The sequence below is a fragment of the Chryseolinea soli genome, assembly GCF_003589925.1.
GTDB classification, from domain to species: domain Bacteria; phylum Bacteroidota; class Bacteroidia; order Cytophagales; family Cyclobacteriaceae; genus Chryseolinea; species Chryseolinea soli.
The window spans coordinates 1,901,392-2,016,734 of sequence record NZ_CP032382.1; the positions used below are offsets into that span (position 1 = coordinate 1,901,392).

Below are 115,343 nucleotides of genomic sequence, written 5' to 3' on the forward strand. Positions count from 1 at the left end.
CGTCGTTCACCTTACCCGTGAGCACAAGTTGGTTGTGATAGTCCATGAGGTAATAGTTCACATTAAGCGCATAATTCTTTCCCGTGCGGCGATAGCCAACCTCCACGTTGTTCAAGGTTTCATGTTTAGGCACGGTGCCGTTGGGAGCATCCACAAAATCATCGCGCACAGGCTCGCGGTTAGCTACCGCATACGATCCGTAGAGTTGCTGATTGTCGGCCAACGCGTAAGTCAAACCGGCTTTCGGATTGAAGAAGGTGAAATTGGCATCGACATTTATCGGGTTCTGTTTATTCTCTATACCCGAGGTCGTGTAGAGAATTTTGCGAACCTGCAGATCCACATAACCCGAAAGCTTGTTGCTGAATTGATAACTGGTCTTCAGGTAAACATTGCCATCGCGCTTGTCGGCATTGTTAAAGTAATACCGGTATTCGGTAGGAACCGTGGCCACTTGTGCCCAGATGATCTCGCCGTAATGATCGCCTGTATAGCGGTTCCAGGCGCCGCCCAAAATGATATTCCAATTGTCCTTGTCGTAGTTGAGGGAATAGGTCAGCCCATAAAAATCATTGTTCAACCACCGCCTTCTCACCAGATCCGAAGAAGCAATGGTGGAGTCTCCAATCACGACAGGCGACAAACCGTAGGAAGCGAAATCATCGTTGTAGCGATACTCTTCATAGTAGCCTTTGCCCTTGGTGTAGTGCAGCGACACATTGGCCGTGAGCGCATCGTTCACACGCTGGGAGAAATGAAGCTGGTAGTGATTTTGTGTGTAGTCGTCTACTTGATTTTTGTACGTATACGGATTGAAGGTGCGACTATTGGAGTTCAGCAAGTTTTGTGTCTGGGCTTCATTCCAACCTTCGTTGGAGGCCGTGGTCATCATCGCTTCCACATCGTTGTGGAGACGCGATTCCGGCACACCGTACCAAGCCTGATACGTCCTTTCCTTACCACCGAAAACCACCGCTTTCAGCATGGTGCCTTTGTTGTAATAGCCTCCCGAAAAATAATACGATTGCAGATTGCTAGAGGCTCTGTCGATAAAGCCATCCGATTGGATCTTGGACACCCGGGCATCCACCACCCAATGATCGTCCAGCAAACCCGAACCCAATTGAAGCGTGTTGCGCAGCGTCCCAAAAGATCCGGCAGATGTGATGAGACTTGCATAGGGCGCATCGTTGCGCGTATTCGTCTGCAAATTAATGCTCGCCCCAAATGCACCCGCACCATTCGTTGAAGAGCCCACACCGCGCTGCACTTGAATGCTCTGCGACGAGGACGCGATATCGGGTATGTCCACCCAATACGATCCTTGCGACTCGCTGTCGTTGTAAGGAATGCCGTTCACGGTGACATTGATCCGGGTGGCATCACTCCCGCGAATCCGAATACCCGTATAGCCAACACCCGCGCCCGCGTCGGAAGTGGTCACCACCGACGGCGTCCAATTCAAAAGCATGGGCAGGTCCTGTCCGAAGTTTTGTTTCTGGATGGCTTGCTTGCTCACGTTGGTGAACGTGGTGGGCGTTTTGTCGTTGGCGCGCGTGGCGACAACCACCACTTCGTCGGTTACCTGGAGCGATTCTTCCAGGCTTACGGTAACGGGACCGCTAAGGGGCACCGTAACTTTTTCCTGTTTCACGATGTAGCCGAGAAATCTCACGGCCAGGGTAAATTCACCGGCCGGAACTTTCGAGAGGGTGAACCTCCCAAACTCATCGGCTACGGCAAACCGCTTGAGTTCCTGCATTTCCACGGTTGCACCGGGCAACGCGTGATGAGTCTTTGCATCTTCGACGGTTCCGTCGACAGCAAACTGTTGCGCATAGGCGCCTGCCGACCACAGCATGGCTGTGGCGACACATACTACTTTGAACATGTTGTTAAAAATGGTTTAAACCTGCAGCGCACAGGGGAATGCACCTGCTTACGTTTAACCTTGCCTTCCCTTCGGCCGCATTACCGGCATCAGGTTCTTTGGGTATGATCTCAGCCCGTTGTTTTATGGCACCCCTTGTCCTTTTCGGACGCACAAAGGTATATGCTGAAATTTTTAATTATCAACCTTCCGACCAAATACTTTTCGCAAAGGCAGTAAACAGCGCTGTTTCGGGATATTTATTTTCGCAGGAAATTGCAACTTTACGGACAAACCAACCCGCACCTCCATGTACAAAGCGTCGGTAAACCAGCAAGTGCTCAGCATCACATCAAATGATGGCGCGTTCCAGGTGGACGGCAAGCCCCTGAACTGGGACCTGGTAAAAATTTCGGATGGAAGATTTCACATCCAGTTGGACAACAAAGGCTACAACGCCGAGGTGGTGGCCGTGGAGAAAGAAACAAAATCGTTTCAGTTCAAGATCAACGGAAGACTCTATAAAGTTGCACTGAAAGACAAGTTCGACCTGCTGCTGGAGCAGATGGGCATGAACGGCGCGGCCGGCAGCAAGATAAATAATGTGAAAGCACCCATGCCCGGCCTGATCATCGACCTGCGGGTAAAAGAAGGTGACCCCGTAAAAACCGGCGATCCGCTGCTGATCCTGGAGGCGATGAAAATGGAGAACATCATCAAGGCCTCCGGCGACAGCGTGGTGAAATCCGTGAAGGTGAAAAAGGGTGAAAGCGTGGAGAAAAACCAGGTGTTGATCGAGTTCTGAAAAACCTTCTTCCGAAGCGTTTGGACGCACGTTTTTGCGGAATTTGCGGGGCGCCGTTTTTCAACCTTGCTGCTTCTGAATATATTGCGACACTTTTTTACGGCCTCATTAACCAATCCTGAATGAAATACAAGCGCATACTCCTCAAACTCAGCGGTGAAGCACTCCAGGGAGCATCCAAAAGCACCAACATCAATCCCGATGTGCTGGAGCAGTACTGTGCCGAGATCAAGGCGTTGCAGCAGGAAAAGGTAGAAATCGCCATCGTCATCGGCGGCGGCAACATTTTCCGGGGCGGCCAGGCCGAAGCCCTGGGAATCGACCGCGTGCAAGGCGACTATATGGGGATGCTGGCCACCGTGATCAATGCCATGGCCTTGCAAAGCGCCCTGGAGCGCCACGGCGTCTACACTCGTCTGATGTCGGGCATCAAAATGGAACAGGTGTGCGAGCCATTCATCCGCCGCAGGGCCATCCGCCACCTTGAAAAAGGAAGGATCGTCATTTTCGGCGCCGGCATTGGCAACCCCTACTTCACCACCGACTCCACCGCCAGCTTGCGCGCCGTGGAAGTACAGGCCGACGTCGTGCTGAAAGGCACCCGCGTGGACGGCGTCTACACCAAGGATCCCGAAAAATTCCCCGACGCCACGCGCTACACCAAGCTTTCGTTCCAGGAAGCCTACGAAAAGAATCTCAACATCATGGACATGACAGCCTTCACGCTCTGCATGGAGAACAATCTGCCCATCATTGTTTTTGATATGAACAAAAAAGGAAACCTGCTGAAGGTGGTGAAGGGCGAAGAGGCAGGAACCCTGATCAGTTAAAACGACACGACCACGCTTAGCTAATCACATAGTATCATGGAAGAAATTCAGTTATTCCTTGACGAGGCAAAGGACCTCATGACAAAAGGCCTCAACCACGTGAGCCACGAGCTCACCAAGATCCGCGCCGGCAAAGCCAACCCCGCCATGCTGGATGGCATCCTGGTGTCTTACTACGGTGCCATGACGCCCATCAACCAGGTGTCGTCCATGACTTCTCCCGATGCCCGGACCATCTTCATCAAACCCTGGGAGAAAGGAACGATCCCCGAAATTGAACGCGCCATCATAAACGCCAACCTGGGGCTCAATCCACAAAACGATGGACAGCAGGTGATCATCAACGTGCCCATGCTCACCGAAGAGCGACGCAAACAACTGGTGAAGCAAGTGGGCCAGGAGTGCGAGCATGGCAAAGTGAGCGTGCGCACCATCCGCAAGGAAACCAACGAGCAACTAAAAAAGATCAAGGGTGCATCGGAAGACGACGTGAAGAACGCCGAAGAAACCGTCCAAAAAATGACCGACGATTTTATCGCCCGCATCGACGCCCTCATGAAAAAGAAAGAAGCCGAGATCATGACCGTTTAAAGATCATTTTCCATCGACCTTATAAAAAGCCTGACAATTCGCGCCAGGCTTTTTTTATTTGTAGAGCCGACCTAAACCGCACCCTATGAAAGTTTCTGCCTCGCTCGTATCCATTGCTTTTTTCCTGATTGCCACCACTGCATTTCCGCAAAAGAAAAACGCACCGGTCCCCTACTATCCCGAACCCACACAATGGCAAACCAAAACACCCGCCGAGGCCGGTCTGAACGCCGACAAGCTGGCAGCTGCCATCGCGTTCGCGAAAGAAAAGGAAACAAAAAATCCCCGTAACCTCGAGGTATCACACTACCAAACCTATGGCAAAGAACCTTTCGGCGATGGCATCGGTCCCTTTGCCACGCGTGGTGAACCCACGGGCATCGTGGTGCGAAACGGCTACATCGTGGCCGAATGGGGCGAGCCGTTGCGGGTGGACATGACCTTTAGCGTGACCAAGAGCTTTCTCTCCTCCGTGGTGGGCGTGGCCTACGACAAAGGGATGATCCCCGATATTTATGACTCCGTCTACAAAGTGATGGCGCCCGTGAACGTATACAACCCTATGCCTGGAGCAAACAAAGCCGATCACTTTGGAGAACCCTCGCTCATCCGTCTTTTCGACACGCCACACAACCGGACCATCTCCTGGAACGACCTGCTTCGTCAAACCAGCGATTGGGAAGGCACACTTTGGGGAAAACCGGAATGGGCCGACCGCCCCGGAACCAATCCCGCGGAATGGCAAACCCGTCCGCGCTCCAAACCCGGAGCGGTTTATGAATACAACGATGTGCGGGTGAACGTGCTCGCGCTGGCAACGCTAAACCTCTGGCGCAGGCCCCTTCCACAAGTGTTGAAGGAATACATCATGGACCCCATCGGTGCATCGCCATCGTGGCGGTGGATGGGCTATGAAAATTCGTGGGTGGTTTTGGATGGACAATTGGTGCAGGCCGTGGGTGGCGGAGGCCACTGGGGCGGAGGCATGTTCATCAACGCCAGGGATATGGCACGGTTCGGCTACCTGACTTTGCGCAGGGGAAAATGGAAAAACACACAACTGTTGTCTGACAAATGGGTGACCTGGGCCCTCACACCCACACCGGCGCAACCCACTTATGGTTTCATGAATTGGTTTTTGAATACCGACAAAAAATATCTTCCAAGCGCTCCTGCTACGGCATTTGCTCACATTGGCAACGGCACCAACATGATCTATGTTGACCCCGAACACGACCTGGTGGTGGTGACCCGGTGGATCGACAACGCTGCGCTCGATGGCTTCGTGCAACGCATACTCGAAGCCGTAGAAAAATAAAACGCCCGAACTCGAAGTAGCAACCCGAGTGCTTCCTGAACAATGCCCGTGGACCGGTCGTTAATAACAAAAAAACACCCATGCCCGAGCTGCCGGAAGTAGAAAGTTTCAAACGCTATTTTGACAAAACATCCCTGGGTCAAAAAATAAAACACGTCCGGCTCGCCGCTCCGGGAATGCTTTTTCATTCCACAGAAAAAGACGTATTGGATAACCTGGAAGGTAACACGTTCACAGAAACCCGGCGACATGGAAAGTTTTTCTTTGCGCTCCTCAAGCGCAACGGCGCACTCATGCTACACTTCGGTATGACGGGAGACCTGGTGTATTATAAACCCGACAAAAACTCGCTTACACGTTTTGCCCTCCTCATCGAATTTGCGAACGGAAAAAATCTGGCCTTTCAGGACACCCGCAAGTTGGGGATGATCGGTTGGGTCGACGATGTCGACGCCTTCATCCAACGCCAGGGCTATGGAGAAGATGCTTTAAAAATATCGGAGAAGGAATTCGTGGCATCACTTCGGAAGCGAAAGACCGCGATCAAAACGGCGATCATGAACCAGCGTGTTGTTGCGGGAGTGGGGAATGAGTATTCGGATGAAATTCTTTTCCGGGCACGCATTCACCCGGAGAGTCCGGCGAACGCCTTGCGAGAAGCGCAATTGAAAGAGATCCATTCCCACATGAAATCCGTTCTGAAGGTAGCCGTAAAAAAACGAGCCGATCAGAAAGAAATGTCTGAATTCTTCTTTTTGGAAAACCGGAAGGCGGGATTGAAATGCCCTGAAGGATGCAAGGGCTTTACGGAGTTTAAGACGATTGGCGGACGTTCGGCTTATTTCTGTCCGGCGTGTCAAAAACTTTATACGCAGCGCCCGTCAAACCGACAGGCGCTACGCAAAAGCATCAGGAAGTGAGTTGAATTTCTTCGCCTTCCCGGTTAAGGAATTTGTATTCGGTAATGGCCATGGAAGTATCCTTCACCATTTTCACCCAGCGCTTGTATTTGAAATACCAACGCATGCGTTCGGAAATGAAACCGTTGGTGAAGTAGGCATACAAATACGGGTGAAGCGCCAACACGAGATCTTTCTCGTTCTGTTTCACCAGCAGGTGTTCAATATTTTTCTCGATGAGATCCGAAATGAGAATGGACGCGGTGATCTTGCCGGTGCCGTTGCAGGTAGGGCAAACTTCCTTCGTGGCGATGTTCATCTGCGGGCGAACACGCTCGCGGGTGATTTGCATAAGCCCGAATTTCGACAGGGGCAACACGGTGGATTTCGCCTTGTCGTCCATCATCTCATCTTTCATGATCTTAAAGATGAGCTTCTTGTTCTCGGGGTTCTTCATGTCGATGAAGTCCACCACGATGATCCCGCCCATATCGCGCAACCTAAGCTGACGGGCAATCTCTTTGGCGGCCTCCATATTCACGGAGAGCGCCGTCGTTTCCTGGTTTTCTTCCCGGTTCGACTTGTTGCCGCTGTTCACGTCGATGACGTGGAGGGCTTCCGTGTGCTCGATGATGAGATAACCTCCCGCACGCAAGCTCACGGTTTGTCCGAAAGCCGATTTGATCTGGCGTTCGATGCCGTAGTGTTCGAAGATCTTGGCCTTGCCGTTATACAGCTTGACGATCTTCTCCTTGTCAGGAGCGATGGTATGGATGTAGGTCTTCACATCCTCGTAGATCTTCTTATCGTCTACATGGATGTTGTCGAACGACTCGTTGAGCATGTCGCGCAACAGCGACGATGTTTTGTCCAGTTCGCCGATGATCTTTTCGCGGGGTTGGGCATTGACGAGGCGTGTCATGCCTTCTTCCCAGGTGGTCACCATCGAGCGCAGGTCGCGGTCGAGTTCGGCTACTTCCTTGTTTTCGGCTACGGTGCGGATGATCACCCCGAAATTGGGTGGCTTAATGGATTGGATGAGGCGAAGCAAGCGCTTGCGCTCTTCGCTGCTCGTAATTTTTTTCGAGACGCTTACGGCATTGGAAAATGGTACCAATACCAGGTATCGCCCGGCCAGGGATAGCTCACAGGATAGTCGGGGCCCTTTTGTGGAGATCGGCTCTTTAACAATCTGGACCGGTATCAATTGATTCTTGGACAACTGCTGGGTAATTTTCCCATGCTTGTCGATGTCCTGTTCCGGCGAGAATTTGTCAAGTTTTCCACCATTGATCTTTTTGGCGCGCACCAGCTTCGTAAACTTTTGAAGCGAGCTGAATTGAGGGCCGAGATCGAGGTAATGAAGAAAGGCGTCTTTATCGTAACCAACATCGATGAAAGCTGCATTAAGCCCCTGAACCACCTTTTTAACAGTGCCCAGGTAGATGTCGCCTACCGTGAACTTGGTTCCTTCTTCTTCATTGTGGAATTCAACCAGTGTCTTGTCTTTGAGAAGGGCTATACGACATCCGTCCTGAGTGGCACTAATGATTAGTTCGTTACTCAAAACCTTAGAAATTAAAAATAAAAAGATGTGTATAGGCCGGCTCGTGATGAGCCGGCAATTCAATCGGTGACCCGATTATTTCTTCTTGTGCCTGTTCTTTCTAAGACGCTTCTTCCGCTTGTGCGTTGCCATTTTATGCTTCTTTCTTTTCTTACCGCTTGGCATAGTAATGTTTTAATTTTTATCCCCCACGATGGCGGACGGTTTAACAATTATTTTAAATCCTTCAGATAAGAATCCACGGTAGCTTGCACCGCCGGATCATTATCCATTTGTTTCACTTTGTCGAACTGCTCCTTCGCCTTTGCTTTGTCGCCGAGGTTCATCCAGGCGATGCCCAATAAGAGTTGGGCTTGCGTGTGCTTGGGGTCGAGCTTCACCAGGGTCTCCAACCGCTCAACGGCCTTGTCGTATTGGCCGGATTGAAACGAGAGCATACCCATGTTAAAGAGTGCCAGTTCATTTTTCGGATCTGTAGCCAACACTTCGCGCAACATCGTGATGCCCTGCATCGGACTCGGCGACGTGACGTAGGTCATGGCCATCTTCGTTTTTATGTCGAGGTTCTTGGGGTTTGCGTCCAGGGCCTTTCCATAAAACTCACGGGTCTTTTCGGCGAGCTGTTCTTGCTTGCCTTTTTCGACTGCGAAGGTGTAGGCCTGGTAATAGAGATCACCTGCCTTGATCCAACTTTCAGTAGTATTTAAGAACGTCGATGCTTCTTCAGCAAACCAAGCCGCACTGTCAAATTTTCCAGCCGTTTGGTACAATTTTGCCAAAGAGTCGGCAAAGATAGCATTTTTTTCTTTCGCCGCACTTTCCCGCAACTGAACCCGCAAAATTCGGATCCGGTCCAGCACCTCGCGTGGCGCTTGCGCATGCATGTCGGCCGCCGGCGCCTGGGCAGAGTCGGTGGTGTTTTCGGTCAGCTTTTTGTCATTGTCCACCACTACCTTGGGCAATAGGAAGATCAGCCATATGACAATGACGCTGACAACGATCAATAGAATCCTGGTTTTGAGCATGGGGTTGAAGGCGAGCGGTTAGTTTAGGATGGGCGCTGGATGTAGCGCCCTGTTTTCCATCACCGTGTCGTTGAAGCCTCTGGAATTAAGGTTCTACTTCTCTTCCAGTTGCTTTACCTTGTCGCTGTTCTTGATCTTGTTCACGAAGATCTTGGCCGGTTTGAAGCTGGGCACAAAATGCTCGTCAATGACCAAAGCGGTATTGCGTGAAATGTTGCGGGCTATCTTTTTCTTGCGCTTTTTGTTGATAAAGCTGCCAAAACCACGGATGTAGATGTTGTTGCCATTGGACATGGAGGTTTTCACAACGCTGAAGAAGGCTTCCACCGATGCGGTAACGTCGGCTTTGTCTACTCCGGTCTTTTCAGCGATTTCATTGATGATGTCTGCTTTGGTCACAGTGTTATATTTTTAAGTCGAAAAATTTTCGGGAGGGCAAATTTAAAGGCTGCCCCCAGAATTAAAAATGAATATTGAAAAAATCTGATAATCAGCAAGATGGACAAGCGATATTTCTCTGATAAAGTCGTTAAATGGTATGAAGAAAACAAGCGCGACCTCCCCTGGCGCGACACAAAGGATCCCTATAAAGTATGGCTTTCGGAGATAATCCTTCAACAAACGCGTGTAATCCAGGGTTTGCCCTACTACCTGAAATTTGTTGAAAGATTTCCGACCGTCCAGGCTCTGGCCGCCGCCGCGGAGCAGGAAGTGCTCCGGCTTTGGCAAGGATTGGGCTATTACACACGGGCACGCAACCTCCACGCCTGCGCCAAAGAGGTCGTGAGCCGCTATCAAGGCGTTTTTCCAAAAACTTTCGAAGAACTGAAAAAACTCCGCGGCGTGGGTGACTATACCGCGGCGGCCATCGCGTCCTTCTCCTTCCAGGAGCCTGTGGCCGTGGTCGACGGCAATGTGTTTCGCGTGCTATCCCGCGTTTTTGGTATAGATAAGGAGATCAACAGCCCGGAAGGAAGAAAAATGTTCACCCTACTGGCCAACGAACTGATCTCGCGGAAGCATCCCGACCGTTATAACCAGGCCGTTATGGAGTTCGGGGCGCTCTTTTGCACACCCAAAAATCCGGATTGCCCATCCTGCATCTTCAAAGCCACCTGTTTTGCGGTCCAACACGACATGCAAGCCGTGCTGCCGGTCAAAGCCAAGGCAAAGGCCGCCCGGAAGCGTTACTTCTATTATTTTGTTTTTCAACAAGGAAAGTCGTTGCTCATGAAAAAGCGGGAAGCAAAAGACATCTGGCATGGCCTGTACGATTTTTACCTGGTCGAAAAATCAAAACCCGTGAAAACGGAAAAGCTGATCCAGGAATTCAACACTTCGGGTCCTTGGGTTGTTGAGGAAGATGGCGAAGCTTCCGAACAGTACAAACACGTGCTCAGTCATCAAATCATTCTTTCGAAGTTCATTTTGGTAAGGATCGACGCGAAGTCGGTAAATGGTCTTACCAAAGACATGAAATTCTATTCGTTGAAAAAAATTGCCGACCTGCCCAAGCCTGTGTTGATTAGCCGTTTTCTAGCCGATCGCGACCTTTTAAAGTAGTGCGAAGATTGATATTTTTGGTTTCGGCCCCTCAAGAGCCGTTATTTGTAACCAAGAACCCTTAATATAAACACCTATGTCTGGAGTAAATAAAGTGATCTTAGTAGGACGCCTGGGCAAAGACCCGGAAGTTAGAAACCTTGAAAACGGAGCCACCGTGGCCAACTTCACCATTGCCACGTCGGAAAGCTATAAAGACAAAACCACGGGCGAAAAGAAAGAGATCACCGAATGGCACAACATCGTGCTGTGGCGTGGACTGGCCGAGATCGCTCAAAAATATCTTCACAAAGGCGACATGGTTTTTGTTGAAGGCAAACTCCGCACCCGCTCCTGGGAAAAGGAAGGTGTGACGCGTTACACGACCGAAGTCGTGGGCGATAACATGACCATGCTCTCCACAAAGGGTGGCAGCGGCTCAGGCGGCGGCTACTCTTCGGGCTACTCGGGAGCAGAAAGCAACTCTTCCGACAGCTTCCGCGCCAGCGCACCGGCCGACAACAGTACCGACGACCTGCCGTTCTGATGTTTCACCAACGCTAACGCTTGTGGACGAACCTCCCAGTTACACCCCGATCCTGCTCGATATTTTTTCAGGACTGCACGCCGTGAGCCTGTCCTTTCTGGTGCTGCTCCTTATTTTGTCGGCGGTGATCTCGGCGTGTGAGGCCGCGTTCTTCACCTTGACGCCCAGCGACCTGGAAGCCTTCCGTCAAAGCGCCGACAAGCGAGACCGCGACGTGGCCACGCTGCTGAGCAAACCCCGCGTGCTGCTGGTGACCATCCTCATTCTCGACGGGCTGGTGAATGTGTGCCTGATCACGTTCCTGGCGCTGCAGTGGTGGATCCTGAACGATGCGTATAACCCTACCGTTTGGCACGTGACCCTGACCCTTGTTCCGGCGGCAGCCTTTCTGGCGTTCTTCGGCGAAATTTTCCCAAAAATGTTGGCCGCTCCCCGCAACAAAGCGATCGCACGCCGTGCCGCGCCTACGTGGAAATTTTTTGCCGCCCTTTGCAAGCCCGTTTCGAGACCTATGCGAAGAATGACGGTTTTTGTAGAACGTCTTTTTGAACCCCGCACCCAAACGCCCGCACAGGAACTGAACGAAGCCATAGAATTGGCCTCTGCCGATGACGCGACCTCGGAAGGTGAAAAAGAGATCTTACGGGGCATTGTCAACTTCGGTACGCTCACGGCAAAAGAGATCATGTGTGCACGCCGCGAGATCTCGGCCATCGACATCGCCAGCAACTTTCATGTGCTGATGGAGCATGTAGAAAAGTCTGGATTTTCGCGTATTCCCGTCTACCGCAATGCGCTCGACACCGTCGAGGGTATCCTGTATATAAAGGACCTGCTTCCTTTCCTGGAATTGGATGCGGATTTCAACTGGCAGTCCCTTCTCCGCCCGGTCTTTTCCGTTCCCGAAACCAAAAAGATCGACGCACTGCTAAAAGATTTCCAGGAGAAACGCGTGCACATTGCCATGGTCGTGGACGAGAACAAAGTGACTTCCGGATTGATCACGATGGAGGACATCATTGAAGAGATCATTGGCGACATCAACGACGAGTTCGACGAAGTGGCCATTCCTTTCCAACGTATTGGCAGGAGGTCATTTATTTTTGAAGGCAAAGTTTTGCTAACCGATTTTTGCAAGACGCTGGCGATTGCCCCGGGCATTTTCAGCGCGGTGGCCGGAGAAACGGGGACGCTGAGCGGACTGATCCTTTCTTTGCAAGGGGAGTTGCCGCCGGTAGGGGCACAAATTACCTTTGAACATCTTACCTTTGTTGTCGAATCCATCGACCATAACCGGATAAAACGCGTACGTGTACAAGTTCATGAGCAGGCCTAAAAAGTTTCGTATCACCCCTTTCACGGCCTGGCTTGTTGCGGGCTTTTTCCTTGGTCTTTTGGGATGCCAACAGGAATATCAACCAAAGCCGTTGGGTTATAACCGGCTCATTTTACCCGAACACGAGTACCGGAGCCTGCCGGATTCGTTGCCCTACATGTTCGAGTATTCAAAGCATGCCACCTTGTTGTCCGACACGTCGCGCATTCGCGAACGGTTTTGGGTGGAGATCTATTATCCTACCATCAAGGCCAACGTGCACATCACGTATAAGCCCATTCAAAATCAAAAAATGCTGAAGGAATATCTCGACGATTCCTATACACTCACCGCCAAGCACCAGATCAAAGCCTACGCCATCAACGAAGCGATCACGAAAACACCCAGTGGAAAAACGGCGGTCATTGCCGAGTTGGAGGGGGAGGTGCCCAGCCAATTTCAATTCACCGTGACCGACTCCACGAAGAATTTTATGCGCGGGGCGTTGTATTTCAACACAAAAGTGGCCAACGATTCGCTGGCGCCCGCCATCGAGTTTATGAAAAAAGACATCATGCACCTGATCAACACCTTGGCGTGGAAACAGGGCAAATAGCACCCTGGTTTGGGCTGGTTCATGATCGCCGTGTGTCCCCGTTCTAATTACATCGCAACGCTTGGAGGCTGCCAACCCAAATCATAATTTGCGGCCATAACTCATTTTCCTAACTCTATCATTTTATGGTGAAAGAATATATTGCGTCAAACAAAGACCGTTTCCTGTCAGAGCTTTTCGACTGGCTTCGCATTCCTTCTGTGAGTGCCGACAGCCGTCACAAAGGCGACGTGCGCAAGGCAGCGGAATTCCTGCGCGAAAAATTTTCGCAGGCCGGTGTCGACAAAGTAGAGATCTGTGAAACAAAAGGTCACCCCATTGTCTTTGCCGAAAAGATTGTCAACCCCGCACTGCCCACCGTGTTGGTGTACGGCCACTACGACGTGCAGCCACCCGATCCGTTGAATCTGTGGACCTCGCCTCCCTTCGAACCCGTGATCAAAGACGACAAGATCTACGCCCGCGGCGCATGCGACGACAAGGGCCAGGTCTACATGCACGTGAAAGCATTCGAGACCATGATGAAACTGAACCTGCTGCCCTGCAACGTCAAGTTCATGGTGGAAGGTGAAGAAGAAGTGGGATCCGACAATCTCGGAACGTTCGTAAAAGAAAATAAGGCCAAGCTCAAAGCCGACATCATTCTCATTTCCGACACGGCCCTCATCTCGCTGGAACATCCCTCCATCACCACGGGCTTGCGCGGACTAAGCTACATGGAAGTGGAAGTGACAGGCCCAAATCGCGACTTGCACTCGGGTGTATACGGCGGCGCCGTTGCCAACCCCGTGAATGTGCTGTGCAGCATGATCGACGCCTTGCACGACGAAAACGGCCGGATCACCATTCCCGGCTTTTATGACAAAGTTGCCGAGCTGACGGCCGCCCAACGCAAAGCACTCAACGATGCACCATTCGACCTGGAGGAATATAAACACGAGCTTGGCATTACCGAAATAAAAGGAGAGAAGGGCTATACCACACTGGAACGCACCGGCGTGCGACCCACGCTCGACGTGAACGGCATTTGGGGTGGCTACACCGGCGAAGGGGCCAAGACCGTATTGCCTTCGAAAGCCCACGCAAAAATTTCCATGCGCCTCGTGCCCAACCAGGTTAGCACAGAGATCACGGAGCTCTTCACAAAACATTTCCAATCGCTCGCGCCAAAATACGTTACGGTGAAAGTCATGGCCCATCACGGGGGCGAGCCTGCGGTGACGTCGACAGATTCGCCGGCCTATCAAGCCGCGAGCCGTGCCTTCGAAGATGTCTTTGGAAAAACGCCGATCCCAACACGCGACGGGGGAAGCATTCCCATCGTGGCGTTGTTCAAAAAAGAATTGGGATTAGACACGGTGTTGTTGGGCTTTGGGTTTGACACCGACGCCATTCACTCGCCCAACGAACATTATGGCGTGAAGAATTTTGTGATGGGTATCGAGACGATCGTGTCGTTCTACAAGCATTTCGTGAAGAAGTGATCAATACTGTTTGATCATGCTGAGGGGGAGAGAGAAATAGAACCGGGAGCCTTTCCCGTGTTCACTCTCCACCCAGATTTTACCGTGCATTTTTTCCACTACTTCCTTGCAGACCTGCAGGCCAAGTCCTGAACCTTTTTCGCCGTTTGTGCCGGCGGTGCTTTTTCGCTTCTCCCAATCAAACAGTCCTTCGAGTGTTGTCGTGGTCATGCCTGCGCCGGTGTCCTCCAGGCAAATCACGGCTTCCATTGTTTCGCTTTTCGCGGAGAGGGTGATCTTGCCGTTTTGGGTAAACTTGTTTGCGTTGTGCACCAGGTTTCGGATCACAAAGCGCACCATGTTGGGATCGGCCCACACCTGGATCTCGTCGTGGATGGTGTTGACAAAACGGTTTCCTTTTTCGGCAAAGTAGTCGTAGCTCACCATCTCATCGGTAAACAAAACTTTCAAATCGATCAGCTGCCACTGCGGGCCGCCGCCGTTGAATTGGGTGGAGGCCCATTGCATGAGGTTGTTGAAAAGAACATTGGCGGATCCCAGCGACTTGCCAATCGTGTTGATCATGGAAGTAAATTCAGCGGGGGTCAGGGCCTCTGCTTTTGCCAGGCCGACAACACTCTCGAGGCTTTGCATAGGGCTTCGCAGATCATGGCCAATGATGGAAAGCATCTTGCTGTTTGCCGCGTTGAGGCGTTTCAATTCTTTTACCGTAGCGCGCAGTTCGAGTTGTTTCATCACTTGTTTGGCCAGGATCTTCAAACCAAAGATCTGTTTCTGGGTAAGTTCTTTTGGTTTCCGGTCGATGACACAAAGTGTTCCCAGTTTAAAGCCTTCGGCGGTGATGAGTGGCATGCCGGCATAGAAGCGAATGTCGGGGCTTCCGGTCACCAGGGGGTTATCGCGGAAACGCGCATCGGCGGTGGCATCGTGAACGGCCATGATATCGTCCTGGTGGATGGCATAGGCGCAAAAGGCTATGTCGCGAGGTGTTTCGTGTTTGTCGATGCCGTGGCGGGCTTTGAACCATTGCCGATCGGAGTCGATGAGGCTTACCAGCGAAATCGGCGTTTCGCAAAGTTGGGAGGCGAGCTCGACGATGTCGTCGAAATCTTTTTCTGCGGCGGTGTCTAAGATGTCGTAGTAGTGCAAAGCCTGCAGGCGCAAGCTTTCATTTTCGGGTTTGTGTGGAACAGTCATGAAAGAGGGTAATCGGGTCCGATACAAAGTTAAACCCTGGATTTTCCGGCAGACAGCAAAAATCAGATCAACGGCAGAAATGTAATTTTTCAGAACAAACTCAAGTTTCCTCCTTTGCGGAATTTGGTGAGATCGAGCGCGGGCATAGACCGGTCTTTGAAATATTTTCTTTTTGCTGTGCGATGCAATTGGTGGATGGCTTCGGCAAAATTGCCTTCACCGCTCATGCGTCGTCCAAACTGTGAATCGTTCACATTTCCACCGTGCATGGAACAGATCTGGTGCCACACTTTCTCAAAACGGTCTGGAAAATTTTTACGCAGCCAATCCTCAAAGATATTGCCGATTGCGCCATTGAGCCGCACGATCGTCATCCCTGCCGACAATGCGCCATGATCGGCCGCTGCCTTCAAAACTTGTGGAATTTCATGATGGTTAAGACCCGGAATGATGGGTGCATTCATAACGCTTACGGGTACATTCGCTTTGGCAAGTTCCTCGATGGTCTTCAATCGCTTTATGGCACTGGCCGTTCGGGGCTCCATGATGCGACGCAGCGATTCATCGAGTGTTGTGATGGAAATGTAAACATGGACGAGGTGGTCCTTTGCCAAATCGGTCAACAAGTCCAAGTCTCGCAACACGAGACTGTTTTTGGTAATCATTCCCAAAGGATGGCGATACTGCGCAAAGATCTTCAACAAACTCCGTGTGATCTCCAGTTTCTTTTCGATGGGTTGATAGCAGTCGGTATTGCCACTCACGCTGATCGGCACCGGGTCCCAGTTCGGATTGAGAATAAATTTCTCAAGCAGCGACGCCGCGTTCTTTTTCACAACGATCTTCGATTCGAAATCCAGACCTGCGCTGAATCCCCAATACTCATGCGTGTTCCTGGCATAGCAATAAATGCACCCATGCTCGCAGCCCTGGTAGGGGTTGAGCGAATAGGCCAGCCCCAGGTCAGGGCTGTTCACTTTGTTCACGATGGTTTTGGCCGTTTCGAAGAACACCTGTGTTTGGGGTGCGCTGAGCAAAGGCTCGTCGAGGCCTTCAATATGTTCTTCTACATACTGGGCCTTCAGAAATTTATTTTCTGTTTTTATTTGGGCGCCACGCCCTTTAAAATAATCCTCCTCCTCCATAGCGCCTAACTAATTTATTTAGTTGTAGTCTCTAACAATATTAGTATTGTGTTTCGGACCCTGCAACCTTTTGGGGAGGATTTTTTTCTGATATTTGATGTGGAATCCTCTACTGCGTGCTGGCCTACCAATCCACTCCCCTTGTTGAAATTCACGATCCCGCTTTTGCCGAAGCCGGCATCCGCGTTATGTTGAAACGAGAGGATTTGAATCATCCCTACGTATCCGGCAACAAGTGGTGGAAGTTGAAATACAACCTTGAAAAAGTTTTTCAGCATCCTTCAAAAACGCTGCTCACCTTCGGCGGGGCGTATTCAAATCATTTGTATGCCGCAGCGGCGGCTTGTCACGAGCTTGGCTTTCGATCCATCGGCGTTGTCCGGGGCGAAGAGCATCCTCTTTTGAACGACACTTTGCAATTTGCAAAAGACCGGGGCATGCAACTGCACTATGTCTCGCGCGAATCCTACCGTCATAAAACAGAAGCCGATTTCATTGAAACCCTCGAGAAAGAATTTAGTTCATTTGTTTTGGTGCCGGAAGGAGGCAGCAACGAAGAAGCGGTGCAGGGTGCTTCCGAATTTGCTGCGTCGCTCGATCCATCATTCGATTATCTCTGCTGCCCGGTAGGGACAGGTGGTACGCTGGCCGGTCTCATCCGTGGCTATCCTCCAACAAAAACAGTACTGGGATTTTCTGCGTTGAAAGGCGCCTATGGAATGGCCGAAGAAATACAGCGATGGTGCCCCAGCAAAACAAATTGGCAACTCATCACGGATTATCACTTTGGAGGCTACGCCAAATTCACACCCGACCTGCTGCAATTCATAGTTCAGTTCAAAGAGGATCATGGCGTACCCCTTGAACCTATCTACACCGGCAAAATGATGTCGGGCATTTTCGATCTCATAAAACAAGGATTTTTCAAGAGAGGCTCCACGCTATTGGCCATTCATACGGGCGGTCTCCAGGGTAAATATTAAAGGCCGGTTGGATTTGGATGGACGCCGATCACGCCACTGCCTCCTGGAGTTTAAACTCCTCATACACCTTCCACACCCGTCCATCATGTTTGAGCAACGCCATCTTATCCGCCACAAATTCAGCTTCAAAATTCTTCTGCTGAAACTCTTCCCAAGCACGCTGGTAGTTGGGCTTCTTTAGATCCCGAAAAGCCAGGGTCACATGCGGATGGAACGGTAGCTCCTTGTAGTTGGCATTGAAAAGATTCAACACCCTTTTGCAAAACCGGTGAAGGCTCTTTTGCAGGTTGTCGAGCTCCTGGCTCAGCACCACATTTATAAAAATGACCCGGGGCGGAAACGAAGAGAAGTTCTCCAGCTTGACCGGCACGGCCGGGGTGTTGCGCGAAAAATGAAGGAGCTGATCTCTCAGTTCATCCTCTTCCCTTTCTTTCCATTTGAAGGGCATGTGCAATGTGATGTGGGGTGGCGAATTGAGCGAGGCCTTGCTGTTGTAGTGCGTTTTGAAATACTCCTTCTGTTCCAACGCAACTTCATAAATAGGGGCGGGAGGAATAATGGCTATGAAATAGAGCTTTTCTTCTTTGGAGTCATCAACTATGGGCCGCCGCATAGAGGCTAAAGATACGAATTCGCTGGAGCCATCCCAAATGTGAAAGGCGGCCGGCCCTTTTGAAAGGGCAATTTCTTATGCGTGTCCGAGCCTTGAATCGAAATAAATGGTCCTTTGCTTTAAATTGACCGGAATAGATTTTCTTTTTAACCTTTTCCTATTTTTGCCCTCAAATTTAAAAACGCTATGAATTATCGCATCGAGAAAGATACCATGGGCGAGGTGAAGGTGCCTTCCGACAAATACTGGGGCGCACAAACGGAACGTTCCCGCAACAATTTCAAGATCGGCCCCGAGGCCAGCATGCCCAAGGAGATCATTTATGCTTTTGCCTATCTCAAAAAGGCTGCCGCCCAGGCCAACCACGAACTGGGTCTGCTCGCGGCCGACAAGAAAGATCTCATCGGCAAAGTCTGCGACGAGATCCTGGCCGGCAAACTCGATGCGGAATTTCCCCTGGTGATCTGGCAAACCGGCTCGGGCACACAAAGCAACATGAACGTAAACGAGGTCATTGCCTACCGTGCCCATGTGATCCACGGCGGAAAGCTGGAAGACGAAAAGAAGGTGCTTCATCCCAACGACGACGTGAACAAATCACAATCGTCTAACGACACCTTCCCCACGGCCATGCACATTGCGGCCTACAAGCAAGTGACCGAGATCACCCTGCCCGGCATACAGAAACTGCGCGACACGCTGGCCAAGAAGTCGGCCGAGTATAAGAACATTGTGAAGACTGGCCGCACCCACTTCATGGATGCCACCCCGCTCACCCTGGGTCAGGAATTCTCCGGCTATGTTCAGCAACTGGACAATGGTATGCGCGCCTTAAGGAATGCATTGGAAATGGTGCGTGAACTTGCCTTGGGAGGAACCGCCGTGGGCACAGGCCTGAATACCCCGAAGGGCTACGATGTGCTCGTGGCTAAAAAAATCGCCGACCTCACCAAGTATCCCTTTATCACTGCCCCCAACAAGTTTGAAGCCCTGGCCGGCCACGATGCCATGGTAGAATTGTCTGGTGCCTTGAAGCGGGTGGCCGTAAGCCTCATGAAGATCGGCAACGACATTCGTATGCTTAGCTCCGGTCCGCGGTCGGGCATCGGCGAGCTCGTCATCCCCGATAACGAACCCGGCTCGTCCATCATGCCCGGCAAGGTTAACCCAACCCAACCCGAAGCACTCACCATGGTGTGTGCGCAGGTGATGGGCAACGACGTCGCGGTTTCCATCGGTGGGGCAACCGGCCACTTCGAGCTCAACGTGTTCAAGCCCGTCATTGCCGCCAACGTTTTGCAGTCGGCCCGCCTCCTGGGCGATGCCTGTGTGTCGTTTAATGAGAAGTGCGCAGAGGGGATCGAGCCCAACTATGCCATCATCAAGCAGCACATGGAGAACTCGCTCATGTTGGTGACGGCCCTCAACCCCCACATCGGCTATGAGAATGCGGCGAAGATTGCCAAGAAGGCCCACAAGGAAAACAAGACCCTGCGCGAGGCCGCTGTCGAGTTAGGATTGTTGACGTCGGCCCAGTTCGATGAGTGGGTAAGACCCGAGAAAATGGTAGGCAGCTTGGACTAGGTTGAACATATTTCCAAAATTATCGTACCTTTAATTTGATTTTAACCAATCCGAGAATGAAAAAAGGAATCATACTATTCTTCTGCCTCGCGTTGATGATTGCTTCGACGCAGACCTTTGCACAGCTCTCTAAAAAGGAGAAGAAAGAATGGAAGAAAAAAGCCAAGGAGTATGGCAAGAACCCCGCCAACCTGAAGCAACTCATCGAGGACAAACAGACCGCCGACAACACGGTGAGCTCCCTCAACCAGAAAGTCACCCAGATGCAGTCTTCCATCAGCGATAAGGATGCGAAGATCGCCGAGCTGGAAGATCAGCTCACACAGCTGAGAGGCCAACTCACTTCCACCAAGGCCGAACTGGCCGCCCTGAAGGAAGCCCCGGTGGTGAACTCCATGGACTTCTCGAAAGGTGTGGTCTTCAAGGTGCAGATCGGCGCCTTCAAGAATAAGAACCTGCAGAAGTATTTCGACAACAACCCCAACTTCGGTGGCGAAGCCAAAGACGGCGAGCCGCAAAAGTTGACCATCGGCATCTTCCGCGACTACTGGGAGGCCGATACGTTCAAGAAATACATGCGCGAAATGGGTGTAAAAGATGCCTGGATCGTGCCCTACAAGGATGGCCAACGCGTCGAGATCAAAGACGTGCTGGAAGGCGTAGTGGGCGACAAGCCGGCTGCCGGCAAATAAGCTGACCTTCAAATTATTAAATGCCAAAGCAGTGCGGATTCGCACTGCTTTCTTTATTTCTCCGGATTCGCGCCGAAACTAATTTTCTTAAGAAGAATACTGGATTATTTTTGTGAGATGGGTCGAGTAGTATTTTGGTTTTTGGCTATGATTTTATCCTCCACCGTGACAGCGCAAGTCAGGGTGAGCAAACTCGTCATCAAAACCAACCAATCCTACGACCTGGGTCAGTCCGATATCCTCGTGGCCGACACGCTGGTGATGATGGATTCCTCCCGTTTGATCCTGAATAAACTGAAACCCGAAAATTTTATCCGCGTCAAAGTAGCCGCCATCGGCAACCATTGTGTCATCGACGGCAAGGGCATCGACGGCCAGCCAGGCCGCAATGGCAAGCCGGGCATCACCCCCATTGGTCCTTGTTTAGACGGCACGGCGGGAAGAGATGGCACCAAAGGTCTTGATGGTACAGCAGGGATAAATCTTTTTCTGTATCTTGAAAGAGTTAGCCTGAAGGGCGTACTCACCATCGACATTTCCGGAGGCAACGGCGGTCGCGGGGGGAACGGCGGAAACGGCGGCGGCGGCAGTCCGGGCACCTTGCACTGTAATGGTGGCAATGGCTCGAACGGCGGCAACGCAGGGCAGGGCGGAAACGGCGCAAACGGCGGCGTGCTCACCTTGACCAGCAAAAAGACACAGCTTCTACGCGATATGTTAGGCACAAAGATCCTCGTTAACAACAATGGCGGCGCCGCGGGCCTCAGCGGCAAAGCCGGATACCACGGCGGCGCAGGCCTGGGCCCTTCACGCAAGAATGGCAAAGACGGCTCTCCGGGGTTGGACAGCATCAGCGGCGTTACAGGTATTAAAGGCAGTGTAAAAATCGAAGCAAACTAGTTCATGGATAAAAGATGGTTGTCAAGGGATATTCCTGCTCCCGAGCAGATCGAGCAGTTATCGAAGGCCATCAACATCAATTCCTACCTATCGTCCATCCTAATCCAGCGCGGCATCGCCGACTTCGAAAGCGCTAAACTTTTCTTTCGCCCATCGCTAGAACATCTTCACGATCCTTTTCTCATGAAGGGCATGGAGCAGGCCGTGAGCCGCTTGAAACAGGCCATCGACCGCGAGGAAAAAATTCTTATTTACGGCGACTACGATGTAGACGGAACCACTTCGGTGGCGTTGGTCTATAGCTACCTGCGCAATTTCTATCCGCATTGCAAAATTTATATCCCCGACCGGTATGCCGAGGGTTATGGCGTTTCGCTGGCCGGTGTGGAGTGGGCCGAACAAAATCAGTGCACGCTGATCATCGCGCTGGACTGTGGCATTAAGTCGTCGGAGCTGGTGAACATTGCCCTCCTGAAAGGCATCGATTTTATCATCTGCGACCATCACTTGCCCGACGAATCCATTCCGCAAGCTGTGGCCGTGCTCGATCCAAAGCAAAGCGATTGTCCCTATCCCTATAAAGAACTGAGCGGATGTGGTCTCGGCTTCAAATTCATGCAAGCTTTTGCCCGGCGTTTCCGCGACGAAAAAGAAGTGTACTCCTTCCTCGATCTTGTCGCGGTTAGCATCGCTTCCGACATTGTTCCCATCACCGGCGAGAACCGCATCCTGACCAATTTCGGATTGAAGAAATTGAACGAAGATCCCCGTCCGGGTCTCAAGGCCCTCAAGGACATCGCCGGCTTGCGCAATGAACTGGATGTTTCCGGCATCGTGTTCACGCTGGGTCCGCGCATCAACGCCGCCGGTCGTGTGGCCCATGGCAGTGCCGCCGTAGAACTCCTCATCGCCGAAACGGAAGAAGAGGCCAACATGATGGCCGAAAAGGTGAACCTCAAAAACGAGGTACGCAAGCAATTCGACTCCGATATCACCGAGGAAGCTATCGCCATGATCGAGGGCGATGCCACCCTACGGGCAGCAAAATCTACCGTGCTTTTCAAAAACACCTGGCATAAAGGCGTGATTGGCATAGTTGCTGCTAGATGTGTGGAGAAATATTATCGGCCCACCGTGATCTTGACCGAATCGAACAATAAAATAACCGGCTCCGCCCGCAGCGTGAATGGCTTTGACCTTTATGGCGCCATCCTCGAGTGCAGCGACCTGCTCGAAAAATTCGGCGGCCATAAATATGCCGCAGGGCTCACCCTGGACATCAACAACCTGGAGCTGTTCCAGCAAAAATTTGAACAGGTAGTTTCCTCCACCATCACAGAGGAAATGCTCACGCCGGTGATCGACGTGGACATGCCGCTTCATTTCGACATGATCACGCCAAAATTTATCACCGTGCTCAAGCAAATGGCCCCCTTCGGACCCGAAAATCAACGTCCTGTTTTCGAAGCCAGCGGGTTGTATGTTTTCAATTCCCTGTCGAGTTTCAAGGACCGTCACGTTCGCTTTCTCGTGGCACAGCACAAAAATGAAAGCGTTTTTCAGGCCGTGGGCTTCGACCTGGCCGATCGCTATGATCGACTGGCCAAAGGCGACATGTTCAAGATGGTGTTCACCATCGAGGAGAACACGTTCAATGGCACCACTTCCATTCAGTTGCGTATAAAAGACATCAAATTTCATTGAGGCATGATCCTTCGGGCAGAACATCTGATCAAAAAATATAAAACACGCACCGTGGTGAACGACGTTTCCGTCCAGGTGAGCCAGGGCGAGATCGTGGGATTGCTGGGACCCAATGGCGCCGGAAAGACCACGTCGTTCTACATGATGGTGGGCCTGATCAAACCAAACGAAGGCCGCATTTTTCTGGATGATGAAGAGATCACGCCGCTGCCCATGTACCAGCGCGCCCGAAAAGGCATCGGCTATCTTGCGCAAGAGGCTTCGGTCTTTCGCAAGCTCACCGTAGAAGAAAACATCATGTCTGTGTTGGAGATGCGCAACTTCAACAAGCAGCAGCGCAAGGAGAAGGTGGATATGCTCATCGAGGAATTCAGTTTGCATAAGGTCCGAAAAAACCGGGGCATGTCGCTTTCGGGTGGCGAACGCCGTCGCACAGAAATTGCCCGCGCCCTGGCCGTGGACCCCCACTTCGTTTTATTGGACGAACCCTTTGCCGGCGTGGATCCCATTGCCGTGGAGGAGATCCAGTCGATCGTATCAAAGCTGAAAAATAAGAACATCGGCATCCTCATCACCGACCACAACGTGGACGAGACCCTTTCCATCACCGACCGCGCCTACCTGATGGTGGATGGAAAATTATTCAAGGCCGGCACCGCCGAAGAACTGGCCAGCGATCCGCAAGTGCGCAAAGTATATCTCGGCCAGAATTTCGAACTACGACGCTCCAAACTCGCATCCAAAGCAGTCGACACCAACGACAACTGGCCAGACCCATCGGAACCGAACATCTGATTTTTTGCTATCTTTTGTTGCTTAAGGCGCAGAACAAGTAACTGCAAGTTTGTTTATTTTTGACGTTCACACGTTTTCAATGGGGTTGATCAATTCGATATTGACATGGGTAATGCAAAAGCGCATTCATCAGATTGAGCTTTTCATCAAGTACCCTATTGAGGTTCAGGATGAGCTTTTAAAGAAGTTGATCCAAACCGCCCGGTTCACGGAATTCGGCCAGCAATATGACTTTGGCAGCATTCAGACCTACGACCAGTTTCGCGAACGCATTCCCATCCACACCTACGAGGAGACCTATCCCTACATCGAACGGCTCATGAAAGGTGAGCAAAACATTTTGTGGCCTTCGGAGATCAAATGGTTCTCCAAGTCGTCGGGCACCACCAACGCGCGCAGCAAGTTCATTCCCGTGTCGCAGGAGGCATTAGAGGATTGTCATTTCAAAGGGGGCAAGGATTTGCTTTCCATCTACGTGAACAATTTTCCGGAAACGAAATTGTTCGACGGCAAAGGCCTGGCCGTGGGAGGAAGTCACCAGATCAATGAATTGGATCCAAGCGCCTCGTCCTACTACGGCGACGTGTCGGCCGTGATCATGCAGAATCTTCCGCCTTGGGCACAGTTTATCCGCACGCCAAGCCTCGAAACGGCGTTGATGGGCAACTGGGAAGAGAAGATTGAAAAACTGGCCCGCGAAACCGCCAAGACGAACGTCACCAACATCGCGGGCGTGCCGACATGGACGGTGCTGCTCATTCAAAAAATTGTAGAACTGGAAAAGAAGAGCAGTATCCTCGAAGTGTGGCCCAATCTTGAAGTTTTCTTTCACGGCGCCGTATCGTTCGCACCCTACCGCTCCCTTTTTCAATCGCTTATTCCCACTGAAAAAATGCAGTATTGGGAGACCTACAATGCCAGTGAAGGCTTTTTTGGGATTCAGGATCAGAAAAATTCCGAAGAGCTGTTGTTGATGCTGGACTATGGCATCTTCTACGAATTCATTCCCGCCCATGAGTTGGACAAGGAACATCCGCGTGCGCTGCGTTTGGGGGAAGTGGAGTTGGATAAAAATTATGCGATGGTCATCTCCACCAATTCGGGTCTGTGGCGCTACAACCTGGGGGATACTGTAAAGTTCACATCACTGTCGCCCTACCGGATAAAGATCACGGGACGCACCAAGCATTTCATGAATGCATTCGGCGAAGAGGTGATTGTGGAGAACGCCGAGGCGGCCATCACAAAAGCCTGCGAAGCCACCGGCGCCGTGATCGACAACTTTACGGCAGCACCGGTCTATCTCGAAGAAGGCAAGCAAGGCCGTCACGAATGGATCATTGAATTTAAAGTCGAGCCGCCAACCCTGCCGGCTTTCGCTCACGAGCTCGATGAAGCGTTGCGCTCCATCAACTCCGACTACGACGCCAAGCGCCACCACAACCTGGCACTCATCGCACCAAAGATCCACAGCGTGCGCGAAGGCACATTCTACAATTGGATGAAGCGCCGCGGAAAGTTGGGCGGTCAAAACAAGGTTCCCCGCCTTGCCAATTCACGCGAGTATGTCGACGACATCCTCAGCATGATGCGCGAATCCTGACATCAAGATTTATTTCTTCACGATGGTGTAGGTGATCTGTGTTAAGATCTCCATGGGAACGTCCATGTCTGTTGGAATCATGCCACCGGCCAGGAGGGTCATTTTACCTTTTAATGTCGAGGAAATACGTATTTCGGTGGGCCATCCTGTCTTGGCATTCACGTCTGCCTTTGTAGCTTGTTTGCCCGCCAGATCCATCTTGGCCTGAATGCCGCCCGGCATGTTCACGGTTTTGTTTTTGTCGAGGGTGGCAAAGGTCGCGTCGCCATTCACCTTCGCCGCATCGCCGGCCAGGCTGGCGAGGCTCCAGGTGTTGTTGGTTTCGATCGGAAAATCCATGGGGAAGGCATTTTTTGAGAACCAGGTGTCGCCTTGCTTAACTTTCTTGTCGGTGTAATACACCATCGCTTGTTCCAGGCTGTTCTTCAGTGATTTTTTTCCCATCATTTGCTCCATGACAATTTTCATTTGCGCCAAGGTAGCCTCATCCAGGCCGAGGTCGTTCATGCCGGTCCAGAGGTTGTCTGAATTTTCTACTTCCACGATCCCCTGTTTGCTGATGCTGACCAGGACAACCTTGTTCATCATCGATTTCAAAACTTTATTCTCCGCGTTTTCGCTATCGCCTTCCGTGTCCATCGCCTTTTCACCCATAACCGATTTGAGGCTGGACTTTAGTTTCAAAAATTGCATCTCCAGCTTTGCTCCCGTTTCGGTGACAGCAGTCACTTTATATTTCATTTGTCCCGAGATCAAATTTTCAGCAACCTGGTCCATGCCCATAATGGTCTGCTTAATGGTTTGATTTGTGGTTTGATTCAGCGTGTATTCGTCGCCCACTTTAAAAACATATTCCAACTTCACATCCTTCGCCGGAAACGTAAAGGCCGACGCTGCCAGAATTATCAAAACGAAACCAAGTCTTCTCATTTGTAAAAAATTTATATAGGATAACGAATTACGATAAAAATAGCATTCAAAACTATCCCCCAAAGGGTCCATAGAAACATTAACCAAACAGGTCCTGAAAAACTTCCGTCAGTTTCCCGAATGACTTGACGACAATTTTTGTGTTCTTCAACCCAATCGCCTTCTGGCTATATTTTGAAATATAGATTTCCTGAAAGCCCAGCTTCTCCGCTTCGGAGATGCGCTGGTCAATTTTGTTTACCGCCCGCAGCTCGCCACCCAATCCGACCTCGGCCGCAAAACAAATTTTATCGGATATGGAGATCTCCTCCATCGACGAGATGATGGAGATGCACACTGCCAGGTCAATGGCCGGGTCTTCCACTTTAATGCCACCCGCCATGTTGAGAAAAACATCCTGTGTGCCCATGCGAAAGCCGCAGCGTTTTTCGAGCACGGCCAGCAGCATGTTCAAACGCTTCTGATCAAAACCGGTAGGCGTACGCTGCGGTGTGCCATAGGACGCCGGACTTACCAGCGATTGTATTTCGATGAGCAGGGGCCGGTTGCCTTCAATGGTTGCACCAATGGTGACGCCACTGATGGGTCCGTCTTTTTGTGATATGAGTATTTCGGAAGGATTGCTCACCTCGCGCAATCCCGTGCCCAACATTTCATAGATGCCGATCTCCGACGTGGAACCGAAGCGATTCTTGGTCGTTCGCAAAATGCGATAGGCCAAATGGCGGTCACCTTCAAATTGCAGTACGGTGTCGACCATGTGCTCCAGGACTTTGGGGCCGGCCAGGATGCCGTCTTTCGTGATGTGACCGATCAGAAATACGGGCGTGGCCGTTTCCTTGGCAAACTTCATCAACTCGCCCGTGCATTGCCGCACTTGCCCGATGCTGCCGGCAGTGGAATCCAGTTGTGCCGAATGCAATGTTTGAATGGAGTCGATGATCAGGACGTCGGGCTCTACGGTTTCGATCGCTAAAAAAATGCTCTTCGTGTTGGTCTCTGTCAGGATATAAAAGTTCTCCGATGTGCTGCCCAATCGTTCGGCGCGCATCTTGATCTGCTGTTCGCTTTCCTCGCCTGACACATAGAGCACCCGTTGCTTTTTCAACAGCAAGCCCACTTGCAACATGAGCGTGGATTTGCCAATACCAGGCTCGCCTCCGATGAGTACGAGCGATCCCGGAACAATGCCGCCACCCAATACCCGGTTTAGTTCTTCATCGATGGAGTGGATGCGGATCTCCTCCGTGGATTCAATTTCGTTTAGCGTCTTTGCCTTTATGGCCTTGGACCGCGTCGACTCCTGACGCCACTCTGTTTTGGGGCCTTCGTCTTTTGTGATCACTTCCTCCACGAACGTGTTCCAGGCGCTGCACGAAGGACATTTTCCAAGCCATTTGGCCGACTCGTAGCCACAGGATTGACAAAAAAAGGTTGTTTTAGTTTTCGCCATGTTGGGGTGTAAACTTACTAAAGTATCCCAGGTGAAAAGTAGAAATATTTTAATTGAATAATTTTTTTAATCTTGCATTTTCTAAACCTAAAAGTTACATGAAATCGTTGTTTTCGGGACTATTTGTCCTTGTTGTGTGCACTGTCTACGCACAAAAATCGCCCATCAAATTTGGCGTAATTCCCCAAGAAGATCTTAAAATGACAACCTACGCAGAGGATACGTCTGCCGCGGCGGTTATTCTCGCGGACTATGGCTCGGCCTACATTGACATCAATACCGGTGGCGCCTCTCTGGTCTACGAACGCCACAGACGCATCAAAATCTTAAAAAAGGAAGGTTTGCATTGGGCCGATGTGGCCGTTGCCTTGTATCAATCCGGCAGCAATGAGGAACATCTCTCGCGGTTGAAAGCGACTACCTATAACCTGGAGAATGGAAAAATAGTAGAGACCGAAATCGAAAAGTCCGGCATGTTCAAAGAGAAGCGTAGCCGCAACATAAACCTGCAAAAATTCACGTTGCCAAATGTGAAAGTAGGATCCGTCATCGAATACAGCTACACCCTCAATTCCGATTTTCTCGCGTCCTTCCCGAACTGGCAATTTCAGTATAGCGTCCCCGTTCGTTGGAGCGAATACTGGGCCGCTTTGCCTGACTTCTTCGTTTTCGAAAAATACATGCAAGGCTATCTTGCTCCCTCACTGTATGAGGTGAAAAACACGTCGAAAGATAACTACCAGGAAGCCCGTCATCATTGGGTTTCCAAGAATGTGCCTGCCTTTAAAGAGGAACCCTTTATGACCTGCGAAGACGATTATGTTTCGAAAGTAAACATGGCCCTTTCTCACGTCACGTTTCCAGGTCAAATGGTACAAGAGATTATGGGAAGCTGGAAAGGCCTGAACGACAAATTGGTCGACAGCGACGACTTTGGCAAAGTGATCTCCGGGTCAGGATTCTTAAAAACGAAAGCAAAAGAACTCACCGCCGGCATGACCGACCCTACGCAAAAGGTAACGGCCATCTTCAACTACGTGCAGCAGACCCTGGAATGGGATGGCACTGCAGACAAGTATCCCGACAACCTGAAGAAGGTATTCGACGACAAAAAAGGTACTGCCGCGGACATCAACTTTGTGGTGGCCGCGATGTTGGAAAAAGTGGACGTGCCCGCCGACATGGTTCTGCTAAGCACGCGCGATCATGGTTTCATCCGTCAGCAATACCCGATGAGCGAGCAATTGAATTATGCGATCGTATCGGTCATACTCGGCGATAAAGCGTTGTTGCTGGATGCCACTGAAAAATATTTGCCCATGGGCATTTTACCCGAACGCTGTCTCAACGGCGACGGCCTCGTGATCTCCAAAACACGTCACGGGTGGATGGAAATTAAACCAAAGGCGAAGTCACGCACATCGATAAATTCTGAGCTCGTGATCAACGCCGAGGGAGAGCTGAAGGGGAAGATGTCATTCTCCTATGACGGTTACGCCGCTCAAAAACTGCGCAAAGACTATTTCAAAAAAGGCGAAACCGACTATCTGAAGGAATTCCTGTCGGACAAGACCTGGGAGGTTGAGAAAAGTGAATTTCAAAATATTAAAGAGATCGACAAAGCGCCAAAGCAATTGCACGAACTGGTGATACGCGAACACGCGACAACGGCCGGCGATGTGATCTATTTGAATCCCATGCTTTCCGAGCAACTCACCGACAACATCTTTAAAACCGAGAAGCGCGAATACCCGGTGGATTTCGGCAAGCCTGTAGAGCAGACCTACATGGCCCGGTTCACACTTCCTGAAAACTATGTGGTAGACGAAATGCCAAAACCAAAAGTAGTGACGTTGCCAAACAACGCGGCCAAGTATACCTACAACGTAACGCAAGTGGGCAACGTCGTGAGCGTGGTGAGCATGCTGCAAATAAACAAAAGCCTGTTCGTGCAGGAGGAATATCCCCATCTCCGGGAATTGTATAACCTGGTGATCGCCAAACAGGCGGAGCAGATTGTATTAAAGAAAAAATAGGAATATGAAGAGGCTTGTTTTTGTCCTGGCGTGTTCTGTCGCCGTGGTTGCGTTCGCTAAGGAAACACCGAAGTTCCCTGTAAGCGCTATACCCGAGGAGTTGAAGAAGGATGTGAATGCCGTGTATCGCGAAGATCAGTCCGTATTCTCCATCATTTCCAGAAGCCGGGCTTCGCACTACGTATATCAGGTTATTACCATTCTCAATTCGAATGCTAACAGTTATGCCAGCGATGCCGTCGGCTACGATAAACTGACGAAGATCAACACATTGAAAGTAACTGTTTATGACGCAGAGGGTTTTGTGGTTTCCCGGCTGAAAAACAGCGAGATCGCAGACCGGAGTGTCTTCGACGGCTTTACGCTATTCAGCGACGATCGCATGAAGACGTTTGACGTATCGCAAGGCAGTTATCCCTACACCGTAGAAATTGAGTACGAATTGGAGTACAAGTTCTTATTTTATATTCCGCCATTCTGGGTGCAGAACGATGATAAAACGTCGGTGGAGCACTCTCTTTACAGGTTGAAGTATGCCCCAGGCCTGGAACCGCGTTACAAAACCTATCACATCGACACCGCCCCTTCTATTGAAAAAGCCGCAGACGGTAGTGGAACGATCACGTTTGAGCATAAAAATGTAAGACCGATTAGAATTGAACCGCTTAGCAAGCGACAGGGTCAGCTTCCATCCATTGAGGCCGCACCCACCAATTTTGAATACGAAAACTATGTCGGCGTAATGGACACCTGGAGCAACTATGGTCTTTGGATAAACTCATTGATCAAGGGACGTGACGCTTTACCCGATGCCACGCGGCAAAAGATAAAAAGCCTGACAGCCCAGGCGAAGACCGATGAAGAGAAGATCAAGATCTTGTACGAATATCTTCAAAGCCGCACACGCTACGTCGGCATCCAGGTCGGTATTGGGGGCCACCAGCCGTTTGAGGCAACCGTGGTAGACCAAAACGGTTACGGCGACTGCAAAGCGCTTTCTAACTATATGATTGCGATGCTGAAAGAGATAGGCATCAAAGGATACTACACCCTCATCGATGCTGGTAACAGCCCCCGTGAAATCGATCCGAAATTTCCGCGTGTGCAATTTAATCACGCGATTGTTTGCGTACCGCAGAAAATCGATACCATCTGGCTGGAGTGTACCAACCAGACAAATCCCTTCGGCTATCAGGGCCGTTTTACGGGCGACCGCAAGGCACTGGTAATAACGGATAATGGCGCGAAAGTGGTGAACACCATCCGCTATCCAGCCGAAAAGAATCTGCAATCACGCACGGCCGACGTTTTTCTTCAACCAAATGGAGATGCCAGTGCCAAAATAAAGACTTCGTATAGCGGGTTGCAATATGAAAACGGGAATCTTGATGGCATTCTCACCAGCCAATTTGACGAGCAAAAGAAATGGCTGCAAGGGGAAATCGATATTCCCAGCTTCGATATCACAACCTTTAAAATGGAGAACCACAAAAGCAAAATACCCTCGGCACAGGTAGCGGTGGATCTTACTTTAAAACGATTTGCCACGCTAAGCGGCAAACGTGTATTCGTTACCCCCAATCTCATGAATCGCTCCAGCTATGTTCCCGAGAAAGTGGAGTCACGCAAGACCAAGGTTTTGTTGAACATGGGCTTCACAGATTTCGATACCATCCGATACCATTTACCCGAAGGCATTTACCCGGAATTTATTCCCAAACCAATTTTACTGAAATCACGGTTTGGTGAGTACGAGGCTACGTTTACCCTCGATCAAAACGACCTCATCTACATCCGGAGGTTCAAACTGCAACGGGGCGAGTATCCGTCAGAGTCCTACTCGGAATTGATCGACTTCTACAAAGGTCTGAACAAAGCCGACAACACCAAGCTTGTCTTCCTGAGCAAAACTTAGAAGAACTGAATTATTTGATCGGAGCATCCGTCTCCCGGGCCATCGCCTCGTAGACGATCTTGTCCGACAAGCTGGGCAGCCATTTGCTGAGGAACACGGCTATTTTTCCTTCGGTGGTGAGCACGATGTTGCGCTTGCGTTTCACGGTGGCCTTGTAGATGTGGCGGGCGCATTCTTCGGCCGTCATCATCTTGCCTTCTTCGCGGGGCGATTCACCCTGGGCCTTTCCGTTTTTCGTGAGGGACCGCTTGCGTATGTTAGACGATGTGAATCCCGGACAGGCCGTGAGCACGTGGACATCCCTTTTCAGATACTCCGTGCGCAACACTTCCAGAAAGCCGTTCAAGGCAAACTTGGAGGCCGAATAACCCGTGCGCCCGGGCAAACCACAATAGCCGGCAATGGACGAGATGCCCACAATAGATCCCTTGTTTTTCACGATCTCCGGAAGGCAGTATTTGGTGGCATACAGCACACCATAAAAATTGATGTCCATCACTTTCTTCACCACCTCCAGGTCCACATCCTCAAACAAAGCCCGCATGGATATACCCGCATTGTTGATGAGCACATCGATGGTCCCATAGCGTTTGATCACCTCTTCCGCCATTCGTTTGTTGTCGTCCTCTTGGCTGACGTCGGCTTGCAGTCCATACACCAGGATCCCCTTGTCGCGAAGCTCTGCCATGGCCTTGTCGAGACCCGTCTGATCCCTTCCGGTGATAAAGATCTTGGAACCCTTCAGCCCAAACTCCTGGGCCAGGGCAAGTCCAATACCGGAGGTTCCCCCGGTGATCACGACAACTTTGTGCTTCATGCGCCAAAAGTAACAATAGTTGTTTAACTTGCCCGGCACAAACCTGCTATGTTTTTCATACGCTTGCTCTCCCGGTTACCCCTCCCGGTGCTTTACGCATTTTCCGATTTCCTCTTTGCCGTGAGCTTCTACCTGGTGCGCTACCGGCGGGCCATGGTGCAGAAGAATCTCAAAAATTCGTTTCCCGAAAAAACCGATGCCGAACGCAGCCGGATCGAAAAGCAGTTTTTCAAGGATCTTTGCGACTATGCCGTGGAGATGTTAAAGCTGCTCACGATCAGCCAGGAAGAGCTGGGCCGACGGGTGGTCTTTAAAAATCCGGACGTATCCAACCGCTACATCCTCAACGGGCAATCGCTGTTGAACCTGGCCTCGCACAATTTCAATTGGGAATGGCTGCTGGTGGCCGGTTCGTTCACGCTGCCGGGGCAAATGGACTTTGTGTACCAATCGGTGAACAGTAAATTCTTTGACGATTTTTCGTATGCCTGCCGGACACGCTTTGGCGCCCATGGCATCAAGCGCGATGAGGTGGCCCGTGAGATCGTGAAGCGCAGACACATCGTGCGCAATATCGCTTTGGTGGGCGATCAATACCCGGGCTACAAACACGATAAAAAATATGCCACCCGTTTCCTGAACCAGGACACCGTTTTTTTCTACGGCTCAAACCAGTTGGCACAACTTACGCAGTATCCGGTCATGTACTATGCCATGAAGAAAGTGAAACGTGGCTACTACGAAACCCACATCGTGGAACTGGCCCAGCCACCCTATGCAAAAGACAGCGACGTGGTAATGGAACACTATGTGCGCGAACTCGAAAAGGTGATCCGCGAAAATCCATCGCAGTGGCTATGGTCGCACAACCGGTGGAAGACCCGTCATCTTGAAGCTTAGTTGCGCCCCTTGCTTTGGGCAGCGATCACGATCATGCACGTGATCAATAGTACGCTGTACTCCACACCATTCGATCCTCCCCCTACAACGAACCAACCATTTTTCGCATGGACCAATAGGATGCCCATGGTTAACTCCAGGGCAAATGCGGCCGCGATCCACCGGGTGTAACGGCCCAGGGCCATGAGCAGACCACCAGCGATCTCAAAGAGCGTGATTCCCCACGCAACAACGGTGCCGGCGGGGATGCCCTGCGAGTCGAGGAAGCCACCAAAGCCGCCCACGCCATCGTGGAGAATGCGTGTGACGCCGTGAATGATGAGCAAGAGGGCTACAATTACCCGGAGCAGGATCACGGCCTGCGAGGCGCTTAGGAAAGGGAAGTTCTTCATAGGGGATAGGTTTACCCTAAAATAGCAAATTGAAAGATGCACCGGGTTTTTGTACCTTGTTCTCACCCGAAAAATACCCCGTCTGGGGCGGCAGTTGGCCTGAGCATTCTTCCTAAGATTGTAATAAAACCTTTGCCTATGAAAGCCTGTCTACCCATGCTTGTGATGAGCCTTTCCACGATGCTGGCACAATCCCAAACCCTGCAACCTCCCGCCCAGCTTAGCCTGTTTATGGAGGGCACCGTGAGCACAAACCTCAACGAGCGCGACATGGCCCTATCGCCCGATGGAAGCGAAATGTACTATACCCTCGAAGCGGCTCAAAATGCGTTCTCTACCATTCTGTATCGTCACAAATTGCCTGGCAATAAATGGTCGGCACCGGAAGTGGCTCCTTTCTCGGGGCAATTCAAAGACCTTGAGCCGGCCTTCAGCGCCGACGGTCGCAGATTATTCTTTAGCTCCAATCGGCCCCTCAGCGGCACACAGGCAAAGGACTTCGACATCTGGGTGGTTGAACGAGCCAAAGATGGATCCTGGTCTTCGCCCCGCAACGTGGGCGCGCCCGTAAACACCAACGCCAATGAATTCTATCCCTCGGTTGCCCTGTCGGGAAATCTCTACTTCACTTCAGAATATGAAAAAGGCGTGGGCAAGGAAGACATCTACGTGTGCCAATGGCAGGATGGAAAATACACAGAGAGTGTAGCGCTCGATACGGCCGTGAATTCCAAGCTATGGGAATTCAATGCCTTTGTTTCGCCCGATGAAAAATTCATTCTCTTCACCTCCTACGGGCGCAAAGACGATCATGGCGGCGGCGATTTGTACATCAGCTTTCGCGATGCCGCCGGCGTCTGGCAGCCTGCTAAAAATATGAGCATGCTCAACTCGCCGAGGTTGGACTATTGTCCTTTTGTTTCCTTCGATCAGAAAATTCTCTTCTTCACCAGCGGCCGGCACGATCTCCCGTCGACCTATGAAAAACCAACCACACATGCTGCACTCGTCAAAGCCTACAACAGCGTGCGCAATGGTTCGGAAAATATTTATTGGGTAGATTTTCAGGCCCTTGTGGGTTCCCTGAAGTGAGCTTACAACAACATCTGTTCGATGTCTTCTTTGGTGAGCTGTTTCATGAAGCTTTCTTCGGTGGTGATCAGCTCGGTAGTGAGGCGCAGCTTGCGTTGTTGCAGCGTGAGGATCTTTTCCTCCACGGTGTTGCGGGTAATGAATTTATAGGTGAACACTTTTCGCTTCTGGCCGATGCGATGCGCACGGTCAACGGCTTGCGCCTCCACGGCGGGGTTCCACCACGGATCGAGAATGAAGACGTAGTCTGCTTCGGTCAGGTTCAATCCGAGGCCACCTGCCTTTATAGAAATCAAAAATACTTTTAGCGAGGTGTCTTTGTTGAAGCGCTCCACCTGCTCCTTGCGATCGGTGCTGGAGCCATCGAGATAGGTGTAGTCTATTTTGTTCGACTTCAAATATTGACGTACGATTTCGAGGTGCTTCACATATTGGCTAAACACCAGCACCTTGTGACCTTCGGCAATGGCGTTCTCCAGCATGTGCGTGATGTCCTCCATTTTACCGGAATCGCCCGAGTAGCCTTGTTCAACCATGCGCGGGTGGTTCGCGATCTGGCGAAGCTTGGTGAGTCCTTCCAGGATCATGAAGCGGCTGTTGCCCAGGCCTTCCTGCTCGATGAGCTTGAAGATCTTCTCGCGGTAGTGGGCTTTCACTTCCTCGTAGCGTTTCTCCTGATCGTTGGTCATGGAACAATATTGAATGTTCTCCACTTTTTCGGGAAGCTCCGTAGCGACTTGTGATTTATGACGGCGCAAGATGAAAGGCTTGATCACCGAGTGAAGTTTCTTCGAACGCGCCTCATCGTTTTTCTTTTCGATGGGATTCTGAAACTCGTTCCGGAAATACGTTTGCGTTCCCAGAATGCCCGGGTTGATAAACGACATCTGCGACCAGAGGTCCATCGTCGTGTTCTCAATGGGCGTTCCCGTCAACACCAATTTATGCCGCGACTTCAATTCGCGCACCGCCTTGGCAATGTTCGACGTGGGGTTCTTGATCACCTGCGACTCGTCGAGGATCACATAGTTAAAATAAAACTCGCGCAGCAACTCTACGTCCAGGCGGGTAATGCCATAGGAAGTGAGCACCAAATCATATTTTTCAAAACGGCGCACATCCTTGTTGCGCATCGTGCCGGTGTAGTTCAGCAAACGCAATCCCGGCGTGAACTTGCTGGCCTCCATCTCCCAGTTGTAGATGAGCGATGTGGGCATGATGAGCAGCGTCGTGCCCGAGCCGTTTTCTTTTTCGGCTTGCAGCATGGATAAGGTTTGAACGGTCTTACCCAAACCCATGTCGTCGGCAAGGCATCCACCGAGTCTGTATTCGTTGAGAAAACGCAGCCAATTATAACCAGCCTTTTGATAGGGGCGAAGCTCGCCTTCAAAGCCTTGCGGCGGCGGATAATTTTTTATACCACTAAACGAATTGAGTGAACGCAATTTTTCGCTGAGATGAACCTTGGCCAGGTTGCCTTCTTCCAATTCCTTCACCAGGTTAAGGTGGTGTTTGCGCAGCACGGGTTTTTCATTGTCGCCATCCGTCTCGCTCAAGGCAAAGAGATCGGCATATTTGGTGAGCCATGCTTCGGGGATAATAGCGATCTCGCCGTTGGGTAATTTGAATTCCACTTTTTTGCGGAGGATCAGTTTTCGCAGATCCTTGAACGGAATTTCAAACTCACCGAAACGGATCTTGGCGTGAATATCGAACCAGTCGATGTTCTCTTTCACCTCCACTTCGATCACGGCCTTTCCCACAAAATATTTTTTGTCGCGGCTCTCGGGCTGGCTCACTTCAAAACCGAGGTTGAGCAGGTTCACGCGGTTCTCGTTCAACCAAGAGAATGCCTCAGACTTGGGTATGGCCACACGAAATCCCTTCATCGGCAATCCCAATTTTTGCAGCGTGTGCAAAAAGTTTTTCTCGTCATCGTTGCGTCGCGACACGCGATGGAACACATAGCCTTCGCCTTGCTTTTCCAACGTCACGCTCACCGGTCCCAGGTGATCGCCGCGGAAACGATGCTTGCCGTATTTGAACGAAAGGTCAAAAACAATTTTACCGGCCTCGTCGGTGGCCGCCTCTTCTGCGGGACGCCGGTCTTCAAAAAGCGAGGGGGCGGATGTGGTTTGCGCCGAGTGAAGCTCCGAAAGCGTGAGCACCGGGTGGGGATCGTAGGTGCTCTTGTTGATCTCAAAACCGCTCGCCTCCACATCGTCGAACGAAGCGATGAGCGGGGCAACAAAACGGTTGTAGTAAGTTTCTTCTACGTTCTTGGGGATGACCACATATTTTTTTGTGAAGAACGGGATCAGCTTTTTGCCGTCGACGTGTTTTTCAAAACCGTGGAGGCGGCCGTTCAATACCATCCAGGCCGGGCTCTTGCAAATGAGGTAGGCCGATGGGTTGGGCAGATCCAGTTTTTTTCCCTGGTAGAATATAGTGGGGTAATAGTTCGTGTGATCGTCCGTTCGCATGAAGTGGAACTGGATGGTCGCGCGCTTGTCGAGCACTTCTATTTTGCGCCACGTGGGCTCGCCATCGTTGCCCATTTCGAAAAGCACTTTGCCTTTCATTTTCTCCAGGATCTTGGCCCGGCGTTTTTCCATGTAGTCTTCGATCTGCTCTTGGAGCATTTCGTTGCCTTTGGCTTTGTCGTAGGTCTTGGAGAAGAACTCCTCCGGCTTCATGAACTTGGCGGAGAATTTCTTTACGATCGATTCCTGTGTCATCGAGTCCATGAGTTCGATCAATTCGAAATCACGGTCGTCGAGGCCCTTCGAAAATTCGCGGGCGTTTTTCGAGGAAATGTTCTGATGTTGGTAAGTGAGCTTGCCTTTTTCGTCGAGATGGACAATATAGGATTCAAACACGAATCCCAGGTATTCGTGTTGATACAGCGAATAGATAATTTGAAACGGTTGTGAAGCAGACACTTTCATCTCGAAACCTGCATTTTGATGAAAACGGAATCTGAAAATTAGGGATTATCCAGCAGAAAAAACTGCCTTTTTTGGGATATTTAGTACATGGATATTACAGGTTTTGAACGGAAGCAAACCGTGACGCGAGGGCGGCTGGTCGCGAAGAGATGGCCAATGTGACTACGGCCATGATGGAAAACACGTAGAGGAAGTCGGAAAACAACATTTTCACAGGATAACCATCCACCACCGACGAATTCATACCCATCGAAACAAAGCCAAATTGTTGTTGCAACAATAGAATAAACCCACCGAAAAAAAGACCCGCCCCGGTGCCAATCGCCGCGATGAGCAAGCCTTCCGTGATGAAAATCCTTCTTAACAACCCACTGTCGGCACCCATGGCGGCCAATATGGTGATGTCTCGCTTCTTGTCGATGGCCAGCATCATGAGGCTGAAATAGATATTGATGGAGCCGATCACGAGCAACAGGATGGCCGCTACGGAGGCGAACAATTTTTCCAGTTTCAACACGCGATACAGATCCTCGTGTTGCTCTTCGCCGTTGAGCACATTGAAATTTTTTCCGAGCGCTTGTTGCAGGGCATCCTCCACGGTCCGGAGGTCGGCACCGGGATCCGCTTTTATTTCCAACGACGTGCGCTTGTTGCCGTAGCTGAACAGCTCCTGGGCAAAGTCCAACGGAACGATCACATAGTTTTCGTCAAAGGTTTGAATGATGGAGAAGACGCCGGCGGGCTGAATGTTCTTTTGCGTATACATTTTCGACGGATCGAAACTTCCACTCTTCACGCTTTTTACCGAGTACAATTGCAACGCATAAAAATCCTGGTCCACCGCAATGGACAACGTACTCCGCACACCATAGCCGACGAGCGCGCGTGGCTTCCCATTTTTCTTTAACACCAAATCCCCTTCGATAATGCTCTCCGGAGGTATGCGATCCTGCTGCATAAAGTTGTCGCTCACTCCCTTCAACATCACCACTTGTGTGGCATCGTTGTAGCGGGCGTAGGCATAGTCCTCGATCACCTCCGTTACGATCTTTACGCCTTGCACATCTTTTACTTTTTTCAACAGGGCGTCACTCACCTCAAACGATTTCCCAACGCTGGCTTCTATTTTGATCTCGGGGTCGAACGAATTGTTGATGGCGTGCAGCAAATCGCCCAGGCCGTTAAAGATGGAGAGCACGATGATGATGGCGGCCGAGAGGATGGCCACGGCCACCATGGAGATGATGGAGATCACGTTGATGAAATTCTTCTTCCGCTTCGAAAGCAAATAGCGCCGGGCAATGAAGTAGGGGACGTTCAACGTTTTGAGGATTGGTTAGCTTTTTTGTTCCGGCGGGATGTGAAGGTTCTTGATAAGGTCGTCCATGCGGGTTGCATTCTCCTCTACCTCGTCTTTGAAGAAGATCAGTTCCGGCACAATGCGTACTTGCTTGCCGATCTTGTCGCCCAGGGCTTTGCGGATCTCGCTTTTGTGTTTGTTTATCTTCTCCAGTACTTTCTCTTTGTCTTTTGCCAGCAGCATGCTGATGTAGATCTTGGCCACGCTCAGATCGGGATTGATGCGTACGTCGGCAATGCTAATGAAGGCGTTGTCGAGGATGCCCCGTTTGTCGCGCTGAAAGATGTCGCTCAATTCTTTCTGGATCAGCTTCGCGTATTTTTGTTGTCGGGTCGTGCCACTCATAGGGACAAATATCTCGCATCCCTCAACAATTAGCAATGAACCATTGGCAATTATAAAAACCTTGGTCTATTTTGTGCGCTTAACGCGTCGCCTTGTTACAATATTTCCGCATCAACGACCCTTACCGCCTGCTGGGCGTGCTGGTGATCATGCTTTTGATCGGCCTGCCTTTGCTGATCGACTCACCGGGCATGACCTATCCCGAGTTGAAAAACCTGGTGGTGGGGGAAAAAGTCCACAACGGAAGCGCACTCTATACCGGGCTGGTGGATTCGGGTGGGCCGCTGGCCGGTTGGTTCAATGCCTTGCTGGACATGGTTTTCGGCCGGTCGCTATTGGCGCGGCATATCCTGGCATTTATCGTCATCTTCTTTCAGGCTTCCTACCTGGGCATCGTTTTCGCGAACAAAAAAGCCTTCTCCGAAAACACCTACATCCCGTCCCTGCTCTTCGCCATCTTTTCGTTCTTTTCGTTCGACACCCTTTCGCTGACCCCCGAATTGCTGGGCGCCGGGTTCCTGTTGCTGGCGCTGAACAACTTGTTTACCGAGATCGAATTCCGTGCACAGCGCAACGAGACGATCTTCAACCTGGGATTGTATATCGGGTTGGCATCCCTGTTCTCATTCTCCTACAGCGTTTACTTGATCGGCGCATTGATTATGCTGATCATCTTCACCCGTCATACCTCGCGCAAATATGTGCTGCTCGTGGTGGGCTTTTTCATTCCTCATTTTTTCCTGATCACGGTCTACTATTTGAAGGAAGGCCTCTCGCCCTTGTGGCAATACTACTACTTGCCAAACCTCGGCTTTCATGCCACGAACTATGTCACGTCGGGCAGCCTCTGGTTTCTTTCGGCCGTGCCGCTGTTCTTTCTTGTCATTTCCCTGATCATGCTGAATCGCGAAGCGCGCTTCACAAAATACCAGTCCCAATTGGTACAGAGCATGTTTCTTTGGTTGCTCTTTTCCATCCTCCAGGTTTTCTATTCCAAAGACTGGCGCCCGCAAAGCTTCATCACGCTCATCCCAAGCCTGAGTTTTTTCATCGCCCAGTTTTTGTTGCTGATCCGCCGGCGAAAGTTTGCTGAAATGAGCACCTGGATCATCCTGGTGGGCGTGGTCTCGATCAGCTACCTGGCGCGCTACAATAACATCGGCAACGTGGATTATACACGCCTTTTTGTACCCGACCCCCCAGCACTGCCGCAGGCCACCCGGGTGCTGGTTTTGGATGACGACTGGAATGTTTACAAGCAACATCCGCTCGGTTCGGCATTCTTCAACTGGTCGCTCAGCAAGGATATTTTTGCCCATGCTGAATACTACGACAATGTGATCCAGGTATACGAAGGCATAAAGTCCGATCCGCCGTCGGTGATTCGCGACAAAAACGATCTGTTTGGTCCCTTCCTGGAAAGGATCCCCGAGTTTAAAAAAATGTACGTGAGAAAGGGCGAGTACTACACCGTGGTCAGCAACTGATCTTACCGACTCTCCGGGCGTGGCGGCCGCCTTCAAAGGCCGTGGTCAGGAAAGTGCCCGTGATCTTTTCCGCCGTGTCCATCGACACAAAGCGGGCGGGAATGCACACCACATTGGCGTCGTTGTGCTGGCGCGCCAGGGCGGCTAGTTCTTCGGCCCAGCAAATGGCAGCGCGAATGCCTTGATGTTTGTTGGCCGTGATGGCCACACCATTGGCACTGCCGCAAACCAAAAGACCGAAGTCGCATGTTTTGTTCTCCACCGCTTCGGCCACCGGGTGGGCAAAGTCGGCGTAGTCAGCGGCTTCGGCGCTGTGGGTGCCAAAATCTTTCAAGCTGTAGCCATTCGTCTCCAGCCATTTTTTCAGTGCTTCTTTATATTCGAATCCGGCGTGGTCGCTACCGATGGCTATGGTCATGATGCGGAAGATTGTTCACGGAGTAATTCTTCGGCTTCGTCTTTCGCTTTCTGGCGCGCTACGATGGCCGAAATGACAATGCTGATCTCAAAAAGGATATAGAGCGGGATCGTGATCATGATCTGGCTCAACGGATCGGGAGGCGTCACGATCGCGGCAATGATCAGAATCACCACCACCGAGTGCTTCCGGTATTTGCGCAGAAATTGGGGTGTAACAATGCCCATCTTGGACAAAAAGAAGATCACCACCGGCAGCTGAAACAACAAGCCGGATCCCAACACCAGCAACACCACCGTAGAAACGTACGACGTGATGTCGAACTCGTTCACGATCATATCGCTGATGCTATAGTTCGCCAGGAAGTAGACCATCCAGGGAGCGATGATAAAATAGCCAAAGAGTACGCCCGAGAAAAACAAAAGCGAAACGGCCGCCACCGCACCACGCGAATACCGGCGCTCCTTTACTTGCAGGCCCGGCTTGATAAAACGCCAGATCTCCCACACCACATAGGGAAAGGCAATGACCAACCCGATGATGAACGAGGCCATGATGTGCATCGTGAACTGCCCGGTCATAAAACGGCTTTGCACCTTGAAGGGAATTTCCTTCACACAAAGCGCCTCGTGGCCAATGAGATCACCTAGCTTGCAAAGCCATTTGAAGGTGGCAAAATCAACACGGGCGGGAGCAAATACGATGTTCTGAAATATCCACGGCGCCAAAACAAATGCTACGATGGTGAATATCACCACGGCAATCAACGATCGGATAACGTGCCAACGCAACTCCTCGAGGTGGTCCAGAAAACTCATCTCTTTTTCTCCACCATTCGACTCTTCTTGATCCAGCGGCATGATTTCAGTTTGTTAAATTCTTTGTTTGGCGTTTCGTTATCGTGGGGGATTTAGAGGGTTTTTAGTACAAGGGGAATTTTTCCATGAAGCGGTTCACTTTGCGTTTCACAGCTTTCAGGTGTTTGGGGTCTTCCGGTTTTTGAAGGGCCTCGTCGATCAGGTCAACCACCTTCTCAACGTCCTTTTCTTTCAGACCGCGGGTGGTGATGGCCGGCGTGCCGATGCGCATACCCGAAGTGATCATGGGCGATTGCGTATCGAACGGCACCATGTTCTTGTTGATGGTGATGTCGGCCTGGATAAGACCTTCTTCCGCTTGTTTGCCGGTGAGTTTCTTCGAACGAAGATCGATCAGCATCAGGTGATTGTCGGTGCCGCCGGAGATGATCTTGTATCCTTTGTTCAGGAATGCCTGCGCCATAACCTTCGCATTTTTCGATACCTGGAGAATGTATTCCATGTAGTCGTCCGACAGGGCTTCCTGGAACGATACGGCCTTTGCGGCAATAACGTGCTCCAGGGGTCCGCCTTGTGTTCCGGGGAACACGCCTGAGTCGAGCACGGAAGTTATTTTTCTCAATTCGCCTTTAGGCGTCTTCAGTCCCCAGGGGTTGTCAAAGTTTTTACCTACCAGGATCATACCGCCGCGGGGACCGCGAAGGGTCTTGTGCGTGGTGGTGGTCACGATATGGCAATGTTCCATGGGGTCGTTCAGCAGTCCGCGGGCAATAAGGCCGGCGGGGTGCGATATGTCGGCCAACAATAAGGCGCCCACGTTGTCGGCGGCCTCTCTTAGTTTCTTATAATCCCAGTCACGGCTGTAGGCGGAAGCGCCGCAGATGATCATCTTGGGCTGTTCGCGTTCAGCGGTTTCAATCACTTTGTCGAAATCGATGAGACCGGTGGCTTGCTCGACGCCGTAAAACGACGGCTGGTATAATTTTCCGGAAAAGTTTACGGGCGAGCCATGAGTAAGGTGACCGCCGTGAGACAGGTCAAAGCCGAGAATTCTGTCGCCGGGTTTGAGACATGCCAACATAACGGCCGCGTTTGCCTGGGCGCCGGAGTGCGGCTGTACGTTTGCCCATTCGGCACCGAAAAGCTCTTTGGCGCGGTCGATGGCCAATTGTTCTACCTCATCCACCACTTCGCAGCCGCCATAATAGCGCTTGCCCGGGAGGCCTTCGGCATATTTGTTGGTCAGCACCGAGCCCTGTGCCTTCATCACCTGTGGCGAGGTGAAGTTCTCGGAGGCAATCAGTTCAATTCCGGCTTCCTGACGCTGTTTTTCTTTCTCAATGAGGTCGAAAATGGCTTTGTCGCGTTTCATGTTCTGGATGGGGTGTTTTTAAAAGAAGCGTCAAAAATAGTCTAGCCAGCCGAGAACGCAAATTTTTGTTTGTGGGTTATTCACAGGCTTTTTTGGGGAGGAAAAGAACCTTTGAAAAAAGGGGGGTAGAGTGCCCATTTGTCTCGATTAGGCGGGATCACCGTCTATCAAATTTAAATACCGGATGCTGTGTTCTGATCGATTCAACCCGACAGACAGGGTAATCAACCTAAGTCAAAAACCCTCTCTGCACATTATGTCTGGGGCTTTGACTTCCAAGCTCCTCAAAAAATGCATGTACACCCCATGCCTGTGGTGAACCATCAGGTGACCTGCTTTTTAATTGTCTCGGGGGACACCGAGGGGTATGCAAGTGATTGGTTATCAGAAATTTGCATTGACCTGGCAGCTCATGAAAATCTTACTCACTTCGCAAGCTCTTCACGGGGTTTGCGGTGGCTGCCCTTATTCCGTGAAAGCTTACGGTGAGTAACGTGATCAATAAGACTGCACCACCGGCAGCCGTAAATATCCACCCATTGAGCGCGGTGTGATAATGGAAAGTCAACAGCCATTGATTCAGATAGTAGTAGGCTATCGGCATCGCCATCAGCAATGCGATCGATACCAGGACGACAAACTCTTTCGATAACAACATCCAGATATTTAACAGCGACGCTCCGATAACTTTTCTGACACCGATCTCTTTCGTCTTTTGTTCCGCGATGAACGACGACAAGCCAAACAAGCCCAGGCACGAGATAAATATGGCGAGCGCCGCGAATACCGACGCCAGGTTTCCGATCCGTTGCTCGGCGTTGAATTTATTTCCATATTCTTCATCTACGAAACTGTATTCGAAAGGCGATGAAGTCACCAGCTTCTTATGAATGGCTTCCACGGCAGACAAAGATTCAGCCGTGCCTTTGCCGGGGTCGAGCCTTACGATCATTTGCCCGAGACTGTTGTTGGTTAAATTTTTGTCCAACCAATAGAAACCTGGACTAACGGCCTCGTAAGGACTTCCGACGATCAGGTCCTCCACCACTCCGATAATTTCCCGTCCTGCATCACCGTTCGAGATCACTTCACCAACAGGATTTTCGAGTCCCAGAAAATCAGCCGCAGCCTTGTTAATGATCACGCCGTTTACGTCTGTCGAATGTGTGAGAGAGAAATCTCTCCCTTTCAATATTTTCCATTGAACCGTTTTCCCGTACGCCTCATCAATCCAGGTTACCGTGAAATTCGGATCGGAGTCGGGATCTTTTCCCCGCCAGTTAAATCCGCTCCAGTTATCCCAAATAGCCGTCAATGGACTACTCGAAAACGTCACATCGGTCGCCACGCCACTCGAAAGCAGTTGATCGCGCATGACGAGCTTGATCTTGTCGAATTCCATATCGTGAATAGCGATGCGGATCAAATTTTGTCTATCGTAACCGACCGGACGTTGCTGCGTGAATTGAATTTGTTGATACACGATGATCGTTCCGATGATGAGTATCACCGAAACACCAACCTGGATCACGACAAGGACCTTGCGGGGCAGCGAAGCAAATTTGCCAACCCGAAAGGTTCCCTTCAAAACTTTAACCGGTTGGAACGACGAAAGATAAAAAGCAGGGTACAGCCCTGCGAAGAATGCCGTGATGATGATGAAGACAAGACTCGATATCCAGAAATAGCTATTGGCAAAGGGCAGCGCGATCTTTTTATCTGCCAACTGGTTGAAAGCGGGAAATGCTAAAGAAACAATAAGCAATGCCACGGCGAATGCCAGCGCAACAATCAGGAACGATTCGCTCAGGAATTGACTGACGAGCTGTGATCGCATGGAGCCGATCGCTTTACGCACACCCACTTCGCGTGCGCGTTTCTCGCTGCGTGCCGTACTCAAATTCATGAAGTTGATGCAGGCGAGCAGCAACACGAATGCTCCAACAATTCCAAACAACCATACGAAGGTGATGCGTCCGGTGGCAGGATAGCCATTTTTGAATTCTGAAAACAAGTACCAGTTCTTCATGGGATTCAACCAGACACGCATCTGATATTTTTTAGAGTATTCCGCCACGCCTTCCGGTGTATCTTTAATATAGAGATCGGCAATGGCAGCACTGGCTTGTTCAATCGAGACATTGTCGACCGTTTGAACGATAATGCGACAGGCGTTATTCCCCCAATTTGTTTCATTAGCTTTTAATTGGGGAACGCTGTTCTTCAGTCCTTCAAAATTTCCAAAGAACTGAATGTCCCCGAACATTGCGTTAGGCGCAATGTCTTCATATACGCCCGTAACCGTTGCGTCCCGTGATGCACTTATCCTGACCACCTGGCCGATCGGATCCTTGTCACCGAAAATTGACTCCGCGGTTGACCTTGAGATAATGATCGCATTCGGGTCGTTCATGCTTTCTATATTTCCGCGGATCATTTGCAGCGAAAACAGGTCGATCACTGATTTATCGATGTATTCTCCCTTCTTGAAAAAATTGCGATCGCCAACACTCAATGGGTAATCCGTTTCCCACCACATGATGGCGACGTTCTTGAAAAGGTGGCCGTATTTTTCTGTTAAGACCTTTGCCACAGGCTGAGGCGTACCGAACCAACTATCAGCTTTTTTTGGGTCGGAGGGGTCGATGATATGACGATAGAACGACGCGATATGATCGTGGTTGCTGTAGCTGCGGTTGTAGCTCACCTCGTCATACACCCATAATCCGATCACGATGGCCACAGCCATGCCGACGGCGAGACCGCCGATGTTGATCAGGCTATACATTTTATGCCTGAGTAAATTTCTGAGGGCGACTCTAAAATGATTGCGGATCATGGCATTGGCAGTTTGGTACGGAAATACTACCAGATAACATGGAAATGGTTACAACTATCTTTTTAGAATTAAAAGTTGTCGCAAGCGAGGGCTACTTTTCTTTGCAGACGAAGGGCTTGTGTAAAGCTCAGGGGGGTAATGATTCAATAAAATTATTGATTCACGCTGACTTTAAACGTTCGGTGAACTATTCGGTGATCTCCAAAAGGTGTTCTTATTAAGTTACTGTAATATAGTGGATTGTAAGAAAGACTATCATCTTCTCACCAGGAGCCGCTGCTACCGCCTCCACCAAAGCTACCGCCACCTCCCGAGAAGCCGCCACCGCTACTGCCCGAAGACCAGCTGCTGCTAGACGACGAACCGCTTGACGATCCCGACCCAGAAGACCAGCCGCCACCACCGCTAATCCCTCCACCTTTACCTCCTTTTCCGATCTTGCCGCCCGCCTTTTTGCCCCATGTCGATTTGGGTAAGGTGAACCGGAGGATGGGGAAACCCACCAGATAGCAAACCAGGATCACCAGCCCGGCCGTTAGCCCGTAGATGGCCATCGGAAAAATGGCATAAAAAGGAATGAGGAACAGGTACAAGAACCAGCCCATGTTGTCGGGAATGAAAATGCCGAGACCCGTGAACACACCCAGGATGCCGAAAATAAAAAGCCCCAAAACAACTTTCTCCACCCAGCCCAGCTCCTCACTATTACCTTCGCCACCATCGGCTGTATATTCTCCGCCGATCGCAGCCACGATAGCATTGACAGCCTCCTTTATGCCCGTGTCAAAGTCGTCTTTGCGAAAATTGGGTGCCAGTTCGTTCCGGATGATGCGTGCGCTCACGGCATCCGTCAATGTGCCCTCCACGCCCCGGCCCGTTTCGATGCGCATCTTGTGATCCTGAATGGCCACCAGCAACAACACACCATTGTCTTTTCCTTTTTGGCCCAGCTTCCATTTCTCCGCTACCTTTAGCGAATACTCTTCGATCGATTCGCCGTCAAGCGACGAAAGGATCAGAATGGCGATCTGGTTGGACGTGGAGTCTTCGTATTGTTTGAGTTGCTGTTCGAGCGCATCTTCGGTTTGTTGCGAAAGCACGTCGGCATCGTCGTGAACATGAAGGCCCCAGAGTTCCGGCACAGCCTTTTGCGCCGATACCGGCAGATCGATCAGCAGAAACAACAGGAAAAAAGCAAACAGACTCGATAGATTCCTGCAACCGGAGATCACCCCATGAAAATGGACCATATTCATTTTTTCTACTGTTCTATTATTTTTTACCAGGAATCGCTGGAGCCGCCACCACCGAAACCTCCTCCTCCTCCAAAATCACTGCCGCCACCGGAGCCACCGCCCCAGCCGCCACCACCCCCAAAACCACCGCCACCGATCCAGCCGCCCGTCGACCAATAGCCACCACGTCGGCCGCCACCTCCGCCTCGCCGGGAAGCAAAAAGAATGACCAAAATAATGACGATGATAGTGACCAAGGGTGACGATCGGCGCGAGACCTTTCTGCGCGGCGGTTCATCGTTCTTGTATTCGCCTTTAATGGTTTGAATGATGGCGTGCGTGCCGGCGTACACCCCTTCGTCATATTTTCCCTGGCGGAAATAGGGTGCCACTTCGTTCCGGTTTATCCGGCTCGACATGGCGTCCGTGAGCACACCTTCCAGGCCATAGCCCGTCTCGATGCGCATCCGACGGTCTTGCAGGGCAATGAGAAACAACACGCCGTTGCTTTTGGTCTTTTGACCAACGCCCCACTTCTCGGCTACACGCAGTGAATAGTCTTCGATCGCTTCGCCCTCCAGCGAAGGAATGATGAGCACGGCAATCTGGTTGCTCGTGCTGTCGCGCTCCGCCTGGAGCATGGCTTCGATCTGTGCTTTTCCGGAGGCAGAGAGAACATTGGCTTCATCGTGCACCCATACACCACTGTGTTCTGGAATGCTCAGCTGTGCAAACACGGTGGCCGGCAGCAGGAGCAAAAGGAAAAAGTACAAGGATTTCATGCAAGGAGGGCAGATAGGTTGTTTCATCGATACGCGTGGCGACAGGAGGGTGTTCATCAATCTATTCTCAGATCGTCGCTCAATTCATTCACATCGTCGTCGGCTTTATGAAATCCTTTTTCCAACAAAATTTCGCCACATCGTTTTATGCCGGCTTCAAGGCCTTCCACAATTTTGCCGGCGCGTATTTGTCCCACGAGGTCTGCCACGATCTTGTCCCATTGTTTTTGCTCCACCACTTTGCTAATGCCCCGGTCGGCCATCACAATCACCTCGTGTTCGAAAAAAGAAATGAAGATCATGATGCCCGTGCGGTGTTTCGTGTTGAAAACTTCTTCCTCTAAGAAAGCCGTCTCAGCCCGTTGCCGTGTCACCTGGTCAAGTTGTACCTGCCCGACGAGTTGGCGCTTCAGCGCTTCCACAAAATTGGGCAACAAGCCGCCCACCAGGCCACCGAGGATGACCACGAAGAAAATGAACACCGGGTCGTAAAAAAGCGTATTGCTGTAATCGGAAATGATATAACGATCCAAAATGATCATCAGAATAAAGGCCAGCGACCCGCCCATAATGCCGGCTTTGTAGTTGGCCGTCATGTATTGCCCACTGCGTTCTACGATGACCGGCACAATTTCGCCGGAGATGCTGTTCTCCGCGTCCTTCACTGCCGTTTTTATGCGTTGCAGATCCTGATCGGAAAATCGTTCTTTAATTTTCATAACGCTACAGTTATTGGTTTTCTCCGGAATATCCGGCGGGCTCCTAAGTTTATATTGACGCGGTGAAGATAGCCCTTAAAATTCAGGGACGAACTTTCACCCGGTTTTATTCTATTTCAGCGCTTTCAGATAGAGTTGAATGGTGTTCTCCAATCCATAGTAAAGGGCGTCGCAAATGAGCGCATGCCCGATGGAGACTTCATCCAGGGCGGGGATGCTTTGGGCCAGGAAGCGGAGGTTTTCCAGGTCCAGGTCGTGGCCGGCATTGAGGCCCAGACCGGCTTCTTTGGCCACCCGCGCGCTTTCTACATAGGGTTTGACCGCGATGTCGCGGTTCACCTTATATTCATGTGCATAGGGTTCTGTATACAGTTCCACACGATGGGCGCCAAGCCGTGCAGCGCCTTCTACCATGCGCGGCTGGGGATCAACAAAAACAGACACGCGCACACCGTGCGATTTGATTTCGTCGATGATGTCCTTCAGCAAGGCTGCGTGCTTCAGTGTGTCCCAACCGGCGTTGGAGGTGATAGCGTCAGGGGCATCGGGCACGAGTGTGGCTTGCCCCGGTTTCACTTCACGGATGATCTTCATGTAGCGTGCGTCCGGGTAGCCTTCGATGTTGAACTCCGTGGTCACCTTGTCTTTCAACGCCATGACATCGGCATAGCGGATGTGGCGTTCGTCGGGCCGGGGATGTACGGTGATGCCTTCGGCGCCAAACCGTTCACAGTCAAGTGCCGTTTTTACTACATCGGGATTATTTCCCCCCCGTGCATTCCGGAGTGTGGCAATTTTATTAATATTGACGCTGAGTCTGGTCATATTGTCTTTACACGAAGCACAAATATATTTCCGGTAGAACGAACCCGTTATCGTTTCGGTCTAAAATCGTTCGAAATTAAACATTAACAAAAAAATAATGTATGAGTCTGAAGCAACAAATTGACAACGATATTAAAAAAGCCATGTTGGCCAAGCAGAAGGAAGAACTGGAGGCGCTGCGCAGCATCAAATCCATGATCCTGTTGGCCGAAACAGACAAAAGTGCTTCGGGCGAAATTTCGGGCGATGCCGAAAACAAGATCCTCATGAAAGCCGCCAAGCAACGCAAGGAGTCGGCCGACATTTTTCAGCAACAAAATCGCCAGGACCTTGCCGAAAAGGAACTGTTCCAACTGGAAGTGATCAGCCGCTATTTGCCCAAGCAGCTTTCGGAAGAAGAGATCGCTTCCAAAGTGAAGGAAATCATCGCCCAGGTAGGGGCAAAAGGTCCTCAAGACATGGGCAAAGTTATGGGCACCGCCACCAAAGTGCTGGCGGGCCAGGCCGATGGCAAAGTGATCTCTGAACTTGTAAAAAGACTTCTGACCGCGTGAGTATTGTCGACATTGCCCTCATCATTTTCATAGTGCTTGGCGCCTACGGCGGATATAAGGATGGGTTTGTTGTGGAGATTTTTTCGCTGATCGGCATCGTGCTGGGCGTGTTGGGTGGCTTTAAGCTCATGGGATGGGCTATGGTCAGGTTGGCCGATCGTTTTAACGTAGACGAAAAAGTGTTGCCGTACGTCGCTTTCGGAGCTGTATTCATCGCCATTGTTGTGGCGGTGAGCCTCGCAGCCCGGCTCATCAAGGCGTCGTTGAACAAAACATTGTTGGGCGCTGCCGATCAGGGTGCCGGTGCCGTGCTGGGTGCGATGAAGACAACTTTTATGCTCAGCATTATGTTGTGGATCATCGATTCACTGGAAATAAAGTTACCCGGGCGATGGACGGACCATTCTTGGGTTTATCCCTTTGTGGCCGGTGTAGCACCAAAAATTACCCACTGGATCGGTGGAATTTTGCCCTTTTTCAAAGATGTGTTTTAGCACGTTCCGGCCTGGGGTAAAAACTTTTCTTTCTCATTATTTTTTTTCCTTACTTATCGCCGATAAAGAAGATCATGGCCATTTCAGTTAAAGAAGAAAACGGAATTCGATATGTAGAAGAAGGTGAAGGACCCGTCCTGTTGTTGCTGCACGGATTGTTCGGTGCGTTGAGCAATTGGGAAGGCGTGGTCAACCGTTTTTCAAAAAATTTCCGCGTGCTCATTCCCATGCTTCCCATCTACGAAATGCCTATCCGTGAAGCCGGTCTCGATGGCTTACGAAAGTTCGTGGAGGATTTTGTAGCGCTAAAAAAATTAAACGACATGATCATCATGGGCAACAGCCTGGGCGGTCACATCGCTTTGATCTATACGCTCAACAATTCCGACAAGGTGAAGAAGCTCATCCTCACCGGCAGCTCCGGGCTGTTTGAAGATTCCATGGGAGGCTCTTACCCCAAACGCGGCAACTACCAGTACATTAAAGAGCGGGTGTCTTATACTTTCTACGATCCGGAGGTTGCGACGAAAGACCTGATCGACGAAGTCTTCGAGATCACCAACAGCATTCCCAAATGTTTGCGCATTGTGGCCATCGCCAAGTCTGCGCAGCGAAATAACATGGCCGACGAAATTCCCAATATAAAAATACCTACTTTGCTGGTGTGGGGACTGAACGATACCATAACTCCCCCTATGGTAGCCCATGAATTTAACCGGCTTATTCCCAATTCGGACCTTAAGTTTATAGACAAATGTTGTCATGCACCCATGATGGAGCATCCAGAGACGTTTAATGAGCTGGTGGCAGACTTTTTGATAACATAAAACCAAATCCAATCGCACCACCAAAAGCGTACGTATAACAAACCTTATGATTGCCGAAGATCTTATCAACCACATGATCCCTCCCCTGAAAGGATCCGATGATGCCCACAAGGCGATCGTGTGGATGGAAGAATTCCGTTGCAATTTTCTCCCCGTTGTGGAAGAGGGCAAATTGCTCGGTTTCATTTCGGAAGAGATCATTTTGGAGGCCAACGACATCGACAAACGGGTAAAGGACTTCAACCTCGTGGGGCAAAACTGTTTTGTTCACCTCGACACGCACTTCTACGACATTCTGAAAGTAGCGGCCGACAACAAATTGCAGGTCGTGGCCGTGCTGAACGAAGAGCAAAGCTACACCGGCCTCATCACGGTACAGGATACCCTCACCTCTTTTGCCCAAACAGCCGCCGTGCAACTCCCGGGCGGTATTTTGGTGCTGTCCATGAACCACGTGGACTATTCCCTGGCCGAGATCAGCCGCCTGGTGGAGGAAAACCACGCCAAGATCCTCAGCAGCATCGTGAAGGAAGATCCACTCGATCCCGGCAAACTTCGTCTCACCCTCAAAATCAACCAGTTGGACTTGTCGCGCATTGTGGCTACCCTGGAGCGTTTTGGCTATAAGGTCATTGGTCGTTACCACGAAACCAAGGCGTTGGGCGACGAAAAAGACCGCATCGACATGCTGCTCCGCTACCTGGATATTTAAAATCCGCACGCTCTTTTTGCGCCTTCCACTGCCCTTCCTATCTTTAAACTAGATTCGGAAAAACCGGCTTAACCAACTTTAAAAAACCACGGGCTGCATGAGAGTTGCTGTGCATGGAAAGGATTTTAATCGTGCATCGGCACCCTTCATCGCGCAGATCTTCGAGGTTCTGAGCCGATACAAGATCGACCTCTGCGTCTCCGAGAAATTCAGCGCCTACCTCGGCAAGGCCGGCATCAAAACTAAATTCAAAACCTACAGTTCGGCCAAGGATCTTAAGAACGTCCAGATCTTCCTCAGCATCGGGGGCGACGGCACCTTGCTCGAGTCCGTGACGCACATCAGCCGGTTGGAGATTCCCATATTGGGCATCAACACGGGACGGCTGGGGTTCCTGGCAACCATCAGCAAAGAAGAAACGGAAAAATCGCTCCAGCATTTGTTCGACGGAGCCTACACGCTGGATCAACGCGCGTTGCTAAAGCTGGACACGGAGAAAGACATTTTCGGACCCCTGAATTTTGCATTGAATGATTTCACGGTCGTAAAGAAAGACAGCTCGGCCATGATCACCATTCACACCTACATCGATGGGGAATTTTTAAATTCCTATTGGGCCGACGGCATCATCATTTCTACGCCGACAGGATCCACCGGGTACTCACTGAGTTGCGGGGGACCATTGATCTTCCCGCGCTCCGGAAACTTTGTCATCACTCCCGTAAGCCCCCACAATTTGACCGTCCGTCCTATCGTCGTTTCCGATCAATCAGAAATAACCTTCCAGGTGGAGGGCAGGAGCAAACGTTTTCTGGTTTCATTGGATTCGCGCATGGCGCCGGTTGACCCGTCCGTAAAATTGAAAGTCACCAAAGCCGATTTTAAGGTCAACCTTATTCAGCTCGAAGGCACGCATTATTTTAAGACCTTGCGTCAGAAGTTGAATTGGGGGTTGGATATTCGGAATTGATTTTTTATTACCTTTGTAGTTCACTGATTGATAAATACTTATTCCTGACTCAATGAGAAAGCTTCTTTACGTAGTGCTGGCCGTTTTCATGATCTCAGTTGCCCATCAGGCAGAGGCTCAAATGAGCCGAAGAAACATCAAAAAGAACAACAAACGCATCTCCACTTTCCGTGGACGCAAAGCCTGGTTCGCCAAAGAAAAAGTATATAACGCAATTGGTTTCTCGGTGAGCGCCTTGAACTATTACGGCGACCTGGCGCCACGCCCCAGCAAGTTCAGCACCGATATTTCTTTTACCAAACCCGCCCTCGCGTTTTCCTTCTCGCACCGCTTCGGCCCCCGCTATACACTGACGGCCGCGTTCATGTATGGAACCCTGAAGGGCTCCGATGCCGAGTCGGCTGACAAGAACGACACGGGAAATGGCGTTTTTCGCTATCAAAGAAATCTATCGTTCCGGAACCGGATAAAAGAGTTCTCCGTCATAGGGACGTTCGATCTGTTCCCCAACAGCGCGACCTACATCAGCCGCGTGAAATGGACGCCGTATGCTTTTGTGGGCGTTGCCGTTTTTCTGCACAACCCCCAGGCACAGGCACCGGCCGTCGACCCACAGGGCAATCCCCTCCCCGAAGCCGGAAAATGGGTTGACTTGCAACCTCTTGGCACCGAAGGGCAATATGCCACCCTGCAGGAAGGCGATGCTAACTACGGCATTAAACCCTACAAAAAAATTCAGCCTGCCATACCTTTTGGTATAGGCGCGCGTTTCAGACTAAACGAAGTGATGGATTTGGCCGCAGAGATTGGATTCCGCTATACATTCACCGATTACCTGGACGACGTCAGTAAAAACTACGTCGATCTCGGCGTATTCCAGGGCAACCAGTTAGCCAAGGCCATGTCATACCGCTCGTCGGAGGTGGCCACACCCGGCACAACCTACGTCGGTCGCGACGGAGGAACATACACCGTGGTTTCCGGCTATGGTCAAGAATTTCCCGATAATGTGAGAGGCAATAAAAACAACCGTGACATCTACATGGTCACTACGGTGCGTGTGACCTACATCCTTGGCAAGAACTTCCACCGGGCTAAATTCAGATGATGCGGTCCCTCATAAAGAACCTCATTTGTCTAACGCTTTTCATCTCGGCTTTCACGGCCGCCCATGCTCAGAGTGCAGAAGTCAATAGTGCCGAAGTAGGATTCGGCCTGGGCACATTCAACTACACTGGCGACCTGGTTCGCTTCTATAATTTCAAATACTCAAAGCCGGCGGCAACCGTCTTTTACAAGTCCAACCTGAGCCGCGTGGTGAGCTTCCGTGTTTCCATCACCGGCGGACAACTCGGCGCCAGCGAAAAACCCATCGACGCTTTTGCCACCCAGCGCGATGCCTCGTTCAATATTTTTTTATTGGAGGCCTCCACGGGCGTGGAGTATCATTTCCTGAACTGGCGCGACCCCAAACGCTTTATCCGTTTCTCGCCGTATTTGTTTGGAGGCGTCGGCATCTTTAGCATGTCGGGCGTTGCCACCAAAACAGCCGACTACAGCAACGTGCAGGCGGTCATTCCTTTTGGCGGGGGCATCAAATACGTCTATAATCCCAAGTGGTATTTTTCACTGGAATTCGGAGTCCGCAAAACCTTCACCGATTACCTGGACAACATTTCCGACGGCGACCCGCGCTATAAGAATTATCAGTATGGCAACCCCAACGATAACGACAACTACTACTTCCTGGGGGTGAGCATCACGCGCACATTCTACTCCATACCTTGTCCCTCCAATCCATACAAGTAAAAATTCCCATTTCGTCTACACTCGGCTCCTCAATCCATTAATAACCAATATCTTTTATTAATTTTGAACCCCTGTGGCTTCATATAAGGAACATATCGACTTTAATAATATGCCCCAACACGTGGCGGTTATTATGGATGGCAATGGCCGGTGGGCCAAGAAGAAAGGAGCCATGCGCATTTTCGGCCACCGCAACGCCGTTCAGGCCGTTCGCGACGTGACCGAAGGGTGCGGCGAGCTGGGTATAAAGTATCTGACCCTGTACGCCTTTTCTACCGAAAACTGGAATCGCCCCAAGGCTGAGATCGACGGTCTGATGGAGCTGTTGGTGAACACCCTGAAACAGGAAATCAAGACCCTTTCCGAAAACCAGGTACGCCTGGTCACGATCGGCGAAACTTCGCATTTACCGGGCGACTGCCAGGCTAACCTGCAGTGGGCAATCGACCAAACAAAAAATAATAGCGGCCTCACCCTCATCCTGGCACTGAGCTACAGCGGCCGGTGGGAGATCATGAAGGCCGTAAAAGCCCTGGCCAAAGATGTTTCCGATGGAAAAGTGGCAGCCGACGCCATAAATGAGGCCGTATTTGAAAACTATTTGCAGACTTCCGGCATCCCTGATCCGGAGTTGCTCATCCGCACCAGTGGCGAGATGCGCGTCAGCAATTTTTTGCTGTGGCAAATTGCCTATACGGAACTCTATATCACACCCACACTCTGGCCAGACTTTCGAAAAGAGCACTTGTACGAAGCCATCTGGGCCTATCAACAACGTGAACGTAGATTCGGAAAGACAAGTGAACAATTGAACCCTGTAAGTTGATGAAGCGAGTTTTATTCCTGATTATTCTTTTAAGTGTTGCTGCTGACGGCTGGGCTCAATTCAGGGGAAGGCGTTCGGGAACGGCTACGAATGCCCCCGGGGAAAATAATTTGAATTATGCCAACCCGGCCGAATATACCATCGGCGGTATTGAAGTGACAGGATTGAACGTGCTCGATAAAAACGCCATGGTCTCCCTGACCGGTTTAAAAGTTGGCGACAAAATAAAAATCCCTGGCGACGCCATCTCCAGCGCCATCCGCAGTTTGTGGAAACACGGGCTGGTGGGCGATGTGACCATAAAGGTAGACCGGATTGAAGGTCAGACGGTATTTCTGAACATCACCCTTTCCGAACGTCCACGCCTCACCGGGTTTTATTTTACAGGGATCTCTAAATCTCAGGAAAGCGGTCTGAAAGACGATCTGAAACTCATTCGCGGTAAGATTGTCACCGAGACCATGATCCGGAATACGGAAACCGGAGTAAAAAAATATTTTATCAAGAAGGGATTTCTCAACACCGCGGTGAAGATCACGCAACAGCGCGACACGCTGAACCGCGATGGGATCAAACTCAAAATAGCCGTCAATCCAAAGTCGAAGGTCAAGATCAATCACATCTCCTTTGTGGGCAACGAAGCCATGTCGGATGCGGTGTTGAAAAAGAAGCTGAAGAAAACCCACGAGCGCCCGCGCTTTGCCTTGCATCGCACCATCCTCAACAGCGTCGTTAACCTCAAGCCGAAAGAGTTTATCGACTCCAGTTACAAAGTGAGCCCGAAGCAGCTCAAAGAATTTTTCAGCCAGAATGTTAAGCTCAACATCTTTGCCGGATCAAAATTCATCAAGACCGATTACGAGGAAGACAAAAAGAAACTGCTCGCCTACTACAACACCAAGGGTTATCGCGATGCTGAAATTGTTTCCGACTCGATCTATTCGCATAGCGAAAACACCATCAACATAGATTTCGTCATCTCGGAAGGACCGAAGTACTACTTCCGCAACATCATCTGGACGGGTAACTACATCTACACCGACAAGCAATTGTCGGCCGTGTTGGGCATCAATAAAGGCGATGTTTTCAACCGCGAGTTGATTGACAAAAAATTACAATTCAATCCGAAAGGACTTGACATCAGCGGGCTCTACATGGACGATGGTTATCTGTTCTTCCAAATCCACCCCGTTGAAGTGGCCGTAGCCGGCGACTCGATCGACATCGAGATGCGTATCAACGAAGGCGAGCAAGCCACCATCAATGAAGTGACCATCACGGGCAACCAACGCACCAGCGATCACGTGATCCGCCGCGAGTTGAGCACCGTGCCCGGACAAAAATTCCGTCGCTCCGATATCATCCGCACACAACAACGCCTGGGACAATTGGGCTACTTTGCGCCCGACAAGATCGGCCAGAACCTCGTGCCCAACCCTGCCAAAGGAACCGTGGACATCGAATGGCAAGTGGAAGAACAATCCAACGACCAGGTGGAATTGTCGGGTGGTTGGGGCGGTTACTACGGCTTTGTGGGAACGTTGGGTTTAACGTTCAATAACTTCTCGCTGCGCAATATCCCGCACCTCAAAAACTGGAAGCCTCTGCCTGTGGGCGACGGTCAGCGTTTGTCGCTGCGTATGCAAGCCAACGGCCGGTCCTTCCAGAGCTACAGCTTCTCATTCACCGAACCCTGGTTGGGCGGACGCAAGCCTCACTCGCTTAGCGTGAGCTATGTTCGGTCCCTTTCGCGCTATGCCGGCGCGGGTGCGACCAGCTACAACGACTTGAACTCCGGAATAAAGGCCGACAACATTTCCGTCGGTTTGGGACGCATGTTGGAATGGCCCGACAACTATTTTACACTCACCAACTCGTTGTCGTATGCGGTGTATTCCTTGAAAAACATCAACTACGGATTGGGATGTACGACGTGTAAATCCTATGCGGTGACGTTCAACACCACCATTTCACGGAACAGCATCGACAACCAGATGTATCCTTCGTCCGGGTCTTCGGTTTCGCTGAGCCTTACGCTGACCCCGCCGTATTCGGCGTTCAATGGCCTTGATTATACTACGGCTACAGCCGAGCAAAAGAACAAATGGCAGGAGTATCACAAATGGATGTTCGATGCAAAGTATTATCTTCCCCTCGACAGCAAGAAAAAACTGGTGTTGGAAGCTAAAGCGCACTTCGGCTTCCTGGGGGCCTATAACAAGGAGAAAACCGGCATCGGACCCTTCGAGCGCTTTGTGCTCGGCGGAAGCGGTCTGGCAGGGGGCTTCAACTCCTTTGTTTTGGGCAAGGAAATCATCGGTTTGCGAGGCTACCAGGACAACCAGATCACGCCACCGACCTATGCGGTGGGCAACAGCACTTCGCAACAGGGTGGTGTGGTTTACGAGAAATTGGGCCTGGAATTGCGCTACCCCGTCACCACCGGCAACGCCGCAACGATCTACGGCTTAGTTTTCACGGAGGCCGGCAACAACTGGGGTACTTATGAGAACTTTAATCCGTTTAGTATGTATAAATCGGCCGGCTTTGGGGCCAGAATCTTTATGCCTGCGTTTGGATTGATTGGCTTGAACTGGGCATATGGATTTGATCCTGTTCCGCTGGGAAGCAGGGGGCCGGTCAGTGGATCGCAATTCCACTTCACCATCGGTCAGCAAATCAGATAGTTATGCGTCTTTATATTTTTACGATTTTTTTTCTCATTTTCGGCCTGAATTTTGGCTATGCTCAGAGGTTCGGCTACATTGACACGGACTTCATCCTGAATAAAATGCCCGAATACAAAAAGGCGCAGGAAGAGATCAACCAGCTGTCGCAGGCTTGGGAGAAGGAAATTCAGGAGATGAGCAAGAAGCGGGACGAGATGTACAGCGCGTTCCAGGCCGAACAAGTGCTGCTGACCGAAACCATGAAAAAGGAGCGGACAGAGGCCCTTCAGAAAAAAGAAACCGAGCTGAAAGAATACCAGAAAAAGGTCTTCGGTTTTGGCGGGTTATTTTTCCTGAAAAAGCAGGAGTTGATCAAGCCCATTCAGGACAAAGTGTGGGATGCTGTCGACAAGGTTTGCAAGGAAAACAGCCTTGCCATCATGTTCGACAAAGCCGGTGAACTGGTGATGATTTACACCGATCCCCGCTATGATTACACCGATTTTGTACTAGACCAATTGGGCCTTGGAGACCCAAATGATAAGATTAAAAACTAAATTGAATTACTGTAATGAGAAAACTCGTTTTATTCGTGGCCTTGGCACTAGCAGCCTTTGTATCCCATGCACAGGCACCAGCGACAACTACCACCACCAAAGTAGGCTATGCGGATGTTGACTATATCTTCAGCCAGTTGCCGGAGGCAAAGCAAATTGATTCCGATCTCAAATCGCTTCAAACCCAACTGAAAAACCAGGTTGATACCAAATACCAGGAATTTCAGAAAAAGCTTGCCGACTACCAGGCCAATCTCAATACGATGATCGACGCCGTTCGTGCCAACACGGAACGCGAGCTTCAGCAAATGCAGCAAAACATCGAAAAACTGCAGCAAGATGCACAAACTACGATCCAGGCAAAACAAACCGCATTGATGGACCCCGTCTACAAAAAGGTGGGCAAAGGCATTGAAGACGTGGCCAAGGAAAACGGCTACACGTTCATCCTCAACCAGCAAATCGGCGGCCTCGACGTGATCTTGTACGGCGACGAGAAAATGGACATTTCTGACCTGGTGTTGAAAAAACTGGGGGTTACCCCTAAACCGGCCGGTACACCTGCTACCACCCCGGTAAAACCCAAGTAAAGATTACACGGCTTTTATAATCACCAACCCTCCCGGATAAATCCCGGGAGGGTTTTTTATTTTTGGTAGATGATCAGACCTACTTTTCTTTCGGCAGGAAACACCGTGGCACTTGCCGCCACCGGGAGAAAAGTTTCCACAGCGCAAATGCAAAAGGCCCTCGAAGTGTTTTCTTCTTGGGGATTGAATGTGCTGCGCGCACCCCATCTTTTCAGCGAGAAGCATGGTTACCTGGCCGGCACCGACGACGAACGCCGGCGCGATTTTCAGCAAATGCTGGACGACAAAAACGTGCGCGCCATTTTCTGCGCTCGTGGCGGCTATGGTACGACGCGCATTCTCGATGGTTTGGATTTCACCTCCTTCCTGGAAAATCCAAAATGGATCATCGGCTTCAGCGACGTGACCGCCTTGCATCTCAAACTGTTGCAGCTGCAAGTTGAAAGCATTCACAGTACGATGCCGATCTTATTTTCAAGCACCGGTATAGAACCTTCGCTGGAGAGCTTGAAGAAAGTAGTTTTTGGAGAGGATTTCACGATACAAGCTGCCGCGCACAGGGCCAATCGTTTAGGCCAGGCAACCGGCCCCGTTTTAGGCGGCAATCTTTCTTTGTTAACCGATGCCTTGGGCACATCGAGTGATCCCGATACGGCAGGAAAAATTCTCGTCATCGAAGAAATTGACGAGTACAAATACCGCTTCGATCGCATGCTCACGCATCTCAAACGCGCAGGTAAATTCAATCAGTTAGCAGGATTGATCATTGGACACATGACGGACATGAAGGATCCTGAACCCGCTTTTGAAGAAGACTTTGCTGACATGGTGATGGATAAAATTGCTGGCACGCAATACCCTGTAGCTTTCAATTTTCCCATCGGACACGAAAATCCAAACCTGGCTTGGCGGCACGGTTCGCTCATGTCGCTGGATGTGAATCCCACCGGCAGCATGCTGCAACCGGCAACGGGATTATTGCGCGAGGCGTATATTATCGGACCAGGTTCAAAAAAGTAGAGCCAAGATTGTCGGCAATAATTTTTTTATAGCGAACGCCCTTGCGATAGTCGTCCGTTAAAAATTCTTTCCAGAGGCCATCCCAATCGGATTGCTTTGCCATAATGAATCCCAATTCTTCGGCATTACCCAAATCGACATCTTGGCGTTTTATGGGAAGTTTTTTTCTTACAACCCCCACATACTCCGTGAAGTCAAGGATGGAGAAGATTTTTGGGTTGGCGGTGAGGCTCTTGATCACCGTTTCGCTGGAAGGTGCATAGGTGATGTTGAGGTCGGGGTAGTATTGTTTTTTGAGCATGTCGGCATATTTCATATGCGTGCTTCCCGTGATCACTAAAGCTGAAAACCCGGCATATACTTTTGGCAAATCCTTGAGGTTGGTCAGGGCAGGCGAGTTTTGATTGGTGAGCAGCACCAATTGCGTGGTCATGAACGGTGGGGTGAACTTCAAGATTTTTTTGCGCTCTTCCGTGATGCTCGTGTTGGTAACACCCAGGATGTTGGGTGTCGACTGAACGACCTTCAAAAATCCTGAAAATTCACGCTCTTCGCCCGCATAGTTGACGGTAACGGTCTTACTATACTTTTCCTGAATGAACTTTGCGAAGTCGGAAAGAATGTCGACGCAAACGCCTTTCATTTGTCCGTTGTCTTTGTAGATCAGACCGGGTTGTTCGTAGTATACAATCGTTAGCGTTCCTTTGCCCGCGGCTTTCACATCGGCCCAACTGTTGCCTTGATATTTCTGACCGGCTGCCGACAGGGAGATCAACAACACAACGGCTGCGCTAAACCATGTTTTCATAAGGATAAAATTTCTCTCACGAAGATAGAAGAGAAATGTTGTTGCGCAAATAATCAGTTTGCCGTTCGCTTGTTCCGGAGCAAACGTCTGTCGAGAAGGTGAAGCAGGGTTATGAATACAATGGCGAATAAAAATAGACCTCTATAGCTTCTCAAAGCGCTAAAAACACCGATGTTAAATTTGAAATCCGTCAGCACAATCGCGGTGATGAATGCGGCCAGGAGTAACACAATACCCACACCAAACCAAACGTATTCGCGCACCGTCGTCTTTTCGGTTTGCTGTTGGACCAACGCTCTCACTACGCGATTTGCAAAGGCGTGAGGCAAAACAAATTCCGGCTCCTGCCGGAGGGCATCAAACACATGCCGGTAGGCCTTCGCATCGACTTCGTCTCCCGTGGCAGGTTGTCCGGCCTCGAGGTTTTTCTGCATTTCTTCGTCGTGGATGTTCATAGTAACTCTTCTTTACCGATACATTTCTTCACCTTCTCTTTCAACAAATTCCGGCCCCGGAACAAATAACTCTTCACGGTACCTTCCGGAAGGCCGGTCACTTCACCAATTTCGGCATAGCTCATGGCATCGACATGGTAAAGCGTCAGAATGGTCTTGTACTGCGGCGGCAGGGCATCGACCAACGTCATCACAAAACCGTTCATGTCCTGGTCCGACAAAAGTGACTCCGGATTTTCCTCCTCCACAAACGCCGCCTTGAAGTGATCTTCTTCGGCCAGGTCGGTCATGGGCATCTTCCGTTTTCGCATCCAGTTGATGGCATGCCGGTAGGCGATGGTGGCAACCCAGGTCGACAGTTTCGATTGAAAGCTGAAATCCGAAAGCTTTTCGTACACTTTCAGGAACACGTCCTGACACAGCTCCTCCCGTTCCTCGTTGTTCTTGACCAAACGCCCGACCATGTGGGCCACAAGCCTCTCATGCTGCCTGATCAGCAACCTGAAAGCTTGCATATCTCCCTGCAAAACCCGGGATACAAGCGTTTTGTCATCCGTCATGGATGGGTGAGACACGTTTTCCACAGGCGATGTTGCAGCAAAAGGTAATTAATTTTTTCGAAGGAATTTTCTTTCCAAGTCTGCAACATTCCGGCAAAGGATCGTGTCATACGCACCATAAACCGAAAACAACACTTAAATATCCAGGTTATGAACGAAAACTTAAAACAAGTATTGATGCCCCTCACGATTATCGGGACCTTTGGGGTGTCACTGCTATTCTTTGCCCGCACCATCACCGACTACATCCTGAAAAAGAAAATGATCGAAAAGGGATTTGTCAACGACGACACGCAAGCCATTTTCAAACGCCACACGGAAGAGAATAAATTCAGCAGTTTAAAGTGGGGACTCATCATTTTGACCGGCGGCATTGCCCTGATCATCCTGGAGTATGTGCCCTATGAACGCGAGTCTCCCCTGCCGTATGGCATCTTCGCCGTCGCGGTATCGTTAGGCTTCCTGGTGTATTATTTCCTGGTCCGTAAAGACCTCAACAAGTAGTCCGTTTTCCGACACTTTATCTCTAAAAAATGATCCGAAACTATATCCTGGTGGCGCTGCGAAATATCCGGCGCCACAAGTTTTTCTCGCTCATTAATATTTTGGGTTTGGCCGTGAGCATGTCGGTTTGCCTGGGCATCATTATGCTGGTGGCCGATCAAATGATGTACGATCAATACAATACCAAACGCGATCGCATCTACCGTGTCGTTACCCGGCATCTCAATCCCGACGGCTCGGGGGCGGGCAATGATTACTCCACATCGCCTCAACCTCTGGCAGCGTCATTGCTCGACGACTACACCGGCGTTGAAAAAGCCGTGCGATTGCGACGAGGCTTTGGCAACACCTGGATGGAAATGGAACCCGGGTTTGATGTGAACATACCACTGGGCGGACTTTTTGCCGACCCCGATGCGCTCGATGTTTTTGAATGGGAGCTGGAGCATGGCGATGCCAAAACAGCATTGACAAAACCGTATAGCGTAGTGCTCACGCGCAAGGCCGCGAATAAATTGTTCAAGCAACCCAATCCTGTGGGCGAGGTGATCAAAGTTGGCCACTTGGGAGAATATACAGTTACCGGGGTGCTAAAAGAAAAAAATCAAAAATCACACATCGTCTTTGAAGCGCTCGCATCCTACAGTACTATCAAAAGCCTCGAAGCCGATAGCATCTTTTCCAAGGAGGATGGTGAATATGGAAACTGGACTTCCGGCTGGGTATACATGCTGCTGGAAAAAGGTCATTCACCAAAGGAGATAGAGCGGCACCTGCACGACATCACGAAAAAAAATCTCCCGGAAAAACAGTCCGCGGGCGACGAGCACATCTATCAATTCTACTTACAAAATCTTACGAGCATCACACCCGGGCCCTTCATCAACAATCCCATCGGCCCGTTTATGCCGATGATCTTTGTCTATTTTTTCGGAGGCCTTGCGCTGTTGATCATGCTCACGTCGTGTTTCAATTATACGAATCTCAGCATTGCCCGCTCACTAACACGGGCGCGTGAAATTGGCGTGCGAAAAGTAAATGGCGCCAATCGTCTGCAAATATTTTCGCAATTCATGTCGGAGTCCGTAGTGATCGCTCTGTTTGCGTTGGGGCTTGCGCTGCTTTTGCTGATGGTGGTGAAGCCCTTTATGCTCCACCTCAAGTTTGCACAAGTCTTGAAGTGGGACCTGGAAGCCAACTATCTGGTGTTTGGCGTCTTTGTCGTATTCAGTCTGGCGGTCGGCCTGCTGGCGGGACTTTTTCCGGCGGTGGTGCTTTCCAAATTCAAGCCGGTTAAAGTCTTGAAGGGCGCCGGCTCCATGAAGTTGTTTTCGCGTATGGGCCTGCGCAAATCTTTGTTGGTCGGCCAATTTGCGCTTTCGCTTCTTTTCATCATCTCGGTGCTGCTGCTCTACAATCAGTTGAAGCTTTTTGTAAAAGCCGATCACGGTTTCGACATGGCGAATAAAATAAACGTCCGCGTGAAAGACATCCCCCTGCAGGCCATGCAATCGGAGTTGAACAAATATTCCAACATCCAAAACGTGGCCGCCTCCTCACACATTCCCGCCACCGGCGTCACCTATGGAGACGGTTTTAAGCGAGCGCTCGACGATGCCGAAGACACCGGTATGGATTATTTCTATGTCGATGAAAACTACCTCGTGAACATGAACATCGAACTCTTGGCCGGCCGGAACTTCAGGGATGCCGATGGCGAGTCGAACAAGAATTTTCTCGTCATCAACGAAACGGCCGTAAAGAAATTTCAATTCACTTCACCCTCCGACGCGCTGGGTCAGGAGATCTATGCCGCGCGTGACTCTGTCAAGTTTGAGATCATTGGCGTCGTGAAAGACTACAACCATCAATTCATGATGGCGAAGATCGACCCCATGGCCTTGCGTTTTGATACCAAAGAATTCAAGGTGTTGCAAGTGAAATATTCCGGCAGCCACGATCAGGCCGTGAAAACCATCGAGACAGCCTGGAGCAAGGTGAATCCTAATCTTAAACTCGACTACAAAGATTTTGAGGAAGAGGTGCGGTTTTTTTACAATACGATCTTTAGTGATTTTGTCACCATCGTCGGCGTCATTGCTTTCATGGCCATTTTTATTTCGTGCTTGGGTTTGTTGGGTATGGCTACCTATGCTACGGAGACGCGATTGAAAGAAATCTCCATCCGGAAAGTATTGGGGTCGAGTGATAGCGCGTTGATCATGCTTTTATCAAAGGGATTCCTGATCTTGCTTTGCATTGCGGTATTCATTGCTGTTCCAATAGCATGGTTTGTCAACAATTTGTGGTTGGAGCTGATTGCTTACCGGACAGCGTTTAGTGCCGGCGTCATAGGCCTTGGCATTTTGATCTTGCTTTTGTTGGGCGGCCTCACGGTCGGCTCCCAAACCATTCGGGCCGCGTTTACAAATCCCGTTGACAATCTGAAGAACGAATAAGTCATTCAAAATTGAGTCAAAGAAAAAGGTGGTCATCACAACGACCACCTTTTTTCTTTTAGGTGTTCATGAACTCAGCTCCTGCAAATAGCCCTATGAGGCAATGGTCCTCGCCGCAACATATGCCGTTGTCCATGCCGCCTGAAAATTGAAGCCGCCGGTTTCGCCGTCAATGTGTAAAACCTCGCCGGCAAAAAACAAACCGGGCACTAACTTGCTCTGCAGCGTTTCCAGATCGATCTCTTTCAGATCCACGCCACCGCAGGTGACAAACTCCTCCTTAAAGGTGGTCTTGCCTTTGATTTGAAACGGACAGCGAATCGTGTTTTCCATGAGCTTGTTCATATTTTTCTGTGGCACTTCCGCCCAGATCTTCGTCTCTTCAATTTCCGAAAGCTCACATAACTTTTGCCACAAACGCTGCGGCAATCCAAACAATGGGTTGGTGGTCACTTTTTGTTTACCCCTTTGTTTCTTGTGTTCTTGCAAGCCCTCCATAAATTCCATCTCCTTCATCGGGCCGATCCAACTCACCAAGGCTTGGAAGGTGTAGTGAATGCCATTTAAATATTCGGCCGCCCATGCGGAAAGTTTTATAACGGCCGGTCCACTCAAACCCCAATGCGTGATCAGCAATGGGCCCTGCTGCACAAATTTTGTCCCGGCAATTTTCACCTCCGCCTGGGGCACGGAAACACCCATAAGGTCTTTGAATTTTTTTTCACTTTCGTTGAATGTGAACAAAGAGGGGATCGGTTTTATGATCGTGTGACCAATATCGGCTATCCACTGATACGCCTGTGCCTGCGCATTTCCGCCGGCCGCAATCAAGACCTTGTCCGCTTCAAAAACACCCTGACTGGTTTCGACCACGAAAATGTTATTTTGTTTCTTCACAGACGAAACCGGAGCACTAAGCTCCAGCCGGATCTTTCTGGAGAGAGCCTGTTCCATGAGGCAATCGATAATGGTTTGCGAGTCGTCCGTGGTGGGAAACATCCGGCCATCCTCCTCCGCTTTGAGTGCCACGCCCTTTGACTCGAACCACCGCACGGTGTCTTCTGCCTGGAAGGATTTGAACAAACCTTTCAGCGCTTTTTCTCCCCGCGGATAGTGCCGGGCCAGCTCGAAGGGGTTGAAATTGTTGTGGGTAACATTGCACCGGCCCCCACCCGAAACCCTCACCTTTGTTAACAGCTTAGTGGTTTTCTCGAGGATCAACACCTTTAGGCCCGGCTTTCGCTCGGCCGCCTGGATGGCCCCAAAGAAACCAGCCGCGCCGCCACCGATAACAACCAGATCGAATTTCATTTATAGATGCCTCTTTTTTCGTCAAATATAAACCGCCCAGACCATAAGTTGATGCTGTCTCACCGTCTGCAGACGCCGGATAAAATAAGCTTGCTAAAGGATCCTGTTTATCTTTGGAAAAAAATTGTCCTTGCTTCACGACATCCTGTCCTCCGACGTCCAACAATTCATTCACGAACACGAACGTGACGACGTGCGCGCATTGGTTTTGAAGCAGTCCGCCGTGAAGGGGGTTCCCATGTCCATTATTGCCGAACAAATCTCCGGGCGAAAAAAAGCAAAAGAAAAAATTCCGCTCCTCGCCGATACCGCCGGCATCGTCTATCCGCCGAACCTGAACCTGGAGCAAAGCTCTTCCCAAAAGACAGCGCTCTATAAAAATGCGCTACTCAAAGATGTTCAACCGAAAGATCGCTGTGTCGATCTCACCGGCGGGTTTGGGATAGACGCTTTCTTTTTCAGCAAGGTCTTTCGGGAAGTGCTGTATGTTGAACCGAATGAAGATCTTCTTCAACTGGTGCAACATAACCACGAGCAGTTGGGCGCAAAGAATATTGTCCACCAGGTAAACACCGCGGAACAATTCTTAAGCAAAGCCCTATTGAGTCAACCGAAGCTGGATCTTGTCTACATCGATCCATCCCGCAGAAATAAGATCAACAAGAAAGTCTTCTCCCTAACGGAGTGCGAACCCGATGTCACCACACTGGTGGATACAATTTTTCAGATAACAGATGTGCTCTTGATCAAGACGTCGCCCTTGCTGGACCTTCATCAAGGCCTCGTGGAGTTGAAATTCGTTCAAAAGATCATTGTGGTTGCTGTGGACAACGAGGTGAGGGAAGTCCTCTTTTTGTGTGTTAAGGATTTCGACGGCGAGCCTTTGATCCAGGCAACCAATCTTTTAAAGAATGAAAGAGAAGAATCGTTGTCCTTTTCATTTTCTGAGGAGCGCGCTGCGGCATCAACTTTCTCGCCGCCACAAAAATTTCTCTACGAACCCAACGCGGCCATCCTGAAGGCCGGCGCTTTCAAAACGATCTCACAAAAGTTTCAACTGGCAAAACTCCATCCGAGCACACACCTCTATACCTCTTCCACATTTCTTGAAAATTTTCCGGGGAGGGTATTTGAGATCCTGGAACCGCTCAAAGCTTCCCCAAAGTCAGTGGCCACCCAATTCCTGGAGGGAAAAGCAAACATCACCACGCGCAACTATCCGTTGTCCGTAGAAGAGCTCAAGAAAAAAACAGGACTGAAAGACGGCGGAACAAACTACCTCATGGGCTTTTCGGGTCAGCAAGAAAAATTTCTCGTAGCGGCAAAGCGTCTGCAATAGCTTACAATACTTTCAGGATATCCTCCACCGGTGTCTCGCCGTTGAAATGTTTCACAAGCGCATGATCTTCCGAGTAAACATATAGCGAAGGAGCGGAAATGGGCCCAAACGTGTTGATGATCTTTTCAACCGGGGTCAACGCAAAATGAACATTTATTTGATCATTGAATTTATACGCCTTGGCAAAGGCCTCCGATTCCTGTACCGTGGAGGCCGTAATAAAGTAGACCTCATAGGGCTGCAGGGTCTCGATGTGCTCACGCAGTGCCGTGGACTCCCGCTGACAATGGTCGCAATCCGGTTGATATAAAATCAAAATGACTTTTCCCTTCAGCGTCCGCAAGTTCACGGGTGTGCCGTTCAGGAGATTGACGGTTAATTCGGGCAGCTCATTCTTTGCAGGTTTGGGTGCGGAAACGGCCGCAACGCTGTCTACGCTGGCCTGTTCATTGCCGGTTTCTGTGGAGGCTTGCTTTCCACAGGCTGCAAAAAGCGCGATCGAAAATAGAACGAATAGTTGGGTTAGTGTCCTCATGGCATCATCCATATAAAAAGCCAATATACCAGATAACTCACGATCCCCACACTGCCGTATAACTTTATCACCTTGCGCCGGTTCTGAACACCCTCCCACCAAAGCATCGCCCAAGGTTTGAAAAGTCCGATCACCATGAAAAGGAACGCCGTTACACTGCAAAAGAGGAAAATCTGAGGGAAGAATTTCATGGATCAAAAATAAAGGAATTTTCGTTCTTCCTTTTGGATCGGCATAGACCCCAGCCCTATCTTTGTGGCCTTTGCCGCTTTCCCCAAGCAGCAGATAGTAAAGACACCGATATTGAGGGCGAATGATTTCTTAAGTATCTACGCCGCGGATGGTTTCATCAAGACCGTAGCCGCAGGGATAAAAGCGTCCGATCACAAGAATACCCAACTGAAAGGTTTATCCGGAAGCCTGGACGCCCTGGTCATGGCCGCCGTCTTCAAGCTCCACCACCTCGACCACGTGGTCATTCTCCACGATCGCGAAGAAGCCGCCTATTTTCAAAACGACCTCCAGAACTTGTTGGGACGGGAAATCCTTATTTTCCCCATGTCCTACAAACGGCCCTACGAATACGACGAAACGGAAAACGCCAACATCCTCATGCGGGCGGAAGTGCTGAACAAGCTGGCCAACAAAACATCGCCCGAGATCATCGTCACCTATCCGGAAGCGCTTAGCGAAAAAGTTATCAATAAACGATCGCTCGCTTCCAATACCTTCACCGTTACCCTCGGCGAAAAGCTGGATCTGGCGTTCCTGGAAGAATTCCTTCACAACTACGATTTCGAAAAAACGGACTTTGTTTACGAAGCCGGGCAGTTTGCCATACGCGGGGGCATCATCGATATCTTTTCGTTTGCCTATGAGTTGCCTTATCGCATCGAACTCTTCGGCCCCGAAGTAGATAGCATCCGCACCTTCGACCCGGGCTCGCAGCTCTCGGTGGATACGTTGGAAAAAGTGAACATCATTCCCAACGTCCAGTCCAAGCTGATGCAGGAAGAGCGCCAGTCCTTTTTGGAATTCATCTCGCCGGCCACTCGCCTTTGGTACAAGGATGTGCAACTCACCCGCGATGTGATCCAGAAGAGTTTTGAAAAAGCAGAGCAGTCTTTCCAAAACATCAAAAAATCAAGCGGCACGCCGGTGATCTCCACAGCCGACAAACTGTTTGATAACGGCGAAGCTTTCGCAGAAAAAGCCGCAAGCTTTCACGCCATCGAATTCGGCAGTCGCTTTCGTTTTAGCGACGCGCAACGATTCGATTTCCATTCGTCGGCACAGCCGTCGTTCAACAAAAATTTCGAATTGCTAGCCAAAGATCTGTACGATCAGCAAGTGCAGGGCTTTAGCAATTTCATTACCGCCGATGTGCCCCGTCAGACCGAGCGTTTGAAGGGCATCTTCGAGGAGATCAATGCACAACTCCGTTTTCAACCGCTCGATTTCGCGATGCGACAGGGCTTTATCGATGCCCAACTAAAGATTGTTTGTTATACGGATCACCAGATCTTCGAACGCTTTCACCGCTATCGCAGCAAAGAAAAATTCACAAAATCGAAAGCGCTTACCCTGCGCGAGCTGCAAACCCTGCAGCCCGGCGACTTTGTGACACACATCGATTATGGCATCGGCAAATTTGCCGGCCTGGAAAAAAAAGAAGTGAACGGCCACGACCAGGAAGCCATTCGCCTGGTGTTCCGCGACGACGATTTGCTTTATGTAAGCATTCACTCCCTTCATAAGATCTCAAAGTATTCCGGCAAAGACGGGTCACCCCCCGTTATCAGCAAGCTGGGCTCGCAGGAATGGGAAAACAAAAAATCCAAGGCGAAGAAACGCGTAAAGGACATTGCGAAGGAATTGATCTCGCTCTACGCAAAACGAAAATCCGCCCCCGGCTATGCATTCCCTCCCGACGGATTCCTGCAAGCGGAATTGGAATCGTCCTTCATGTATGAGGACACCGCCGACCAGGCCCGCGCCACAGAAGATGTGAAGCGCGATATGCAGCAGCCTCATCCCATGGACCGGCTCGTTTGTGGCGACGTTGGTTTTGGTAAAACCGAAGTAGCCGTGCGCGCTGCATTCAAAGCCGCCACTGAAGGAAAACAAGTGGCCGTGCTGGTACCCACCACCATCCTGGCCATGCAACACTATCGCACGTTCAGCGAACGTCTTTCCGCTTTCCCGGTAAAGATCGATTACGTTTCCCGGTTCAAAACCGAAAAAGAGATCAAACAGATTCTGGACGAAGTAAAAACGGGCGACATCAACATTCTCATCGGCACACACCGGGTCGTGAGCAAGGACATCGTGTTTAAAGACCTGGGACTTTTAGTCATTGACGAAGAACAAAAATTTGGCGTGAAAGTAAAGGACCGGTTAAAAGAACTGAAAGTAAACGTGGACGTGCTCACCCTCACGGCTACACCCATACCCAGGACGTTGCACTTCTCCCTGATGGGTGCACGCGATCTCAGCATCATCTCCACCCCGCCACCCAACCGCCAACCGGTAACCACCGAGTTGCACACGTTTGATGAAGCCCTCATTCGCGATGCGGTCAGCCACGAATTGCGCCGCGGCGGGCAGGTCTTTTTTGTGCACAACCGCGTGAGCGATATCGAAGCCATCGCCAACGTCATCTACCGTCTTGTCCCCGACTCGCGTATCGGCATAGCGCACGGACAAATGGAGGGCGACAAATTGGAGAAGGTGATGATGCGGTTTATTGACGGTGAATATGACGTGCTGGTATCGACGAACATCATCGAATCGGGATTGGACATTCCCAATGCCAACACCATCATGATCAACCACGCCCACATGTTCGGACTTTCGGACCTGCACCAGATGCGCGGCCGCGTGGGGCGGTCGAACAAAAAAGCATTTTGTTATTTGCTCACTCCGCCTACTTCACTTCTGACCGCAGATTCGCGCAAGCGGCTTGGGGCCCTGGAAGAATTCTCCGAATTGGGCGATGGCTTCAAAGTGGCCATGCGCGACCTCGACATCCGCGGTGCCGGCAACTTGCTTGGTGGAGAGCAAAGCGGTTTCATCACCGACCTTGGTTTCGACACCTATCACAAGATTCTGGACGATGCTATCCAGGAATTAAAAGAAACGGATTTCAAAGATCTCTTCACGGCAGAATTGGAGGAAAAGGCCAAGCTTATTGTCCAGGATTGTGTGATCGAGACCGACCTGGAAATACTGATCCCCGACAACTATGTGAACAACATTAGCGAACGGCTCCAGTTGTATTCACGGTTGGACAACATCAAGGACGAAAAACAGTTGAAAGAATTTTCAGACGAGGTGCGCGACCGATTCGGGCCGTTGCCGCCGGCCACCGAAGAGCTGGTCAACACGGTGCGTCTGCGTTGGTTAGGGGAGAAGTTGGGATTCGAAAAACTAAGCTTGAAAAGCGACAAGATGCGCGCTTTCTTCGTAAGCGGCAACGACAAGTATTTCAGCTCCGATGTGTTTGGGCACATCCTCGCTTTTGTCCAAAAACATCCGCGGCAATGCAAGATGAAAGACAGTGCCGGAAAAGCGATGCTGGTGATTGAAAGCATTAAGACCGTGGACGCCGCCATCGACCTCCTGGGTCAAATGACCATTCAAACCCCCAAGTCGGCCAAGGAAATTCTGTCCAAATAGGGCTCCAGCCCGAGGGGTTTCTCAAAGGCATTGATCATGAGCACCTTTTGGTAGCGGGGAGAATAGAAAACTTCGATGAAAAAACCATCTGTAAAGTACAAGAAAACCTTACAGTCAGAAAGCGTGCGTTGAGACAGGTAGTTGCCCGAAAACGTAATCACATCACATTTCTTCTCGAAGGGCATTACTCTAAAATCTTCCAGGGTGTACATACGTTGTGTGCTTTGCCCCAGCTATTAGAAATTCTGTGCCACTCGCTTTGGCCCTTCAAAATGTTCACTAAACGCCATTAGCTAAACTTCGGCTTCCCAAATCTGGAGACAACTTTCCCGAAACAATAACGCCTTGCGCAAAGCGTTCTTATTCCGCGTGTTTCTGTTCCATTACTAGTTGATCAATAAACTTGCACCAACTTGGAAAACATCCGATTATCCATTTAATTAGCATTCTGTTTAAACTCGAAAATCAAATGAGGTATTCACTCAGGGTTGTTTTGTATGTAATAGGCGGTTCAGTTGCCCTGACCTCCTGTTCACTTTTTGGAGGCAAAGGCGGTAAGCCGAATGCCCAGAACCCAGGTCAGAACAGTACGGCCACAGGCTTGGCGTACAATGACGAAGATCAGGGCGGTTTCATGGTGAATCCTTACGAAGGCCAACCCGATGCACCCAACATGGTGTTCATCGAAGGTGGTCGTGCCGTAATGGGTTCCTTTGAAGAAGATGTTATGTCGTATCGCGACAACATTGAAAGAACAGTTTCCGTCGCTTCCTTCTATATGGACGAAACGGAAATTGCAAACGTGCACTGGTTGGAATACATGCACTACCTCGCGAAAGATTCTTCGCAGGAAGCCTACCAAGCTGCCCTTCCCGATACTACCGTATGGGTTGGAAAGCTGGCCTTCAACGATCCTTATGTAGAACACTATCTCCGCTACCCCGGCTTCCGCTATTTCCCTGTTGTGGGGATCACCTGGAACCAGGCTAGCAAATATGCTATCTGGAGAACCCGTGCCGTAAACATCAAACTGGCTGAAGACGCCGGCGAAGAATATGCAGAAAGCGATGGCCGCATTCCCCTGGAATCTGGTATCGTGGTGCCTGCTTACCGCCTGCCTACTGAAGCAGAGTGGGAATACGCAGCCCAAGCCCTCATCGGCACCCAGTGGCTGGAAGAACTGCAAACCCACCAACGCATTTATCCTTGGGACGGCCACGCGGTTCGTAACCCTTATGGAAAACAAATGGGCTTCATGCTGGCCAACTTCAAACGCGGCCGCGGTGACTATGCTGGTATCGCCGGAAGACTGAACGATGCTGCGCTGATCACTTCATATATATATGAGTATCCTCCGAACGACTACGGTCTGTACAACATGGCCGGTAACGTAAGCGAGTGGGTGCAAGATATCTACCGCCCGATGTCCTTCCAGGATTTCGACGATCTGAACCCTATCCGTCGCGATGGTTTCCTCGATCCCGCTTCCGGAAGCAACTCTGGCTATAACAGCGATTTCGAAAAGAACCCTGAATCGTTCACGTCGCTCATCACCGACCGTGCCCGCGTTTACAAAGGCGGTTCATGGAAAGATGTAGCCTACTGGATGTCGCCTGGTACCAGAAGATACCTCGACCAGGATTCTGCCACGGCAACCATCGGTTTCCGTTGCGCCATGATCCGTGCCGGTTCGAACTACTAAGCCTCACAAGATTAAAAAATATAAAACCCCGGCTAACCCCCGGGGTTTTTTTATGTCTCGGCAATACAAGCGATGCTCAACTCCGAGCATCCCTCTTTGAACAAAAGTTGACCGCAGGCCTCCAACGTGGCGCCCGTCGTAACGACATCGTCCACTAAAAGAATCCGTTTGCCGGCGAGGCTTTCGCGACGATTTACCTGGAAGACACCTTTCATATTTTCCAGCCGATCCAATTTGCTTTTACGGGTTTGTGTCTCCGTTTTTATTCCGCGCTCCAGCGTGCTGTCGGAAAACGGAATGCCTAATTTCTCGGACAAGCCCTCGGCAAACTTGGCACTTTGGTTATAGCCTCGTCTTCTTCGACGGGCCGGGTGCAGCGGCACCGGCAGGATAAGGTCGAACGCCTGGCCAAGACCGCCGGCGATCATTCGCTCGCCGTACACTCTCCCCAGCACGACGCCGATCTCGGGGTGATTTTTGTATTTCAATTGGTGGAGCACCTGCTGAACCCGGCCGTTCTTGCTGAATTTAAACAGGGCCATCGCCCGCGCCAGGGGCATTTGCAGCGAAAGCCTTTTATATAGAGCATTCTCCTGGTATAGGTAATCGTCCGTTTTGGCCATCTCCAGCATACAGTTGGTGCAGATCGTTTCTTCGCCTTTCACCAGGGCGTCGTTGCACCCGAGGCAATAGCGCGGGAAAAAGAGATAGACAAAATCAAGCAGGATCTCCGTGAATCTTGAATTCATGGTTTAGGGATTATATTTGCCGCTAACAGTGTTTCTAAGTTAATTCAAAATCAAAGTTTTTTCTATATGGGATTAGTGGAAGATTTCAATGGCTACCGGAGCAAAATGAACGAAAAGATCATGGACTCCGACAGCCTCATCATCAAACGTATATTCAACCTCGACACCAACGCATACACCGAAGGACACCTCGACCTCAAATCCAAGGAATTGATCGGGCTCACCTGCTCGCTGGTGCTGCGATGCGACGACTGTGTGAAATATCACCTGGGCAAAAGCAAGGAGGTCGGGCTCACCACCGACCAGGTGAATGAAGCCATGGGAATTGCCACCCTGATTGGGGGAACCATTGTAATACCACACCTGCGCCGGGCGTTTGAATACTGGGAAGAGTTGAACCATGTTTAAGCGCGACCTCGACTTGGAACGAAGCTGGGCCGCCCTCACCGCGAGCCTGGAATCGCTCATGGGCAAAAAACCCAAAGACCTCAATGGCGTGCTCTTTCTCATCGGCGTTCAAGAGCTGGGAAAAGGAAAGCGGTTTTTTAGCAAGGAGGAAAAACAGGACCTCATGCATATTGGTATTTGCAAGGTGTTGAGCCTGGCGGGCTATTATGAATTGGAGGGATTGGATCAGGATGGATGGCCCCATTGGAAAATGGTGAAAAAGCTTCCGCACTTCGACCTGCTGGAACAGGAGAAATTGCTCAAGCTGCAGGTCCTCGAATATTTCGAAAAGGAATTTGAATGGTCATTCGAAAAACCGCCCCAGTCACCGGACGCCTGAGACGCAATCCTGTCCGTGGTTTTGTGAAACGCGGAGAAAGCCACTATCTTAGGAGTGTTTCAACTTTGAATGATATTGTTGCGTTTTTGATCATATAAATACTATTGGTTATGGGAGCAGGAGTGGAGCGCATTCATGAAAAGATAGGGTCATTCAAGAAAAAGTACTACCTCAACATTTTTGTGCGGGGTGCTATTCTCACCTTGTCGATTCTCATCTCGTATTTTCTTATTGCCGTTTTGCTGGAGTACAATCTCTGGCTTGGGCCCGTAGCACGCTTCTCGATATTCCTGGCTTTTTTTGCCGTGGTTGTTTTTTGCCTTTACCGGTTTTTGAAAGATCCGTTGAGATGGTGGTTTGCCAAGCAGGGTCTTTCCGAGGAACAAAGTGCCCAGGTGATCGGAAAACACACACCCACTGTGAAGGACGGGTTGCTCAACCTCATCCAACTCTCGGCTACGCAAAAAGATTCTGCCTTGGCCTACGCCAGCGTCGAACAGAAGTCCAGGGAATTTGAGTCGGTTTCGTTCGATAGCTTTATCGATCTGCAGCAAAACAAGCAGTATGTCAAATACCTCATTGTGCCCTTGTTGGTCATCGTCGGTATCATCGCCATCAACCGGAGCATCCTCACGCAAAGCACCGAACGGATCGTCCACTTCACCCGCCACTATTCTCCACAGGCTCCCTTCAAATTTTTAGTCGATCCCGAATCCCTCACGGCATTTCACAATGAAAAGCTGACGCTGAACGTGCAACTGCAAGGGGAGGCGTTGCCGGAAAGTGTCTACCTGCTTTCGGGAAACCAACGGCTGAAGCTGGAGCATCTGTCGGCGGACCAATATTCCTATGCCTTTGAAAATGTTCAGGAAGCATTCGATCTTCAATTTGAGGCGGCCGGATTTTTCTCGGACGTCTATCACGTAACGGTTTCAAGCCGGCCGGAACTTTCGAACTTTAGTGTCGACCTCCAGTACCCGCGCTACCTGCAACGGAAGAATGAACGGCTCAACAACGCAGGAAATCTGGAAGTGCCCGAAGGCACGGTGGTGAGGTGGAACCTGGCAACCCGCGACGCACAGCAAGCCAGTATTCTTTTTTCTTCCGAGAAAACACCGTTCGACATGCAGGAGTCCGGCGGCGATCTGTTTAGCTACGGAAAAGAATTCAGGAATCCCGATCAGTATGAGATCATCCTGAAAAACAACAAAACGAAAAATAAGGAACGCATCGCCTATCATGTGGATGTGATCAAAGACGAGTTTCCCAAAATCCAGGTCAACAATTTCAAAGACTCGGTGCTCTATAAAATGGTGGTGCTGAGCGGACTTGTCGGCGACGACTACGGCGTAAGCCAATTGGCACTTCATTTCAAGATCAGAAATGAAAATCAAAAAGAGATTCTCAGCGAAACGTCCAACATTCCGATAGCTAAAAATCAGTTACAACAAAGCTTCTTCCATCCCTGGCGGCTGGACTCCCTCGATCTGAAGCCCGGCAACCAGTTGGAGTATTACCTCGAGGTTTGGGATAACGACGGGGTGAACGGAAGAAAGTCGACCAAGACCGCGCGCTACACCTTCATGGTTCCTTCGGAAGACAACCTGGTGGCCGAGATCAAAAGCTCACAAAATAAAACACAACAGAAGATCGACCAGAGCGCCGGCAAAGCCAACAAGCTTCATGAAAAAGTACAAGAGGCCAACCAAAAGCTGAAAGGCAAACAAAGCCTCGACTGGCAAGACAAGAAAATGCTGGAAGACATCGTGGACCAAAAGCAGGGTCTCGACAAGCTGGTGGAAGAACTGAAGGAACAGAACAAACTGCTGGAGCAGAAAAAAGAAGCCTTCACCAAACAAGACGAGCGGATCAAAGAAAAGGCCGAGCAGATCCAAAAGCTGATGAACGAACTGCTGGACGACGAAACCAAGAAGCTGTTCGAAGAACTTCAAAAACTTTTGCAGGAAAACAAAGATGTGTCGCAAATCCAGAAGATCCTGGACAAGCTGAACCAGAACACCAACAACCTGGAGAAAGAGCTGGAGCGGACATTGGAATTATTCAAGCAACTGCAATACGAATTCAAGCTCGACCAGGCCGCCCAGGATCTGAAGAAATCCGTGGAAGAGCAAAAGGCCTTACTGGAGAAAACCGAGGCACTTGAAAAAAATACCGAAGCCAAAGCCAACAAAGATCAAAAGTCCGATAACAAAAAGGACAAAAATAAAGAGGCCAAAAACCAGGACTCCAAGAATCAGGACAATAAAAACCAGGACGGAAAAGATCAGGACGGCAAGGACAAGGACGGTAAAAACCAAGACAGCAAGAACCAAGACAGCAAGAATCAGGATCAAAAGAACGACGGCGGCCAAAGCAGCGAAAGCCAGGAGCTGGCCAAAGAGCAGGACAAGCTGAAACAGGATTTCCAGAAAACAGCCGAGCAAATAGAGGAGCTAAAGAAACTGGGCAACGAACTGCAAAAGGACGACGACCTGCCGTCCGAAAAATCTTCGGAGGAAGTAGAGCAAGATCAGGAAGAAAGCAAAGACCAACTCGAGCAGGACAGCCCTTCGAAGTCGAAGAGCTCACAACAAAAAGCCGTTCAAAAAATGCAGAAGATGCAACAGCAGATGGAAGGTGCGCAAGAGGGGATGGCCATAGAAATGGACATGCAAAACCTGGAGGCACTCCGGCAGATCATCCACGGCTTGGTAAAACTTTCGTTCGATGAAGAGGGTTTGATGAAAGGATTTAGCGAGCTGAATCAGAACGACCCCAACTTCAACACCATTGCGCAAAAGCAATTGAAGCTCAAGGATGATGCTAAAGTGTTGGAAGACAGTTTGTTAGCTCTTGGAAAGCGCGATCCCTATATGAATTCCATTGTCACGAAAGAAGTCGGGGACCTGAACGAGCATCTCGATAAAGTGATTGAAGCCAACCGTGAGCGCCGCCGGCCACAGGCCGCCAGCGAAATGCAGATGACGATGACGTCCATCAACAACCTGGCGCTTATGCTCGATGATCATTTCGACATGATGACCCAAATGATGCAAAACGCAAAGCCGTCGATGGGCAAGTCGAAAAAGAAAGGACAGAAACAGAGCCTCAGTCAGATGCAGCAACAATTGAATCAGAAAATTCAAGAGCTGAAGGGAAGCGGAAAGCAGGGGCGGCAGCTCTCTGAGGAATTAGCTGAAATGGCAGCAGAGCAAGAGCGCATCCGCAAGGCACTCCAGGAAATGCAGGAAAAGATGAAGGACGGAAAAATGCCGGGTGGCGATCTGCAGGGCAAGATGGAGCAATCGGAAATGGACCTAGTGAACAAGCAGCTCTCGGAACAGTTGATCAAGCGCCAGCAGGAAATCGTGACGCGATTGCTGGAGACCGAGAAGTCGGCGCGCGAACAGGACATGGACGAAGAGCGCAAGGGCGAAACGGCCAAGGACTACGAAAAAGAAATACCCAAGGCCTTTGAAGATTATTTGCGTCTAAAGGAAAAAGAAGTAGAATTGCTTAAAACAGTGCCACCTAAGCTTTACCCTTATTATAAGAAAGAAGTGAGCGAGTATTTTAAAAGAGTGGGTGAGCAATAAACCCCTAATGCCAAACAAATAGTAAAGAGAAACGTACAAAACTCAGCATGAACACGATTAACATCCAGGTTCCGTCTATCGGAGAGAACATTAGAATGATTGAGAGTTTTATTGACAATGCGAAGGAGAAATTTCACCTGGACGACGATATGTACGGCAACATTATGATCGCTGTGACCGAAGCCGTGAACAACGCCATCAAACACGGAAATGCTAACGACAAATCGAAGAACGTATTTCTGAGCCTTTTCCTGGACGACACGATGTTGAAATTTATCATAAAGGACGAAGGCACTGGATTTGACTATGCCAACTTACCCGATCCCACCGCTCCTGAAAATCTGGAGAAACTGGGTGGCCGCGGCATCTTCTTGATGAAGCACCTTTCTGACGAAGTGAACTTCAAGGAAAACGGCCGCATCGTTGAGCTAAGCTTTTACATGAATTCCTAAATGTCGTCCATCCGTTTCTTTGAGGAGGACGTCACATTCCAAATTCCGCATCCGCGGAAGACATCAACCTGGATCAAGTCTGCAATAGCAAAAGAGAAGAGAACGCTCGGTGAGCTGAATTTTATCTTTTGCTCAGACAACCACCTTCGCGAGATCAATATCCAGTATCTCAACCACCACACCTTTACCGATATCGTGACCTTCGACACCAGTGAGGTGAAAGGTCAGATCTCCGGCGACATCTTTATCAGTATTGACCGGGTACAAGAAAACGCTCAAAAGTTTAAGACCACATTTGATCACGAGCTCCACCGGGTCCTTATTCATGGGGTACTTCACTTGGTTGGCTATTCCGACAAGGGAACCGAGAAGAAAGCCACCATGCGCAAAAAAGAGGATGCTTATCTATCTTTGCGGAAGTAAGTTCCACGTGGAACCTAATCTTGCCCTTATTGCTTGTGAAGTAGCGTTCCACGTGAAACAAATTGTGGAATTGTTGATGGATTTTGTGGGTAAGTATCGGGTTCCACGTGAAACCTTTTTAAAAACACGCATATGTTTCAGGAATACGATGTAATTGTGGTGGGGGCAGGCCATGCGGGCTGCGAAGCGGCAGCAGCCGCGGCCAGTATGGGGTCGAAGACTCTACTGGTGACCATGAATATGAATACGATCGCCCAGATGTCGTGCAACCCCGCTATGGGCGGGGTGGCCAAGGGTCAAATCGTGAGAGAAATAGATGCCTTGGGGGGAATGTCTGGGATTGTGTCCGATAAGTCCATGATCCAGTTCAGAATGCTGAATCGATCGAAGGGTCCCGCTATGTGGAGCCCCAGAACTCAGAACGACCGGATGAGATTCTCCGAAGAGTGGAGACTGGCCCTGGAGCGAACCCCGAATCTTGATTTCTGGCAGGAAATGGTCAAAGAGATCCTGGTGGAGAACGGCAAAGCAGTAGGAGTGAAGACTGCCCTTGGACTGGACATCCGGGCTAAGGCTGTTGTCCTCACAAATGGCACTTTCCTGAATGGAAAGATCCATATCGGGGAAAAGAACTTCGGAGGAGGCCGTACAGCCGAAAAATCGGCCACAGGATTGACCGAACAACTCATTACCCTGGGATTTGAAGCGGGAAGAATGAAAACAGGCACGCCTCCCCGTGTAGACGGCAGAAGCCTCGACTATTCCAAGATGGAAGAACAGCCTGGGGACGCAGCGCCCGGAAAGTTCTCCTATTCCGACACTCAGCCCCTTCAAAAACAAATCAGTTGCTGGATCACCTATACCAACGACACTGTCCACAAGGAACTTCAAAAAGGGTTTGAGAAATCGCCAATGTTTCAGGGCCGAATCAAAGGTTTGGGGCCCCGGTATTGTCCTTCCATTGAGGATAAGATAAACCGGTTCGCTGAAAGGGACCGTCATCAGATCTTCGTTGAGCCTGAGGGATGGAACACGGTGGAGATCTATGTGAATGGCTTTTCCACGTCCCTACCCGAAGATGTCCAATACAAAGCGCTTACCCGCATCCCTGGTTTTGAAAAGGCAAAGATGTTCCGGCCAGGATATGCTATTGAATACGATTTCTTTCCGCCCACCCAGCTAAGTCTGAGCCTGGAGACCCAACTGATTCAAAACCTGTACTTCGCGGGACAGATCAACGGCACCACCGGCTATGAAGAGGCAGCCTGTCAAGGGCTCATGGCAGGCATCAATGCTCACCAGAAAGTTCATGGAAAAGACCCCTTCATATTGAAACGATCCGATGCCTATATCGGCGTATTGATAGATGACCTTGTTAGCAAGGGTACACAGGAGCCCTATCGGATGTTTACATCCCGGGCTGAGTATCGTATCCTTCTCCGCCAGGACAATGCCGACATCCGGCTAACGGAGCTTGGCCATTCCATTGGACTTGCCAGCGACGAACGAAACGACAAGGTTCTGGCCAAGAAACGAGACGTGGAAGCTCTCACTAATGAGCTCAACAAGACAAAGCTCGAGCCCGATATGATAAACGAAGGATTGGAAGGACTCCAAACCTCGGCCATTCGGGAAAAAGTCGCCGCAAGCCATCTGCTTAAACGGCCACAAATCGACGTTGCCTCCTTGAAAAGCATAAATGCCGATCTCGAAAAGCTTCTGAATAAATACTCCATTGAAGTACAAGAGCAGGCCGAGATCAATATCAAATACGATAGTTATATCGAGCGGGAGGAACAACTGGTACAAAAGCTTGGCAACCTTGAGAACTTCAAGATCCGAACCGACTTCGATTATGACCGTGTGAAAGCCTTGTCATCGGAAGCCCGCGAGAAATTAAAGCGAATAAAACCCGAAACCGTTGGGCAGGCATCGCGCATTAGCGGCGTCTCTCCGGCCGACGTTTCTGTACTTACAATCTATATGGGTAAATGAAAGAATTGAAGCGCTGCCCCGTCTGCCAAAGTATCTCGTTCCAAAAATTTATTACCGCTAAAGACTACACCGTTTCACGGGAAACATTTGACCTGGTCAAATGCGACAACTGTGGGTTTGTCTTCACCAATCCCATTCCCGATCCTGAGCGGTTGGGAGACTATTACCTTTCCGACGATTACATCTCTCACTCAAAAAAGGCGACAGGCCTGATCGACAAGATCTATGTCGTGGCCAGAAGCTTCACATTGAAATGGAAGCTGGATCTGATCCGGAAATACACCGGGAACCTAGACAAAACAATTCTCGACTACGGCTGTGGCACCGGCGACTTCCTGAAAGCCTGCAAAGAAAATGGCTGGGCCGTAACTGGCGTCGAGCCTTCGGAAAAGGCCAGGCAGTTGGCAAGTGATCAGACTCACAAAAAAATCGCTGCGTCGTTGAAGGATGTGGAAACAAAGGAATTCAATACCATCACCTTATGGCACGTGCTTGAGCACATCGAGGATCTGAACAATACGCTTCAGCAATTAAAAAACAAGCTCAGCCCGAACGGCACTCTGCTAATCGCAGTTCCCAATCATGCTGCCTGGGACGGAAGTCACTATGGACAATATTGGGCTGGCTATGATGTTCCCCGGCATCTCTGGCATTTCACCCAAGAAACCATGAAGACCTTGTTGGCGAACAACCACCTTAAACTTGACGCCATCGTGCCCATGAAACTTGACGCCTACTACATTAGCTTGCTGAGCGAAAAATATAAAGCCAACGGTAAGGCTGGGGTGCCTGGCATGATAATCGCAGCCGTCAACGGGCTTCGGTCGAACCTGAACGCCCGGAAAAACAAAAACTATTCGAGCCTTATTTATATTGTGAGAAAATGAATCTCCGAAAACAACTTCATTGGCTGATCTATCCATTGTTCTTTCTGGCGTGCGCCCGGCAAACTACTCCCACGGGTGGACCGAAAGACACGTTGGCCCCAGTGATGACCAATAGCCTTCCCAAACAAGGGCAAATCAAATTCCGGGGAAAAAGTGTAGAACTTACATTTAATGAGGCAATTCAGGTCAACAATCCGAAAGAGCAAATCATCATCATTCCGTCGGTTGGCAAAGACTTCGAGGCAACTGCCAAGAAAAATACGGTCGTAGTAACGTTCAAAAATTACCTCCAGGACAGCACTACCTACTCCCTCAATTTCCGCGAAAGTGTGCAGGATCTCACGGAAAAAAATCCAGCCAAAAATCTGAAGCTCGCCTTTAGTACCGGCGACTATATAGACTCGTTATCTATCGACGGCTACATCTACGATCCCCTCAAAGGAAAAGAAAGCAAGGATGCCACGGTTGCGCTTTTTCAGTCAGACACCTTCAACATCTTTAAACATAAACCGGTCTACCTCACCAAGACCAATGAAAAGGGCGAATACATAATCGAGAATCTAAAACCCGGCGATTATTATCTATACGCCATGGAAGACAAGAACAAAAATCTCGTAGTCGACAGTAAATCAGAGACTTACGGATTCATTGCTCAAAAGATCACACTTACCGAAAACATCAAAAAGGAGGACATACCCGTCATTAAATTAGACACCCGGTCGCTAAAGCTCACAAATTCAAGGCCTTACAATACCTATTTCAATATCAAAACCTCTAAAAACCTCGACCACTATCGCATTATCCCAACTGAGGGCGAAATTCTGCTCTCTGGGTTTGCAGAGGACCAAAGCAACATTCGCGTTTACAACACCATCGAAGACAAGGACAGCCTGGCGGTACGGTTCAACGCGTACGATAGCGTGAACAATTCCATCGACACCACGATATACGTCAAATTCAGTAACCGCGAAGTGAAGAAGGACCCCTTCAAGGCAACAAGCTCCCAATTCAAAGTAATCGGAACAAAAGGACTTCTGAAGGGGAGCATCACTTTCAATAAACCTGTTGCCGCGATAAACTTCGACAGCATCTACTACCAGATCGACTCCGCCAAAGTAGTGCCCATTCTTGCCGAGGATATCAAGATAGACAGCGCTCACAATACCCTGCTCATCGAGAAGACTTTCGACAAGACACTCATCCCGAAAAAGCCGGACCCTTCCACCGAGCCGCCCAAAAAGAAAGAAGCGCCACAACAACCACCCAAACCAGCCATTGCTGCTGCCCCGGCCCAGGGACCAAAAAAACCCGCACCCCAACCCAAGCCGGTCCAGAACCAATTCATCATCGCGAAAGGCACATTCATAAGTGTCGAACTGGATAGCTCCGCTGCAACTCGTGAAACGCTAAAGCCATCGACCTTTGAAGAGACGGGAATCATTTTCATTGAAGTGAAAACGGAAGAAAAAAACTTTGTCATCCAGCTTCTGACCAAAGATTTCAAACTCGTCGCGTCAAGAACAAACACGGCAAAAACTTCCTTCGAAGACCTTGACCCGGGCGACTATACGATCAGGCTCATCATCGACAAGAACGGCGATGGCAAATGGAGCCCAGGAAATTTCCAACTACACCAGGAACCGGAGCCGATCGTGTTCTACAAAAACGAAAAGAAGTCACAATCAGTAAACCTCAAAGCAAATTGGGAGCTGGGTCCGTTGTTGATAAGCTATTGACAACTTGTGGATCGAGGACAGCAACTTGGGGGTAAAATCGATAAATACCCCAATCCGGGCAAAGAGAAATTCTGTGTGTGTATAAGCTAACACTTACCCACACGCGTTTACATACAGAGTGATCCACACACCATCTATACACACCCTCAAACATTGTTGACAACCTCCTAAACCACTGATAAAGAAAAGATTAATGTATATTTAAATTCTACATAACTTCCACATCTGAAACTGCGCAAAGGTTATACACATTTGAACATGCCTAATAGTATTTATATATATATATCTTATATAAGAATAGTAAGGTACTCCCTCATCGGGATAACTTTTTTTCTGCTTTTTTCTGCTTTTCCGGTTTACGCACAGAACCAGGATGACATCCAGTTGGCGAATGAATATTTATTAAAAGGCGATAAGAAAAAGGCGCTGGAGCTTTATCGCGACCTGGCCAAGAACGATTTGAACACGCCGTTTATTTATAACAATTATTTAAACGTGTTGCTGGATCTGGGCAATTTTGATGAGGCGCAGAGTTTCTTAAAAAAAATATCGAAGCGCGACCCCCTCAACATTCAATACCGGCTCGACGTGGGGCTCACCTATGTGAAGGCCGGAGACATGGCCCGGGCAGATAAATATTTCCGGGAGCTGATCGGGGAAAGCAAGACTAATGTGCAGCGGATAAAAATGATGTCGGATTATTTTATGTCGCATTCGCTGAACGACTATGGAATACTCTCACTCACAGAAAGCCGCGAATCGTTGGGCAACCCATCGCTGTTCTGTCTGGAGTTGGCGATGCTCTATCGCATAAAAGGAAACCAGGACAAAATGGTGCAGGAATACCTGAACTATGTCACTCAAAACTCCGGCAACATTCAATATGTGAAAAATGTGATGCAGGCTCTGCTCACCAAACCGGAGGAGCTCGAAAGTCTGGAAAGGTTGCTCTACGACAAAGTGCAACAATATCCCGATGTGGAAGTTTATGCCGACTTGCTGATCTGGGTGACGATGCAGCAGAAAAATTTTTACGCATCCTTTATCCAGGCCCGGGCATATGACAAGCGCTATAAACGCGACGGCGAAAAATGTATGGAAGTGGCCCGTGTTGCCCTGGACAATGAAGATTATGACACAGCCTTAAAAATCTATCGCTACCTGATCCGGGAGTACCAGGGATCTCAAAATTATTTATTGGCGCGTCTCGGACTGATCCGCACCCGTGAGGCCCGGGTAAAAAATACTTATCCCGTGAAAATGGATTCGGTGAAGATCCTGATCTCGGATTACAAAAGTTTTATAAAACAATATCCCGACAATGTGAATTCGCTGGAAGCTTCCAAGAGCGAAGCCATGTTGTTCGCGAGCTACCTGGATCAAAAAGATTCGGCCGTCCACATCCTCGACAAGTTGATAGCCAACCCGAAGGCCACGCTCTATTTGAAATCGAAAGCCAAGCTGGACCTGGGCGATATTTATATGTTGAAGGGCGAACCGTGGGAATCGTCCTTGCTCTATTCGCAAGTGGAAAAAACGCAGAAAGAGAATCCCGTCGGCTACGAAGCAAAACTGAAAAACGCGAAACTTTCATATTACAAAGGCGACTTCAGGCTGGCGCAGGAACATCTCGACATTTTGAAGCAAGCCACCACCCGCGAAATTGCCAACGACGCGTTGGATCTGAGCATGCGGATCAAAGAAAATGTGGCGATCGATTCAACCGGGGAAGCCTTGAAGCAATATGCGTCGGTGGAATTGCTGCTTTATCAAAACAAGACCGACGAGGCATTGAAAAAAATAGAATTCCTGAAACAGGGAACTTCGGGCACGGGCGTTTCTTTTTCGAACCAGACCATTCTGGACGACGTCTATTTTCTGGAGGCCAATATCCGGATGCAGCGGGGTGAATTTGAAAAATCAATTGCCCTCCTTCAAAAAATCATCGACGATTATGGTGACGACATCCTGGCGGACGACGCTTATTTTCTCCAGGGGGAGATCTATGAGCGCCAGCTAAAAAATAAGGATAAAGCCATGGAGATCTATCGCGACTTTCTTTCGAAATATCCGGGCAGCGTTTTTGCCGCAGAGGCCCGCAAGAGATTCCGCCAGCTTCGCGGAGATTTTAATGGGCAGGAACAGCCAGCTCAATTCTAAAAAAATTTTAAAAGCCCGGTCGTCACATCGGGCTTTTTTATTCGACGCCTTTTTTTGAAGATCGCCCGGATTGCCGTTTTGAAAAGGCGTTGGCGTAAATCGGAAATTTTAAAAGGAAAGCCAGTTACCGGGCTAGCGCGCTAATTTTTATATCTTAGGAAGAATTATGGTAAAGCGTATCTTCCTGGTTATTCTGGCATTGATCGCCGTTTTGGTCGCCGTCCTCGTATTCAATGCCGTAACGTTCAACTCAAAACAGCTCCCCATTGCTGCCCTGCCGGCTCCAGCCGTTCCGCCCGCGGCGTTGGAGCACCTGCAGGAAGCCATTCGCTATAGAACCATTTCGTTCAATGATTCAGCATTGCTGGACACGGCCCAGTTCTTCGGATTTCACCGGTTTTTGGAAAAGACCTACCCGGCCGTGCACGCAAACCTGGTTCGTGAAAAAATAAAAAGATACAGCCTGCTTTATTTTTGGAAAGGAAAAAACCCAACCCTGAAACCCATTGTGCTGATGGCGCACCAGGATGTGGTTCCCATCGAAGAGGCCTCAAAAGGCAACTGGACCGTCGAACCCTTTTCTGGCGATGTGAAAGACGGCTTTATCTGGGGCCGGGGCTCGGCCGACAACAAGATCAATGTGATCGGCATTTTTGAAACCATCGAAAAACTTCTGAAAGAGAACTACCAGCCCGAACGGAGTATCTATTTTGCGCTGGGCCACGACGAAGAACGTGGCGGGACGGGAGCAGTGGCTATCGCCGCCGCCTTAAAACAGCGCGGCATTTCTGCCGAAATGGTGCTGGACGAAGGTGGGATCGTTACCCGCGAAAAAGTGCCGGGCATGACCAAACCGGTTGCCCTGATCGGCACCGCCGAAAAAGGATATCTGACACTCTTGCTTTCGGTGGATAAAAATGGGGGGCACTCCTCCATGCCCGAACAAGAAACAGCGCTCGATATCCTGGCCAAAGCCGTGGTGAACATCCGGCAACACCCCTTCCCGGCCAATTTTGCACCGGCGACGGTCGGTTTTATGAATCACGTAGGTCCCGAGATGCCCTATCCCGAAAAAATAGTGTTTGCCAACACGTGGCTCTTCAAAAGCGTGGTCATCGGGATCTATGAAAAAAGTCCCGGAGGAAATGCGGTAGTACGGACGACTGCCGTGCCCACCATTTTCAACGCCGGCATGAAAGACAATGTGGTACCCACCAAAGCCACCGTCACGATAAACTTCCGGTTGCTGCAGGGTGACGGCTCGGAAAAAGTGATTGCCGAAATAAAAAAGATCGTTCATGACGACCGGGTGTCGATTGCCGTGTCAAAAGAATTCTCGGCCGAACCCTCGGCGACTTCACCGGAAGACGGCTTTGGTTATAAACGCGTTGATGAAACCGTTAAAAAAACCTTTGCCGGAACGGTCACGACGCCATTTCTTATGATCGGGGGAACGGACTCGCGCCATTTCGGAGAGGTGTCGACGAACATCATCAAGTTCAGTCCCATGACCGACCCAATCGGTTTTCATGGTATCGACGAGCGCGTGAGTTTAGAAAGCTACCAGCAGACCCTCTGGTTCTATGAACAATTGATCCGTCAATAAAAAAAAATCAAATCGCGATCACTTCATCGCCGGTCTTGATCAATCCTCCTTGAATTACTTTTGCCGTGATGCCGCCGTGACCGCGCATGGCGTTGTATCCGCCCGTCCCTAAATTTTCTTCCATCCGCGAACAGGGGTGACATTCTCCCGAATATTGAAACACGGCTTCGCCGATGGAAAATTGTTTTCCTTTCAACGCCAACAAATTGATGCCTTCGACCACGATATTTCTGCGCGTTAATTCCGGTTCCACAGCGGCGCGACCCAGGAAGGATGCCATGTCTCTCAGGTGTTCGGCTTGAATGAAGGTGACTTGACGTGTTCCCGGATTTTTGTAGCGATCGCCCTCAAGCCCGTGAGCTTCGACCGCGATGACCTGGTCGAGCACTTTGACGGGCTCGCGGCGCTGAGGCCGCACACTGATGTAGACGACGTGGCCTGGTTTGGCAAAACCGTTTTGAAGTTCTTGTAGTTCCATCTCTCGAAATTTAACCGTAATGGTCGAGGGGAAGTTCAGCGAATTTGAAAATGAGCCCGGATCAAATGTTCCACCAATAGGTGAGCTTGACCACGAGCGCCCGCGTTTTCACAACAAAATTTTCCGGAAAGTAATTGTCCGTGTAAACGATGAAGAGATCCGATGCAGGTTTATAGCGCCATTGGAGCCGGGTGTTGAGGTTCACATTTTTTAACTGTTGGTTGTACTGTGCATAGGCCGTGAAAAAAAGCTTGTTCGTCATGGTCACGTCCAACTTCGGGCCGACCAGCCAGAACTTGGTTTCTCCCCAGGGTTGTGGCAGCCGGAGGTCGTTATAGTTGAAGGTCACCAAAAGACTCATGTAGGGTTGAAACCGATAGCCCACCTCGCCGCCAATATTGAAACGCGTTCCGTTGGCATAATATCCGCCATAGCGCGTGGAGAGCGCATAGGTAAAAATACTCTGGGGCATCGAGGTGAAATCGGCGCCAACCGAATTCCACCAGTGCCGGGTGCCAACGCTGAGGGAATCCATGCCGGAATTTGTTGGATCAAAAGGCAGCAGCAATTGCACATAGTCGTGCATGCCGTAGACATTCAGTACGCTTTGTTTGCGGAAAGTGATCGCATACGAAAGGATACTTTCATTGTCGGTTTGTTTGAAGGAAGGGTTGTAGAAGAAGGTCGACGTAATTTTTGGTCCATGACTTAAGATCAATTTTCCTTTGGGGAAAAATAAATACTGCGCGATGGGATTTATCTTGACATAATTGCGGCGGGGCACATAGCCCACCTCCGGATTATAATTTGCGCCCACCACTTCGTGCTGCCAGCTCAACAACCAACGGCGTGTCGAATATTGCAGGTTGGCGGCGTGCGTGAAATCCTTATCCTTTTTATCCGGACTGAAGGATTTTAACCCCAGGATTTTTCCGGTCCATACGTTGTTGGACGACGCAAGATTGTACTCCAACCCGATGTTGCGATTGTATTGAGAGTATACCGGCACCGCGGGATCGTCGGACGGTTCGTAGTTGAGCGACTGTTTGTTGATGAAGATCATCCCGATGTTGGAGCGGGAGAAAACCCGCCGCTGCAAAGCCATCACAGCGAAATTCTGCCGGGGCAGGTTCTGGCTTTCCACGTCGGAGGTTTGCATGTCCATGGCACCGACGCGCCAGTTCTTATTTATTTTGCCGCTGAAGCGGGCGCCGTATTGAATGGGAACGTTCAATCCGATGCGCCGCGAAAAAAATGGCCGGATGTTGGCGTACCCGAAATTGGCAAAAAGGTCGCCATTTTCCAGAAAGAATTGCCGGCGCTCGGGGAAGAAGAGTTCATAGCGATCGAGGTTCGTTACCTGCCGGTCGACATCCACCTGCGAAAAGTCGGGATTTACGGTGAGGTCGAGATTGAGCGAAGAGGTGACGGCCACTTTTGCGTCCATCCCGATTTCTTTTTTATAGGTCGTGGATGTGCCGTCCGTAAAATTTTTACTGCCGCCGCCAAGGGCATAAGGAATCAGCGAAATGTTCGGACCTACCTGGGGAGGCGCTTCATCCCAGTTCAGCGTGCCGGTGTAGGCCAGCGACGCCGTGGGGAACTGACGGGGCACGGGCGCCCAGCTGGATTTTTCCGTGGTCTTCAAATCGAGCCTGCTGAAATTGATACCCCATTGGGTAATGCCTTTTTTATAGCGGATCGACTTGAACGGAATGGCCGCTTCAAACACCCACTTGTCATCGTCTTTGGTGACGACGGAAGTCCATTTGTTATCCCAGCTCAGGTCAACCTTTCCGCCTTCATACATAATGCCATCCCACTGCGCGCCGGCGGCGTTGGCGCCAAACGAGAAGCCGTTGGTTTGGTCCTCGAACGTGTCCATGAACAGCAGGAAGTTGTCGTTTTTGCCAAACGTGAAATCACGGCGCAGCGACTCCACAAAATATCTTCCGGGAAGCAAATGAAAACAGGTGGCGATCAAGTAGAGATGCTCATCGTCGTAGCTCATGCGGACTTCCGTTCTCACGCGGGCCGCGCTGGTGTCCATGGGGAGCACCATGTAGAAATCAGTAGCCACTTCGGCCTTGCGCCAGGTTTCTTCATCCAGGATGCCATCGATCTTAATGGGGGAGGATGCCCGGTGAAGGTTTAGCTGATAGGACTCGTTTTTTTTCTGGGCCCAAAGAGAAACGCTCAAAAGGCAAAAAAGGGTGATAAGGGGGTGTCGCACAAAGCAATTTCACACTCTGAAATCAAATGGGCAAAGCGATATCGGATGGACGGATAACAAAGCCTGAAAAAATTTTTGCAAAGTACGAAAAAGGCCACCCGGAGGCTGCAAAGGGCCTTTTCGGAGATTTGTAAACTATTTTATGAAATAGTATGCATGCATAACAAATTTTATTACCTTCGTTTCCACTTCCTGAAAACGTATGCGGAGAGAAGAAACCGTAGATCACAACATCAAAGCTGCCTGGCATGCCATTTCCAGAATGTACAATCAGCAGGCCAGTAAGCACGATATTACAACATCTATTGGATTTGTTCTACTCAATATTCACTCCGATCAAGGAACCCCCGCCACGAAGATCGCCCCGCTGATGGGTCTCGAAGCCCGCAGCCTGACGCGCATGCTGAAGACCATGGAAGAAAAAAAGCTGATCTACCGCGAGCCTGATCCGCTGGACAAACGTTCTGTTAGAATTTTTTTGACCGCGCTGGGAAAACGCAAAAAAGAAGTTTCGCGCGAAACGGTATTGGTGTTCAACAACAAAGTGCGCGAGCTGGTGCCGGAAAGCAAACTGAAAATCTTTTTTGAAGTGATGAACGAAATCAACCAGTTGGCTAGTGCAGGCATGGCGGAAATGCAGAAAGTTTAAAACCGGGATAACAGAAGATGACCCTCTATACTGTAATTTCAAACCACTGAAAATAAGAAATAGATAACATGAAACGATCAATTCGCAAAGTTGCTGTTTTGGGTTCCGGTGTAATGGGATCCGCCATTGCATGTCATTTTGCCAACATCGGCTGCCAGGTTCTTCTCCTGGACATGGCGCCCAAAGACCTTACCGACGAGGAGAAGGCAAAGGGGTTGTCGCTGGATAGCCGGGTAGTGAAAAACAGAATCGTTCAGACTTCGTTTGACCGATCGATAAAATCCAACCCAGGGCCTATCTACAGCAAGAAATTTATTTCACGCGTCTCGCTAGGCAATTTCACCGACGACCTCGCGCGCATCAAAGATTTTGATTGGACGATCGAGGTGGTGGTCGAAAATCTGGAGATCAAGAAAAAAATGTATGACGAGGTGGAGAAGCATCGCAAGCCGGGCACGCTCATCACCTCCAACACGTCGGGCATCCCCATTCACCTGATGGCCGAAGGGAGAAGCGACGACTTTAAAAAACATTTCTGCGGGACACACTTTTTCAATCCGCCCCGTTATCTCAAACTTCTAGAGATTATTCCTACTCCGCATACCGATCCGGAGATCGTTCAGTTCTTAATGCACTATGGCGATCTTTTTCTTGGAAAAACAACTGTGCTCTGTAAAGATACGCCGGCATTTATTGCAAACCGCGTGGGCGTGTTCTCCATCATGAAAGTGGTGGACGCTATGAGCAAGCTCGATCTGAATATTGATGAGGTGGATAAACTTACCGGTCCGGTCATTGGCCGGCCCAAGTCGGCTACGTTCAGAACCTCCGACCTGGTGGGGTTGGATACGTTGATCAAAGTGAGCGGCAACTTATACAACGGCTTGCCCAACGACGAAGGCCGTCAGTATTTCAAGTTGCCCGATGTGGTGCTGAAGATGGAGCAGAACAAATGGCTGGGCGACAAAACCGGTCAAGGTTTTTATAAAAAAACAAAAAATGCCAAAGGTGAAACCGAGATCCTGACGCTGGACCTCAAAACGCTCGAGTATAAAACAAAAGCCAAAGCAAAGTTTGCCACACTCGAAACCACGAAGACGATCGACAATCTGAAAGACCGTTTCAAAGTTTTGCTGGCGGGCAAGGACAAAGCAGGAGAGTTTTATCGCGATTCGTTCTACGGGTTGTTCCAATATGCATCGAACCGCATTCCTGAAATTGCCGACGAGCTTTACAAAATCGATGACGCGGTGTGCGCGGGTTTTGGATGGGAGCTCGGTCCTTTTGAAACGTGGGATGCCGTGGGCGTGGAGAAAGCGGTTGCCGATATGGAAGCGACCGGCAGCAAACCCAATCCCTGGGTGAAGGAAATGCTCGCAGCTGGAAACAAATCGTTCTACAAAGTCGAGAACGGTCAGCGCAAGTATTACGACATTCCCAGCAAATCGTACAAGATCATTCCCGGCAAGGAAGAATTCATCATTCTCGAAAACCTGAAGGAAAGTGTCGTTTGGAAAAACGCCGAGTCAAAAGTTACGGACCTGGGCGATGGGGTGATCGACTTTTCCTGGAGCAGCAAGAGCTATACGCTGGGAAGCTCTGTGATCGAAGGCTTGAACAAAGCCCTCGACCTGGCGGAAAAAAATTACAAAGGACTGGTCATCGGCCACCAGGGACCCGACTTCTCATTGGGTGCCAACCTTGGCCTGGTGTTTATGTATGCCATTGAGCAGGAGTATGACGAGATCGACTTTATGGTGCGGCAATTCCAAAACTCGGTGATGCGCATCCGATACTCTTCCGTTCCGGTTGTTGTTTGCCCGCAAGGCCGCACGCTGGGAGGGGGTTGCGAAATGACCATGCACGCCGACATCGCGCAGGCCGCTGCCGAAACCTATATCGGTCTTGTGGAAGTGGGTGTGGGCCTGATCCCCGGTGGTGGCGGAACAAAAGAATTTACCAAACGCGTGAGCGACGCCCTGGAAGAAGGCGACGTGGAATTGAATGCCTTGCAAAACGCCTTCATGAACATTGCCACGGCAAAAGTGGCGTTGTCGGCCGAAGAGGCGCGCGAGATGGGTGTGCTTCGGAGCGTGGATAGGATCTCGGTGAACAAAGACCGCCAGCTGCTGGATGGCAAGGCGGCCGTGTTGGAATTGTATGATGCCGGCTACACCATGCCGGTGCCCGCAAAAAACATCAAAGTGCAGGGACGTGCAGGCCAGGCGTTGTTTATGGCCGGCGTGCAAGGCATGCGCATGGGAAATTATATTTCGGATCACGACCAGAAGATCGCCCTGAAAATTGCCAACGTCATGTGCGGCGGCGATCTCACCTCACCTCAGGAAGTGAGCGAACAATACTTGTTGGACCTGGAACGCGAAGCTTTTGTTTCCCTGACGGGAGAAAAGAAAACACTGGAAAGAATTCAATCAATATTAACGGGAGGAAAACCTTTAAGAAACTAATATGGACGCCTATATCGTAGCTGCCAAAAGAACAGCAAACACCCGTGCGAAAAAAGGAGGCTTTCGCTTTACACGCCCCGACGATTTCGCCACCGATCTGATCAAAGCCCTTGTGCAGTCCGTGCCCGGGCTGGAAAATAAAATGGTCGACGACCTGATTGTGGGAAACGCCGTGCAGGAAGCTGAGCAGGGTATGCAAATGGGAAGAATGATTGCGCTCACGGCCCTGGGCATCGACAATGCCGGTATGGTGATCAACCGCTATTGTGGGTCTGGCGTGGAGGCCATCCACCTGGCATCGGCAACCATTAAGGCGGGTATGGCCGATTGCATTATTGCCGGCGGCGCCGAATCCATGTCGCTGGTGCCGGTGATGGGCTGGAAGACGGCGTTGAATTATACCATTGCCAAAGACCATCCAACCTATTACACCAGCATGGGTCTCACGGCGGAAGAGATATCGAAGCAATATAAGATCTCGCGTGAAGACCAGGACAAGTTTGCGTATGAGTCGCACATGAAAGCCATCCAGGCGCAGAAGGAAGGAAAGTTCAAAGAGGAGATCCACCCCATCGCCACTAGAGAAATTTTTGTGGATGAATCCGGAAAGAAAAAAATGAAGGAAGCCGTGGTCGATACCGATGAAGGACCGCGCCCTGAAACATCGATCGATGTACTGGCAAAACTGAAGCCCGTATTTGCTTTAGGGGGCTCTGTAACTGCCGGAAACTCATCACCCACAAATGATGGTGCGGCGTTTGCCGTGGTGATGTCCGAAAAATTGGTGAAACAGCTGAACCTGAAACCCATCGCACGGATGGTGAGCTATGCAGTGGCCGGCGTGGATCCGCGCATCATGGGCATCGGTCCGGTGGCCGCAGTTCCGAAGGCGCTTCAGCGGGCGGGATTGAAACTTCAGGATATCGATTTGATCGAATTGAATGAAGCGTTTGCCGCACAATCGCTGGCGGTGATCCGGGAATTGAATATGGATCCCTCAAAAATAAACGTGAATGGCGGGGCCATCGCGTTGGGCCACCCGCTGGGCAGCTCGGGTGCGCGCTTGTCGTTGACGTTGTTGAAAGAGCTGCAACGGAGAAAAGGAAAATACGGACTCGTCACGGCGTGTGTCGGCGGCGGACAAGGCGTGGCCGGCATTTATGAACTATTGAATTAAACGAATCTCAAGAATCAATGTTAAAGAAAGTTTTATGGCTACCACCACGGAAACAAAACACGCAATCAAAGGCGGCGAATTCCTGATCCGCGAATCGCAGGCAAATGAGATCTTCATCCCTGAAGAATACAGTGAAGAACAACAAATGATCCAGCAGCAATGCAAAGACTTCCTCACCAAGGAAGTCTTCAACCGCCTGGACGAAATTGATTCCCAGAAAGACCCCAAGCTCATGCCCACCCTGCTGGACAAGGCCGGTGAGTTAGGCCTGCTGGGAACGTCGGTGCCGACCGAGTATGGCGGATTTGGGATGGACTTCAACACCACCATGCTGGTGGCCGAAGTGATCGGTGGAGGTCACTCGGTGGCGGTGGCCCTTTCGGCGCATACCGGGATCGGTACCCTGCCGATCGTGTATTACGGAAACGAAGAGCAGAAGAAAAAATATTTGCCGAAGCTGGCCACCGGCGAATACAAGGCGGCCTACTGTTTGACCGAACCCGATTCAGGCTCCGATGCAAACTCTGGAAAAACGAAGGCCGTGCTGAGCGCCGATGGCAAACATTATGTCATCAACGGGCAGAAGATGTGGATCACCAACGGTGGGTTTGCCGATGTGTATATCGTGTTCGCCAAGATCGACAACGATAAAAACCTCTCGGCCTTTATCGTGGAGAAAGCTTTTGGTGGCATCACCATGAACGAAGAGGAACACAAAATGGGCATCAAGGGATCGTCGACACGGCAGATCTTTTTCAACGACTGCAAAGTGCCCGTGGAAAATCTTTTATCGGAAAGAGAAAACGGTTTTAAGATCGCGGTAAACATTTTGAATGTGGGCCGGATCAAATTAGGGGTGGCGGCAGTTGGTGGCAGCAAGAAGACCATCAGCACGGCCGTGAACTATGCCAAGGAACGGAAACAATTTGGAACTGCGATTGCCAACTTCGGAGCCATCAAACACAAGATCGCCGAAATGGTGACGAAGGTTTTTGTCAGCGAGTCGGCATGCTATCGCGCTGGTCAGAACATCGACGATACCTACAACGCATTGGTGGCTGGAGGAATGGATCCTGCAAAAGCAAAATTGAAATCGTTGGAAGAGTTTGCCATCGAGTGTGCCATCCTGAAAGTGCACGGCTCCGAGGTGCTCGACTTTGTGGTGGATGAAGGCGTGCAGATCTATGGCGGTATGGGTTTCTCGGCCGAGGGCCCGATGGACCGCGCCTACCGCGATGCGCGCATCAACCGTATTTTCGAAGGCACGAACGAGATCAACCGCATGCTCACCATCGACATGCTGATGAAGCGCGCCATGAAGGGCTCCATCGATCTGATGAATCCCGCGATGGCGGTGCAAAAAGAATTGATGGCCATTCCCGATTTTGGCGCCAGCGAAGAAGAAGGATTGTTTGTAAAAGAAAAGAAGGTGTTGGCCAACCTGAAGAAGGCCGGTTTGATGGTGGCGGGCGCAGCCGTTCAGAAATTTATGATGAAGCTGTCCGACGAACAAGAAGTGTTGATGAACCTGGCCGACATGCTCATCGAAGCCTACGCCGCAGAGTCGACCTTGCTTCGCGTGGAAAAACTTATCGGTCTGAAAGGAGAGGCAGCGTGTGAAATCCAGAAGGAGATGGCGCTTATCTACCTGCATTATGCCGTCGAAAGGGTAGCGTCATGCGGTCGCCAGGCGATCACTTCGTTCGCGGAAGGAGATGAGCAGCGTTTGATGCTGATGGGATTGAAACGATTTACGAAAGTGGACCCTTATAACCTGAAGCAAGCTCGTAGAAAAGTGGCGGACTATGCCATCGCGAAGGGCGAGTACCCCTTCTAAGGAGCCTTCCGACTTATCGAAAACGCAAAGTTTGCCGACGTGCAAGCTTTGCGTTTTTTTATGGCTCCTCGTTCAAAAACCACAAACGGGCCACTGTTCATATTTGCAAAAACGGCTGTTCAATTCTCAACAATTTTGCGTTCAGAAAAACCAAAAAAGGGCCAAATTAAGGCCCAAATGCGGGTTTTATATCATTGCATTATTTTTGGTATGCCTTCAGCAAATTCAAACCTATGGAATCGCGAAGCACCACCACCGTTATCGTTGTTTTATTGATCGTATTCACTTTTCCCATCTGGGTGGGCATAGCGGGTGGGCTTTTGGGTCTGATCGCCGGTTTGATTGGTGGCGTCATCGGGATCATCGGCGGCGTGATTGGAGCCATCGGTGCCGCGATCGGAGGATTGATCGGCGGCCTCTTTAACTGGGGCTTCAACTGGCACTGGCCCTTTGGATTCTTTCATGCACACACGTTCACCATCGTGCTCATTGCCATCATCATCGTGTTGATCAGCCGGTCGCGAAAAATCTGAGGGTCTATGTTATGGGATGCTTGTTGTACAAGCTCGGGTTTAAAAAATACCGCGAGTACACCGGGTATTGATTTACTTTCCGAAGCTCCGGTCTCGTTTTGTTCACAAACACAACCTTATACTGAAACTCAAAACCCTTGTCGACGCGAATGTCTTTTCGCACCAGGTACCATTGCTTGTTCCAGGGATTGAGAACTTTCACTTCCAGGTGGAAGAGACCAGGTGCGCTGCGCACGCGTACAAACTTTCCGGGTTGTTTATTATAGAGCTTTCCGTTCACGTACACCTGCATGGTGGTTCCTTTTTCTGTTTGAACGGCTATACCCGAATCATATGCCAACGCCGAAGATGCCGACGCCAGCAGGAACAACAAAACCAACCTTCTCATGATCGTATCCTTTCTATATTAAACGCAAGGTCCGTGCCACCGTTAGTGCAAACCGAACACGAAATATTTTTTATTTAGCTCATAAAATGAAACTTTTTAAGCAGGCGATAAATTGACCGGATTTCAGGGAATTAGAAAAAATAGGAGGCGTGTGGCGCGATGCGTTGGCGAAGAATGTCGCTGGCGACGTCTTGAAAAACAAAAAAGGTCGCTCAAAATTTTGGCGACCCTTGTGAAATCCTATTGTGGACTCCGTGGATGAGTTTAAAAACTCAAGAATTCTTCCACCGAATACCGCAGCCGATAGCCTTTGTTTTCGGTGTTGCAACAGGTTTGTTTTCTAACAGGGCATTCACAGCTTCTTCAACGTATTTCTTGTCGGCCGCGGCGGCATCGCGTGTGTTGTTGTCGATGGTGCCGATGTAGGCTACTTTGAAATCTGTGCCCTCTTTTTTCAAAACGAAAACATGGGGTGTGTTGGAAGCGCCGAACGCGCGGGCTACTTCTTGTGAAATGTCTTGAAGGTAGGGGAAATCATAGTGCTTCTTTTTTGCAACGGCTGCCATTTCATCAAACGAGTCGCCGGGCGACTGTGCAGGGTCGTTGGGGTTGATGGCTACTACCGGAAAACCTTGCGTTGCATATTTTCTGTTGAGGCCGATAATGCGGTCGTTGTAGGCGCGCGAGTAGGGGCAGGTGTTGCAATCGAAAATAACGATCACGCCCTTGCCGCTTTTATAGTCGGAGAGCGATACCATTTTGCCATCAACATTTTTCAGTTTGAAATCCGATACGCTGTCGCCGAGCTGATAGGACGTGGTGCTACCGGCAAACAAGACACTTGCGCAGATCAGCATCACCCAGAATTTCATTTTCGTTTTCATAGGGAACGTGGGTTTCTTTATTTTACTTCTGCAATAAGCTTTTCAAGATCGCCTTCCTGTAACTCTTTGTCCAGGAATTTTCGACGACCGTTTTTGGGGTTGATGATAAGGGTGGCCGGGATAGCGCCGCCCCACGATTTATCCACCTTGTCGATCCAGGTATTGTAGTCGATCTCGTCCAGCAACAAGACATCGGTCTTCATGTTTTTGCGGGCGATGAAGGCGTTGACTTTCTCGAGTTTGTCGGCAAAGTCGAGGTTGATGAGCGTGACCTTCACGGTAGGGTCGTTGGTCGCGTTGAGTTTTTCCAGTAGGGGGAGTTCCTTCACGCAGGGGGCACACCAGGTGGCCCAGAAGTTGATGACCTGAACCTGGTCGCTTTTGGAGTCGATCAGAGCCTGGAGTTTGTCGAATTTTATCACATTTGCCTGTTGGGCCGAGGCCGCCGAGGCAACGAGAAGGCAAAGCAGGACGAGGGGTTTTCTCATGTTGTTATGAACTGGATTACCGGGGAGTGGTTGCAAAAATGTGACCAGAAACCCGTGTAATATTTTGGGTGGAAAATATAGAAAAACATTAGAATTCAGGTACTTAGAAATCAACAAAAAGGAGACAAAAAGATTTCCACAAAAAACTTCACTTATCCACATTACCTGATTATTAACGATTAAACTATTGATGGACAGCAATTTACGATGGATATTGTTAATCAATTCTTTGTGGACAACTTAAAGGCCCTAAAAAAGCGAGTGGTGCAACACGGGTTATTTCTAATTTTCAGATATTCAATGGCCTAGCAAAAATTATGTATCCGATTCACATTTTTTCACACCAAATATGAAGGACTTTTCAAACCGGGTTACCAAACTTTTCAACATTCAATACCCTATCATCCAGGCCGGCATGGTGTGGTGCAGTGGCTGGCGCCTCGCCTCGGCGGTGAGCAATGCCGGAGGACTGGGCATTATCGGTGCCGGGTCGATGCGCCCGGAGATCTTGCAGGAGCATATCCAAAAATGCAAGCAAGCCACGGACCGCCCGTTTGGAGTCAACGTGCCCCTGCTCTACCCGGAGATGGACCGGATCATGGCCATCATTGTGGAGGAAAAAGTGCGCATCGTCTTCACGTCTGCCGGGAACCCTGGTTTATGGACTGCTTTTTTGAAAGAGCGGGGCATCACGGTCGTGCACGTTGTGTCGAGCGTGAAATTTGCCCTCAAGGCGCAGCAAGCCGGAGTCGATGCCGTGGTGGCGGAAGGTTTTGAGGCCGGCGGTCACAACGGCCGAGAAGAGACCACCACACTGGTGCTCATCCCCCTGGTTCGCGACGCTATTTCTATTCCGCTGATTGCCGCCGGGGGCATTGGGTCGGGACGGACCATGCTGGCGGCCGAGGTGCTGGGGGCGGAGGGTGTGCAGATCGGAAGCCGTTTTGCCGTGAGCGTGGAATCCTCGGCCCATGAAAATTTTAAACAAAGGATCATCCAGAGCAACGAGGGCGACACGGTGGTGACACTGAAGCAGCTTACACCGGTGCGTTTGATCAAAAATAAATTCTACCTGAAAGTGCAGGAGGCCGAATGGCGGGGCGCTTCGAAAGAAGAGCTGGACGGACTTTTGGGAAAGCGCCGTTCGAAAACCGGTATCTTTGAAGGCGATCTGGACGAGGGTGAATTGGAGATCGGCCAGGTGAGCGCCGCGCTAAAGAAAATTGAAACGGCCGCCGAGATCGTGAAGAGTGTTTGGGAGGAATATGGTTTACTCAAAAAATCGCTCTGCCCATGAATATTGTCAAGATCAAGGAAACGTGTCTTTATGTGCACGACCTGGAAGAGGCCAGGAATTTTTATCACGACGTGTTGGGCCTCCCTGTTATCAGCTATCTGCCGGGCAAGCATCTCTTTCTCCGCGCCGGAGATTCCGTGTTGTTGTGTTTCAACCCCGATGATTCAAAAACAAAAAAGAGCCCACCGCCTCACTATGGTGGAGGACAGCAGCACTTTGCCTTTGAAGTGCCGAAAGACGACTATGAACGGACGAAAGCAGAGATCAAAGGAAAAGGGATCACCCTCATCGACGAGGTGATCTGGAGCAGTGGTCGGGAATCGTTTTACTTTCACGACCCTGCAGGAAACATTTTAGAAGTGCTGCCCGATGCGGGCATTTGGGACTAAAGGCTTACCGCCTCGGCTTCGAGCGTCTTTTCCCTTTCTTTGACTGCTTTTGTAGCGCTTGGTTTGTTGGAGCTGTACACCAGGTCGAACCAAGATTCATAGTCTTTGAATTGGAGGCAATTGCCCACCAATTTGTCGTCGATCAGTATCTTTATCAAAAGCTCACGGTTGATCGTTTTCATTAACGAGTCCATTTGCTCTTTGGGAAGGGTATTGATCTGAACATACTCTATCCCCTTGTAAATTGTCGATTTAACTTTCATAGCCTGCACGATCCTTTGATGACACTTAAACAGTTTTAGTAACCATTAGTTTAATCGAGATGCGAATTTAATACAGAAAAAATTCAGAGGGGGCATGTTTCAAGTCATTATATTTTGAATTTTTGTCCAACGACCTATTTTACTCCATGACCGGATTTTTTGATACGTCTATTGAATACCTGAAAGGAGTGGGTCCTCAACGTGCTGCGATGCTCAACAAAGAGCTGCAGATCTTTACCTATGGCGACCTCATTCAACATTATCCCTTTCGATATGAGGACCGAACAAAATTTTATACCATAAAAGAGCTGAACGAAGATATGCCCTTTGTTCAAATCAAGGGTGTGTTGAAAGGCAAAGAGTTGGTGGGCGCCGGATTTAAAAAACGGTTGGTAGGTTACTTCGCAGACGATAGTGGAGAGATGGAGTTGGTATGGTTCCAGGGTATCAATTGGATAAACGACAAACTAAAGCCCGGGGCAGCGTATGTAGCCTTTGGCAAACCCGCGCGCTTTGGCAACTTCTTTAGTATTGCCCACCCGGAAGTGGAGCCGTTGACGGTCAGCAACGAGAACGGCGGATTTCTTCACCCGGTCTATCCCTTGTCGGAAAAGCTAAGAACCCGGAAGATCGACAGCAAGACCTTGTCGCGGATCATGCAACAACTGCTCACGTTGGCGGAGAATCGGATACGCGAGACCTTACCCGTGAGCATTCAAAAAGCCAACCACCTCATCCCGAAGAAAGAGGCACTGCTCAATATCCATTTCCCAAAAAGCCACGAGCTGCTGGCCCAGGCCCGGCAACGTTTGAAATTTGAAGAGCTCTTCTATGTTCAACTGCGGTTGTTGAAGATGAAGCTCATCCGCCAGGAAAAGATGAGGGGACAGGTGTTTCAGGACGCCACCTTGCTAACGAAGTTTTATCACGAGCATCTTCCTTTTCCGCTGACCAACGCGCAGAAGAAAGTGATCAAGGAAATTTATGCCGATCTGAAATCGGGCCAGCAAATGAACCGCCTGCTGCAAGGCGATGTGGGCAGCGGCAAGACCATCGTGGGTTTCATTTGTATGCTGGTGGCGGTTAGCTCCGGCGCCCAATGTGCATTGATGGCGCCGACCGAGATCCTGGCGCAGCAACATTACAAAGGCTTGCAGCGCTATGCCGACAAAATGAGCATACCCCTAGCGTTGCTTACCGGTTCGACCAAGAAGGCCGAGCGCAAGAAAATTCACGAAGCCCTGCAAAGCGGGGAATTAAAAATACTCATCGGCACACACGCCTTATTGGAAGAAGAAGTGCAATTTCGAAACCTGGGCTTGTCGATCGTGGATGAGCAGCATCGTTTTGGTGTGGCGCAACGATCGAAATTGTGGCAGAAAAATGAATCGGTATATCCCCATGTGTTGGTGATGACCGCCACACCAATTCCGCGTACACTGGCCATGACGTTGTATGGAGACCTGGATATTTCGGTGATCGATGAATTGCCCGCGGGGCGAAAACCCATTAAGACCATCCACAAGTTCGATGCCCACCGGTTGCAGGTAAACCAATTTCTCCGCGACCAGGTGGAAGCCGGGCGCCAAGTCTATATTGTATATCCGCTGATCGAGGAATCGGAAAAGCTGGATCTGAAACACCTCATGGATGGCTATGAAAGTGTGAGCCGCGCCTTCCCGGACTATGCCGTCAGCATTCTTCACGGCAAGATGAAGCCGGAGGCCAAGGACTATGAGATGAAACGCTTTGCCAGCGGTGAAACAAAAATGATGGTGGCCACCACGGTGATCGAGGTGGGGGTGGATGTTCCCAATGCGTCGGTGATGGTGATCGAGAATGCCGAACGTTTTGGGCTCTCACAGCTGCACCAGCTGCGGGGGAGGGTGGGCCGTGGAGCGGAACAATCGTATTGCATCCTGATGACGGATGTGAAACTGAGCGCCGATTCCAAAGTGCGCCTGCAAACCATGGTGAAGACCAACAACGGTTTCGACATCGCCGAAACCGATCTGAAGCTGCGCGGTCCCGGCGACCTGATGGGTACGCAGCAAAGTGGCGTGCTGGATTTGCTTATCGCCGATCTGGGCAAAGACGGCCCGCTGCTGCAAACGGCCCGCGAAGAGGCCATCAAGCTGTTGAAGGATGACCCGGAATTGGAGAAACCGGAACACAGCGTTGTGAAAACGCAAATAGAATCCCGGAGACCTTCGGCCATGAACTGGAGTCGCATCAGTTAGTCGGGCCAGGTCGTTTTGCTTTGACCCGCGGCTTTCGCTAACTTTGGCTGCAGCCTGGACCCATGCGTTATTTTTTTTTAACTTTTTTACTTGCCGGTTTTTTTAATCTCTTCGGACAAACCGGAAACTACTTCCTCTCGCACTTTTCTCCTTCGGAAAAAAAGTATGACAACGTTTGTTTTGCCATGGTGCAAACGGAACAAGGCATCATGTACTTCGCCACGCGCAGCGGCGTGCTGGAGTTTGACGGCCGCAATTGGAATCTTATTCCCGGCAAAGGCGCCATATACTCTCTTCAAATAGACGCCGCCGGCGACATGTACTGGGCCGGCGCCGACGGCTACGGCAAGCTGGAGGCCGATGATAAAGGATTTCTGCAACTGAAAACCTGGTCGCGGCCCGAGGTGAAGGATGTATACCAGTGCCTGGTGGTAAAAGACAAGGTCTACTTTCTCACCGACGTGGCCTTGTATATGCATAAAGAGGAAACGAAACCCATACGCCTACCGGCCACCACGCTGAGCGGATCATTTACGGGTATGACGGAGCTCTTCGGCTCCATTTACCTTAACACCGGTCAAGGCATTTTGAAGGCAGATGGCGATCATCTGGTGGCGACCACCTTGGGCTTTTCGAATGAGGATGAAATTTTGTTTTCCTCGGCCTATCAAAACATGTATATCGTCGGGTTGGCCAACAACAAATTGTATCTCTGTGGGGAAGACCTCAGGCCGCGCGAAATGGTGCTGGAAGATCAGCCCTATATCACGGCGAGTGTGGTGGTGAGCGGCTCGTGGGTGAATCGGGACTTGCTGGTCCTGGGCACCTTGCGCGGAGGATTGATCTTTATCCATGCGGCTTCGGGAAAAACGCAAGAGATCATCAACTATTCCACGGGGCTGCCCGACAACGAAGTCTATGCACTGATGAATGACAAGAGTCAGAGCATTTGGTTGGCCCATGAATATGGGTTTACCCGGGTGTCGCCTTATTTGCCGTTCCGGTCGTTTAGTCACTATGATGGATTGCAGGGCAACTTGTTGTGTGCCCTTTCCTTGGGAGACCAGGTGTATGTGGGCACGTCGCTCGGATTGTACGCCCTGCAAAAGGAGGAAGTGTTTGAAGAGGTCATTCATTACGATTATGTTCTGAAACCGGCAAAAAAGGAAGTTAAAAAAGAAGCTGCCCCGCCGTTGGCATCACCGCCTGCCGAAGAAACAAAACCCCCGGTGGCCGAGGCGCAATCCAAGAAAAAGGGCTTCCTGTGGTTCCTGAAGCGGAAAAGAGTGGAGTCCAAGCCAACCACCGAAGGCAAGGCCGATGTGGCCGTGACGCCCGTTGAACCCGAGGCGACGTCACCGGCCAACACCAACCCGGCGGCAAAGCCTTCTTATCAGCGGATAAAAAAAGTCGAGAAAGTACTTCGCAGTGCCCATTACGTGTATAAAAAAGTGGCGGGCATCGACGCCAAGATCACCAGCCTGGAGCAGGTGGGCGATCATCTGGTGGCTGCCGGTTTAGGAGGCGCCTACGAAGTGACCGGTCTTCAGGCCTGGCCCCTCGTGGAGGAGCCCGTGCGCTCCGTTTTTAATGCGGCCGATGAAAAAATGCTTTTCATCTCAACCTATAAAGACGAGATCCGGACGATGGTGTTGGGCGAGGAAGGGTGGCAGACTTCGAGCATACTGAACCCGCTGGACGAGCCGGTGATCCATATTTTTAAAGGTGCCGAGCATGAATTTTGGCTGTGCGGCCTGGACCAGGTGCACCGGGTGGAGATTGAAAACCAACAGATCAAAACGATTCAGTCCATCCCCGTGAACAATCCGAACTTCGACGGTACAGCCGGCATCTTTCGGAAGAATGAAGTAGTGGCCATCAACTCGCAGGGATTTTTCAAATACGACCGAAGTCGCCAGACCTTTGTGCCGATCGATACCTTGGCCAAACCCCTCCGGTATTTTGCCAGCGACAACGACATTTGGTTTCGCGATGCACACCGTTGGAATTTGTTTGGGCAGCATCCCGGCCAGAGCAACCTGGACCTGCTCAACCTGTTTAGCGACCTCCGTTTTATAGCGTCCGACCAAACGTCCGACAACCTGTGGCTCATCACCGGAAACAATGAGCTTTATAAATTCTTTGGCGAGAAATTCACGCCCTACGAGCCCGGTTACCCCCTTTTGCTAAAGTCGGTTCGCAACGATAACCGAAAGGTTTCGCGGGCGGGCTTGATGGAGCTGGACCAGGAAAAGAGCTCGGTCTCTTTTGAGATCGTTCAGCCCGACTACCTGGGCTCAGAGTCGGTGGAATACCGCTACCAACTTTTTGGATTGGAGAAGGGTTGGTCGGAATGGTCCAGCAGCTATAACATCGTTGACTTTCCCTACCTGCCTGCAGGCGAATACACCCTGATGGCACAGGCGAAGGATATTTTTGGAAAGGTGCAGGACCTGCCGCCGGTGAAGTTCGAGGTATTGCCCCCCTATTGGAAACGGCCATGGTTCTATGCGATGGAATTCGCTTTGTTTGCTTCCTTGGTGCTGTTGTCGTTCCGGTTAAGTACACGCTACCGGTTCATCAGCCGGATCCTGTCGTTGCTTACTATTATCTTGTTGATTCAATTTATCCAGACGGCCATAGGGGAGACGTTCGAAACGAGGACCAGCCCCGTGAAAGATTTCTTTGTGCAAGTGCTGGTGGCCTTTCTTATTTTGCCGGTAGAGGGATACCTCCGGAAGCTTATGCTGAGATCGTTGGGCGCCCAGACGGCCCTTCATCGTTTTGTGTCACCTAAGCCTCCCGTGGCGGTAGAGGAGAAGCAAGAAGAGAATTAATTTTGGTAATTTCAGGGACCACAACCGTCAACGTCTATGAGATGTTTTGATCTTTCTTTGTCGGAGCCTGTACCGATGCCATGCAACGCCCGCGAAGGCCGGGTTTTTTCAAACGCCAACACGGCGGATTTCCCCGATCGCCAGGGGATGTTACAGTTCAGGAACGTTGATGTCCGTTAGGCAAGTGCTGGCATGAAACCAAAGCCAAAACATACCGGTGAGCTAACCACCCAGAGCTCTAAGGCACTGATCGAAAATGCCCACGAAGGCATTGTTGTGTACGATCTAAAGGGCAAAATTAAATTTGCTTCCTCCAGCGTGCGAAAGATCGTGGGCTATAAGGAAGCCGAACTACTCGGAAGATCGGGGAAAGAATTTGTTCACCCCGAAGATGTGAAGGAGGCCACGCAAGCTTTTGTGGATCTGTTGGCGAGGCCGGGCAAAAGCATCACGATTCAGGAACGCCTCCGGCACAAGAAAGGCCACTACTTCTGGGCCGAGTCAACGCTCACCAACTTCGCGCATTTGCCCGACATCCGCGGGGTGGTCTCTAACTTTCGCGACGTTTCGGAAAAGAAAAATGCAGAGGAGGCTATCCGTCAAAGCCAGGAGCTGTTGCTCACCATCAACCGGAATGTCTCGGAAGGAATTTTTATGGGCATCGTAGGCCAGCGGCTCATCTACGTGAACGATGCCTTTCTAAGGATCATGGGCTATGCAAAGCCTGAGGAAATGATGAAGCTCGCTCCGCGGCAATTGTATGCCGACGAAGCGCAACAGAAAAAAATACAGAAACAATTAAAGCAAACGGGTACCCTCAAAAATGTGGAGGCTATTTTTCGCCGCAAGAACGGCGAGGAATTCCTGGGCGTTCTCAATGTGAACTTGCTGCATCATGAAGGCAAGGACGACCACCTCGTGGGCACCCTGCGCGACGTCACCCGCGAGAAGAAGGCAGAAGCGGATCTCATCGAGTCGCGAAATTTTTTAAGGAACGTGATCGACACCGTAGCGGCCCCGCTCTTTGTGAAAGATGACCGCCACCGTTGGGTGATGATGAATGAGGAATTCGGAAACCTGATCGGCCGGCCCGAAAAGGAGATCATTGGCAAGACCGACCGCGATTTCCTCCCGAAAGCCGAAGCCAAGGTTTTTTGGGACATCGACAATCAAGTGCTAAAGACGGGCAAGACGACCGTCAACCAGGAGCGCCTCACGTCGGCCAAAGAAGGCGTGCGCGATTTGCTCACGGTGAAGTCGCGTTACGTGAGCGAGAAGGGCGAGAAATTTATCATCGGCTTTATCTCCGACATTACGGTCGCGAACCGGGTGCAGCAAAAAATAAATCAGCTTAACGCCAATTTGCAAGGCATTATGGAAAGCACCCGCGAATCCATCTATGCGGTTGACAACCATTTTTGCTACCTCGCTTTCAATGACAATCATAAACGGATCATGAAGTTGCTGTATGGGGCCGATATCAAAGTGGGTTCCGACAAGATCAAACAACTGAAAGGTTCCTCCGATACTCCGTGGATCAAAGAGGAGATCATGAAAGCGATGAAGGGCACGATCTTTATGTCCGAGCACTATCTCCATTATCCAAAATACAAGGGCTACATCCAAACGACTTACAATCCCATTCGCGATGAGAACGGAAAGGTGAGAGGCGTGGCCGTTTTTGTGAAGGACATAACGGAACGCAAACGGTTTGAAGGCATTATTCAATCCATACACGCCAACATGCAGGGGGTCATTGAAAGCACGGCCGACCGGATATTGGCGGTTGACAAAAAATACCGGTACCTCGTCTTCAACCGCTCGCATGCCGAGGCCGTGAAACGCATGCTCAACAAGGACCTGAAGGTGGGCGACAACCTGCTGGAGATCATGAAGGCGTCGCCCGACATCAGCAAAGGGCTGCGGCGCAATCTTATCCGGGCCATGAAAGGCGAACAGTTCTCCTCCGAAGGCGCCATGCCGGACAAAACCATGTGGGAAAGCTCATTCAACCCCATTTATGACAACGACAAGAACATTTCAGGGGTAGCGGTTTTTGCCCGGGATGTGACGGAACGAAAACGAATCGAAGCGCAACTCAAGACCTTGAATGAAGAGCTGATGCAACAAAATTTCCAACTGGCCGCTCAGGAAGAAGAATTGAAGGCTACCTTGGAAGAACTCTCGGAGCGCAACTTTGAATTGGACCAGCTCATGTACAAGACCTCGCACGACCTGCGCTCGCCACTGGCGTCTATCATGGGCCTGGTGAATCTGGCTAACCTGGACAAAGACGAAGCCAGCCGCGACAACTATCTGAGCAAAATCGAGGGGCGTATCAAAAAGCTTGATGAATTTATCCGTTCCATGCTGGACTATGCGCGGGTGAACCGCGTGGAGATGGTGCCGGAGAACATTGACCTGAAGGCCGTAGCTCAAAACTGTATTCGCGAGTTGGAATATCTCGACAATTTCAAGGCCGTGCGCATCACCGTACAGGCGAAAGGCGACGCTTCATTCCGCAGCGATCCGCTGCGCGTGAACATCATTTTCAGCAACATTATTTCCAATGCCTATAAATATTTCAATCCGGAAGCGGAGAGTTTTCTGACCATAAAAATGGAAATGACGACTACCCAGGCCCGGATCGATTTTCAGGACAATGGTATAGGCATAAAGCCTGAACATCTGACCAAGATCTTCAACATGTTTTACCGGGCTACGGACCGGTCGCAGGGCTCGGGTCTGGGCATGTATATTGTGAAGCAGGCCATCGAAAAATTGGGGGGCACCATCGACATGAAAAGTGAGTATGGCAGGGGCACACGGATCAAGATCACTTTACCGAACATGCCCGCATGAAAAATGTGTATTCTTCCTTATTTTTGACCGTATGACAAAACCCGACCTGCAAGCTGTTCCGACAGCCTTCAAACATTACGTTGAAAATGTGAAAGACCAGGACATGCTGGAGGCCTTGAAAGACTCCAACGTGAAATTTCTTTCGATCATACGATCGCTCCCCGAAGAAAAGGGCGCTTATGCCTATGCCGAAGGCAAATGGACCATCAAGGAAATGCTTTGCCACATGATGGATGCCGAGCGGATCTTCGCCTACCGTGCTCTTCGTTTTGCGCGCAACGACAGCACAGCCCTGCCCGGATTTGACGAGAACAGCTACGCTCCCGAAGCGAATGCCGCCGCCCGCACCTTGGCCAGCCTGATCCGGGAAATGGAAACGCTGCGTCAAACCACCCTCGATCTGTTTGCAAACTTCACACCGGCTATGCTGGATCGCAAAGGCACAGCGAGTAACATGCCCATGAGCGTGTTGACGTTGGGCTATATTATTTCCGGGCACGAAACCCATCACCGGAAAGTTCTCACGGAACGATACCTGGCCAAATAGCGCATGCGAACCTTCCAGCGCTATGTGTTGATGATTGGGGCCATGGGATTTTTTTTCTCCTGCTCGCCGCTGGCCCCGCGCAAACTTGACCAGTTGTTTCACAGCACGGAAGCAAACTTTCACGACCATACGGGATTCATGCTCTATGACCTGGAACAAAAAAAGAGCGTGTACGCCTTTAATGCGGACAAATATTTCACGCCGGCCTCCAACACAAAGATCTTCACCTTCTATACCAGCCTGACCCTGCTGGGCGACTCACTACCCGCGTTGCGTTATGTGGAAACCGCGGACTCGCTTATTTTTTGGGGCACGGGCGATCCATCGTTCCTTTATAAAAATGTTTTCGACAACGGCCGGGTCTTCAACTTCTTAAAGCAGTCCGGCAAGAACCTCTATTTTTCAGGATCAAATTTTTACACCACCACCTTTGGTTCGGGATGGGCGTGGGACGATTACAACAGCGCGTATTCTGCCGAACGTTTTTCGTTTCCCGTCTATGGCAACCTGGTGTCGGTGAAATCGAAAAACAATCGCCTCGATCTTCAACCGCCCTTTTTCAAAAATAACTTTACCACGGGCGATGTGGAGGAAGAAACCAAAGTGATCCGGAAAGTAGAGAGCAACGATTTTAAATTTTACCCCTCTCCAAAAGGAACATTCGAAGACGACATTCCTTTTCGCGCAGACGCCGACCTGGTGTCGAGACTCTTGACCGACACCTTGAAAAGAACGGTAACCACGGTGAACAAGGCCCTCAACAAAGATGCGCGTGTGCTGTATAGCATGCCCGTCGACAGCGTTTACCGGGTCATGATGCAGCAAAGCGACAATTTCATTGCCGAGCAGCTGTTGTTGATGAGTGCGGGCGTGATCAGCGATAGCTTGCAGCCGGAGATCGCGATCCGCTATATGAAAAAAAATGCGCTGAGTGATCTGTCAAACGAACCCGAGTGGGTCGATGGTTCGGGACTTTCGCGTTATAATTTATTCACGCCACACCTGGTTGTGCAGCTGTGGGAGAAAATCTACGCCAAGGTGCCGCGCGAAAGACTCTTTCCGATGCTGGCCACCGGCGGCAAGCCCGGCACGCTGCGCAATTGGTACAAGGCCGACAAGCCTTATGTTTTTGGAAAAACAGGTTCGCTAAGCAACAATCATTGCCTGAGCGGTTTCCTGGTGACGAAGCGGGGAAAGACCGTGATCTTCTCGTTTATGAACAGCGACTACACGGTGGCTTCCAGCGAAGTGCGAAAAAATATGCAGACTATCTTGAATTTAATTTATGAGAACTACTAACCTCCCGATCTTCAAAACCATTTTTTGCTGCTCACTTTTGTTGCTGGGCCGAACCCTGTCGCCGGCACAAACGCCCGACAGCCTCGATATCAAGATCGGGCAAATGATCCTCATCGGCTTTCCGGGACCGGCCGTCGACGAGAAAGTGCTGGATGAAGTGCGCCGCGGGATGGTCGGTTCTATCATTTTGTTTGAGAAGAATATTCCGGCAAAGAACTCGTTTGTCGAGCTGAAGAAAATTATCTGGACCTATCAGAAAGCTTCTCCTTATCCACTGTTTATCGGCATCGACCAGGAAGGCGGACGGGTGAACCGGCTCAAGGATAAATATGGATTCCCCCGTTCTATTACGGCCTGGGCTATGGGCAAATCGCCTTCGCTGGATTCGGTGCGGTTTTATGGGGAAGCTACAGCCTCTACGTTGGCGGGGTTGGGAATCAACATCAACTTTGCACCGGTCGTGGACCTGGCGTCCAATCCCGACAATCCCATCATTGCCAAATATGGCCGCGCATTTTCTGCCAATGAAGATTCCGTGGCGTTGATGGCAAAAGAATTTATAAAAATGCACCACCGCTATGGCGTGCTGACGTCGCTGAAACATTTTCCCGGCCACGGCAGCTCCAAAGACGACACGCACCTTGGCATTGCCGATGTGACCAACACATGGGAAGAACGCGAACTGAAGCCTTACCAGATCCTGATCGACTCCGGCTATGCCGACGCCGTGATGACCTCGCACATTGTGAATAAAAAGCTGGACAAGGCCGGCAACCCCGGCACACTTTCCGCCGATATCCTAACCGGTGTGCTACGCCAGCGTCTGAATTTTGACGGTGTCATTTTCACAGACGACATGCAGATGCACGCTATCACCAAACACTATGGGCTGGAAGATGCCATCAAGCTGGCCGTGAACGGAGGCGTTGACATCATGACGTTTTCCAATAACATTTCAGGGAGCGATGAGCGCACCGTTAACAAAGTGCATTCCATCATTCGCAGTATGGTGGAAAAAGGCGACATCAAGCGTGAAAGAATTGAAGAAAGCTACCGCCGCGTCATAAAACTAAAAAAACAACTGAGCCAGGGCGATCGTGCCGCATACTATCAGCAGCAGGTGGAAAAGGCAAACGTTGCGCTGGAAGCCGAGAAAAATCTGGGCAAGCAAAACGCCGAAGCCATGTATCAGAAGGGCAAACAAGAAGGTAAACAGGAAGCAGAACAAGCAAGCTCTTCAAAGAAAAAGAAACGCAAAAAATCTTGATGTCAGGGTTCGTTTGAAACAGAAACGAAACAGTATGGTTATTTTTTAAAAAGAAACATGGAACCGTTCATCATTCATCCGGCCACGGCCCCACTCGTTCCGATCCTGGTGAGCGTGCCGCATTGTGGCACTGCCTTTCCCGCAGAGTTGAAAGAACAATACCGCGCCGACTTCATCGAGGCGCCGGATGATACGGATTGGTTTGTGAATAAACTTTACGATTTCGCGCCGTCGTTGGGCATTACCATGATCACGGCCGTGTACAGCCGGTGGGTGATCGATCTCAATCGCGATCCCCATAACAAACCGCTCTACACCGACGGACGGATCATCACCGGCCTTTGCCCCACGACGAATTTTTTGGGTGAACCACTTTATAAGGATCAAAGACAGGAAGTAGATGCAGCAGAAACGGAAAGAAGACTGCAAACTTATTTTTGGCCCTATCATCAGGCGCTTCAACGACAGTTGCAGGAATTGAAATCAACGTTTGGGAAAGTGTTGTTGTGGGATTGTCACTCCATCCGGCAATACGTCCAAACCATCTATAAAGAAAAATTCCCCGACCTCATTCTCGGCGACGCCGACGGTGCTGCTGCTGCGCCGGCGCTCATTGACCTGGCTTATAAACAATTGGGATCCGCGAAGTATTCGGTAAGTCACAATTTTCCATTTAAAGGTGGATACATCACGCGAAGCAACGGAAAGCCCCTGGAGAATCAACATGCACTACAGTTGGAGATGAGCAAGATCAGGTACATGGACGACACCGAACGATCGTATCACAACGAACGCGCCACCGAAATGCGAACGTTGTTAAAGAAGACATTGACAACATTGGCCGACTATCTTCAACCGAAAAAGGCACATGAAGTATTATAAATTCAAAGGTTTGTTGTTGAGCAAAGGTTGGCTTTCTCCCGCCTATGTGGGTGTGGATGACGCGGGACGGATTCAGCATTTGTCGGAGCAACCCCCCGCAGAGGTCGTTGCTTTTGAAACCGTGAATGGTTATGCCTTGCCGGGTTTTCAAAATGCGCACTCGCACGCCTTTCAATTTGCGATGGCCGGCATGGCCGAGAAACATGAACCCGGATCGCGCGACGATTTCTGGAGCTGGCGCGAAGCGATGTACAAATGTGCCCTGAGCCTTGACCCGGCACAGATTGAAGCCGTGGCGGCAATGCTTTACGCAGAAATGCTTCGCAAAGGATATACGAGCGTGGCGGAATTTCACTATCTGCACCACGATCCCTCCGGAAAGCCCTATGCGAATTGGGCCGAAACCGGCGAGCGACTGATTGCCGCGGCAAAGACTGCGGGCATTAAAATAACGCTGGTGCCGGTGTTTTATCAAAAAGGAAATTTCGGAGAACCACCTCAACCCCGACAGCGGCGTTTTATTTCAGCGACACTCGACGACTACCTTCACCTGCTCGACGATTCGGCGGCCGCCGTAAAGAACGACGAAAATGCCAAGCTCGGGTTTGGCGTGCATTCGCTTCGCGCCGTGAATGCGGAGGATGTGATCAACACTTTCAAAGACGGCCCTACTCATATTCCCTTCCATCTTCACGCCGCGGAACAACGCAAGGAAGTTTCCGATTGTGAAGCCTATCTGAAAAAGCGACCCGTGCAGTGGCTCACGGAAAATCTTCCGTTGAATGAACGCTTCCACATCGTTCACTGCACCCACATGAACAATGAGGAAGTTTTGACATTGGCGAAGTCTGGCGCGCAGGTAGTGCTATGCCCCGGCACGGAAGGAAACTTGGGAGATGGCATTTTCAGATTGACCGACTACGCGCGCGCGGGAGGAAACTGGTCCATTGGTACCGATAGCCACATCAGCCTAAACCCGCTGGAAGACCTGCGCTGGATGGACTATGCCCAACGGCTCACCACCCACCAACGCAACACGTTTGACGACGGCGCCACCAAACTAATGATCAAAACGCTGGACGGTGGCCGCCGCGCCATGACCACGTCACCCCTAAAAGATTTCTTTGAGATAAACGCTCCGTTTGATGCGGCGGTCTTCGATGCGGGGAATCCCTTCCTGGAGCGACGATTGGATCAAATGCTGCCGTCCATTTTATACACCTGCGATGCATCAGCCATTTTGGGCA

General features: G+C 50.3%; 98 protein-coding genes and 1 riboswitch (2 of these 99 only partly in view). Of the genes, 64 read left to right on the plus strand and 34 right to left on the minus strand.

The window, feature by feature from the left end; all coding sequences use genetic code 11:
* A protein-coding gene (locus D4L85_RS08200; protein WP_119753867.1) for a TonB-dependent receptor crosses the window boundary here: on the minus strand, window positions 1-1,891 show its 5' portion. It extends 566 nt beyond the left edge of the window; only the first 1,891 of its 2,457 coding nucleotides appear in the window; it begins with the start codon at window positions 1,889-1,891; the stop codon falls past the left edge of the window.
* Between the two features lie 49 nt (window positions 1,892-1,940).
* Window positions 1,941-2,037, minus strand: a riboswitch (TPP riboswitch).
* A gap of 143 nt (window positions 2,038-2,180) precedes the next feature.
* On the opposite strand from D4L85_RS08200, the gene D4L85_RS08205 reads away from it, so the two are divergent.
* From D4L85_RS08205 to D4L85_RS08225, 5 genes are all read left to right on the plus strand, one after another.
* Window positions 2,181-2,675: a biotin/lipoyl-containing protein gene (locus D4L85_RS08205; RefSeq protein WP_119753868.1), complete on the plus strand. Its 495-nt coding sequence runs from the start codon at window positions 2,181-2,183 to the stop codon at window positions 2,673-2,675.
* A 122-nt stretch (window positions 2,676-2,797) separates the two neighbouring features.
* Entirely contained in the window at window positions 2,798-3,505 is a 708-nt protein-coding gene (gene pyrH, locus D4L85_RS08210; protein WP_073142968.1) for a UMP kinase, read from the plus strand.
* A gap of 36 nt (window positions 3,506-3,541) precedes the next feature.
* Window positions 3,542-4,096 carry a ribosome recycling factor gene (frr, locus tag D4L85_RS08215; protein ID WP_119753869.1) on the plus strand — a complete coding sequence of 185 codons (555 nt, stop codon included), beginning with the start codon at window positions 3,542-3,544 and terminating at the stop codon, window positions 4,094-4,096.
* A gap of 85 nt (window positions 4,097-4,181) precedes the next feature.
* On the plus strand, window positions 4,182-5,414 hold the full coding sequence (locus D4L85_RS08220) for a serine hydrolase domain-containing protein (protein WP_119753870.1): 1,233 nt from the start codon (window positions 4,182-4,184) through the stop codon (window positions 5,412-5,414).
* An 80-nt stretch (window positions 5,415-5,494) separates the two neighbouring features.
* Window positions 5,495-6,334, plus strand: coding sequence for an Fpg/Nei family DNA glycosylase (locus D4L85_RS08225; protein WP_119753871.1), 840 nt, complete (start codon window positions 5,495-5,497; stop codon window positions 6,332-6,334).
* Here D4L85_RS08225 and D4L85_RS08230 read toward each other — a convergent pair.
* The 3 genes from D4L85_RS08230 to D4L85_RS08240 form a co-directional block, all read right to left on the minus strand.
* Window positions 6,324-7,880, minus strand: coding sequence for an Rne/Rng family ribonuclease (locus D4L85_RS08230; RefSeq protein WP_119753872.1), 1,557 nt, complete (start codon window positions 7,878-7,880; stop codon window positions 6,324-6,326). The genes D4L85_RS08225 and D4L85_RS08230 overlap by 11 nt on opposite strands.
* 212 nt (window positions 7,881-8,092) lie before the next feature.
* Window positions 8,093-8,905, minus strand: coding sequence for a tetratricopeptide repeat protein (locus D4L85_RS08235; protein ID WP_119753873.1), 813 nt, complete (start codon window positions 8,903-8,905; stop codon window positions 8,093-8,095).
* Window positions 8,906-8,998: 93 nt separating this feature from the next.
* On the minus strand, window positions 8,999-9,304 hold the full coding sequence (locus D4L85_RS08240) for an HU family DNA-binding protein (protein ID WP_073142978.1): 306 nt from the start codon (window positions 9,302-9,304) through the stop codon (window positions 8,999-9,001).
* Between the two features lie 99 nt (window positions 9,305-9,403).
* On the opposite strand from D4L85_RS08240, the gene mutY reads away from it, so the two are divergent.
* The 5 genes from mutY (at window position 9,404) to D4L85_RS08265 (ending at window position 14,409) form a co-directional block, all read left to right on the plus strand.
* Entirely contained in the window at window positions 9,404-10,468 is a 1,065-nt protein-coding gene (gene mutY / locus D4L85_RS08245) for an A/G-specific adenine glycosylase (RefSeq protein ID WP_119753874.1), read from the plus strand.
* Window positions 10,469-10,544: 76 nt separating this feature from the next.
* Window positions 10,545-10,994 (plus strand): single-stranded DNA-binding protein, encoded by a 450-nt coding sequence (locus D4L85_RS08250; RefSeq protein ID WP_119753875.1) that lies wholly within the window; start codon window positions 10,545-10,547, stop codon window positions 10,992-10,994.
* Between the two features lie 22 nt (window positions 10,995-11,016).
* Window positions 11,017-12,330, plus strand: a complete 1,314-nt coding sequence (gldE, locus tag D4L85_RS08255) for a gliding motility-associated protein GldE (protein ID WP_160143605.1) — start codon at window positions 11,017-11,019, stop codon at window positions 12,328-12,330.
* Complete coding sequence (gene gldD / locus D4L85_RS08260) at window positions 12,317-12,925, plus strand: gliding motility lipoprotein GldD (RefSeq protein ID WP_119753877.1); 609 nt, start codon at window positions 12,317-12,319, stop codon at window positions 12,923-12,925. Before gldE ends, gldD begins: the two co-directional genes overlap by 14 nt.
* A 125-nt stretch (window positions 12,926-13,050) precedes the next feature.
* On the plus strand, window positions 13,051-14,409 hold the full coding sequence (locus D4L85_RS08265) for a dipeptidase (RefSeq protein WP_119753878.1): 1,359 nt from the start codon (window positions 13,051-13,053) through the stop codon (window positions 14,407-14,409).
* On the opposite strand, the gene D4L85_RS08270 is transcribed toward D4L85_RS08265, so the two are convergent.
* On the minus strand, window positions 14,410-15,606 hold the full coding sequence (locus D4L85_RS08270) for a GAF domain-containing sensor histidine kinase (protein WP_119753879.1): 1,197 nt from the start codon (window positions 15,604-15,606) through the stop codon (window positions 14,410-14,412).
* An 89-nt stretch (window positions 15,607-15,695) separates the two neighbouring features.
* On the minus strand, window positions 15,696-16,751 hold the full coding sequence (locus D4L85_RS08275) for a PA0069 family radical SAM protein (RefSeq protein WP_119753880.1): 1,056 nt from the start codon (window positions 16,749-16,751) through the stop codon (window positions 15,696-15,698).
* Window positions 16,752-16,867: 116 nt separating this feature from the next.
* On the opposite strand from D4L85_RS08275, the gene D4L85_RS08280 reads away from it, so the two are divergent.
* Entirely contained in the window at window positions 16,868-17,734 is an 867-nt protein-coding gene (locus D4L85_RS08280) for a 1-aminocyclopropane-1-carboxylate deaminase/D-cysteine desulfhydrase (protein WP_228450812.1), read from the plus strand.
* Between the two features lie 28 nt (window positions 17,735-17,762).
* Here D4L85_RS08280 and D4L85_RS08285 read toward each other — a convergent pair whose 3' ends face one another.
* Window positions 17,763-18,347: a 2'-5' RNA ligase family protein gene (locus D4L85_RS08285; protein ID WP_119753881.1), complete on the minus strand. Its 585-nt coding sequence runs from the start codon at window positions 18,345-18,347 to the stop codon at window positions 17,763-17,765.
* 186 nt (window positions 18,348-18,533) lie between these two features.
* Between D4L85_RS08285 and fumC the strand changes: the two genes are divergently transcribed.
* The 6 genes from fumC (at window position 18,534) to D4L85_RS08315 (ending at window position 25,625) form a co-directional block, all read left to right on the plus strand.
* Complete coding sequence (gene fumC / locus D4L85_RS08290) at window positions 18,534-19,931, plus strand: class II fumarate hydratase (RefSeq protein ID WP_119753882.1); 1,398 nt, start codon at window positions 18,534-18,536, stop codon at window positions 19,929-19,931.
* Between the two features lie 56 nt (window positions 19,932-19,987).
* Entirely contained in the window at window positions 19,988-20,623 is a 636-nt protein-coding gene (locus D4L85_RS08295) for a coiled-coil domain-containing protein (RefSeq protein ID WP_073142989.1), read from the plus strand.
* 147 nt (window positions 20,624-20,770) lie between these two features.
* A complete protein-coding gene (locus D4L85_RS34970; protein WP_119753883.1) occupies window positions 20,771-21,523 on the plus strand; it encodes a hypothetical protein in 753 nt (250 codons plus the stop codon).
* Between the two features lie 3 nt (window positions 21,524-21,526).
* A complete protein-coding gene (recJ, locus tag D4L85_RS08305; protein WP_119753884.1) occupies window positions 21,527-23,227 on the plus strand; it encodes a single-stranded-DNA-specific exonuclease RecJ in 1,701 nt (566 codons plus the stop codon).
* Between the two features lie 3 nt (window positions 23,228-23,230).
* Window positions 23,231-24,022, plus strand: a complete 792-nt coding sequence (lptB, locus tag D4L85_RS08310) for an LPS export ABC transporter ATP-binding protein (protein ID WP_119753885.1) — start codon at window positions 23,231-23,233, stop codon at window positions 24,020-24,022.
* A gap of 79 nt (window positions 24,023-24,101) precedes the next feature.
* Window positions 24,102-25,625, plus strand: coding sequence for a GH3 auxin-responsive promoter family protein (locus tag D4L85_RS08315; protein WP_119753886.1), 1,524 nt, complete (start codon window positions 24,102-24,104; stop codon window positions 25,623-25,625).
* 9 nt (window positions 25,626-25,634) lie between these two features.
* Here D4L85_RS08315 and D4L85_RS08320 read toward each other — a convergent pair whose 3' ends face one another.
* A complete protein-coding gene (locus D4L85_RS08320; protein ID WP_119753887.1) occupies window positions 25,635-26,555 on the minus strand; it encodes a DUF6263 family protein in 921 nt (306 codons plus the stop codon).
* A 79-nt stretch (window positions 26,556-26,634) separates the two neighbouring features.
* Window positions 26,635-28,008 carry a DNA repair protein RadA gene (gene radA / locus D4L85_RS08330; RefSeq protein WP_119753888.1) on the minus strand — a complete coding sequence of 458 codons (1,374 nt, stop codon included), beginning with the start codon at window positions 28,006-28,008 and terminating at the stop codon, window positions 26,635-26,637.
* A 200-nt stretch (window positions 28,009-28,208) separates the two neighbouring features.
* On the opposite strand from radA, the gene D4L85_RS08335 reads away from it, so the two are divergent.
* Together D4L85_RS08335 and D4L85_RS08340 are read left to right on the plus strand one after the other, a co-directional pair.
* Complete coding sequence (locus D4L85_RS08335) at window positions 28,209-30,044, plus strand: DUF3857 domain-containing protein (RefSeq protein ID WP_160143606.1); 1,836 nt, start codon at window positions 28,209-28,211, stop codon at window positions 30,042-30,044.
* 4 nt (window positions 30,045-30,048) lie between these two features.
* Window positions 30,049-31,959, plus strand: a complete 1,911-nt coding sequence (locus D4L85_RS08340) for a DUF3857 domain-containing transglutaminase family protein (protein WP_119753890.1) — start codon at window positions 30,049-30,051, stop codon at window positions 31,957-31,959.
* Window positions 31,960-31,969: 10 nt separating this feature from the next.
* Here the strand turns inward: D4L85_RS08340 and D4L85_RS08345 are convergent, their stop codons facing one another.
* Window positions 31,970-32,776: an SDR family oxidoreductase gene (locus D4L85_RS08345; RefSeq protein ID WP_119753891.1), complete on the minus strand. Its 807-nt coding sequence runs from the start codon at window positions 32,774-32,776 to the stop codon at window positions 31,970-31,972.
* 48 nt (window positions 32,777-32,824) lie between these two features.
* Between D4L85_RS08345 and D4L85_RS08350 the strand changes: the two genes are divergently transcribed.
* The gene (locus tag D4L85_RS08350; protein WP_119753892.1) at window positions 32,825-33,676 is read left to right on the plus strand and encodes a lysophospholipid acyltransferase family protein; all 852 of its coding nucleotides are present in this window, start codon (window positions 32,825-32,827) and stop codon (window positions 33,674-33,676) included.
* On the opposite strand, the gene D4L85_RS08355 is transcribed toward D4L85_RS08350, so the two are convergent.
* Window positions 33,673-34,068 carry a DoxX family protein gene (locus D4L85_RS08355; RefSeq protein WP_119753893.1) on the minus strand — a complete coding sequence of 132 codons (396 nt, stop codon included), beginning with the start codon at window positions 34,066-34,068 and terminating at the stop codon, window positions 33,673-33,675. The two genes, D4L85_RS08350 and D4L85_RS08355, sit on opposite strands and share 4 nt — an antisense overlap.
* 138 nt (window positions 34,069-34,206) lie before the next feature.
* Here D4L85_RS08355 and D4L85_RS08360 point away from each other — a divergent pair, with 138 nt between their 5' ends.
* Window positions 34,207-35,160, plus strand: coding sequence for a TolB family protein (locus D4L85_RS08360; RefSeq protein WP_160143607.1), 954 nt, complete (start codon window positions 34,207-34,209; stop codon window positions 35,158-35,160).
* A 2-nt stretch (window positions 35,161-35,162) separates the two neighbouring features.
* Here D4L85_RS08360 and D4L85_RS08365 read toward each other — a convergent pair whose 3' ends face one another.
* The 3 genes from D4L85_RS08365 to rbfA all read right to left on the minus strand — a co-directional run bounded on the left by D4L85_RS08365 (window position 35,163) and on the right by rbfA (window position 39,813).
* Window positions 35,163-38,108, minus strand: coding sequence for a DEAD/DEAH box helicase (locus D4L85_RS08365; protein WP_119753895.1), 2,946 nt, complete (start codon window positions 38,106-38,108; stop codon window positions 35,163-35,165).
* 94 nt (window positions 38,109-38,202) lie between these two features.
* Window positions 38,203-39,429 (minus strand): ABC transporter permease, encoded by a 1,227-nt coding sequence (locus D4L85_RS08370; RefSeq protein ID WP_228450814.1) that lies wholly within the window; start codon window positions 39,427-39,429, stop codon window positions 38,203-38,205.
* A 15-nt stretch (window positions 39,430-39,444) separates the two neighbouring features.
* Window positions 39,445-39,813 carry a 30S ribosome-binding factor RbfA gene (gene rbfA, locus D4L85_RS08375; RefSeq protein ID WP_119753896.1) on the minus strand — a complete coding sequence of 123 codons (369 nt, stop codon included), beginning with the start codon at window positions 39,811-39,813 and terminating at the stop codon, window positions 39,445-39,447.
* Between the two features lie 92 nt (window positions 39,814-39,905).
* Between rbfA and D4L85_RS08380 the strand changes: the two genes are divergently transcribed.
* Entirely contained in the window at window positions 39,906-41,300 is a 1,395-nt protein-coding gene (locus tag D4L85_RS08380; RefSeq protein WP_119753897.1) for a hypothetical protein, read from the plus strand.
* Here the strand turns inward: D4L85_RS08380 and rpiB are convergent.
* The 8 genes from rpiB to D4L85_RS08420 all read right to left on the minus strand — a co-directional run bounded on the left by rpiB (window position 41,290) and on the right by D4L85_RS08420 (window position 50,308).
* Window positions 41,290-41,718 carry a ribose 5-phosphate isomerase B gene (gene rpiB / locus D4L85_RS08385; RefSeq protein ID WP_174236149.1) on the minus strand — a complete coding sequence of 143 codons (429 nt, stop codon included), beginning with the start codon at window positions 41,716-41,718 and terminating at the stop codon, window positions 41,290-41,292. The two genes, D4L85_RS08380 and rpiB, sit on opposite strands and share 11 nt — an antisense overlap.
* On the minus strand, window positions 41,715-42,578 hold the full coding sequence (gene tatC, locus D4L85_RS08390) for a twin-arginine translocase subunit TatC (protein ID WP_228450816.1): 864 nt from the start codon (window positions 42,576-42,578) through the stop codon (window positions 41,715-41,717). Before tatC ends, rpiB begins: the two co-directional genes overlap by 4 nt.
* A gap of 61 nt (window positions 42,579-42,639) precedes the next feature.
* Window positions 42,640-43,908, minus strand: a complete 1,269-nt coding sequence (glyA, locus tag D4L85_RS08395) for a serine hydroxymethyltransferase (protein WP_119753899.1) — start codon at window positions 43,906-43,908, stop codon at window positions 42,640-42,642.
* A gap of 421 nt (window positions 43,909-44,329) precedes the next feature.
* Window positions 44,330-46,696, minus strand: coding sequence for an ABC transporter permease (locus tag D4L85_RS08400; protein WP_228450817.1), 2,367 nt, complete (start codon window positions 46,694-46,696; stop codon window positions 44,330-44,332).
* A gap of 314 nt (window positions 46,697-47,010) precedes the next feature.
* Window positions 47,011-48,003, minus strand: a complete 993-nt coding sequence (locus D4L85_RS08405) for a TPM domain-containing protein (RefSeq protein WP_228450819.1) — start codon at window positions 48,001-48,003, stop codon at window positions 47,011-47,013.
* Between the two features lie 23 nt (window positions 48,004-48,026).
* Window positions 48,027-48,764, minus strand: coding sequence for a TPM domain-containing protein (locus D4L85_RS08410; protein ID WP_160143608.1), 738 nt, complete (start codon window positions 48,762-48,764; stop codon window positions 48,027-48,029).
* Between the two features lie 56 nt (window positions 48,765-48,820).
* Entirely contained in the window at window positions 48,821-49,483 is a 663-nt protein-coding gene (locus D4L85_RS08415; protein ID WP_119753903.1) for a TPM domain-containing protein, read from the minus strand.
* A gap of 111 nt (window positions 49,484-49,594) precedes the next feature.
* Entirely contained in the window at window positions 49,595-50,308 is a 714-nt protein-coding gene (locus D4L85_RS08420; RefSeq protein ID WP_119753904.1) for a pyridoxine 5'-phosphate synthase, read from the minus strand.
* A gap of 101 nt (window positions 50,309-50,409) precedes the next feature.
* Here D4L85_RS08420 and D4L85_RS08425 point away from each other — a divergent pair, with 101 nt between their 5' ends.
* From D4L85_RS08425 to D4L85_RS08480, 12 genes are all read left to right on the plus strand, one after another.
* The gene (locus D4L85_RS08425) at window positions 50,410-50,862 is read left to right on the plus strand and encodes a GatB/YqeY domain-containing protein (protein WP_119753905.1); all 453 of its coding nucleotides are present in this window, start codon (window positions 50,410-50,412) and stop codon (window positions 50,860-50,862) included.
* Window positions 50,859-51,356 (plus strand): CvpA family protein, encoded by a 498-nt coding sequence (locus D4L85_RS08430; protein WP_119753906.1) that lies wholly within the window; start codon window positions 50,859-50,861, stop codon window positions 51,354-51,356. The genes D4L85_RS08425 and D4L85_RS08430 overlap by 4 nt, the downstream gene beginning before the upstream one ends.
* Before the next feature lie 74 nt (window positions 51,357-51,430).
* A complete protein-coding gene (locus D4L85_RS08435) occupies window positions 51,431-52,183 on the plus strand; it encodes an alpha/beta fold hydrolase (protein ID WP_119753907.1) in 753 nt (250 codons plus the stop codon).
* 46 nt (window positions 52,184-52,229) lie between these two features.
* Complete coding sequence (locus tag D4L85_RS08440) at window positions 52,230-52,895, plus strand: CBS domain-containing protein (protein WP_228450820.1); 666 nt, start codon at window positions 52,230-52,232, stop codon at window positions 52,893-52,895.
* Window positions 52,896-52,992: 97 nt separating this feature from the next.
* Entirely contained in the window at window positions 52,993-53,865 is an 873-nt protein-coding gene (locus D4L85_RS08445) for an NAD kinase (RefSeq protein WP_119753908.1), read from the plus strand.
* A gap of 52 nt (window positions 53,866-53,917) precedes the next feature.
* Window positions 53,918-54,973 (plus strand): DUF6089 family protein, encoded by a 1,056-nt coding sequence (locus tag D4L85_RS08450; RefSeq protein ID WP_160143609.1) that lies wholly within the window; start codon window positions 53,918-53,920, stop codon window positions 54,971-54,973.
* Window positions 54,970-55,674 carry a type IX secretion system protein PorG gene (porG, locus tag D4L85_RS08455; RefSeq protein WP_119753910.1) on the plus strand — a complete coding sequence of 235 codons (705 nt, stop codon included), beginning with the start codon at window positions 54,970-54,972 and terminating at the stop codon, window positions 55,672-55,674. Before D4L85_RS08450 ends, porG begins: the two co-directional genes overlap by 4 nt.
* 133 nt (window positions 55,675-55,807) lie before the next feature.
* A complete protein-coding gene (locus D4L85_RS08460; RefSeq protein ID WP_236849106.1) occupies window positions 55,808-56,500 on the plus strand; it encodes an isoprenyl transferase in 693 nt (230 codons plus the stop codon).
* Window positions 56,500-59,187, plus strand: a complete 2,688-nt coding sequence (locus tag D4L85_RS08465) for a BamA/OMP85 family outer membrane protein (protein WP_119753912.1) — start codon at window positions 56,500-56,502, stop codon at window positions 59,185-59,187. Before D4L85_RS08460 ends, D4L85_RS08465 begins: the two co-directional genes overlap by 1 nt.
* A 2-nt stretch (window positions 59,188-59,189) precedes the next feature.
* Window positions 59,190-59,726, plus strand: coding sequence for an OmpH/Skp family outer membrane protein (locus D4L85_RS08470; protein WP_119753913.1), 537 nt, complete (start codon window positions 59,190-59,192; stop codon window positions 59,724-59,726).
* Window positions 59,727-59,740: 14 nt separating this feature from the next.
* The gene (locus D4L85_RS08475) at window positions 59,741-60,316 is read left to right on the plus strand and encodes an OmpH/Skp family outer membrane protein (RefSeq protein ID WP_119753914.1); all 576 of its coding nucleotides are present in this window, start codon (window positions 59,741-59,743) and stop codon (window positions 60,314-60,316) included.
* A gap of 69 nt (window positions 60,317-60,385) precedes the next feature.
* A complete protein-coding gene (locus D4L85_RS08480; RefSeq protein WP_119753915.1) occupies window positions 60,386-61,336 on the plus strand; it encodes a S66 peptidase family protein in 951 nt (316 codons plus the stop codon).
* On the opposite strand, the gene D4L85_RS08485 is transcribed toward D4L85_RS08480, so the two are convergent.
* From D4L85_RS08485 to D4L85_RS08495, 3 genes are read right to left on the minus strand one after another with little or no spacing between them, the layout of a single operon-like run.
* Window positions 61,311-62,144, minus strand: coding sequence for a substrate-binding periplasmic protein (locus D4L85_RS08485; protein ID WP_119753916.1), 834 nt, complete (start codon window positions 62,142-62,144; stop codon window positions 61,311-61,313). The two genes, D4L85_RS08480 and D4L85_RS08485, sit on opposite strands and share 26 nt — an antisense overlap.
* A 53-nt stretch (window positions 62,145-62,197) precedes the next feature.
* Window positions 62,198-62,599: a hypothetical protein gene (locus D4L85_RS08490; RefSeq protein ID WP_119753917.1), complete on the minus strand. Its 402-nt coding sequence runs from the start codon at window positions 62,597-62,599 to the stop codon at window positions 62,198-62,200.
* Window positions 62,596-63,159 carry an RNA polymerase sigma factor gene (locus D4L85_RS08495; RefSeq protein WP_160143610.1) on the minus strand — a complete coding sequence of 188 codons (564 nt, stop codon included), beginning with the start codon at window positions 63,157-63,159 and terminating at the stop codon, window positions 62,596-62,598. Before D4L85_RS08495 ends, D4L85_RS08490 begins: the two co-directional genes overlap by 4 nt.
* A gap of 150 nt (window positions 63,160-63,309) precedes the next feature.
* On the opposite strand from D4L85_RS08495, the gene D4L85_RS08500 reads away from it, so the two are divergent.
* Window positions 63,310-63,663 (plus strand): DUF6249 domain-containing protein, encoded by a 354-nt coding sequence (locus tag D4L85_RS08500; protein WP_119753919.1) that lies wholly within the window; start codon window positions 63,310-63,312, stop codon window positions 63,661-63,663.
* Window positions 63,664-63,692: 29 nt separating this feature from the next.
* The gene (locus D4L85_RS08505; RefSeq protein ID WP_119753920.1) at window positions 63,693-66,122 is read left to right on the plus strand and encodes an ABC transporter permease; all 2,430 of its coding nucleotides are present in this window, start codon (window positions 63,693-63,695) and stop codon (window positions 66,120-66,122) included.
* A 93-nt stretch (window positions 66,123-66,215) separates the two neighbouring features.
* Here the strand turns inward: D4L85_RS08505 and D4L85_RS08510 are convergent, their stop codons facing one another.
* On the minus strand, window positions 66,216-67,433 hold the full coding sequence (locus D4L85_RS08510; RefSeq protein ID WP_119753921.1) for a BaiN/RdsA family NAD(P)/FAD-dependent oxidoreductase: 1,218 nt from the start codon (window positions 67,431-67,433) through the stop codon (window positions 66,216-66,218).
* Window positions 67,434-67,563: 130 nt separating this feature from the next.
* Between D4L85_RS08510 and D4L85_RS08515 the strand changes: the two genes are divergently transcribed.
* The gene (locus D4L85_RS08515) at window positions 67,564-68,772 is read left to right on the plus strand and encodes a THUMP-like domain-containing protein (RefSeq protein WP_119753922.1); all 1,209 of its coding nucleotides are present in this window, start codon (window positions 67,564-67,566) and stop codon (window positions 68,770-68,772) included.
* A 1-nt stretch (window position 68,773) separates the two neighbouring features.
* On the opposite strand, the gene D4L85_RS08520 is transcribed toward D4L85_RS08515, so the two are convergent.
* Window positions 68,774-69,307 (minus strand): peroxiredoxin family protein, encoded by a 534-nt coding sequence (locus tag D4L85_RS08520; protein ID WP_160143611.1) that lies wholly within the window; start codon window positions 69,305-69,307, stop codon window positions 68,774-68,776.
* Window positions 69,308-69,610: 303 nt separating this feature from the next.
* Between D4L85_RS08520 and mfd the strand changes: the two genes are divergently transcribed.
* Together mfd and gldJ are read left to right on the plus strand one after the other, a co-directional pair.
* Complete coding sequence (gene mfd / locus D4L85_RS08530) at window positions 69,611-72,985, plus strand: transcription-repair coupling factor (RefSeq protein ID WP_119758708.1); 3,375 nt, start codon at window positions 69,611-69,613, stop codon at window positions 72,983-72,985.
* A 469-nt stretch (window positions 72,986-73,454) separates the two neighbouring features.
* Complete coding sequence (gene gldJ, locus D4L85_RS08540; RefSeq protein WP_119753926.1) at window positions 73,455-74,687, plus strand: gliding motility lipoprotein GldJ; 1,233 nt, start codon at window positions 73,455-73,457, stop codon at window positions 74,685-74,687.
* Between the two features lie 50 nt (window positions 74,688-74,737).
* Here the strand turns inward: gldJ and D4L85_RS08545 are convergent, their stop codons facing one another.
* The gene (locus D4L85_RS08545) at window positions 74,738-75,436 is read right to left on the minus strand and encodes a ComF family protein (protein ID WP_228450822.1); all 699 of its coding nucleotides are present in this window, start codon (window positions 75,434-75,436) and stop codon (window positions 74,738-74,740) included.
* A 66-nt stretch (window positions 75,437-75,502) separates the two neighbouring features.
* On the opposite strand from D4L85_RS08545, the gene D4L85_RS08550 reads away from it, so the two are divergent.
* The 10 genes from D4L85_RS08550 to D4L85_RS08595 all read left to right on the plus strand — a co-directional run bounded on the left by D4L85_RS08550 (window position 75,503) and on the right by D4L85_RS08595 (window position 89,078).
* A complete protein-coding gene (locus D4L85_RS08550) occupies window positions 75,503-75,844 on the plus strand; it encodes a carboxymuconolactone decarboxylase family protein (protein WP_119753927.1) in 342 nt (113 codons plus the stop codon).
* Window positions 75,837-76,223, plus strand: a complete 387-nt coding sequence (locus D4L85_RS08555) for a hypothetical protein (protein ID WP_119753928.1) — start codon at window positions 75,837-75,839, stop codon at window positions 76,221-76,223. The genes D4L85_RS08550 and D4L85_RS08555 overlap by 8 nt, the downstream gene beginning before the upstream one ends.
* Window positions 76,224-76,333: 110 nt before the next feature.
* A complete protein-coding gene (locus D4L85_RS08560; RefSeq protein ID WP_228450823.1) occupies window positions 76,334-79,819 on the plus strand; it encodes a DUF4175 family protein in 3,486 nt (1,161 codons plus the stop codon).
* A 47-nt stretch (window positions 79,820-79,866) separates the two neighbouring features.
* Window positions 79,867-80,271, plus strand: coding sequence for an ATP-binding protein (locus D4L85_RS08565; RefSeq protein WP_119753929.1), 405 nt, complete (start codon window positions 79,867-79,869; stop codon window positions 80,269-80,271).
* Window positions 80,272-80,694: an rRNA maturation RNase YbeY gene (ybeY, locus tag D4L85_RS08570; RefSeq protein ID WP_119753930.1), complete on the plus strand. Its 423-nt coding sequence runs from the start codon at window positions 80,272-80,274 to the stop codon at window positions 80,692-80,694.
* A gap of 132 nt (window positions 80,695-80,826) precedes the next feature.
* Window positions 80,827-82,689 carry a tRNA uridine-5-carboxymethylaminomethyl(34) synthesis enzyme MnmG gene (gene mnmG, locus D4L85_RS08575; RefSeq protein ID WP_119753931.1) on the plus strand — a complete coding sequence of 621 codons (1,863 nt, stop codon included), beginning with the start codon at window positions 80,827-80,829 and terminating at the stop codon, window positions 82,687-82,689.
* Window positions 82,686-83,576 (plus strand): methyltransferase domain-containing protein, encoded by an 891-nt coding sequence (locus D4L85_RS08580; RefSeq protein WP_119753932.1) that lies wholly within the window; start codon window positions 82,686-82,688, stop codon window positions 83,574-83,576. The genes mnmG and D4L85_RS08580 overlap by 4 nt, the downstream gene beginning before the upstream one ends.
* Complete coding sequence (locus D4L85_RS08585; RefSeq protein WP_119753933.1) at window positions 83,573-85,312, plus strand: Ig-like domain-containing protein; 1,740 nt, start codon at window positions 83,573-83,575, stop codon at window positions 85,310-85,312. Before D4L85_RS08580 ends, D4L85_RS08585 begins: the two co-directional genes overlap by 4 nt.
* Window positions 85,313-85,696: 384 nt before the next feature.
* A complete protein-coding gene (locus D4L85_RS08590) occupies window positions 85,697-87,472 on the plus strand; it encodes a tetratricopeptide repeat protein (protein ID WP_160143612.1) in 1,776 nt (591 codons plus the stop codon).
* A 166-nt stretch (window positions 87,473-87,638) separates the two neighbouring features.
* Entirely contained in the window at window positions 87,639-89,078 is a 1,440-nt protein-coding gene (locus tag D4L85_RS08595) for a M20 family peptidase (RefSeq protein ID WP_119753935.1), read from the plus strand.
* A 7-nt stretch (window positions 89,079-89,085) separates the two neighbouring features.
* Here the strand turns inward: D4L85_RS08595 and D4L85_RS08600 are convergent, their stop codons facing one another.
* Together D4L85_RS08600 and D4L85_RS08605 are read right to left on the minus strand one after the other, a co-directional pair.
* Window positions 89,086-89,556, minus strand: a complete 471-nt coding sequence (locus tag D4L85_RS08600; RefSeq protein WP_119753936.1) for an MOSC domain-containing protein — start codon at window positions 89,554-89,556, stop codon at window positions 89,086-89,088.
* 61 nt (window positions 89,557-89,617) lie between these two features.
* The gene (locus tag D4L85_RS08605; RefSeq protein WP_228450824.1) at window positions 89,618-91,756 is read right to left on the minus strand and encodes a DUF5916 domain-containing protein; all 2,139 of its coding nucleotides are present in this window, start codon (window positions 91,754-91,756) and stop codon (window positions 89,618-89,620) included.
* A 235-nt stretch (window positions 91,757-91,991) separates the two neighbouring features.
* Here D4L85_RS08605 and D4L85_RS08610 point away from each other — a divergent pair, with 235 nt between their 5' ends.
* From D4L85_RS08610 to D4L85_RS08630, 5 genes are all read left to right on the plus strand, one after another.
* Window positions 91,992-92,438 (plus strand): MarR family winged helix-turn-helix transcriptional regulator, encoded by a 447-nt coding sequence (locus tag D4L85_RS08610; protein ID WP_119753938.1) that lies wholly within the window; start codon window positions 91,992-91,994, stop codon window positions 92,436-92,438.
* A gap of 68 nt (window positions 92,439-92,506) precedes the next feature.
* Window positions 92,507-94,906, plus strand: a complete 2,400-nt coding sequence (locus D4L85_RS08615; protein WP_119753939.1) for a 3-hydroxyacyl-CoA dehydrogenase/enoyl-CoA hydratase family protein — start codon at window positions 92,507-92,509, stop codon at window positions 94,904-94,906.
* Window position 94,907: 1 nt separating this feature from the next.
* Entirely contained in the window at window positions 94,908-96,083 is a 1,176-nt protein-coding gene (locus tag D4L85_RS08620; RefSeq protein ID WP_119753940.1) for a thiolase family protein, read from the plus strand.
* A 34-nt stretch (window positions 96,084-96,117) separates the two neighbouring features.
* The gene (locus D4L85_RS08625; protein ID WP_119753941.1) at window positions 96,118-97,920 is read left to right on the plus strand and encodes an acyl-CoA dehydrogenase family protein; all 1,803 of its coding nucleotides are present in this window, start codon (window positions 96,118-96,120) and stop codon (window positions 97,918-97,920) included.
* Between the two features lie 233 nt (window positions 97,921-98,153).
* On the plus strand, window positions 98,154-98,453 hold the full coding sequence (locus tag D4L85_RS08630) for a hypothetical protein (RefSeq protein ID WP_119753942.1): 300 nt from the start codon (window positions 98,154-98,156) through the stop codon (window positions 98,451-98,453).
* A gap of 4 nt (window positions 98,454-98,457) precedes the next feature.
* Here D4L85_RS08630 and D4L85_RS08635 read toward each other — a convergent pair whose 3' ends face one another.
* The 3 genes from D4L85_RS08635 to D4L85_RS08645 form a co-directional block, all read right to left on the minus strand.
* On the minus strand, window positions 98,458-98,841 hold the full coding sequence (locus D4L85_RS08635) for a hypothetical protein (RefSeq protein ID WP_119753943.1): 384 nt from the start codon (window positions 98,839-98,841) through the stop codon (window positions 98,458-98,460).
* 272 nt (window positions 98,842-99,113) lie between these two features.
* Entirely contained in the window at window positions 99,114-99,725 is a 612-nt protein-coding gene (locus D4L85_RS08640; protein WP_228450825.1) for a thioredoxin family protein, read from the minus strand.
* Between the two features lie 17 nt (window positions 99,726-99,742).
* Entirely contained in the window at window positions 99,743-100,213 is a 471-nt protein-coding gene (locus D4L85_RS08645) for a TlpA disulfide reductase family protein (protein WP_228450826.1), read from the minus strand.
* A gap of 349 nt (window positions 100,214-100,562) precedes the next feature.
* Here D4L85_RS08645 and D4L85_RS08650 point away from each other — a divergent pair, with 349 nt between their 5' ends.
* Both D4L85_RS08650 and D4L85_RS08655 read left to right on the plus strand, forming a co-directional pair.
* On the plus strand, window positions 100,563-101,510 hold the full coding sequence (locus D4L85_RS08650) for an NAD(P)H-dependent flavin oxidoreductase (RefSeq protein ID WP_119753945.1): 948 nt from the start codon (window positions 100,563-100,565) through the stop codon (window positions 101,508-101,510).
* Window positions 101,507-101,899 (plus strand): VOC family protein, encoded by a 393-nt coding sequence (locus D4L85_RS08655; protein ID WP_119753946.1) that lies wholly within the window; start codon window positions 101,507-101,509, stop codon window positions 101,897-101,899. Before D4L85_RS08650 ends, D4L85_RS08655 begins: the two co-directional genes overlap by 4 nt.
* Here D4L85_RS08655 and D4L85_RS08660 read toward each other — a convergent pair.
* Window positions 101,896-102,162: a hypothetical protein gene (locus D4L85_RS08660; protein WP_119753947.1), complete on the minus strand. Its 267-nt coding sequence runs from the start codon at window positions 102,160-102,162 to the stop codon at window positions 101,896-101,898. The two genes, D4L85_RS08655 and D4L85_RS08660, sit on opposite strands and share 4 nt — an antisense overlap.
* Window positions 102,163-102,308: 146 nt before the next feature.
* Here D4L85_RS08660 and recG point away from each other — a divergent pair, with 146 nt between their 5' ends.
* From recG to hutF, 8 genes are all read left to right on the plus strand, one after another.
* On the plus strand, window positions 102,309-104,402 hold the full coding sequence (recG, locus tag D4L85_RS08665; protein WP_119753948.1) for an ATP-dependent DNA helicase RecG: 2,094 nt from the start codon (window positions 102,309-102,311) through the stop codon (window positions 104,400-104,402).
* A gap of 185 nt (window positions 104,403-104,587) precedes the next feature.
* Window positions 104,588-107,239, plus strand: a complete 2,652-nt coding sequence (locus D4L85_RS08670) for a triple tyrosine motif-containing protein (RefSeq protein ID WP_160143613.1) — start codon at window positions 104,588-104,590, stop codon at window positions 107,237-107,239.
* Window positions 107,240-107,431: 192 nt separating this feature from the next.
* Complete coding sequence (locus tag D4L85_RS08675) at window positions 107,432-110,101, plus strand: PAS domain S-box protein (protein WP_119753950.1); 2,670 nt, start codon at window positions 107,432-107,434, stop codon at window positions 110,099-110,101.
* A gap of 31 nt (window positions 110,102-110,132) precedes the next feature.
* The gene (locus D4L85_RS08680; protein ID WP_119753951.1) at window positions 110,133-110,648 is read left to right on the plus strand and encodes a DinB family protein; all 516 of its coding nucleotides are present in this window, start codon (window positions 110,133-110,135) and stop codon (window positions 110,646-110,648) included.
* A 3-nt stretch (window positions 110,649-110,651) separates the two neighbouring features.
* Entirely contained in the window at window positions 110,652-111,947 is a 1,296-nt protein-coding gene (locus tag D4L85_RS08685; RefSeq protein ID WP_119753952.1) for a D-alanyl-D-alanine carboxypeptidase/D-alanyl-D-alanine-endopeptidase, read from the plus strand.
* A complete protein-coding gene (locus D4L85_RS08690; protein ID WP_119753953.1) occupies window positions 111,934-113,214 on the plus strand; it encodes a glycoside hydrolase family 3 protein in 1,281 nt (426 codons plus the stop codon). The genes D4L85_RS08685 and D4L85_RS08690 overlap by 14 nt, the downstream gene beginning before the upstream one ends.
* A gap of 57 nt (window positions 113,215-113,271) precedes the next feature.
* Window positions 113,272-114,096 carry an N-formylglutamate amidohydrolase gene (locus tag D4L85_RS08695; protein ID WP_119753954.1) on the plus strand — a complete coding sequence of 275 codons (825 nt, stop codon included), beginning with the start codon at window positions 113,272-113,274 and terminating at the stop codon, window positions 114,094-114,096.
* Window positions 114,083-115,343, plus strand: partial view of a formimidoylglutamate deiminase gene (hutF, locus tag D4L85_RS08700; protein WP_119753955.1) — the 5' portion only. Its footprint extends 101 nt past the window's final position; only the first 1,261 of its 1,362 coding nucleotides appear in the window; its start codon is at window positions 114,083-114,085; its stop codon lies beyond the right edge, outside the window. Before D4L85_RS08695 ends, hutF begins: the two co-directional genes overlap by 14 nt.

Bases quoted from the DNA above. Each gene is read 5' to 3' on its own strand.
- D4L85_RS08205 (WP_119753868.1), top strand. From the start codon at position 2,181: ATGTACAAAGCGTCGGTAAACCAGCAAGTGCTCAGCATCACATCAAAT.
- pyrH (WP_073142968.1), top strand. From the start codon at position 2,798: ATGAAATACAAGCGCATACTCCTCAAACTCAGCGGTGAAGCACTCCAG.
- frr (WP_119753869.1), top strand. From the start codon at position 3,542: ATGGAAGAAATTCAGTTATTCCTTGACGAGGCAAAGGACCTCATGACA.
- D4L85_RS08220 (WP_119753870.1), top strand. From the start codon at position 4,182: ATGAAAGTTTCTGCCTCGCTCGTATCCATTGCTTTTTTCCTGATTGCC.
- D4L85_RS08225 (WP_119753871.1), top strand. From the start codon at position 5,495: ATGCCCGAGCTGCCGGAAGTAGAAAGTTTCAAACGCTATTTTGACAAA.
- D4L85_RS08235 (WP_119753873.1), bottom strand. From the start codon at position 8,905: ATGCTCAAAACCAGGATTCTATTGATCGTTGTCAGCGTCATTGTCATA.
- mutY (WP_119753874.1), top strand. From the start codon at position 9,404: ATGGACAAGCGATATTTCTCTGATAAAGTCGTTAAATGGTATGAAGAA.
- D4L85_RS08250 (WP_119753875.1), top strand. From the start codon at position 10,545: ATGTCTGGAGTAAATAAAGTGATCTTAGTAGGACGCCTGGGCAAAGAC.
- gldD (WP_119753877.1), top strand. From the start codon at position 12,317: ATGAGCAGGCCTAAAAAGTTTCGTATCACCCCTTTCACGGCCTGGCTT.
- D4L85_RS08265 (WP_119753878.1), top strand. From the start codon at position 13,051: ATGGTGAAAGAATATATTGCGTCAAACAAAGACCGTTTCCTGTCAGAG.
- D4L85_RS08270 (WP_119753879.1), bottom strand. From the start codon at position 15,606: ATGACTGTTCCACACAAACCCGAAAATGAAAGCTTGCGCCTGCAGGCT.
- D4L85_RS08275 (WP_119753880.1), bottom strand. From the start codon at position 16,751: ATGGAGGAGGAGGATTATTTTAAAGGGCGTGGCGCCCAAATAAAAACA.
- D4L85_RS08285 (WP_119753881.1), bottom strand. From the start codon at position 18,347: ATGCGGCGGCCCATAGTTGATGACTCCAAAGAAGAAAAGCTCTATTTC.
- fumC (WP_119753882.1), top strand. From the start codon at position 18,534: ATGAATTATCGCATCGAGAAAGATACCATGGGCGAGGTGAAGGTGCCT.
- D4L85_RS08295 (WP_073142989.1), top strand. From the start codon at position 19,988: ATGAAAAAAGGAATCATACTATTCTTCTGCCTCGCGTTGATGATTGCT.
- D4L85_RS34970 (WP_119753883.1), top strand. From the start codon at position 20,771: ATGATTTTATCCTCCACCGTGACAGCGCAAGTCAGGGTGAGCAAACTC.
- recJ (WP_119753884.1), top strand. From the start codon at position 21,527: ATGGATAAAAGATGGTTGTCAAGGGATATTCCTGCTCCCGAGCAGATC.
- lptB (WP_119753885.1), top strand. From the start codon at position 23,231: ATGATCCTTCGGGCAGAACATCTGATCAAAAAATATAAAACACGCACC.
- D4L85_RS08315 (WP_119753886.1), top strand. From the start codon at position 24,102: ATGGGGTTGATCAATTCGATATTGACATGGGTAATGCAAAAGCGCATT.
- D4L85_RS08320 (WP_119753887.1), bottom strand. From the start codon at position 26,555: ATGAGAAGACTTGGTTTCGTTTTGATAATTCTGGCAGCGTCGGCCTTT.
- radA (WP_119753888.1), bottom strand. From the start codon at position 28,008: ATGGCGAAAACTAAAACAACCTTTTTTTGTCAATCCTGTGGCTACGAG.
- D4L85_RS08335 (WP_160143606.1), top strand. From the start codon at position 28,209: ATGACAACCTACGCAGAGGATACGTCTGCCGCGGCGGTTATTCTCGCG.
- D4L85_RS08340 (WP_119753890.1), top strand. From the start codon at position 30,049: ATGAAGAGGCTTGTTTTTGTCCTGGCGTGTTCTGTCGCCGTGGTTGCG.
- D4L85_RS08345 (WP_119753891.1), bottom strand. From the start codon at position 32,776: ATGAAGCACAAAGTTGTCGTGATCACCGGGGGAACCTCCGGTATTGGA.
- D4L85_RS08350 (WP_119753892.1), top strand. From the start codon at position 32,825: ATGTTTTTCATACGCTTGCTCTCCCGGTTACCCCTCCCGGTGCTTTAC.
- D4L85_RS08355 (WP_119753893.1), bottom strand. From the start codon at position 34,068: ATGAAGAACTTCCCTTTCCTAAGCGCCTCGCAGGCCGTGATCCTGCTC.
- D4L85_RS08360 (WP_160143607.1), top strand. From the start codon at position 34,207: ATGAAAGCCTGTCTACCCATGCTTGTGATGAGCCTTTCCACGATGCTG.
- D4L85_RS08365 (WP_119753895.1), bottom strand. From the start codon at position 38,108: ATGAAAGTGTCTGCTTCACAACCGTTTCAAATTATCTATTCGCTGTAT.
- rbfA (WP_119753896.1), bottom strand. From the start codon at position 39,813: ATGAGTGGCACGACCCGACAACAAAAATACGCGAAGCTGATCCAGAAA.
- rpiB (WP_174236149.1), bottom strand. From the start codon at position 41,718: ATGACCATAGCCATCGGTAGCGACCACGCCGGATTCGAATATAAAGAA.
- tatC (WP_228450816.1), bottom strand. From the start codon at position 42,578: ATGCCGCTGGATCAAGAAGAGTCGAATGGTGGAGAAAAAGAGATGAGT.
- glyA (WP_119753899.1), bottom strand. From the start codon at position 43,908: ATGAAACGCGACAAAGCCATTTTCGACCTCATTGAGAAAGAAAAACAG.
- D4L85_RS08400 (WP_228450817.1), bottom strand. From the start codon at position 46,696: ATGTATAGCCTGATCAACATCGGCGGTCTCGCCGTCGGCATGGCTGTG.
- D4L85_RS08405 (WP_228450819.1), bottom strand. From the start codon at position 48,003: ATGAATATGGTCCATTTTCATGGGGTGATCTCCGGTTGCAGGAATCTA.
- D4L85_RS08410 (WP_160143608.1), bottom strand. From the start codon at position 48,764: ATGAAATCCTTGTACTTTTTCCTTTTGCTCCTGCTGCCGGCCACCGTG.
- D4L85_RS08415 (WP_119753903.1), bottom strand. From the start codon at position 49,483: ATGAAAATTAAAGAACGATTTTCCGATCAGGATCTGCAACGCATAAAA.
- D4L85_RS08420 (WP_119753904.1), bottom strand. From the start codon at position 50,308: ATGACCAGACTCAGCGTCAATATTAATAAAATTGCCACACTCCGGAAT.
- D4L85_RS08425 (WP_119753905.1), top strand. From the start codon at position 50,410: ATGAGTCTGAAGCAACAAATTGACAACGATATTAAAAAAGCCATGTTG.
- D4L85_RS08435 (WP_119753907.1), top strand. From the start codon at position 51,431: ATGGCCATTTCAGTTAAAGAAGAAAACGGAATTCGATATGTAGAAGAA.
- D4L85_RS08440 (WP_228450820.1), top strand. From the start codon at position 52,230: ATGATTGCCGAAGATCTTATCAACCACATGATCCCTCCCCTGAAAGGA.
- D4L85_RS08445 (WP_119753908.1), top strand. From the start codon at position 52,993: ATGAGAGTTGCTGTGCATGGAAAGGATTTTAATCGTGCATCGGCACCC.
- D4L85_RS08450 (WP_160143609.1), top strand. From the start codon at position 53,918: ATGAGAAAGCTTCTTTACGTAGTGCTGGCCGTTTTCATGATCTCAGTT.
- porG (WP_119753910.1), top strand. From the start codon at position 54,970: ATGATGCGGTCCCTCATAAAGAACCTCATTTGTCTAACGCTTTTCATC.
- D4L85_RS08460 (WP_236849106.1), top strand. From the start codon at position 55,808: ATGGATGGCAATGGCCGGTGGGCCAAGAAGAAAGGAGCCATGCGCATT.
- D4L85_RS08465 (WP_119753912.1), top strand. From the start codon at position 56,500: ATGAAGCGAGTTTTATTCCTGATTATTCTTTTAAGTGTTGCTGCTGAC.
- D4L85_RS08470 (WP_119753913.1), top strand. From the start codon at position 59,190: ATGCGTCTTTATATTTTTACGATTTTTTTTCTCATTTTCGGCCTGAAT.
- D4L85_RS08475 (WP_119753914.1), top strand. From the start codon at position 59,741: ATGAGAAAACTCGTTTTATTCGTGGCCTTGGCACTAGCAGCCTTTGTA.
- D4L85_RS08480 (WP_119753915.1), top strand. From the start codon at position 60,386: ATGATCAGACCTACTTTTCTTTCGGCAGGAAACACCGTGGCACTTGCC.
- D4L85_RS08485 (WP_119753916.1), bottom strand. From the start codon at position 62,144: ATGAAAACATGGTTTAGCGCAGCCGTTGTGTTGTTGATCTCCCTGTCG.
- D4L85_RS08490 (WP_119753917.1), bottom strand. From the start codon at position 62,599: ATGAACATCCACGACGAAGAAATGCAGAAAAACCTCGAGGCCGGACAA.
- D4L85_RS08495 (WP_160143610.1), bottom strand. From the start codon at position 63,159: ATGACGGATGACAAAACGCTTGTATCCCGGGTTTTGCAGGGAGATATG.
- D4L85_RS08500 (WP_119753919.1), top strand. From the start codon at position 63,310: ATGAACGAAAACTTAAAACAAGTATTGATGCCCCTCACGATTATCGGG.
- D4L85_RS08505 (WP_119753920.1), top strand. From the start codon at position 63,693: ATGATCCGAAACTATATCCTGGTGGCGCTGCGAAATATCCGGCGCCAC.
- D4L85_RS08510 (WP_119753921.1), bottom strand. From the start codon at position 67,433: ATGAAATTCGATCTGGTTGTTATCGGTGGCGGCGCGGCTGGTTTCTTT.
- D4L85_RS08520 (WP_160143611.1), bottom strand. From the start codon at position 69,307: ATGAGGACACTAACCCAACTATTCGTTCTATTTTCGATCGCGCTTTTT.
- gldJ (WP_119753926.1), top strand. From the start codon at position 73,455: ATGAGGTATTCACTCAGGGTTGTTTTGTATGTAATAGGCGGTTCAGTT.
- D4L85_RS08545 (WP_228450822.1), bottom strand. From the start codon at position 75,436: ATGAATTCAAGATTCACGGAGATCCTGCTTGATTTTGTCTATCTCTTT.
- D4L85_RS08550 (WP_119753927.1), top strand. From the start codon at position 75,503: ATGGGATTAGTGGAAGATTTCAATGGCTACCGGAGCAAAATGAACGAA.
- D4L85_RS08555 (WP_119753928.1), top strand. From the start codon at position 75,837: ATGTTTAAGCGCGACCTCGACTTGGAACGAAGCTGGGCCGCCCTCACC.
- D4L85_RS08560 (WP_228450823.1), top strand. From the start codon at position 76,334: ATGGGAGCAGGAGTGGAGCGCATTCATGAAAAGATAGGGTCATTCAAG.
- D4L85_RS08565 (WP_119753929.1), top strand. From the start codon at position 79,867: ATGAACACGATTAACATCCAGGTTCCGTCTATCGGAGAGAACATTAGA.
- ybeY (WP_119753930.1), top strand. From the start codon at position 80,272: ATGTCGTCCATCCGTTTCTTTGAGGAGGACGTCACATTCCAAATTCCG.
- mnmG (WP_119753931.1), top strand. From the start codon at position 80,827: ATGTTTCAGGAATACGATGTAATTGTGGTGGGGGCAGGCCATGCGGGC.
- D4L85_RS08580 (WP_119753932.1), top strand. From the start codon at position 82,686: ATGAAAGAATTGAAGCGCTGCCCCGTCTGCCAAAGTATCTCGTTCCAA.
- D4L85_RS08585 (WP_119753933.1), top strand. From the start codon at position 83,573: ATGAATCTCCGAAAACAACTTCATTGGCTGATCTATCCATTGTTCTTT.
- D4L85_RS08595 (WP_119753935.1), top strand. From the start codon at position 87,639: ATGGTAAAGCGTATCTTCCTGGTTATTCTGGCATTGATCGCCGTTTTG.
- D4L85_RS08600 (WP_119753936.1), bottom strand. From the start codon at position 89,556: ATGGAACTACAAGAACTTCAAAACGGTTTTGCCAAACCAGGCCACGTC.
- D4L85_RS08610 (WP_119753938.1), top strand. From the start codon at position 91,992: ATGCGGAGAGAAGAAACCGTAGATCACAACATCAAAGCTGCCTGGCAT.
- D4L85_RS08615 (WP_119753939.1), top strand. From the start codon at position 92,507: ATGAAACGATCAATTCGCAAAGTTGCTGTTTTGGGTTCCGGTGTAATG.
- D4L85_RS08620 (WP_119753940.1), top strand. From the start codon at position 94,908: ATGGACGCCTATATCGTAGCTGCCAAAAGAACAGCAAACACCCGTGCG.
- D4L85_RS08625 (WP_119753941.1), top strand. From the start codon at position 96,118: ATGGCTACCACCACGGAAACAAAACACGCAATCAAAGGCGGCGAATTC.
- D4L85_RS08630 (WP_119753942.1), top strand. From the start codon at position 98,154: ATGGAATCGCGAAGCACCACCACCGTTATCGTTGTTTTATTGATCGTA.
- D4L85_RS08635 (WP_119753943.1), bottom strand. From the start codon at position 98,841: ATGAGAAGGTTGGTTTTGTTGTTCCTGCTGGCGTCGGCATCTTCGGCG.
- D4L85_RS08640 (WP_228450825.1), bottom strand. From the start codon at position 99,725: ATGAAAACGAAAATGAAATTCTGGGTGATGCTGATCTGCGCAAGTGTC.
- D4L85_RS08645 (WP_228450826.1), bottom strand. From the start codon at position 100,213: ATGAGAAAACCCCTCGTCCTGCTTTGCCTTCTCGTTGCCTCGGCGGCC.
- D4L85_RS08650 (WP_119753945.1), top strand. From the start codon at position 100,563: ATGAAGGACTTTTCAAACCGGGTTACCAAACTTTTCAACATTCAATAC.
- D4L85_RS08655 (WP_119753946.1), top strand. From the start codon at position 101,507: ATGAATATTGTCAAGATCAAGGAAACGTGTCTTTATGTGCACGACCTG.
- D4L85_RS08660 (WP_119753947.1), bottom strand. From the start codon at position 102,162: ATGAAAGTTAAATCGACAATTTACAAGGGGATAGAGTATGTTCAGATC.
- recG (WP_119753948.1), top strand. From the start codon at position 102,309: ATGACCGGATTTTTTGATACGTCTATTGAATACCTGAAAGGAGTGGGT.
- D4L85_RS08670 (WP_160143613.1), top strand. From the start codon at position 104,588: ATGGTGCAAACGGAACAAGGCATCATGTACTTCGCCACGCGCAGCGGC.
- D4L85_RS08675 (WP_119753950.1), top strand. From the start codon at position 107,432: ATGAAACCAAAGCCAAAACATACCGGTGAGCTAACCACCCAGAGCTCT.
- D4L85_RS08680 (WP_119753951.1), top strand. From the start codon at position 110,133: ATGACAAAACCCGACCTGCAAGCTGTTCCGACAGCCTTCAAACATTAC.
- D4L85_RS08685 (WP_119753952.1), top strand. From the start codon at position 110,652: ATGCGAACCTTCCAGCGCTATGTGTTGATGATTGGGGCCATGGGATTT.
- D4L85_RS08690 (WP_119753953.1), top strand. From the start codon at position 111,934: ATGAGAACTACTAACCTCCCGATCTTCAAAACCATTTTTTGCTGCTCA.
- D4L85_RS08695 (WP_119753954.1), top strand. From the start codon at position 113,272: ATGGAACCGTTCATCATTCATCCGGCCACGGCCCCACTCGTTCCGATC.